73 protein-coding genes and 1 riboswitch (1 of these 74 cut by a window edge) are annotated in these 100,446 nt (G+C 60.3%); of the genes, 35 read left to right on the top strand and 38 right to left on the bottom strand.

All coding sequences use genetic code 11. The features are described from left to right. Positions 1-132 precede the first annotated feature (132 nt). The 5 genes from BGC09_RS03295 (at position 133) to BGC09_RS03275 (ending at position 5,088) form a co-directional block, all read left to right on the top strand. A complete protein-coding gene (locus tag BGC09_RS03295; RefSeq protein ID WP_069802044.1) occupies positions 133-342 on the top strand; it encodes a hypothetical protein in 210 nt (69 codons plus the stop codon). 251 nt (positions 343-593) lie between these two features. Next, positions 594-1,352, top strand: coding sequence for a Bax inhibitor-1/YccA family protein (locus BGC09_RS03290; RefSeq protein WP_069802043.1), 759 nt, complete (start codon positions 594-596; stop codon positions 1,350-1,352). Positions 1,353-1,789: 437 nt separating this feature from the next. Then, positions 1,790-2,137: a thioredoxin gene (gene trxA / locus BGC09_RS03285; protein WP_069802041.1), complete on the top strand. Its 348-nt coding sequence runs from the start codon at positions 1,790-1,792 to the stop codon at positions 2,135-2,137. Between the two features lie 216 nt (positions 2,138-2,353). Next, positions 2,354-3,097 (top strand): GntR family transcriptional regulator, encoded by a 744-nt coding sequence (locus BGC09_RS03280; RefSeq protein ID WP_084657897.1) that lies wholly within the window; start codon positions 2,354-2,356, stop codon positions 3,095-3,097. A 554-nt stretch (positions 3,098-3,651) separates the two neighbouring features. Next, entirely contained in the window at positions 3,652-5,088 is a 1,437-nt protein-coding gene (locus tag BGC09_RS03275; protein ID WP_069802038.1) for a tetratricopeptide repeat protein, read from the top strand. Between the two features lie 185 nt (positions 5,089-5,273). On the opposite strand, the gene hepT is transcribed toward BGC09_RS03275, so the two are convergent. From hepT to BGC09_RS03235, 8 genes are all read right to left on the bottom strand, one after another. Then, positions 5,274-6,113: a type VII toxin-antitoxin system HepT family RNase toxin gene (gene hepT / locus BGC09_RS03270; protein WP_069802036.1), complete on the bottom strand. Its 840-nt coding sequence runs from the start codon at positions 6,111-6,113 to the stop codon at positions 5,274-5,276. 342 nt (positions 6,114-6,455) lie between these two features. Beyond that, positions 6,456-6,869, bottom strand: a complete 414-nt coding sequence (locus BGC09_RS22020) for a molybdenum cofactor biosynthesis protein MoaE (RefSeq protein ID WP_084657902.1) — start codon at positions 6,867-6,869, stop codon at positions 6,456-6,458. A 58-nt stretch (positions 6,870-6,927) separates the two neighbouring features. Beyond that, a complete protein-coding gene (locus BGC09_RS22015; protein ID WP_084657895.1) occupies positions 6,928-7,179 on the bottom strand; it encodes a MoaD/ThiS family protein in 252 nt (83 codons plus the stop codon). A 64-nt stretch (positions 7,180-7,243) separates the two neighbouring features. Continuing rightward, positions 7,244-8,815 carry a leucyl aminopeptidase gene (locus BGC09_RS03260; RefSeq protein WP_141727608.1) on the bottom strand — a complete coding sequence of 524 codons (1,572 nt, stop codon included), beginning with the start codon at positions 8,813-8,815 and terminating at the stop codon, positions 7,244-7,246. 53 nt (positions 8,816-8,868) lie between these two features. Then, positions 8,869-9,270, bottom strand: a complete 402-nt coding sequence (locus tag BGC09_RS03255) for a response regulator (RefSeq protein ID WP_069802034.1) — start codon at positions 9,268-9,270, stop codon at positions 8,869-8,871. A gap of 97 nt (positions 9,271-9,367) precedes the next feature. Further along, the gene (locus BGC09_RS03250; protein ID WP_084657894.1) at positions 9,368-11,260 is read right to left on the bottom strand and encodes a sensor histidine kinase; all 1,893 of its coding nucleotides are present in this window, start codon (positions 11,258-11,260) and stop codon (positions 9,368-9,370) included. Between the two features lie 285 nt (positions 11,261-11,545). Continuing rightward, positions 11,546-11,971: a hypothetical protein gene (locus tag BGC09_RS03240; protein ID WP_069802028.1), complete on the bottom strand. Its 426-nt coding sequence runs from the start codon at positions 11,969-11,971 to the stop codon at positions 11,546-11,548. A gap of 379 nt (positions 11,972-12,350) precedes the next feature. Continuing rightward, complete coding sequence (locus tag BGC09_RS03235; RefSeq protein WP_069802027.1) at positions 12,351-12,887, bottom strand: RNA polymerase sigma factor; 537 nt, start codon at positions 12,885-12,887, stop codon at positions 12,351-12,353. A 339-nt stretch (positions 12,888-13,226) separates the two neighbouring features. Here BGC09_RS03235 and mtnA point away from each other — a divergent pair, with 339 nt between their 5' ends. The 6 genes from mtnA (at position 13,227) to BGC09_RS03205 (ending at position 20,931) form a co-directional block, all read left to right on the top strand. Further along, entirely contained in the window at positions 13,227-14,378 is a 1,152-nt protein-coding gene (gene mtnA / locus BGC09_RS03230; protein ID WP_084657892.1) for an S-methyl-5-thioribose-1-phosphate isomerase, read from the top strand. Beyond that, positions 14,378-15,013: an HD domain-containing protein gene (locus BGC09_RS03225; protein ID WP_069802025.1), complete on the top strand. Its 636-nt coding sequence runs from the start codon at positions 14,378-14,380 to the stop codon at positions 15,011-15,013. The genes mtnA and BGC09_RS03225 overlap by 1 nt, the downstream gene beginning before the upstream one ends. Positions 15,014-15,184: 171 nt before the next feature. After that, a complete protein-coding gene (locus BGC09_RS03220) occupies positions 15,185-16,156 on the top strand; it encodes a PfkB family carbohydrate kinase (protein ID WP_069802023.1) in 972 nt (323 codons plus the stop codon). A 137-nt stretch (positions 16,157-16,293) separates the two neighbouring features. Continuing rightward, positions 16,294-17,562 carry an adenosylhomocysteinase gene (ahcY, locus tag BGC09_RS03215; RefSeq protein ID WP_069802021.1) on the top strand — a complete coding sequence of 423 codons (1,269 nt, stop codon included), beginning with the start codon at positions 16,294-16,296 and terminating at the stop codon, positions 17,560-17,562. A 231-nt stretch (positions 17,563-17,793) separates the two neighbouring features. Beyond that, a riboswitch (SAM riboswitch) is annotated at positions 17,794-17,916 on the top strand. 228 nt (positions 17,917-18,144) lie between these two features. After that, complete coding sequence (metK, locus tag BGC09_RS03210) at positions 18,145-19,431, top strand: methionine adenosyltransferase (RefSeq protein WP_084657901.1); 1,287 nt, start codon at positions 18,145-18,147, stop codon at positions 19,429-19,431. Positions 19,432-19,782: 351 nt separating this feature from the next. Then, on the top strand, positions 19,783-20,931 hold the full coding sequence (locus BGC09_RS03205) for an acyl-CoA dehydrogenase family protein (RefSeq protein WP_069802019.1): 1,149 nt from the start codon (positions 19,783-19,785) through the stop codon (positions 20,929-20,931). 193 nt (positions 20,932-21,124) lie between these two features. On the opposite strand, the gene BGC09_RS03200 is transcribed toward BGC09_RS03205, so the two are convergent. Both BGC09_RS03200 and BGC09_RS03195 read right to left on the bottom strand, forming a co-directional pair. Continuing rightward, a complete protein-coding gene (locus BGC09_RS03200; protein WP_069802017.1) occupies positions 21,125-23,041 on the bottom strand; it encodes an anti-sigma factor family protein in 1,917 nt (638 codons plus the stop codon). Next, complete coding sequence (locus BGC09_RS03195; RefSeq protein ID WP_069802016.1) at positions 23,038-23,895, bottom strand: RNA polymerase sigma factor; 858 nt, start codon at positions 23,893-23,895, stop codon at positions 23,038-23,040. Before BGC09_RS03195 ends, BGC09_RS03200 begins: the two co-directional genes overlap by 4 nt. A 298-nt stretch (positions 23,896-24,193) precedes the next feature. Between BGC09_RS03195 and holB the strand changes: the two genes are divergently transcribed. The 3 genes from holB to BGC09_RS03180 all read left to right on the top strand — a co-directional run bounded on the left by holB (position 24,194) and on the right by BGC09_RS03180 (position 27,138). Further along, positions 24,194-25,231, top strand: a complete 1,038-nt coding sequence (gene holB / locus BGC09_RS03190; protein ID WP_069802073.1) for a DNA polymerase III subunit delta' — start codon at positions 24,194-24,196, stop codon at positions 25,229-25,231. A gap of 112 nt (positions 25,232-25,343) precedes the next feature. Next, positions 25,344-26,141: an enoyl-CoA hydratase/isomerase family protein gene (locus tag BGC09_RS03185; RefSeq protein WP_069802014.1), complete on the top strand. Its 798-nt coding sequence runs from the start codon at positions 25,344-25,346 to the stop codon at positions 26,139-26,141. Between the two features lie 64 nt (positions 26,142-26,205). Continuing rightward, entirely contained in the window at positions 26,206-27,138 is a 933-nt protein-coding gene (locus tag BGC09_RS03180; RefSeq protein WP_069802012.1) for a hypothetical protein, read from the top strand. Between the two features lie 175 nt (positions 27,139-27,313). Here BGC09_RS03180 and BGC09_RS03175 read toward each other — a convergent pair whose 3' ends face one another. Then, on the bottom strand, positions 27,314-28,549 hold the full coding sequence (locus BGC09_RS03175; protein WP_069802010.1) for an acetylornithine transaminase: 1,236 nt from the start codon (positions 28,547-28,549) through the stop codon (positions 27,314-27,316). A 65-nt stretch (positions 28,550-28,614) separates the two neighbouring features. Next, the gene (argJ, locus tag BGC09_RS03170) at positions 28,615-29,826 is read right to left on the bottom strand and encodes a bifunctional glutamate N-acetyltransferase/amino-acid acetyltransferase ArgJ (RefSeq protein ID WP_069802008.1); all 1,212 of its coding nucleotides are present in this window, start codon (positions 29,824-29,826) and stop codon (positions 28,615-28,617) included. A 555-nt stretch (positions 29,827-30,381) separates the two neighbouring features. On the opposite strand from argJ, the gene BGC09_RS03165 reads away from it, so the two are divergent. After that, the gene (locus BGC09_RS03165; RefSeq protein WP_069802006.1) at positions 30,382-31,026 is read left to right on the top strand and encodes a class IV adenylate cyclase; all 645 of its coding nucleotides are present in this window, start codon (positions 30,382-30,384) and stop codon (positions 31,024-31,026) included. A gap of 219 nt (positions 31,027-31,245) precedes the next feature. On the opposite strand, the gene ftsH is transcribed toward BGC09_RS03165, so the two are convergent. Together ftsH and BGC09_RS03155 are read right to left on the bottom strand one after the other, a co-directional pair. Next, positions 31,246-33,258 carry an ATP-dependent zinc metalloprotease FtsH gene (gene ftsH, locus BGC09_RS03160; RefSeq protein WP_084657889.1) on the bottom strand — a complete coding sequence of 671 codons (2,013 nt, stop codon included), beginning with the start codon at positions 33,256-33,258 and terminating at the stop codon, positions 31,246-31,248. Between the two features lie 375 nt (positions 33,259-33,633). Beyond that, entirely contained in the window at positions 33,634-34,104 is a 471-nt protein-coding gene (locus tag BGC09_RS03155) for an acyl-CoA thioesterase (RefSeq protein WP_069802004.1), read from the bottom strand. Positions 34,105-34,554: 450 nt separating this feature from the next. On the opposite strand from BGC09_RS03155, the gene BGC09_RS03150 reads away from it, so the two are divergent. The 5 genes from BGC09_RS03150 to BGC09_RS03130 all read left to right on the top strand — a co-directional run bounded on the left by BGC09_RS03150 (position 34,555) and on the right by BGC09_RS03130 (position 41,235). Beyond that, positions 34,555-35,607, top strand: a complete 1,053-nt coding sequence (locus BGC09_RS03150; protein WP_084657888.1) for a LacI family DNA-binding transcriptional regulator — start codon at positions 34,555-34,557, stop codon at positions 35,605-35,607. 450 nt (positions 35,608-36,057) lie between these two features. Beyond that, the gene (locus BGC09_RS03145; protein WP_069802000.1) at positions 36,058-37,383 is read left to right on the top strand and encodes a substrate-binding domain-containing protein; all 1,326 of its coding nucleotides are present in this window, start codon (positions 36,058-36,060) and stop codon (positions 37,381-37,383) included. 289 nt (positions 37,384-37,672) lie between these two features. Beyond that, positions 37,673-38,593, top strand: a complete 921-nt coding sequence (locus BGC09_RS03140) for a carbohydrate ABC transporter permease (RefSeq protein ID WP_069801998.1) — start codon at positions 37,673-37,675, stop codon at positions 38,591-38,593. Between the two features lie 59 nt (positions 38,594-38,652). Beyond that, a complete protein-coding gene (locus BGC09_RS03135; RefSeq protein ID WP_218103947.1) occupies positions 38,653-39,636 on the top strand; it encodes a carbohydrate ABC transporter permease in 984 nt (327 codons plus the stop codon). A 213-nt stretch (positions 39,637-39,849) separates the two neighbouring features. Continuing rightward, positions 39,850-41,235 (top strand): glycoside hydrolase family 5 protein, encoded by a 1,386-nt coding sequence (locus tag BGC09_RS03130; RefSeq protein ID WP_069801996.1) that lies wholly within the window; start codon positions 39,850-39,852, stop codon positions 41,233-41,235. A gap of 259 nt (positions 41,236-41,494) precedes the next feature. Here BGC09_RS03130 and BGC09_RS03125 read toward each other — a convergent pair whose 3' ends face one another. Continuing rightward, on the bottom strand, positions 41,495-43,762 hold the full coding sequence (locus BGC09_RS03125; protein WP_069801994.1) for an FdhF/YdeP family oxidoreductase: 2,268 nt from the start codon (positions 43,760-43,762) through the stop codon (positions 41,495-41,497). 188 nt (positions 43,763-43,950) lie between these two features. After that, complete coding sequence (locus BGC09_RS03120) at positions 43,951-45,228, bottom strand: L-lactate MFS transporter (RefSeq protein WP_069801993.1); 1,278 nt, start codon at positions 45,226-45,228, stop codon at positions 43,951-43,953. Between the two features lie 808 nt (positions 45,229-46,036). Between BGC09_RS03120 and BGC09_RS03110 the strand changes: the two genes are divergently transcribed. Continuing rightward, a complete protein-coding gene (locus tag BGC09_RS03110; RefSeq protein ID WP_069801989.1) occupies positions 46,037-47,101 on the top strand; it encodes a class I SAM-dependent methyltransferase in 1,065 nt (354 codons plus the stop codon). A gap of 140 nt (positions 47,102-47,241) precedes the next feature. On the opposite strand, the gene BGC09_RS03105 is transcribed toward BGC09_RS03110, so the two are convergent. Next, on the bottom strand, positions 47,242-50,226 hold the full coding sequence (locus tag BGC09_RS03105) for a cellulose binding domain-containing protein (protein ID WP_084657887.1): 2,985 nt from the start codon (positions 50,224-50,226) through the stop codon (positions 47,242-47,244). A 537-nt stretch (positions 50,227-50,763) separates the two neighbouring features. Between BGC09_RS03105 and BGC09_RS03100 the strand changes: the two genes are divergently transcribed. After that, entirely contained in the window at positions 50,764-52,062 is a 1,299-nt protein-coding gene (locus tag BGC09_RS03100; RefSeq protein ID WP_069801986.1) for a helix-turn-helix domain-containing protein, read from the top strand. Between the two features lie 344 nt (positions 52,063-52,406). Beyond that, complete coding sequence (locus tag BGC09_RS03095; protein ID WP_218103946.1) at positions 52,407-54,890, top strand: glycoside hydrolase family 9 protein; 2,484 nt, start codon at positions 52,407-52,409, stop codon at positions 54,888-54,890. A gap of 410 nt (positions 54,891-55,300) precedes the next feature. On the opposite strand, the gene BGC09_RS03090 is transcribed toward BGC09_RS03095, so the two are convergent. Both BGC09_RS03090 and BGC09_RS03085 read right to left on the bottom strand, forming a co-directional pair. Further along, the gene (locus tag BGC09_RS03090; RefSeq protein WP_069801984.1) at positions 55,301-56,566 is read right to left on the bottom strand and encodes a hypothetical protein; all 1,266 of its coding nucleotides are present in this window, start codon (positions 56,564-56,566) and stop codon (positions 55,301-55,303) included. Between the two features lie 115 nt (positions 56,567-56,681). After that, a complete protein-coding gene (locus tag BGC09_RS03085) occupies positions 56,682-59,210 on the bottom strand; it encodes a glycoside hydrolase family 48 protein (RefSeq protein WP_084657899.1) in 2,529 nt (842 codons plus the stop codon). A 656-nt stretch (positions 59,211-59,866) separates the two neighbouring features. Between BGC09_RS03085 and BGC09_RS03080 the strand changes: the two genes are divergently transcribed. Beyond that, complete coding sequence (locus tag BGC09_RS03080) at positions 59,867-60,853, top strand: fibronectin type III domain-containing protein (protein WP_069801981.1); 987 nt, start codon at positions 59,867-59,869, stop codon at positions 60,851-60,853. On the opposite strand, the gene BGC09_RS03075 is transcribed toward BGC09_RS03080, so the two are convergent. Further along, positions 60,840-61,640, bottom strand: coding sequence for a ComF family protein (locus BGC09_RS03075; RefSeq protein WP_084657886.1), 801 nt, complete (start codon positions 61,638-61,640; stop codon positions 60,840-60,842). The two genes, BGC09_RS03080 and BGC09_RS03075, sit on opposite strands and share 14 nt — an antisense overlap. 184 nt (positions 61,641-61,824) lie before the next feature. Here BGC09_RS03075 and BGC09_RS03070 point away from each other — a divergent pair, with 184 nt between their 5' ends. After that, a complete protein-coding gene (locus BGC09_RS03070; protein WP_069801979.1) occupies positions 61,825-62,205 on the top strand; it encodes a hypothetical protein in 381 nt (126 codons plus the stop codon). Between the two features lie 768 nt (positions 62,206-62,973). After that, entirely contained in the window at positions 62,974-63,186 is a 213-nt protein-coding gene (locus tag BGC09_RS03065) for a hypothetical protein (protein ID WP_069801977.1), read from the top strand. A gap of 392 nt (positions 63,187-63,578) precedes the next feature. Here the strand turns inward: BGC09_RS03065 and BGC09_RS03060 are convergent, their stop codons facing one another. The 4 genes from BGC09_RS03060 to BGC09_RS03045 form a co-directional block, all read right to left on the bottom strand. Continuing rightward, on the bottom strand, positions 63,579-64,760 hold the full coding sequence (locus BGC09_RS03060) for an acyl-CoA dehydrogenase family protein (protein ID WP_069801974.1): 1,182 nt from the start codon (positions 64,758-64,760) through the stop codon (positions 63,579-63,581). Between the two features lie 6 nt (positions 64,761-64,766). Beyond that, positions 64,767-65,873, bottom strand: coding sequence for an acyl-CoA dehydrogenase family protein (locus BGC09_RS03055; RefSeq protein ID WP_069801972.1), 1,107 nt, complete (start codon positions 65,871-65,873; stop codon positions 64,767-64,769). Positions 65,874-65,876: 3 nt separating this feature from the next. Further along, positions 65,877-67,040 (bottom strand): thiolase family protein, encoded by a 1,164-nt coding sequence (locus BGC09_RS03050; protein ID WP_069801971.1) that lies wholly within the window; start codon positions 67,038-67,040, stop codon positions 65,877-65,879. A 467-nt stretch (positions 67,041-67,507) separates the two neighbouring features. Then, on the bottom strand, positions 67,508-68,614 hold the full coding sequence (locus BGC09_RS03045; RefSeq protein ID WP_069801969.1) for a Zn-dependent alcohol dehydrogenase: 1,107 nt from the start codon (positions 68,612-68,614) through the stop codon (positions 67,508-67,510). 329 nt (positions 68,615-68,943) lie between these two features. Here BGC09_RS03045 and BGC09_RS03040 point away from each other — a divergent pair, with 329 nt between their 5' ends. After that, a complete protein-coding gene (locus tag BGC09_RS03040) occupies positions 68,944-69,909 on the top strand; it encodes a VOC family protein (protein ID WP_218103945.1) in 966 nt (321 codons plus the stop codon). 371 nt (positions 69,910-70,280) lie between these two features. On the opposite strand, the gene BGC09_RS03035 is transcribed toward BGC09_RS03040, so the two are convergent. The 4 genes from BGC09_RS03035 to BGC09_RS03020 form a co-directional block, all read right to left on the bottom strand. Next, the gene (locus BGC09_RS03035; protein ID WP_069801965.1) at positions 70,281-70,739 is read right to left on the bottom strand and encodes a DIP1984 family protein; all 459 of its coding nucleotides are present in this window, start codon (positions 70,737-70,739) and stop codon (positions 70,281-70,283) included. A gap of 291 nt (positions 70,740-71,030) precedes the next feature. After that, positions 71,031-71,897, bottom strand: a complete 867-nt coding sequence (locus BGC09_RS03030; protein ID WP_069801963.1) for a mycofactocin-coupled SDR family oxidoreductase — start codon at positions 71,895-71,897, stop codon at positions 71,031-71,033. After that, the gene (gene mftA / locus BGC09_RS03025) at positions 71,875-72,066 is read right to left on the bottom strand and encodes a mycofactocin precursor MftA (RefSeq protein WP_069801961.1); all 192 of its coding nucleotides are present in this window, start codon (positions 72,064-72,066) and stop codon (positions 71,875-71,877) included. Before mftA ends, BGC09_RS03030 begins: the two co-directional genes overlap by 23 nt. Before the next feature lie 342 nt (positions 72,067-72,408). Then, positions 72,409-74,043, bottom strand: a complete 1,635-nt coding sequence (locus BGC09_RS03020) for a penicillin-binding transpeptidase domain-containing protein (protein ID WP_069801959.1) — start codon at positions 74,041-74,043, stop codon at positions 72,409-72,411. Positions 74,044-74,439: 396 nt separating this feature from the next. On the opposite strand from BGC09_RS03020, the gene mftB reads away from it, so the two are divergent. Continuing rightward, a complete protein-coding gene (mftB, locus tag BGC09_RS03015; protein ID WP_069801957.1) occupies positions 74,440-74,769 on the top strand; it encodes a mycofactocin biosynthesis chaperone MftB in 330 nt (109 codons plus the stop codon). Positions 74,770-74,875: 106 nt separating this feature from the next. Further along, entirely contained in the window at positions 74,876-76,099 is a 1,224-nt protein-coding gene (mftC, locus tag BGC09_RS03010; RefSeq protein WP_069801955.1) for a mycofactocin radical SAM maturase, read from the top strand. 227 nt (positions 76,100-76,326) lie between these two features. Here mftC and BGC09_RS03005 read toward each other — a convergent pair whose 3' ends face one another. The 3 genes from BGC09_RS03005 to BGC09_RS02995 all read right to left on the bottom strand — a co-directional run bounded on the left by BGC09_RS03005 (position 76,327) and on the right by BGC09_RS02995 (position 80,477). Next, positions 76,327-77,148 carry an alpha/beta fold hydrolase gene (locus BGC09_RS03005; RefSeq protein ID WP_069801953.1) on the bottom strand — a complete coding sequence of 274 codons (822 nt, stop codon included), beginning with the start codon at positions 77,146-77,148 and terminating at the stop codon, positions 76,327-76,329. Between the two features lie 114 nt (positions 77,149-77,262). After that, entirely contained in the window at positions 77,263-78,849 is a 1,587-nt protein-coding gene (gene mftF / locus BGC09_RS03000) for a mycofactocin biosynthesis glycosyltransferase MftF (protein ID WP_069801951.1), read from the bottom strand. Further along, positions 78,846-80,477, bottom strand: a complete 1,632-nt coding sequence (locus BGC09_RS02995; protein ID WP_069801949.1) for a GxGYxYP domain-containing protein — start codon at positions 80,475-80,477, stop codon at positions 78,846-78,848. The genes mftF and BGC09_RS02995 overlap by 4 nt, the downstream gene beginning before the upstream one ends. 408 nt (positions 80,478-80,885) lie before the next feature. Here BGC09_RS02995 and BGC09_RS02990 point away from each other — a divergent pair, with 408 nt between their 5' ends. Further along, positions 80,886-82,505: an AMP-binding protein gene (locus tag BGC09_RS02990; protein ID WP_069801947.1), complete on the top strand. Its 1,620-nt coding sequence runs from the start codon at positions 80,886-80,888 to the stop codon at positions 82,503-82,505. A gap of 305 nt (positions 82,506-82,810) precedes the next feature. On the opposite strand, the gene BGC09_RS02985 is transcribed toward BGC09_RS02990, so the two are convergent. Then, positions 82,811-83,803 carry a hypothetical protein gene (locus BGC09_RS02985; protein ID WP_069801945.1) on the bottom strand — a complete coding sequence of 331 codons (993 nt, stop codon included), beginning with the start codon at positions 83,801-83,803 and terminating at the stop codon, positions 82,811-82,813. A gap of 592 nt (positions 83,804-84,395) precedes the next feature. Here BGC09_RS02985 and BGC09_RS02980 point away from each other — a divergent pair. The 3 genes from BGC09_RS02980 (at position 84,396) to BGC09_RS02970 (ending at position 88,098) form a co-directional block, all read left to right on the top strand. Beyond that, complete coding sequence (locus tag BGC09_RS02980) at positions 84,396-85,448, top strand: DUF4097 family beta strand repeat-containing protein (RefSeq protein ID WP_069801943.1); 1,053 nt, start codon at positions 84,396-84,398, stop codon at positions 85,446-85,448. A 102-nt stretch (positions 85,449-85,550) separates the two neighbouring features. Continuing rightward, positions 85,551-85,958 (top strand): RidA family protein, encoded by a 408-nt coding sequence (locus BGC09_RS02975; protein ID WP_069801941.1) that lies wholly within the window; start codon positions 85,551-85,553, stop codon positions 85,956-85,958. A 250-nt stretch (positions 85,959-86,208) separates the two neighbouring features. Further along, positions 86,209-88,098 (top strand): protein kinase domain-containing protein, encoded by a 1,890-nt coding sequence (locus BGC09_RS02970; RefSeq protein ID WP_069801939.1) that lies wholly within the window; start codon positions 86,209-86,211, stop codon positions 88,096-88,098. A 380-nt stretch (positions 88,099-88,478) separates the two neighbouring features. Here the strand turns inward: BGC09_RS02970 and BGC09_RS02965 are convergent, their stop codons facing one another. The 5 genes from BGC09_RS02965 to BGC09_RS02945 all read right to left on the bottom strand — a co-directional run bounded on the left by BGC09_RS02965 (position 88,479) and on the right by BGC09_RS02945 (position 97,571). Next, entirely contained in the window at positions 88,479-88,964 is a 486-nt protein-coding gene (locus BGC09_RS02965) for an Hsp20/alpha crystallin family protein (RefSeq protein WP_069801937.1), read from the bottom strand. Between the two features lie 244 nt (positions 88,965-89,208). Then, complete coding sequence (locus tag BGC09_RS02960; protein ID WP_084657884.1) at positions 89,209-91,353, bottom strand: amylo-alpha-1,6-glucosidase; 2,145 nt, start codon at positions 91,351-91,353, stop codon at positions 89,209-89,211. A 273-nt stretch (positions 91,354-91,626) separates the two neighbouring features. Further along, positions 91,627-92,805, bottom strand: a complete 1,179-nt coding sequence (locus BGC09_RS02955) for an LL-diaminopimelate aminotransferase (RefSeq protein WP_069801935.1) — start codon at positions 92,803-92,805, stop codon at positions 91,627-91,629. A 91-nt stretch (positions 92,806-92,896) separates the two neighbouring features. Continuing rightward, complete coding sequence (gene polA / locus BGC09_RS02950) at positions 92,897-96,067, bottom strand: DNA polymerase I (protein WP_069801933.1); 3,171 nt, start codon at positions 96,065-96,067, stop codon at positions 92,897-92,899. A gap of 91 nt (positions 96,068-96,158) precedes the next feature. Further along, a complete protein-coding gene (locus tag BGC09_RS02945; protein WP_069801932.1) occupies positions 96,159-97,571 on the bottom strand; it encodes a metallophosphoesterase in 1,413 nt (470 codons plus the stop codon). Positions 97,572-98,018: 447 nt separating this feature from the next. Between BGC09_RS02945 and BGC09_RS02940 the strand changes: the two genes are divergently transcribed. Both BGC09_RS02940 and BGC09_RS02935 read left to right on the top strand, forming a co-directional pair. Then, entirely contained in the window at positions 98,019-98,219 is a 201-nt protein-coding gene (locus BGC09_RS02940; protein WP_052888497.1) for a helix-turn-helix domain-containing protein, read from the top strand. Between the two features lie 457 nt (positions 98,220-98,676). Next, positions 98,677-99,693 (top strand): NAD-dependent epimerase/dehydratase family protein, encoded by a 1,017-nt coding sequence (locus BGC09_RS02935; protein WP_069801930.1) that lies wholly within the window; start codon positions 98,677-98,679, stop codon positions 99,691-99,693. Positions 99,694-100,071: 378 nt separating this feature from the next. Here BGC09_RS02935 and BGC09_RS02930 read toward each other — a convergent pair whose 3' ends face one another. Next, on the bottom strand, positions 100,072-100,446 hold the final stretch of the coding sequence (locus BGC09_RS02930; RefSeq protein WP_069801928.1) for a mannose-1-phosphate guanyltransferase. Its footprint extends 2,130 nt past the window's final position; only the last 375 of its 2,505 coding nucleotides appear in the window; its start codon lies beyond the right edge, outside the window; its stop codon occupies positions 100,072-100,074.

Here is a 100,446-nt window from a genome sequence, read left to right as displayed (position 1 = left end):
CACCGCGATGGATGGAATGAATCGGTGCGCTTCAGCTGGCTTTCCCCGGCTACTTACCTGCTTCCTCTCCTCCACAATCAGGTAGGGCTCTCAGGCTCCTATGCCGCGCTGATCTGAAGGAGTGAGGGATTTATGCCGACGAGTCAGGATCAGGAGAACGAAACGCTGCGTCGCTGCCCCCGCTGTGGGGGGCTTCTCTACAAGCCCCTGGGTAGCTCTTTCTATTGGCATGCCGATAGTAACCATCCACCTTGCGACATCACCAATATCGCCGAATCCTCCTTCAAGCCGCCCAGTACAGAGGCCGAGCACCCGGCAGAGAGGCGTGAATCCTCGAAATAAATCCGCCTTGCCGGGCGTTTCCTTCTCTAGAAGAGGAGGACCGTGCCGAGTCCAAGGAGAAGATCGAGCGCAAAGGGGTGCCTGTACAACCCCAGGCCCGCGACTACGTAATATCTCTTGATGAGGGAGGAAGCAAGAAACGACAGTGGCTCTGGCTGTCGTCTTGCAGAGAGGCTGCACCCGATGCTCATTACAGTATAGCGGAACCGAGAGGCAGCGGAAGCAGCTTGTTTCCCTGAGTGAGGTGAAGCATGTATAATCCACGCTATAATTCGCCGTTTGGTATGGGGGGAGAGCGCAATAACTGGCTTGGCTCCTATCCCTATCAGACGATTCCTTACGTCAACGAACGAGCGGGGAGCCTGGTTAGCAAGGTCATGCTATTGCTGGCCATCTCCTTCCTGGTGGCCTGTATCGGTACCTTTGTCGGTATCTCCTTCTTTGCTCAGGTAGCCAGCTTTGGAGCCTATCTGCTGGTTGCCTTTGGGGGCCTGATCGTCCTCTTTATTCTGCAGCTGGCGATCAACGTCCACGGGCTGAACCTCTTCCTGCTCTACCTGTTCACTTTCTTGGAAGGAATGTCGCTGGCGCCCCTGGTGATGGCACTGACCGGCGCCGGGATGGGGAATATTCTCGGAGAGGCTTTCTTGATTACGGCCTTGTCCTCATTGGGACTGGCTGCCTATGCCTGGACCACACGCCGTGACTTCTCAGGTCTGGGGAAGTACCTCTTCTTCGGCCTGATTCTCTTGCTGGTGGCGGGCATCCTCGGCCTCTTCTTGCCCGGCCTCTTTGGCACGGGTCTGGGTGGCCTGCTGATCTCCGTCGTCGGCATCGCGATCTTCGGCGGCTATGTCCTCTACTATGTACAACGCGCCAAGTATCTGGCCGACACCTTGCCCAATGCCATCATGCTCACCGTCGCCATCTTTGTGACGGTGATGAATCTCTTCCTCTACATCCTGCGCTTCCTTATGATCCTGCAAGGAGGAAGCCGCGATAATCGCTAGCGGGCAAGCAGCTCGCCGGCAAGACACGGCCTGGCAAACGCTCGGCTCGCCTGGCTGCGGAGGGAAACAAGGGGCCGGATTGGCCAATCGATAACCGGCAAAGGCTGAGAAATGAGGAGAGGCCGATCAGCTGACTTTGTCAGTATCCTTCCTCTCTTGGCTTGGCCTTCTCGCCAGGCGGGCAGCATAGTCTGCTCAGCCGGTCCTTCGACAGGACTCTTGTCACAATCAAGGCGCTCGCTATTGCGAGGGCCTCGCTCTGCTGAGTATAATCAGACGGTGGCCTGGCTCTCTGGAATAAGGGCAGCGCTGCCATTGTTTTCCTAACTGAAAGCCTTTGAGGCTATCTTTGCTTCCTCAAAGCTCAAAGAGCAAGGAAGGAAGGAAGAAAGAAAGAAAGAAACCCATTTCTATTCCAGGGAAAGAGAGTCACGCGAATGGCTGAGCGTTCCAATCTGTTCCATATCAGCGATAGCGACTTCGAGGCGCGGGTGCTCAAGTCTCCGACGCCGGTGATCGTCGATTTCTGGGCAACCTGGTGTCCCCCCTGTCGCGCCCTCGCTCCTACCTATGAGAAGCTGAGCGACGAATATCAGGGGAAGCTGGCCTTTGCTAAAATGGATATCGACGAGAACCCGATTACACCCTCGCGCCTGTACGTCCAGGCCGTCCCAACGCTGATTGTCTTTAAAGACGGTCGAGAGGTTGCCCGCTTGGTGGGTCCTCATCCGCTGCGCCTGAAGAGCGAGATCGATCGCATCCTGGCTCAGGCCAGCGTCGCCTGATCCTCTTGCTAAGCGGGTAAGAGGAGCAAGAAAGAGGCAGTGTCGAAGGAGAAGTGCGACGATGAAGGCTGTTTCCAAAACCGCCCGTCTGACTCGCACTTCTCCATGTATGTTCCCCTCTCGACGCTTTTCGGCTTTTATGATATATTCTTCTCATCATCCTGACTGCCTGAGAGGTAGAATCCTGTTGTCTGGACATAGGGGGGACTGCATATTATGCCAATGTTGGAACGTTCGAATCCGCTGCCGCTCTATTACCAGCTGAAAGAGGTGCTCAAGCAGCAGATCCGCGCTGGGCATCTCGCCCCACATACGGCGATTCCATCCGAGCCGGAGCTGGTGGCACGCTACCGCGTCAGCCGCGCAACGGTGCGGCAGGCCCTGACCGAACTCGTCCATGAGGGCCTGTTGTATCGTCAACATGGCAAAGGGACTTTTGTCTGTGAGCCGCGCGTGCAGCAGACGCTCAGCGAGCTGACCAGCCTGAGCGAGGATATCCGCCGCCGTGGCAAGCAGCCGGGTGGGTTGCTGCTCGTCAGCGAGCTGGTGCGCGGTTCTGAAACGGTGCGCGAGCGCCTGCGCCTGCTCGATGAGGAGCAGGCGATTCGTCTGGTGCGTGTACGGACTGCCGATGAGGTGCCCATCGCTTATGAGGTCGATTATCTGCCATATCCGCGGGCGACAGGCATCTATCAGCGGGCCAAAGAACTGGGTGAAGGCTCACTCTATAGTATGATGGCCTCGGAGGGCCTGACCCCCTATATTGCCGAGCAGAATGTGAAGGCGGCCTTGCCCTCGGCGCGCGAGGCTGAGCTTCTTCGCATTCCCCCGGACGAACCCGGTTTGCGCGTCACTTGCACAACTTTCGATCAAACTGGCTCACCTATCGCCTATAGCGAAGTCTTCTATCCCGGATCGCGCTATGAATATATGGTCACATTGCGTGTCGCCAAGTCCTGAGTGAGCGGTCGCTGGCCGTAGCGATTATCGCCTGGGGCGGGCGGTGGTTGGTGAGCGAATCCTGTAGGAACTCTTGTTTGTGCCTGGGGAGAGCTGGACCGACGCCTTGCTCTCCCTCCTGTCTTGCACGACGCTGATTCACAGGACAGCTCATGCCAGCTGTCCTCGGCTACTTGTCCTGAAGAATGATCTGCCACAGAGCAGGCCGACCCGCTTGGCTGTAGGGACCGCCGATATCACGGAGGAGCAGTGTTGCTCTCCCCGGGGCCGGTGAGGAACCGATCTCGCTGACCGGGCCCCTTCATCGACCAGGGGAACCGGTCTGCTCTCTCTGGCAGCCTCGATCTCTCTCCTCCTTCGCTTCGGCCCCCTCCCCTGTATCCTGCTTCCCTGGCCGGGACTTTCTGCCCCTCGCCGGACCAGCAAGAACAGACTAGAAGAAGCTCTGACGGCATGTTATACTAGGCCGGGACGTGCTGTTGCGTAGAGCTTTACGCCGTTGACCACTGTTAGTCAAGCACGCTCTGATGAGCAATCAAGAAGGGTAGCTACTGATGGAAGACATTCCGCAAAGAGAAGAGGCTGCTGAGTCGGCGACCGCTGCTCAGAATGGCGTGGCTGATGCTCGCCGCCGTGAGGAGCAGGAGTGGACCGATCGCGGCAACGAGGCGGCACGCGCTGGCGACTATGAGCAGGCGGTGGCCGCCTTTGAGCGCGCGGTGGTTGCCAATCCCGACAGTGCCCGCTCGCGTTACAATCTCGCTTTAGCTCAGCAATATCTGGGCGATCGAGAGCTGGCCATCGCCGGCTATCGACGCGCCATCGATCTTGATCCTGGTCTGATCGAGGCTTATATTAACCTGGGCCATCTCTATAGCGAGCTCGGTCTCTATGAGGAGGCTATCGAAACCTTCCAGCAGGGGCTGGAGATCGATCCTGAGAACGACGAGCTGTACGTCTGCCTGGGCGATGCCTATCGTCTCCAAAACCTCTATCAGGATGCGGTCCAGGCCTATCGGCAGGCGCTCATCCTCAATCCCGATCATCCGATGGCCTCCACGAACCTACGCGATGTGCGTGAGCGCATCAATGATCAGCTGCGCCGACTTATGGCTCAGGAGGCCGAGATCGATGAGAACCCTGCTGATCCCGCGCGCTACGCCGAGCTGGCTTCCATCTCCCTCGACATGCGGCGCTACGATGAGGCTCTCTCGGTCGCTAACCAGATGTTGGCCCTGGCCCCTGATGATCGGGCTGCGTATGATGTGCTGGCCCAGGTCTATGAACAGATGGGCGAGCGTGATCAAGCGGCCCAGACCTATGAACGTATTGTGAGCCTGGCCCCAGAGGATGCCAATGCCTGGGAACGCCTCGCGTACTGGCGCTCCCTGCAAGAACAGACCGAGGTCTCGCTGCAGGCCTATCGTCGGGCCCTGGAGCTTGATCCCCTTCTTCAGAGCGCCCGCTTTGGCCTGGCGGAGACCTGTATGGAAGCTGAGCGCTATGAGGAGGCTGTCAGCGCCTATCAGGAGCTGATCGCTGCTGCCGATGGGCTTCAGGAAGAAGAGCTGGCTGCGGCCTATGCCGGCCTGGCCGATGCCTACAACGCTCTAGGCCGCCATGAGGAAGCCATCGCGGCTGCCAACCAGCTTCTCCAGCGTTTCGAAGACGATGCAGAGGGGTACTATCAGCTTGCTACCGCCTACGACGCCCTCGGACGCTATCAGGAGGCCATCGAAAACTACGAGAACGCCATCGAGTCCGATCCGCTCAATGCCGACTATTATAACGCCCTCGCTGAGGCTTATCGCGAGGTCAAACGCTACAACGAGGCGGTTGAGATGGCCCGACAGGCTATAGCGCTGGACCCCTCGCTGGTGCTGGCCTATGAGACCCTGGCTCGGATTTACCAGGAGATGGGGCGACCCGACGAGGCGCGCGAGATCCTTGCTCAAGCGAGCGAGCTGCGCCAGGCCAGTGAGGCCCTCTAGCTTCTGGTCCTGGTTGATCAGGCTTTTGCCTGGCACCGTTCGTGCAGGCGGGAAGGGGGAGAGGCGGCGCGGTGCGGCTCGGTGCAGCGCAAGGCAGCGCGCCGCACATTACAAAGGACCCGCTGCCTTGGGAGTGGGTTTCTTCTCCTGGCCGCTCCGCCCCTGGTTCGCCGGGTGGCTATAGCTCATGGCTCCAGGCGACCTTTAATTGTTTCGGCGAAGCTCTCCAGGTCCTCCAGGCGCTGCCGGATATGGTCATAGAGCAGATCGCGGTTCAGCGTGCCGGGATCGCGGATAAGGGCATCGCGCAAGTTCGTCAGAACCTCCAGGCGGTAGGCGAGCGTCTTGGGGATCAATTGCTGAGCTGCCACGATGCTCAGCAGTTCATGGTAATCCTCGGGTCGGCGCAGGCCGAAAGAAGCGACCAGGATGCTGCAGATCTGCAGGCAGGCTTCAATGGCAAGTTGGAGATAGCGCTCTGCCAGGCCGTAGATGCGGTAATCGCTGGTGAACTCCTCGCGCTGCGTCTCCCCCAGGCCGTGCAGAATACCAATAGCCTCGCTTAGCTGCTGCAGGTGACGCTGCACCAGATCCTTGTCTATTGGGAGCAGTTGCTGCTGCAGGCGGCGGCTCAGGGCCTGGTTTTGAAGCTCGTCGAAGCGCTTGAAGTCCAGATAGTCCATGACGGCCTTGGTCTCAAACATGATACGCCGCTTCTCATCGCGGCTGTAGAGAACCTGGCCATACTTGATCACTTGCAGCTTAAGCAGCAGCGACGCCTGATTCAGAATCATGACATCAATATTCTCGGTCTCCAGGCGTCTGGCCAGCTCGCTGAAAAAGTAAAGCTGATAGTCGAGGAACTGCTCAGCGCGCACCTGGTCCATCAGGAGAATAGCAATATCGATATCGCTCAGTTCGCCGAAGGTCGTGCGCCCCTTCAGTATACCTGTCAGATACGCGGCATTGACGGGATTCTGGGCGAAGAATTGGTGAAGCTGTGCCTGCTTCTCAAAGAGATTCATCAGCAGCCTCCGATCAAACTCCTTGAGGACTGTCGGGAGACAGTGGCAGAAGGCTTCAAGGAGTATCCCCCATCCGTTGAGAGACCGGGGGTGCTTTTCAGCCAGTCCTTTGCCTGCATGCAACAGTCTAATGAGAAGAGAGCTGCTTTCCTCCCTCTTCTGTATGTAATATTCTACCATAGAAATGGAGCTGCAACGGCCCCCTGTCTGCTGCGCCTCTGCCCAGCTGACTGAGAGAGCGGCCTGTCTGCTCCTTGACTGAGACGCCGCTCCCCAACGCTTGCCTCTCGGCAGGCGGCGCAGCAACGCGAGGTGGGTTGAGAGAGGCGAGCGGTGCTCAACTCAGCCCTCTACCCAGGCTTCTCCGTCGAGGCTGACCTCTTTTTTCCAGATTGGGACGGTGGTCTTGAGGGTATCGATGATGTAGCGGCAGGCTTCAAAGGCTTCGGCACGATGGGGGGTTGCGACCACAACGATGACGCTCGCCTCGCCGATCTCCACGCGCCCAAGGCGGTGAGCCACTGCTACCCGCTCTGCTCCCCAGCGTTGGCGTGCCTCCTCCACAATGCGCCGAAGCTGCTGCTCTGCCATCTCGGGATAGGCATCGTACTCCAGGTAGCGGATCTGCTTGCCACGGGCGTGGTTGCGCACCACGCCCTCGAAAATGACAATGCCGCCGACCTCGGGCGCGGCCACCGCGGTCACCAGCGCCTCGCGATTCAGCGGCTCGCGCGTAATCTGAATCACCGGCTCCATAGGCCCATCCTGCCAGAGAGAAATGCTCTTCCCCTGCCCAGGAGAGGGCGGCTGCTTATCAGGCCGCCCCACCCCCGAGTGGAGGAATAAAGACAAGCTCATCATCTTCCTGCAGCACTCGGTCCGTGGGAACGTATTCGCGATTCACCGCGCACAGCGAGCGCTCCAGGATTGGCTGCAGACGGGAATAGCGAGCGACAAGTAGGGCCCGTACTCCGGCAACGTCGGTTCCCTCGGGCACCGTCAGGAACTCGGCATCCTGACCCGCGATCTCGCGTAATCCCGCAAAGTAGCGCACACGGATCTTCATGCCAAGAGTATATCACGCTGTTTGCGCGACTGTACAGCTATGCGCAGTCTGTGCAGTCCGCTGGTCAGCCTTGACTGGCAGCCCGTCGCATGACAAACTCGGCCAGCGTTCGCACTGCGACCCCTGTGACTCCTTTCTCTTGATAAGGCCTGGAGCTATCCACAAAGCTCGTACCGGCGATGTCCAGATGGGCCCAGGCTGCTGAGCCGGCGAAGTGCTCCAATACCTTGGCGGCAGTGATCGAGGCAGCAGGTCGACCGCCAGTCTGCTTGATATCGGCGACCTCGCTCTTGATCTGCTCGCCGTATTCGTCGTCCAGTGGCAGGCGCCACAGCTTCTCTCCCACGGCCTCACCCGCGGCAATGAGTTCTTCGCTCAAGCGCGTATCGTTGCTGAAGAGGCCCGTGTAGACATGTCCCAGGGCGACCACGATGCCGCCGGTGAGCGTCGCGACATCGATGATCGGGGTCAGTCCCTCGCGCGCGGCGTAGGACATGGCGTCGGCCAAAATGAGCCTTCCCTCGGCGTCGGTATTCACGATTTCAATGGTCTTCCCATTCATGATACGCAAGATATCGCCTGGTCGGTAGGAGCGCCCATCAGGCATATTCTCGCAGGTCGGGACGAGGGCCGTCACATTCAGGGCTGGTTTGAGGCGAGCGATGGCCTGGATCGCCCCCAAAACAGCAGCAGCTCCGGCCATATCGCCTTTCATCGTCACCATGCCATCTGTGCTTTTCAAGGAGAGGCCGCCGCTATCGAACGTAATGCCCTTGCCGACCAGAGCCAGCCCGCCTGCCTGCTCTGGGGCGCCGCGATAGCGCAGGATCGCCAGATAGGGAGCTTCGCTGCTGCCACGCGAGACGGCCAGGAGGCCCCCCATGCCCAGCTCTTCCATCTGGGGGCGTTCCAACACCTCGCAAGCAAGGCCCCAGGTTTCGGCCATGTTGCGGGCCCGGCGAGCCAGCTCACTGGGCGTCAAGATATTCGGCGGCTCGTTCACCAGATCGCGCGCGAAGTTGGTCGCCTCGGCCAGGATGCGGCCCCGCTGAAGAGCCGCCTCGAGCGTACTGCTCTCGTAAGCTCTCTGGGCAGGCCCCAGCTGTAGCAGCAGTTCGCGGACGGCTTCCTCGGAGTCTCTTGGGCCATTGTTGCGATAGCGACTAAAGCGGTACAGCCCAACGAGGAACCCTTCCACCTGAGCTTGCAGAGCGGCCAGTGTTGTCAGGGCCTGCGGTGAGCCTGGTTCCGGCTGAAGGCTGGCCACATCGATGGCCAAAACCGCGCGCCGAGCGCCTTTCTCCTGCAGCTGGCGAGCCAGGGTTGCGCAGGCCCGCCGCAAGGTACGTGGTGCATCGCGCTCCAGATCGCCAAGGCCGAGCACAATCAGCCGTCTGGTGGCAAGGCCACCCGGCGCAAAAAACGTCGTAATCTCCCCGCTATAGCCTTTGATCTCGCCGCGGGCACAGCTTTCCTGCAGCAGGCCCTCCAGGCGGGCATCTACCACCTGTGCAGGGGCACTCAGGCGGGCCTGCTCGCTCCCACGCGGACGGCCTGCGCTCACCACGAGTGCATCGCAACTGATCTCTGTCAGAGGCTCATTAGTCAGCCGAAGATCGAGTTCCACAGTCTCCACAGTCTCACTGGCTCCTTTGCACCAAAGTCATCATCGTATGAGAGGCCAGACACCTAGCGGACTAGCAAGCGTTCAACGAGATCCAGCAACTGGCGCGGCTTAAAGGGCTTCAACAGATACTCGTCGTAGCCGCCGCTAGGACTTGAGCCGCGAGCCTCATCGGGGGGGTAAGCCGTAACAGCTACGATTGGCACGCGCTCCATCCCCGGACGGGCGCGGATCAATTGCGCCGTTCGCTGCCCATCGAGAACGGGCATCAGCAGGTCTGTGAGAATCAAATCGACCTGCACCCGCTCTAGCAAATCCAGTGCTTCGCGGCCATGCGTCACTGAAAAGCAGCGGTAGCCGCGGGAAGAGAGGACCTTCTCCAGCAGCAGGCGATCGGAAGGATCATTCTCGATGATCAGAATTGTGGCCTCACGTCGTGTGGAAGATACACCGGTATCCATCGTCATCGATCGTCACTGTCATCCTAGATGCTCATCGTGGAGAAACTGGAGGTGGCGGGCGTGGGTGGTGGAGCAGACAACGTTGACTGACCTGACCGCTCATTCAGGCTCCTGAGCGGCTCTGGGGCTTCGGGCTGGTTGCCAGGGGGAGCACAAAGGAAAAGATCGAGCCACGCCCTGGCATGCTTTCCACGAAGACCTCGCCACCCTGTAACTCCACGAGCTTACGGGCAATCGTCAGACCCAGGCCAGTGCCTCCAAACTTGCGCGCTGTGCTGCTATCGGCCTGGCGGAATGCCTCAAAGATATACTCCAGCGCTGCCGGCGAGATGCCGATCCCGCTATCGTGCACAGCAATACGCAGCATATCATAGCGTTCCAGGAGACTGCAACGGATCGTAATGCCGCCACGCTCGGTGAACTTAATGGCATTGGAGACCATATTGACCAGCACCTGACGCAGGCGATAGCTATCGGCCAGTACCCGCGGCAGCTCCTCGGGCAGCTCCAGCTGTAAGGATAGGTCGCGAGCGGAAGCCAGAGGCTTCAGCTGATCCACAACCTCTCGCAAGCAGCCCTCGATCGCCAGCGGCTCAAGGCGCACCTCCAGGCGGTCGGCCTCGATCTTCGAGAGATCGAGCATATCATCGACCAGGTGCGACAGATCCTCGGCCCGGCGGATCATAAAGCGGATGTGCTCTTCCTGCTCCGGTGTCAGTGCTCCCTCGACGAAGCCATCCACCAGCAACGAGCCGTAGCTAATGATGCTATGCAAAGGAGCGCGTAGCTCGTGGGTGACCGTGGCCAGGAACTGCGACTTCAGCTGATTCGCGCGCTCCAGGGCGACATTCTTCTCCTTAACCTCGGCGAAGAGCAGGGCGTCTTGAATAGCCATCGCCGCCTGGATGGCCGCCGTACTCAACAGGAAGGTATCGCGCTGGGTCAGTTGATAGGGGCGCTCCGAGTAGAGCATAATCGCCCCGATCGTCTCATCTTGCAGTAACAGGGGCGTAGCGATCACTGCGCCGTAGCCGGCCTCCAGTGCCAGCCGCGCCCAGCGCTCCTGCCGCTCCTGGTAGATTGCATGCACGTCCTCGCCATAGGCGATTTTCTGCTTCTGCATGGCCATCCGGGCAAGCAACAGATCCAGCTCACGGAGCGCCTCGTGGGGAATGCGGGGATGGGGAGGTTCCACACGAGCGACGGCGGCCAGCAGACGTGGTGGACGGATCACTCGCCGCCGGGGGGCCGGAGGCGTCGGGCGTGGCAGGGCGGTCATTTTCGTTGTGGCGGCCAGCGTGATATCGGCGCGTGGGTCAGTATAGACACGGACCTGACCCTGGCGATAGGTCTCACCGGTCAAGATCTCAGTGCGCGGAGGGTCGTTGCTCCACAAAGCCACTGCCCAGGGAGCAGGCTGATCGCGCCCGTAGAGCAAGAGCGAGACCTGGCGTACCTGCATAATGACGCCGAGCCGGGAAACGATCTCGGCCAGCAAATGCTCCAGATTGAGCGTCGAAATCAGAGCATCGCTCATGCTCAGCAGATCGCTCAGCTGGCGTGTTAGCAAGCGACTTTCTGCATCCTGTTGGGCCAGGGCCGAGCCGAGCTGCTGAAAAGCCTGAGAGAGGGCCTCCAGCTCATCGCCTGGGGGCGTAGTCGCTGGGAGCGCTGGTGGCGGTGGCGTGGAAGCAGGTATGCGGGGAGGCAGCGAAAGTGGCAGACGGAGGCCCTGCTCTACCCGACTGAGCAGCTCAGAGAGAGGAAGGCTAACGAGCTGGCGAACCGCGATGCTGAGGAGCAAGAAGCCCGGGGCCCAGGTAAAGAGCAGCAAAGAGGCAAGCGCCAGCCAGACGTGAGGAAAAGCCGTCTGATGGGCTGAGAAATAAGAGAGCAGAGGCCAGCTCAGGGCCAGGAACAGGCTCAGGCAAAGGAAGCAGATCAACCCCGCCGCCAGAATCAATTTAGCGCCCAAAGAACGCACCATCGCACGCATGCGAGCACAAGCCTCAGCAATAGATAAGGGGAGGGCGGAGTCCGGCTCGTCCTCCCCTCCACGTACCGCGCTGGCAGAAGAGCTGGCGCTTGCCTGGCCAGCCCCAGCGACACGAGCAGCACGGCGAGGTGGACAGTCAGCTCCAAGAGAAGGAGCCGCAGCACCCCACGAATCAAAAGGGCGTCCAGGCTGATAGCACCATCAGCGAGCCTGCTCTGCTTCTTTTGCTGGCCGCCACTTGCGGGTGGGCCTGCCCACACCCCGCCATCTGTTCAGGCTCCTCTATTATAACGGATGAGAGGGAGCCTGTGTTAGCGGGGTGACTGGTGTGCCAGCTCTGGCGGGGGCGGGATCATCCTCGATATGCTCCACATAGCCGCTGCGGAGCAAGCGGGCCACAGTACAGGCCACATCTTGCTCATCGCGATGGACGAGACGAGCGATCTCGCTCAGGCTCCGTTTTCCATTCAGCAGCAGAAAGACCAGGCGTTCGCGGCGATCGAGCTGAGAAATAATTTCGGGCCTGGCCGCCTCGGGGAGCGCGCGAAAATAAACATCGTAGTGCTGCAGCTCAGCTCGCGTTGCTGTCTCTGCAGCGGCGGCGCGCTCCAGTCTCGGGGAAGAAGCAGCGGCAGGCGAGGTCAGCAAGATCGGTGCGGCGCGTGTCGCGGCATGCTTCAAATATTTACTGAGACCCCAAGCTCGTAGCATGACATCCCTCCTAACCTATTCAGTTCGCACTGCGAATCCGCCCCTGGTTCTTGAGAAGTGCCTGGGACCCACCACTACTACATTATACTCGTGACGCCTAGGTCGAAGGCTGGTTGGCGAGGAGCAGGACAGGCGGGGGAGGGAGTAAGGGGGAGGGGCGAGCGAGGGCTGTCGGTGATGCCGCAGGGCGGGATGAGGCAGGGGAACAGATGGACGAAGGAAGCATCCCGCCATGAACAGCGCCAACAATGAGAGCAGCGGCAGGGCAGAGGATGCCAGCAGCGGCCAAGTGGACAGAAGGGCAAGAGCACCAGGTACGGACGCTGTGCCCTTCCCTGCCTGGCTGACGGTGCCGGGTCATCGCCTTCCCGCGGCGGAGCTACTTAGAGCCGACCCCTCGCTCTAACGCCTTATAGTGTTCCCGGAAGGACTGACGCGCGCGCGACAGATACATCTTCACGCCGCTCTCAGCGATATTGAGGGCCTGAGCGATCTCGCTGTAGGAGAAGCCTTCCTGAGTATAGAGCAGCAAAGCGGCCCGATACTGCTGGGGCATACGTCGCAGGGCGGCGCGCACCAGCTCGGTCGTCGTATAGACCTCCTGTGGATCAGCGCTCTCCATATCGGCTGGCTCGTGGTCGAGATCCTGCCAAGGAAGCCAGGCGATCAGCTTCTTACGGCGCAGGGCATCGTAAGCTGTATTGGTCGCAATGCGATAGAGCCAGGCCGAGACCTTGAGATTGCTGTCCATCTTGGGCAGAGCGCGGAACGCCTTCAGGAAGGTATCCTGAGTCAGATCATCCGCCTGCTCGCGGTCACCTACCAGGTGGTACACATAATTATAAATAGATGTTTTATACTCGTCGTAGATCTGATCGAAAGACCAGGTCCTCTCTTTCGTTTCCGCCCTAGCCATGCGCGACATCCCTTCGATGTTGACTATAGCTAGAATCTTGTTGTCCCTCGCTCACAGCCGGAGCCTGCCGGGGCAGGGTCAAGCATAGGGGAGGAACGGGAAACCTACATCTTAGTAGCATTGCGCTATTCACACTGCTGCTCTCGTATGCTGTTTATCATGTTAGCATATTGAGCGGGTTCGTTGAAAACGGTTCTGTTTATGTTAGTACTATTTGGGGGGCGGCCTCTTTTGCCAGCGAGGGGCAATTATGATACCATAACAGCGGCAGGAATCAGCCATTGGAAGAGAGCCTAATCTCCACAAAGCTAGCTAACGAAGGAAGGAAGAGAAGAGAGCATGTCCATGCTTGCAGGGGGGTTGGAGCACGAGTTTGAGCCAGTGCAGCGTGTCCGTCCTCTCTGGTGGCAGGAAGACGAGCGGGGCTGTGCCCTGATGTTACTTGATCAGACGCTCTTACCGCAGCAGGTAGTCTACAGTCGGCTTGAGGATGAGCGTCAGGTAGCAGAGGCGATCAAAGCCTTGAAGGTGCGGGGAGCCCCCGCAATTGGCATGGCGGCGGCTTTCGGACTCGTCTTAGCGCTCAGGCGCCTGCTGGCAGAGCGGGGGAGTGAGGTCAGTCTCGCTGAGGTTCTGGCCAGGCTTGAGGAGGCAGGGGCCTTGCTGGCAGCCACCCGTCCCACAGCGGTCAATCTCAGCTGGGCCATTCGTCGGCTGCGTGGGCAGGCTCAGCGGCTTGCCGGGGCTGGGTGCCGTCCTGGGGAGCTGGTGGGCCTGCTCCTGGAAGAGGCCCAGGCCATTGCTGCTGAGGACCGGGCGGCTTGCCTGCGCATGGGACGCTATGGTGAGGCGCTGATCGCCGATGGAGATCAGCTGCTGACCCACTGTAACACCGGGATTCTGGCTACTGCCGGCTGGGGAACGGCCCTGGCCCCGATGTATCTGGCGCATCGGGCAGGCAAGCGCATTCATGTCTTTGTCGACGAAACGCGCCCGGTGCTCCAGGGGGCCCGTCTCACGGCCTGGGAGCTGCAACAGGAGGGAGTGCCTTTCACGCTGATCACTGACAATATGGCCGGCTATTTCATGCGTCGGGGTCAGATCGCCGCTGTCTTTGTGGGAGCCGATCGCATCGCGGCCAATGGCGATGTCGCCAACAAGATCGGAACCTATAGTCTGGCGGTGCTAGCTCATGCGCATGGCATTCCTTTTTACGTGGTTGCCCCTTGTTCTACGATCGATCTCGCTTTGCCCTCCGGGGAGGAGATTCCTATCGAGCAGCGTGACCCGCGTGAGGTCACGGCCATCCGTGGGATCTCCATTGCTCCTGATGGTGTCTCTGTAGCCAATCCGGCCTTTGATGTAACCCCTCATACATATATAAGTGCTATTATTACCGAGAGGGGGGTTGCGCGCGCTCCGTATAGCGTAGCCCTGCGCGGCCTCTGTGCAGATGACCATCATCCTATCGAGAAGCAGGCAGAGAGGTAATGGAGACAGACGTTGTGCAGGCTGTAGCCCAGCACGCTGAGGAAACGCTGGGCAAGGAAGGTTTTCGCTACGTCAGCGCCGTTGTGGCAAACTGTAAGATGCTTGCGCTAGACCTGGAGGCTCGGGGGGATGAGGAGGCCGCTCATTTGGATATGGAGGCGCTGACGATCGCCGCCTATCTGCATGATATCTCGACGGCCTCCTATGGTTTTCAGGACCATCATATCAAGTCGGCTGAGCTGGCCGTCGATTTCTTACGCGAACTGGATGTACCCGAGGAGCGCATTCGCAAGGTGGAACAGATCATTCTGGCCCATACAACGGTGGTGCCCGCCGAGCAGCGTCGCAAGGTTCCCCTGGAGACGCGCATCCTCTACGACGCCGATAAGCTCGGGCGCCTCAGTGGGCTGGCCGTGGTTACTTCACTCATCGAGTTCGGCGCGCGCTATCCCAATCGAGCTGTGACCAGTGAGGTGCTGGCGGCGATTCTGCGCCATATTGAGGAGCGCTTTGTGGAGCTGTACCAGTCGCTCAATACGGCCCCTGCCCGCGAGCTGGCCCGCGATAAGTTCGGCAAGACCCTGGCCTTCCTGGATGGGGTCATTGAGCATCTAAGCGGGGCCACACCTGTCTGAGCGAGGCTGGCCCGCTCTTGCTGACTGGCACTGTCTGGTGAGCGAGCGCCCCTGCTGTTTTCTCTCTCCGCCACCCGCTCGCTCGCACGTACGCACGTACGCACGCTCGCAGGCGCACTCCTGCTCACCAGTCAGAGACTGATTTCTTTCTCACATGGAGGTTGTGAGGACGTGTCGTCATCTATCCTCGTTGTCGGCTCGGTGGCCCTGGATACGGTCGAAACTCCTTTCGCCAGAGTCGATGAGGTGCTCGGCGGGGCCGCTTCTTATTTCTCTACGGCGGCTTCCCTCTATAGCCCGGTCAATCTGGTGGCGGTCGTCGGCTCCGATTTCCCCCAGGAGTATTTGGAGTTCTTCCGCCGCCGGGCTATCAATCTCTCTGGCTTACAGGTGCACCAGGGCCGCACTTTCCGCTGGGTCGGTCGCTACCATCTCGATATGAATGTGCGCGACACGCTCGATACGCAGCTTGGTGTCTACGCCGATTTCCATGCGGTAATTCCCCCTGAATACCGCAGCAGCTCGCTGCTCTTCCTGGCCAATATCAAGCCTGACCTCCAGCGGGAGGTGCTGGATGCCATGCCGCAGGTCCATCTATCGGTGTTGGACTCGATGGATCTCTGGATCAATACGGCGCGGCCTCAGCTCACCGAGGTCATGCAGCGCGTCGATATTATGTTGATGAGTGAGGAGGAGCTGCGTCTCTACACCGGCTGCGCCAGTGTGGTGGCTGGGGTGCGCCAGCTCTTCAGCCTGGGTCTGAAGTACGTGGTTGTCAAGCAGGGCAGCTATGGGGCCTTGCTCTTTGGGCGCGATGGCAGCTATTTTAGCGCCCCTGCCTATCCTCTGGAGGAAGTGGTTGATCCCACTGGAGCTGGCGACGCCTTCGCCGGGGGCTTGCTGGGTTACCTGTCAACGGTGGAGCCGGGGCCAGATGGCCGCTATAGCTTTGAGGATTTGAAGCGTGCGGTGGTTCATGGCAATATCCTCGGTTCGTTTGCCTGTGAGGATTTTAGTATTCGCCGTCTGCAGCAGCTGACGCTGGCGGATGTCGCTGCTCGCTACCAGGCCCTGGTCGCTTGCTCGCACTTCGATCCCCATTGGCTGCCGGGGCGCTCATCGGAGACCTTCAACGCAGGCTGAGTCATAATCTGGTCGGGGGCAGGCCGCTGCTCCGCTGACAGAGCCGGCAATAGGAGGCGGGTGGGGGAGCAAAGAAGCGACCTGCGTAAAATCGCTGACTCTTATCTTTTGGAGAAGAAGGGAAGGAAAGAGGGTCTATGACCACATCGACACAGGGAGATGTTAAGGACCGCTCGCTGGCCCCACGTGGGAAGGAGCGTATTGAATGGGCTGCGCGAGATATGCCCGTGCTGCGCCTCATCCGCGAGCGCTTTAGCCGGGAGCAGCCGCTCAAAGGCATCCGCATGGCGGGCTGCCTGCATATCACAACGGAAACGGCCAATCTGGCCCTGACGCTGCAGGCCGGGGGCGCCGATCTGGTGCTCTGCGCCTCGAATCCGCTTTCGACCCAGGATGACGTGGCCGCGGCTCTCGTCTGCGAATATGGGATTCCGACCTTCGCCATCAAGGGCGAGGATGAGGAAACCTACTATCGCCATATCCATGCAGCGCTGGACCATCGCCCGCAGTTGACGATGGACGATGGTTGCGACCTGGTCTCAACCCTCCATAGCAGCCGCAGCGAGCTGCTCGGGCAGGTCATTGGAGGAATGGAGGAGACGACGACCGGGGTGATCCGTCTCCGCAGTATGGAGAAGCAGGGAGTGCTCAAGTACCCGGTGCTAGCCGTCAACGAGTCGAACACGAAGCATCTCTTTGACAATCGCTATGGCACGGGACAGAGCACACTCGATGGCATTATTCGAGCGACCAATCTGCTGCTGGCCGGGCGGACGATTGTCGTGCTGGGTTACGGCTGGTGTGGGCGTGGTGTGGCCGCTCGTGCGCGGGGCCTGGGGGCCAACGTTGTGGTCACGGAGGTAGACCCGATTCGCGCGCTGGAGGCGGTGATGGACGGCTTCCGCGTGTTGCCATCCCTGGAGGCGGCCACCATTGGTGATCTCTTTATCACGGTAACAGGCAACCTCAATGTGATCGACCGCCCTCATTTGGAGCGTCTCAAAGACGGGGCTGTGCTGGCCAACTCGGGTCACTTCAATGATGAGATCAATATTCCCGAGCTGGAGAAGCTGGCCGTGCGCAAGCGGCGTATCCGCGATTTTGTCGATGAGTATACCTACGCCGACGGGCGCCAGGTCTATTTGCTTGGCGAGGGGCGCCTGATCAATCTGGCCGCCGCTGAGGGGCATCCCGCTAGCGTCATGGATATGAGCTTCGCCAACCAGGCTCTGGGGGCCGAGTATATGCTCAAGCATGCCAGCGAACTGCAGCCACGGGTCTATACGCTGCCAGCGGAGATCGACCAGGATATCGCGCGCCTCAAGCTGAAGGCTATGGGCGTTGCCATCGATACATTGACCTCGGAGCAGCAAACCTATCTCAATTCCTGGGAGGCGGGTACCTGACCTGAGCTGTCAGACCCCCGCCAAGGCTCTCGGGCCCTGCCTGGTCTGCAAGAAGAGAGAAGCGGGCCATGGGCCTTCTGGCCCGCTCTCTTGACAGTCAGCAGCATTCTTCGATATACTGAGTAAAACCTGACCTGTTCTGGACAGCAGGCATCAGCATCTCCGGTGCCCTGTCCAGCGTCCGCTTACAAGACGGCACACCGACAATCGAATACGTTCGCGTGAGATCTGCTCTCATCCAGAGAGGTGGAGGGAAACGGCCCGATGAAGCCCGGCAACCCATCTGCCGCCGTGGCCACTGCCCGTGCAGCAGGAAGGGTGCCAATTCCGGCGGAACGTTCCGCAAGATGAGGGGGATAAGCAAGGTGACGTTGCTAGACCCCTGCTTGCCAGGGGTCTTTTTGTGCCTTACGCACCACTGCAACCACTGCATTGATCCCCACATCGCTTGTCTCCTTAAGGAAGTGTGTGTGTGAATGACCTGCTCGACTAGCAGGCAGATAAAGAGAGAAAAAGCGGCAAAGAGTGCCAGTTTTCTCGTCAGGAGGAATGTGTTCGGTGAGCAATACCATGAGCAGCTTCATGAGTAGTCCAAAGTTGTTCTTTACCAGCGAATCGGTGACTGAGGGGCATCCTGACAAGCTGTGTGACCAGATCTCGGATGCCATCCTCGATGCCATTCTGGCCCAGGACCCCCTGGCCCGAGTCGCCTGCGAGACGGCGACAACTACCGGCTTGGTCCTGATCGCCGGTGAGATCACGACCTCAGCCTGGGTTGATATGCCCGCGGTGGTGCGCAAGACGATCGAGCAGGTTGGCTACGTTAATGCCGAGTATGGGTTTGACTATCGCACCTGTGGTGTGGTGACCTCCATTGGCAAGCAGTCCCCCGATATCGATCTGGGGGTGAGTCGTTCGGCTGAGGTCAAGAGTGGCCTTGTGCTGACTGATGATGAGCTGGAACAGATTGGGGCCGGGGATCAGGGCATGATGATCGGCTTTGCCTGTAACGAGACGCCCGAGCTCATGCCGTTGCCGATCAGTCTGGCGCACAAGTTGACCCACCAGCTGGCGCAGGTGCGGCGGCGCTCATGGGCTGGCGATGGACCGATGCCCTATCTACGTCCCGATGGCAAGAGTCAGGTCACTGTCCAGTATGAGTATGGACGTCCCGTTCGCGTTGATACAGTTGTGGTCTCGACTCAGCATGCTGAGTATGTCGATCAGGAGCAGATTCGTCAGGATGTCCTCGAGTATGTGATTAAGCCGGTGATTCCACCCCATTTGCTCGATGAGCGGACGCGCGTTCTGGTCAATCCCACAGGGCGCTTTGTCATTGGGGGGCCGATGGGCGATGCTGGCCTGACGGGGCGCAAGATTATTGTCGATACGTATGGTGGAATGGCGCGCCACGGCGGCGGGGCCTTCAGCGGTAAGGACCCTACCAAGGTCGATCGCTCCGCGGCCTATATGGCGCGCTATATTGCGAAAAATCTGGTGGCCGCTGGGCTGGCGGATCGCCTGGAGCTGCAGATCTCCTATGCAATCGGTGTGGCTCGTCCCCTCTCGCTATTTGTCGATACCTTCGGCACTGGGCGGGTCTCCAACGAGGAGCTGGTCCGTCTCATCAATGAGCATTTTGATCTTCGTCCAGCGGCCATTATTCAGAAACTAAATCTGCGCCGTCCGATCTATCGTCCCACGGCGGCTTACGGGCACTTCGGACGTACTGATATTGACGCCCCCTGGGAGGCGCTCGATAGAGTATCGGCTCTACGTCGGAGCGCTGGCGCCAGCGTCGAAGATGGAGCGGCGACTTCGCAGCAGCCACCGCAGTCGCGTGCTGGCGAGACCGCGGAGATTAACTAAATTCAGCCTGATCACGGCTGATCGGGATATGCGGCGTAAGCCATCAAGCTGAAGGGGCTGCACAGCGGGGCCTGGGGGAGCAAGCCCGCATAGTGCTGAGCGCGTCCACCACACCAGGGGTGGCGGTCCGGTACGGCAGAGGCCGCCACGAGACAAGAGGTCGCTTGCTTCTTCCCACAGTCAGGCTCTGCTGCAGTGGCCCCTCGTCCCCTCTTCTGGCTCTTCTCTTGTCTGCTAGCTTGCTAGCGACTATCGCCTCCTGCCCTGCTTTGTGCTATGATGTATGCCACATGGCTTCCGGCCTGACCCTTTGGCAATCTATCAACCCTGAAAGGAAAGTGAGTCGCTGCGATGGACTTTTCGCTCAACGAAGAGCAGCTTGCCATTCGCAATACCTGTCGCGAGTTCGCCGAGCAGGAGATCAAGCCACGTGCGGAGGAGATGGATCGCACGGGGGAGTTCCCCTACGATCTGATCCGCAAGATGGGTGAGCTGGGGTTGTTGGGACTACCCTTCCCCGAGGCGTATGGTGGAGCCGGGGCTGATTTCCTCTCGTACTGCATTGCAATCGAGGAGATCGCTCGTGGCGATGCGGCGGTGGCGATTACGATGGAAGCCCACACCTCGTTGGGGGCCATGCCCTTCTATCTCTTCGGGACAGACGAGCAGAAGGAGCGCTACCTGCCACCGTTAGCGAGCGGTCAGCAACTGTGGGCCTTTGGGATGACGGAGCCAGAAGCCGGCTCCGATGCCGGCAGTCCCCGTACACGCGCTGTCCTACGTGATGGCTACTGGCACATCAACGGCTCCAAGGCTTTCATTACCAACGCCGGTACAGACATCAGTGGTGGGGTAACCATTACGGCAGTCACTGGGACGCGGCCCGACGGTCGCAGCGAGATCACCAATCTCATTGTGCCGCGCGGCACCCCTGGCTACATCATTGGCAATCCCTACCGTAAAATGGGCTGGCGGGCCTCCGATACGCGCCCTCTTACCTTTGAAGATTGTCAGGTGCCCGAGGAAAACGTGCTGGGCCAGCGCGGCGAGGGTTTCAAGCAGTTCATGCAGATTCTCGATGGGGGACGAGTGGCTATTGCGGCCCTCTCAGTTGGTCTGGCTCAAGCCTGCCTGGATGAGGCGCTCAGCTACGCCAGGCAGCGTCGGCAGTTTGGCCAGCCGATTAGCAAGTTTCAGGCCATCCAGATGAAGCTGGCCGACATGGCGATGGAGATCGAGCTGGCGCGGCTGATGTATTATAAGGCGGCCTGGTTACAGATGCAGGGGAAGCCCTACAGTGCTGAAGCCTCAATGGCCAAGCTCTTCGCCTCTGAGACCGCCAAGCGTGCGGCAGATCAGGCGGTGCAAATCCACGGTGGCTACGGCTTCATGGACGAGTATCCGGTCTCGCGCTATTGGCGAAACGTCAAGATCAATGAAATTGGTGAGGGAACCAGCGAGGTGCAGCGCCTGATCATCGCCAAGCACCTTGGTTGCTGAGGAAACGAGGGGGGCCCTCTTGCCTTCTTGAAGATGGGGGCCTCCCTCGCCTCGGGTTGCTATGTCTGTTCCTGCTCGTTATCACAGTTGCGCTATGAGCTGAAGGCTACTCTCCCTTGCTGGTGTCTTGGCCTGGGAGTAGCCAGATGTGCTTGTCGCCATCGCTGCTGTGGCTGCGCTGCCTGGTCCTGGCTCAGTCGTGGCCGCTATTGCTGGAGGTGAGAGGCCAGCTGAACATGCGAAGCGTTGCCTGTGGATTGATAGAGGCTGGCGAGCGGCTGGCTGCTGGCGCTGGCATAGGGGCATCGCTCCAGACGGCGCTGTTGCCATTGACGGCCACAAAAGCGGCGCCGTTGAGAACCGAGCCGACCTGGACAAAGGAGTTAGACTCTACGTCAAACATGCCATAGGCATTATTGTCGTCCTGCCAGAGAACGAAGGTGTTACCGCCTTGCAGGGCCGAGACGTGGTTGATGGTATTCAACTGACTGAAGGTGCCATCCGAGGTTGGCTCTAGCGAGAGCATATAGAGCGAACCACTGATCAGAAAATCCAGCGAGGGCGGGTAGATGCTGGAGTTGGCCCAGGATGTCACGCTAGAGTTGAGCGCTAGAGTTGAGGCAGCCACCTGCGAGGCCGACCGTGGGCTGGGGCTGGCCGCTGGCGTTGGTGTGGCCAGGGCAGAAGTGCCGTCCAGTCCATCGTTCGTATTCAGCATAAAGAAGGTATGGCCCACCACCACGGGACGGAACGAGGTACCGTCGTCCCGGAAGAGCCAGGTCTCTGGCTGCGTATGTGGCAGCCAGCGGCCTCGGGAGGGGGCGCTCACCTCGATCTCCTGGCGCGTCCAGATGTTGCTGTGCAGGAGCCCGGCGCTATCGAGCCACTCATCGGCCCAGAAGATAGCGCTGCCATCGGGGGTAGCCGTTGGCGAGGTATAGATGTGTCCAGCTGGGGCGGAAGCCAGCTCGCTCCGGCTGGCGATTTGGCCACTCTCCTGCAGGCTGTAGAGCCAGAGGTGAGAATGCCCAAGCTGATCAAGTGTGGCCACCAGCAGGCCGTTCTGCAGAAACCAGAGGCCTGGCACCGGCGTATGCACGATGCCCGCGGCCAAGGCGGGATTGAAGACACCACTGAAGAGCAGCTGCGGGCGCAGTGAGTCGGGGCCGGTCCTTGAGTCCACTACAGCGTAGAAGAGCTTCCAGGAGCGCAGGCCCTCAGCGGCACTGTCGCGCAGCGGGCTGTTGTGCTGATTCTTTTTGGTGGCCGCAGACGTGACGGAGGTATCAGCGGCAGGTGGATCGTACTGGAGCCAGATGAGACGATTGTGGTCGCTGCCCAGGATGATCAGCGGACTGCTTTGGGCGCTGGGCAGCAGCGACTGACTGAGCTGCGTCTGACGATCCAGGCGCAAGAGCATCCAGCCAGCGGGCATGCCATCGCTGAAGGCGCTATAGTAGACAGAGTTGCCATCGGCAGCGGCGCTGACGACATTATGATAGATCGTGGCGGTAGCGTAGCGCATCATCACCACATTAGTAGGGTGATTGATGGCTGCGGGCGGGGGAATCGAGCCTGAAGAATGCTGAGCCAGGAGCAGCACAGAGGTCAGGCCGCCGGTGAGCAAAGCCAGCAAGAAAGTAGCAGCCACGGCCAGCGCGGCTAGCTGAGGCATACGAGGGCGTCGCCGGGCACGCGGCGGGGTCTGGATGGCCGGCAAGGGGCCGGTCTTGGCAGTTGAGAGGGTTGCCAGCGGATCACGCCCTGCCTCCTGCTCCAGTTGCTCTTGCATATAGGGTTGCAGGAAATCAGGGGGCGGAGGCGTACCAGGCAGGCCACGCCTCAAGAAGCGCGCGTGTTCAGCGGCCAGGGCGTGCATCAGCCGCTCACGCATCTCAGGGGGCGGCTCGATGGCAGGCAGACGCTGCAGGCGAGTACCGACCAGCGTGAAGTCAGTCAGCGTCTGCCGGCAGTCTGGACAGGATTCCAGATGCTGCTCCAACTCTTGTATAGTGGCCCGCGTCTCTTCATCTTGAAGCGATGGTTGGGCCTCGGCTTCTTGCAAATCGCGATAAACCGCGAGGAGAACCCGCGCCTCTGTGCAGTTCACTCTTCCCCCACCTCTTGTCGATACAGGGTAATAAAGCGCTCTCTTGCGCGCATCAGCCGCATTTTGACAGCTGAAGGACTGATATTAAGCATTTCAGCTATTTCTGCGCATGAGAAGCCATGATATTCATAGAGCCAGAGGCAGACGGCGTATTTTGGAGGCAGTTGCCTCATCACGCGCTCGACCACCTCGTGCTCAGCGACGCGGCTTTCAAAGCGACCGCCATCATAGCTTCCCCGCTCATAGAGCAGAGCGGCGGCGCCTGGGCGTCCCTCGCTGCCATCCTCGCTGTTACCGGAGAAGCCATCGCCCGTCGGGCTGCCTGTCTCTGAGAGCACGCCGGCGCCGATGCCTCGGTCGTCATTGAAGAGCGACAGAGGCAGCCAGGAAATCAGGCGGCGGCGGCGGAGCGCATCGATCGCCGTATTCTCGGCGATATGATAGAGCCAGGAAGAGAGGGCGCCGGGGCGAATCACAGTGCCGGCCAGCAAGGCGCGATATGCTTTGACAAAGACGTCCTGGGCCAGATCGTAAGCCTGCTCCCGGTTCCCAATCATATGATAGATGAAATTCGTAATTGGCGTTTGATAGCGTTGAAAGATCGCCTCGAAGTCCGCCACATCCACGCTGCGGGCCTCGCCCTGGCTCGTCGTTGCTGCCTGGAGGGGGAGGGCCTGAGCGCCTGTCTCAGCCTCCTCGTCCGGCTCCGCCATATCCGTGTCTGCCCCGGGTGAGTCGAGCTGAGCGGCCTGCTCCTCTTCTGGCAGGGCCATCTCTGGCTGATTCCCACGAGCGGCATCCAGGATAGAGCGCCAGCCACCGTTCGTAGTGTAGAGACGGATAGAGGTATCCATTGGTTACATCAACCTTAGTGTTTCAGGAGATCGTGCTGGATGCGCACATGTATCATACTGTTCTCTTGCGAATTCGAATACAGCATAGCATATAGTTGTCATCTCTGCTATGAGGTAGGCGACAGTCGCTGGACGAATTTTCCCACGGCCTTCCTCTGCCGAACAGACAACGGTACAGCATACAGTATAGCACACTCGGGCGAACTGACGCAGGATGGGTCATGACTGCACTCGCAGAAGTGCGTGAAGGCTATTCCACCTTGCCTTGAAGCGCTCTTTCTGCTACGATAATAAAACCATGACTGTGACAGCTCTTGAGGCAGCCGCGCATGGTTGGGGGATCATTGGACATGAGCATGCCCTGCAGCGTCTGCGACGGGCTTTAGCCTCGCAGCAGGTGCGCCATGCTTATCTGTTTACTGGCCCTGATCAGATTGGGAAGACGCTCTTGGCGCAGCGCTTCGCTCAGGCTTTGCTGTGCACGGGCGGCCCTGATCCGCAGCAGGCCCCCGTCAATCCTTGTCAGCGCTGTCTGGCCTGCCGGAAAGTACTGCATGGCAACCATCCCGATGTCCATGTAGTCGCTCGTCCTCCGGACAAGCAATTCATTCTCATTGATCAGATCCGTGCTCTGCAAGCGGAAGCAGCCCGGCACGCCCTGGAGGGCCGCTATAAAATCTTCTTGATTTTGGGCGCGCACGAGATGAATTCCCAGGCGGCCAACTGTCTGCTGAAGACGCTCGAAGAGCCGGAGCCAGGGGTAGTCTTGTTGCTGACTGCCCCTGAGCGGGGGGTGCTCCTGCCAACTATCCTCTCGCGTGTGCAGCATGTTCCGCTCCATCTGTTGAACAGTGCCCAGATCCGCCAGGCCCTGGAAACCTACTGGGAGGTTGAGCCGGAGGAGGCAGAGTTGATTGCCGCCCTGGCTTCGGGACGCATGGGCTGGGCTGTGCGAGCTGCTGAGGATGAGCAGTTGCTCGCGGAACGGCGCGAACAGCTGGAGCTGCTGGCACGCTTGCCCGGCCAGGGACGAGCGGAGCGTTTTGCTCTCGCTCAGCGCCTGAGTGGAGAGCCTGAGCGGCTGCGCCAGCTGTTGGAGTTGTGGCTGCTCTGGTGGCGCGATGTCTTGCTGATGGCTAGCGGTGGGCAGGATCTGATTGTCAATGTCGATATGCGCGAGCTGCTCCAAAAGCAGACTGATCTGCTCGGAGCTGCTGGAGCACGTCAGATGATCTATGCGATCCTGCGAACCCTCGAGGCCCTCGACCAGAATGTGAACCCGCGGGCCGCTCTGGAGGTGCTCATGCTCGATCTCCCTCTGCTGAGTCGTGTCTGAGGGCCTGGCTATCGCAGCTCGCGTGGCCTGTGGGCCTGTGCAAGCTGACCAACGATCCTAAATCGGCAACGAGGCCTTGTCCCCCTTGTCGAGGGAAGGAGCAAAGAAAGCCATGCAGAAGTCCTTTCAGCATCTGCTTATCGACCAGGCGGAAGGCGTGCTGACGATTACGTTCAATCGTCCCGAAGTGCGCAACGCTTTCAATGATCACATGCTTGAGGAACTGGCTGAAGTCTTGGAGGAGGCCGCCGCCGATGCGGCTGTGCGCTGCGTAGTACTGACCGGCGCAGGCGGGGCTTTTGGTTCTGGTCAGGACCTGCGTGCCTTCGAAGCGCGGGCTGCTGGTGAGCGCCGGGGGCGCGTGAGTGAGCATCTGCAGAAATACCATCGCGTGATCCGCTGCATTCGAGAGATGCAGAAACCGGTGATTGCCGCTGTGCGCGGTGTGGCGGCTGGGGCTTCTTGTAGTGTGGCGTTAGCGTGTGATCTGCGCATTGCCTCCGAAAAGGCCCGCTTTCTGCAGGCCTTTTCGCGTATTGGCTTGATCCCTGATGCGGGTGGTGGCTTCTTCCTGACGCGCCTGGTTGGTCTTGGCAAGGCTCTAGAGCTGGCAATGCTGGCTGACGAGGTCTCGGGACCAGAGGCTGAGCGTCTCGGGCTGGTCAATCGCTGTGTTCCCGATGACAAGTTTGAGGAGGCCACGCGGGCCCTGGCTCTCCGGCTGGCGCAGGGGCCAACGCGGGCCTATGGGCTAATCAAGCAGCTGCTCAATACGGCGGTCAATAGCGACCTGGAGACAGTGCTGCGTCTGGAGGGCGAGCTGCAGGAGATCGCGATTGTGACTGCTGATCATCGTGAGGGTGTGGCAGCCTTTCGTGAGAAGCGCCTGCCGCGCTATAGTGGACAGTAGACTCGTGGCCCATATTGTCGGAGCTGTGGGTGTGACGTGAGGTTTTCTCGGTTGTTGATCTGCTGTGCGTATCGATTCGCTACCTTACAATAATGCCCAAACGCAGGGGCCGGAGCGCCGTCGCTGGCTGCAAGAGCATACACCGCAGCATCTAGAGCAGTGTGCTGCCCTGATGCTGGAGGCGCTGGCGCGGCGCCCGCCGGCTCTCTCGCCGGGCATTGCCGTGCTGGGAGCGGGTGCCTGTACCGAGATCCCGCTGGAGAAGCTCGCGCGCGCAGCGGATGAAGTAGTGCTGGTTGACCTGGATCGGGCGGCTCTGGTGCAGGCACGGGCGGAGCTGCCCGCTGCTTCCCTGCGGTCCCGTGTACAATTGCTGACCGCTGACCTGACCGGTGGGGTCAGTCTCCTGCTGCGAGAGCGCCTGCGCCTGCTCCCCTGGCCCTCCTTGGAGCAGAGTGAGGCCTCAACGCTCTGGGACCGCCTGGCTGCCGTCCTGGATGCCTGCCCGATCCCCGACCCACCGGAGGTTGAGGGTCTCCCGCGCGCCACCTTCGGCCTGGCTATCAGTTCGCTGGTGCTCTCCCAGCTCTTCAGCTACCCGCTGCTCGATCTTCTCGATGCTGTGCAGCAGCGGGCTGCGCGTCATCTGGGCACCCAGGAGCGCCATCGTCGCTATCAGGAGGCCGCCCAGCGCTTCCGTCTGCGTATCATTGCGGCCCATCTCCATCTCTTGCACGACCTGGTGGAGCCAGATGGGCTGGTGGTTCTGCTCAGCGACGTACGGGGCTTCCTCTTTAAGGAGGGCGAGCTGAGCAAGGGTGAAGCCCCTCGGCAAGCGTTGCCACTGGTACCCTACGCCTTTTTTGACCTGGTGCGCCAGACCTTTACCGTGCTGGCTGAACGGCGCTGGGAATGGTTGAGCGATCTGCCGACCGCTGAGCGACCGGGCCGCGGCTACGAGGTCGTCGGCTATCTGGCCACGGTGCCGGCGCGGTGAGCGTGCCGGGCCGGAAGCTGGCAGCAGGAGCGGGCGGGAGCTCGAGCTCGGGAGCTGCCTGGTGAGAGAGATGAGTAATAGAGAAACGAACAGCCAACAGCCTGGCCGGCTTGAAGCGCGGTGCCTGCCGGAGGCTGCTGGCTGGCTGTGAGCATCTGGTTCTGCTCACGGATGATCAGGACTGAGCGGCTCCCCCGTGCCCATGCTGATGGGCCACGTCCTCCAGAGCGCGATCAAGGCGTTGGGCGGCCTCATCGATATCGGCCTGCGTTAAGATGAGCGGAGGCACCATGCGCAGGGTGGCATTCCCCAGGTTATTCAACAGCAGGCCATGCTTGAGGGCCTGATCGACAATTGCCGGCGCCAGGTCGTGCTTAACCTCCACAGCACGCATCAGACCGATGCCGCGCGGATTGGCAATGAAATCGTACTTCTGGCAGAGCGCCTGCAGTTTCTCATGCCAATACTCGCCCATGCGTGCAGCATTCTCGACCAGACGCTCCTCCTGAATGGTCTTCAGCGTGGCTAAGGCAGCGGCACAGGCCAGAGGATTTCCGCCAAACGTAGAGCCGTGGTCGCCGGGCACGAACAGGTCGGTCCGGCGCCCGGTCAGCATGGCCCCAATGGGCACGCCGCCGGCCAGGCCCTTAGCCAGCGTGATGATATCGGGCATGACACCATAGTGCTCGAACCCGAAGAACCTGCCCGTTCGTCCCATGCCCGCCTGGACCTCATCGCAGATCATCACCAGATTCTGCTCGTCGCACCAGCGGCGCACGCCCTGCAGAAACTCCCTGGTTGCTGGCCAGATTCCGCCCTCGCCCTGGACCGACTCCAGCAAGACCCCAACGGTCTTCTCGCTGGTTGCGGCCTTGAGGGCCTCGAGATCGTTGAACGGAACCTGCTTAAAGCCGTCGGGCAAGGGCTTCCAGGTCTCCTGATAGTGGGCCTGGCCAGTGGCCGCCGTTGTAGCCAGCGTGCGCCCGTGGAAGCTGCGCTCCATGCTGATGATTTCGTAAGCACCGTTGCGGTGCAGGCGACCAAACTTGCGGGCCAGCTTGATGGCGCCCTCATTGGCCTCCGCGCCGCTGTTGCTAAAGAACGAGCGCATCCCGCCGCTGAGCAGAGCCAGCTGTTCAGCCAGCTCGATCTGGCGCGTGTTGTAATACAGATTAGAGACATGGATCAGTTGCGCCGCCTGCTCCTGGACGGCCTGCACCACTGCTGGGTGGCAGTGACCCAAGACATTCACAGCGATCCCGGCCACGAAGTCCAGATACTCGCGCCCCTCCATATCCCAGACGCGGATACCCTGGCCACGGATGAACGTCACCGGCTGGCGTTTGAAAGTAGCCTGATAGTATTTCTGCTCAAGGGCGATCCAGTCACGTTTCAGCAGATGTGTCGTCATCGGTCAAGCTCCTTATTGTGCTGCGAATCTGCCGCTCTTGGCGAGCAGGCGGACACACTGGCTGGCTAGCGTGTGTAGAGTGTATTCTCATCAATATAGCCGTGGGTCAGGTCACACCCCCAGGCTGTGGCCTCAGCCTCTCCCAGGTGTAGATCGATCGTAATGGTCACTTCGCTGGCGGCCATAACAGCGCGTGCCGCCGCTTCATCATAAGAGGCGGCCCCACCCTGCTGCACCACCTGAACAGGACCGATAAAAATATCGAAGCGGTCGGGGTCAAGCGTACAGCCACTCGCGCCGAGAGCGGCGACGATCCGGCCCCAGTTAGGGTCACCACCGGCCAGAGCACACTGCCAGAGGGGCGAAAGCGTAATACCGCGTGCCGCCTTGATGGCATCGGCTCGATCGCGTGCGCCGCGCACGTGGACCGTCATCAGCTTGGTCGCACCCTCCCCATCGCGAGCGATCTCACGGGCCAGATAAGTGGTCACGCGACGCAGCGCCTCGCGGAAACGTCCGGCCTCGGGATGAGCCTTGTTGAGTGGTGCGTTCCCTGCCAGGCCATTAGCGAAGAGCAGGCAGGTATCATTCGTCGACATATCGCCATCGACAGAGATCATATTGAACGAGTCCGCCACAGCGGCCCGCAGCTCCTCTTGAAGCCAGGCGTGCTCGACAGCGGCATCGGTCGTCAAATAGCAGAGCATGGTGGCCATATTCGGATAGATCATCCCGGCGCCCTTGGTTGCTCCGCCCAGGCGTACCGTGCGACCATCGATCTCGAATTCCAGAGCGATGCGCTTAGGGCGCGTATCCGTCGTCAGAATTGCCTCAGCAAAATCGTTGCCGCTGTTGCTGCTCAGCTCGATGGAGGTGATGCCGTGCTCAATCTTCTCCATAGGCAATTGCCGGCCAATGATGCCGGTTGACGAGCAGAGCACCAACTCCTTTGGGATGCCCAGGCGAGAGGCTGCCACCTCGGACATGCGATAGGCATTGCGCAGGCCCTGCTCGCCGGTGGCGCAGTTTGCGTTACCGCTGTTGACCACCACCGCCTGAGCTTTGCCGTCGCGCAGATACTCCCGGCAGAGCAGCACGGGGGCGGCAGGGGTGCGGCTTGTCGTAAAGGTCCCGACGGCGACACAAGGGACATCCGAGGCCAGGATCGCCAGATCTTTGATCGCCGCATCGGATTTAATACCGCAGGCGACAGCTCCGGCGCGAAAGCCGCGCGGAGCGGTGACACAAAGGTCTACCTCACGGAATTGCTCAGTCAATGGTTGTCCCTCCTGATACAGCTAGCGCAGGCAGCTCTGCAGCTTGTGTATTGTCAGAGTGAGCCGCCGTGCTTTTTCCATTGTAGGTGTGATGGGGCTGAGGGAGATTGCGAAGATCCTCTTCCCTGCTGATCTGCCCTCTAAACAGCGCTCCGTGCTCCCTCAGCCGGGAAGCCATTCCGATCTGGCTAACGGTGGTAAAAGAGGGTCTTGAGCAAAAAAAGAAAACCGGCGATCGCCAAACACCGGCTCTGGATAGGGGCCGCGCCGATCAGGTCCAGATCACTGCGGGGGCCAGCATGCCGACAAGCTGGTCTGGGGCCAGAGAGAACAGCCCTGCAAGTAGTCCCCATCTGGCTGATGTCGGTAGGCCGCCCAGCGAGGCACGCGATGCGGATCGTGCGACCTTTGCTGAATAGTATAGTGCGGGGGGCAGTCCTTGTAAAGCCTTGGTCCAGAATCCGCTGTCAGTGGGTAGCTCACTCTTATCAGTGAAGCGCTCGTGGCGGTATAATGAACAACATAGGAGACTCTAGCTGGAAGGATAGCCTGACCGTGCAAAACCTGGAATTAAAAGTCCGCTGCCTTGGTGCCACAACGCTCCAGCAGGTAGAAGCACTGGCCTGCAGTGCGGGAGCAGCCTATGTGCGCACCGTGCAGCAGCGCGATACGTACTTCCTGGCAACCCACACTCGCCTCAAGCTGCGCGAGTGGTGGCGCGAAGACGACGCAGCGACCTCGACCGACGTGGTTGAGGCTGCGATGGAGCAGATGGAGCAAACCACAAGCAGACCAGATCAGGGCCAGGAGGTAGCCGAGGGAAGCCACGAGCGTAGTAGAGAGGGAGCGCTCCTCATCTCCTCGCGTCGACAGGAACGGGCGGGAGCCTGTACCTGCGAGTATTTGGTCTATCCTGTGAGCGAGCCAGCCGTCCTGCGGGCCTTGCTTTCGGCGGCTTTGGGGGTCCTCGTTGTCGTTGAAAAGAGGCGTCGCTTCTATCGCTATGGGCACACCCGTATCCATCTGGATGAAGTCAAAGATCTCGGCTCCTTTGTCGAGCTGGAGACCGTCATCGACGAGGAGATTAGCCCTGGGGAAGCCAGCGCTGAGCATTCGGCACTCATCTCGCTGCTCGAGCTAGATCGCCTACCGGTAGTGCCCTACTCCTACAGCGACCTGCTCAGTGGGCACTGCGACTGAGGGAGACAGGTGCCACCCATGCGTGGGTAGAGCATGGCCATCGACCAGACTCAGGTCGTACGACTGGATCACCTGGCAAGCGCTCGGCCCAGCTCAGGCCGCAGTGGGGGGCGGGTGCGAAGGCAAGCAGCCTGACCCACCCACCGCTTGCCCGAAGTATCCAGCCACCAGCCCCAGCCCCGCCGGCGAGAGACGGCGCGGCCCAGGCTGCATGGCTGATTACGGCTCGCGGCTCCCCTCGCCGTGAGAAGAGGACTGGAAGCCCGAGGGCAGCGAAGGAAAGAGCGTATCAGGCAGGCGGTTCACGTCATCCCGCTTGCCGTTCAAGCGGGTATCGTGGACGTCTGGCATTCCAGCGAAAATTGAGGGTGATTCGTACTCGTCCTCTTGGATTGGTTGATTGAAGAGCGCTTCGAAGGTTGGCCCCTCCAAAGTCTCCTCCTTAATCAGGCGTTCGCTGATCATGATCAGGCGCTTCTTATTCTGAGACAGCACCTGATAGGCCTTATTGAAAGCCCCCTGGACGATGCGGCGCACCTCCATATCGATCTCGCGCGCCGTCTCTTCGCTGTAGTTGCGTTGCTCATTGAAATCGCGGCCCAGGAAGACCAGCTCCTCCTTATGACCGAGGGCCACGGGACCGATCAAACTGCTCATCCCGTACTCGGTGACCATCGAGCGGGCGATCTTGGTCACGCGCTCGATATCGTTCGAAGCGCCGGTTGTCACCTCGCCGAAGATAATCAGCTCGGCAACATGGCCGCCGAGGGCGTAGGCCAGCATATCCTCAAACTGTGACTTGCTCCACAGATAGCGATCCTCGGTTGGCAGCAGCATCGTGAAGCCGCCGGCCTGGCCACGAGCCACAATAGAGACCTTATGCACCGGGTCAGTATTGGGTAGCATACGCGCCACCAGAGCGTGCCCAACCTCATGGTACGCCGTAATGGCCTTCTCGCGTTCGCTGATAATGCGGCTCTTGCGCGCTGGCCCGGCCACCACCCGATCGATGGCCTCCTCCAGCTCCTTCATACTAATGGTTCGCCGGTTGCGCCGGGCGGCCAGAATCGCGGCCTCATTGAGCAGATTAGCCAGATCGGCACCGGAGAAGCCCGGAGTCTGGCGAGCGATAGTCTCCAGAGAAACATCCTTCTCTAGCGGCTTGCCGCGGGCATGCACCTGCAAGATAGCCATGCGACCGCGGATATCGGGGCGATCGAGCACCACCTGGCGATCAAAGCGGCCTGGGCGAAGCAAGGCTGGATCGAGCACATCGGGTCGGTTCGTGGCCGCGATCACAATCACATTGGTGCTCGAATCGAAGCCATCCATCTCCACCAGAATCTGGTTCAGCGTCTGCTCGCGCTCATCATGCGAGCCGCCCAGACCAGCGCCGCGCTGGCGACCCACCGCGTCGATCTCATCGACAAAGACAATGCAGGGGCTGTTACGCTTTGCCTGCTCGAAGAGATCGCGCACGCGACTCGCCCCCACGCCGACGAACATCTCCACGAACTCTGAGCCGCTAATGCTAAAGAATGGCACGCCGGCCTCTCCGGCGACAGCGCGAGCGATCAACGTCTTTCCTGTGCCAGGCGGTCCCACCAGCAGCAGCCCCTTGGGGATGCGAGCCCCGAGGGCGGCAAACTTATCGGGATACTTCAGGAACTCGACGATCTCCTGCAGCTCCTGCTTCGCCTCATCTACGCCGGCCACGTCGGCAAAGGTCACCGTAGGCTTATTGCCCAGGAACATGCGCGCCCGGCTCTTACCGAACGAGAGCGCCTGGTTGTTTGTGCCCTGAGCCTGGCGCAGGAGGATAATGACGATCGCAGCGATCAACACGAAGGGGATCAGGCCGCCGAGGAGGTTCAACCACGCACCCAGCGAGCTTGGCGCCTCGTACTGCACGGTCAGCAGGCGATTATTCGTGTAATCAATGTTATTATCCCGCAGCACGCGGGTAATATCAAACGAATCGTTGATATTCGCGACCTCGCGCTGAGCCGAAGAAGAGGCCCCCCGCGTCAAGGTGAGGGTCGTCGTTCCAACGTTCAGCGTATCCTGAACCCCATTGCGCAGGTCCGCCTTCAGATCGCTCAGGAGGGTCGAAACCGTCACCGTTTTAGCGCCGCTCTGGGGGCGGAAGAAGACAACGAGGATCAGGACAATGGCGATTGCCAGTAGCAGCCACAGCAGGCTGTTTCTGAGCCATTTCCCAGTACTTGGCATCAAGGCTCCTCTCTCTATCCTCTCCTGAAAACGGGCAATCTTGTATAGGAATGTAGGAGAGCTGTACTATGCATTACGACGCATTACACTGTGTCAATGGAAGACTCATTCGAGGGGTATTATAACATAGTAGGTCCTGAGTTCTCCACGGAATTCTGATGTAACGCTGAGTGCGCCTAAAAGCGTGCTGCGTCCTCTTCCAAAGCGCCGGCAAGCCAGGTAGAAGGAATGGACTCCCCCAGGTTTGAAGAAGCAGCAAACGTTCAGCAGAGCCGCCATTGTGATACCTTTTGTACAAAAAGTATCACTTCTTCAGCACCCGGCCCTGGTGGAAGAGAGGGGGTAGCCCAGGCGGCAGAGACCAGGCATTCCCGTTCACTGCTGCTCCGGTTCGGGCTGCGCTGTGGTCGACATCCCGCTCTCGGCCAAAGCCCGCAGCCAGGGCGGCAGTTCCCGGGCCTGGCGTGTGGCGCGCTGGGTATACACATGCACACTCTCGCCGCGGGCCAGGGGCGTCAGCGAACCATCGGCCTCCACCCGTGAGAAATCGTAACGTACCGTCAGGCTCGTGCGTCCCAAACGCACCAGGGCCGTTGTCAGGCGCACGCGCTCATCAAGCGCCGCCGGTTCCCAGAAATCAAGCTGGCAATGAACAACAGGAAAGCCGTGACCCTCAGCGAACAGTGTATGCAGCGGATGCCCCAAGGTTTTGAGCAGATGAAGAAAGCCGCGGTCCATCCACATCGTATAGGCAGTATAGTGGATGAAGAACGGGTCCATATCGACCAGCGAGACCTCGAACTCCTGTACAGCCTGCGCAAGCGGCCTGTCATTGTGCTGCTCCACGCTCTCGATACCTCCCTCTCAGCAGAGCAAAACGCTCGGAAACGCCGAACTCTCTCGGAGACCCACCCACTCATTAAGCGGCCATTCCACTCGGGCCCAATCACAACAGATAGCGTCTACCCATGCAGCAGCCATCGCTGACCGCTGGTTGAAGCCGAGACTGGCCAGGACAGGGCGCGGGCTGGAGCCTGACGCGGACGATCCTGCCTGCGGCCTCCTGACATGTATGGTAGCATAGCGACCCCGGACCAGGCGAATCAGAGGGCCATCCTGGGCCTTCTGTCTCTGATAACGTTATCGGAAAAATATCGCCTGGAAGGTCGAATTTTTTTTCACCAGTAAGCGCTTTCATTGTGAGAAGCCGGAGCAACTGCTTGAAGATTACCCTTGACAGAAGGCTGATTCCCAGGTATGATTCAAACAACCACTGTGGCGATAAGGTTACCGGTAATGAATGCAAAGTCGAGGCAGAGCATGAATCGGCGACGCAGCACCATCGCCGAGATCGCGGCCCGTGCCGGGGTATCGATACCGACCGTCTCCCGGGTCCTGAATAACCGCCCGGACGTGGCCCCGGCGACGCGCGAGCGCGTCGAGCGGGTCATTCGTGAGGCTGGCTATGTGCGCAGTCGGGTAGCGAATGCCCTGAGAAGAGGGAGCAGCGGCATTATCGACCTCGTGGTGCCGGATCTGGATAGCCCCTATTATTTCGAGATCATTCGTGGGGTGGAGGAGGTGCTGGAGCGCACCGAGCTGCGCATGGCCCTTTCGACGACGCACGACGAGTCGCGCCGTGAGCGACTGTGGTTGCGCCAGGTCATTGAGGGAGCGACTGATGGGGCCATTTTGGTGCTTGCGCAAGGCCAGTCTGATCGCCTCGACGAGCTACGTCGGCATCGTATCCCCTTTGTGGTGGTGGACCATCGCGGCGAGCTGGGACCCGATGTTCCTTCGGTAGGCGCCACAAACTGGGCTGGCGGGCGAGCGGCAACCGAGTACCTGCTCTCCTTGGGGCATCGCCGCATCGCGATTATTGCCGGCTGGCCTAATCTCCGCTGCAGTCAGGATCGCATTGCAGGCTATCGGGCGGCTTTGGAGGAGGCGGGCCTGCCGGTCGATCCGGAGCTGATCCGCCCCGGCGAGTTTCGCCAGCAGACAGGCTACGATCAGACCTGCGCGCTGCTGGCTTTGCCCCAGCCGCCGACGGCCATCTTCGCCGGCAGCGATTTGCAGGCGATGGGTGTCTACGCTGCTCTGCGGGCACATGGCCTGCGCGTCCCTGACGATGTGAGCGTGGTCGGCTTCGACGATGTGCCGATCGCAACAATGGTCTCCCCAGCGCTGACGACGATCCGCCAGCCTCTGGCCGAAATGGGTCGCATGGCAACAGCGATGTTGTTGCGCCTGATTGCAGGCGAACTCCTCGATAGCATGCGCGTGGAGCTGGCGACCTCCCTGGTTGTGCGTGAGTCCTGCGCGCCCCCACCATCGCCTGATCGCTAGCGCTCGCCAGGGCGCCGATCATCGCAGGGAGGCGTGTGCTCATAAATCACTGGTAGAAAACACATCAGTATGTATACACGTCTGGCTGTATGCATGTAAGGATGGCAGGCGGATTCGTCTGCATCCTGCCAGCCGCCAGGGCCGGCGGCGCAGGCAGTCGCAGCAGCTGCTGCTGCAGAAAGGAGGCTCTTCTCAACGACGAGCGCCTGATCTATTGCTCACAAGGCAGCCGCTCTGGCGGCGGCTCCGATGTCGGCTCGCTTCGGTCTCTCTGTTTCTGTCTGGCCCCCGTCCCGGGACGGCAGCAGGAGCCTGGCCAGCCAGACGGCTGCCCTGTTCTTCCGGCCAAGCAAGGATGTTTTCCGGGTCTGTCCATGTGCAGCGCCATGCCACTGCGTGCGTGGGCCTCAATCACGACGGGCGAGCAAAGATGCCAGAGGAGATGGAACTATGCAGCAAAGGAGACTCTCTCGCCGCGACTTTCTCCAGACAACCAGCGCGGTCTCGCTGGCCGCGTTGCTCTCGGGCTGCTTTGGCGTGGGTGGCCAGAGCGGCGGCAGTAGCAACTCCCAGTCGATTGTCGTCTGGGATATCAGCAATGGCAATGACCAGAAGCTGATTCAGGACATCACGGCGAAGTTCAACCAGACACATTCCTCGATTCACGCCACCGTCCAATTCTTCCAGAATGACCCCTATAAGCAGAAGCTCCAGGTAGCGATGGGAGCGCACCAGCCGCCCGATATTTTCTTTGGCTGGGGCGGTGGCATCCTCAAGTCCTATATCGATGCCGGCGATGTTTACGATTTGACCCCCGATCTCAACGCTGATCCAGCCTGGCGCGATCGCTTCCTGCCTTCTTCACTCGGCGCTGCCACCTTCAACAACCACATCTATGGCATTCCCAACGATGGGGTGCAGCCGGTGGTCTTTCTCTATAATAAGGATATCTTCGCAAAGTATAAGCTCTCGATTCCTCAGACCTGGGGTGACCTGCTCGCTCTGGTGAAGACGGTGAAGCAGCAGGGTCTGCAGCCGATTGCCCTCGGTGGGGCCAGTAAGTGGACCTATTTGATGTATGAGATGTACCTGGTCGATCGCCTTGGCGGCCCGCAGGTCTTTGATGCCATCATGGCCAATCAGCCCAATGCCTGGTCAAACCCGGCCATTATCAAGGCCAATACGATGATTCAGGACCTGGTGGCTGCTGGGGCGTTCGGCAGCGGTTTTGCCTCGGTGAGCTACGATACTGGCCAGGCGAGCGCCCTGCTCTATACCGGCAAGGCGGCCATGCACCTGATGGGCACCTGGGACTTCGGCACCATCACGAACGATGATCCGGCCTTTATCCAACAGGGAAAGCTGGGCTGGTTCCCCTTCCCGGCGGTTGAGGGCGGCGTCGGCGATCCCTCCAATCTGACGGGCGTCCCTTGCAATTACTACTCGGTTGCCAAGACGTCGAAGGCTATCCAGGCCTGCGTAACCTATCTCAAGGATGCCGTACTGAACGACGAAGCGGTCGATCGGCGCATTGCCCTCGGCGAGATCCCCCCAGTCAAGGGCATCGAGAATAAGCTGAGCAATGCACCACATAGCGACTGGCTGCTCTTCGTCTATCGCCTGGTACAGAAGGCTGCCCACTTCCAGCTGGCCTGGGACCAGGCCCTGCCTCCGCAGCCAGCCCAGGCCCTGCTGACCAATCTGGACCAGCTCTTCTTGCGCCAGATCTCGCCACAGCAGTTCTCGGCCAACATGAATCAAACGATCGGTACCTGATGTAGCGCAGGCTGGCTACTCGCAGCGGTAGCTGTAGCGTGGCGGTGGGTGGAACAGGGTCTACGAGCGGGGAGGGTTCCCTGTTCCACCCATCTATCCTTTCTTCCATGTGCCTCCCTTGTCGCCTGCTGGATGCTACCCGCAGCGGGTGGATTGCCTGAGCGCTGAGTGCTGGCCGCTTCTCTGGGCGCCAGTCGTTTGACTGATCGTCTGCGTTGTCGGGGAGGCCAGGAGGCGTTGCTAGCACCTGTTGTTCTCCGTTGGTTGAGCTGAGGCTAAAGCCATGAGTATGAGTGTGACCGCACGCATTGCCCCTACCAGAAGAGGGCCTGCTTCCTGGCCGGCGCTCCTGTGGACGGCCCCGGCCCTGTGCTTCTATGCTTTGTTCGCGCTCTTCCCCCTGTTGGTGGCCCTGTACCTGAGCTTTACGAACTGGAATGGTATTGCCCAGGCGGCCTGGGTCGGCCCTGCAAACTGGCTCCATTTCTTCTCCGATCCGCTGACGCTGCACGCTGTGGGTCTGACCATCGAGATGATGATTCTGACCTGGGTCCTGCAGACGCCGCTGAGTCTGCTGCTCGGGGTCTTTATGGCGGGCCAACAGCGTTATCGCGCTGTGCTGAGCGTCTTCTACTTCTTGCCTTTGCTCTTCTCAACCGTGGCGATTGGGATCACCTGGGTCTCGATCCTTGATCCCAATTTCGGCCTGATCAATGTGACCCTGCGCGCCGTCGGCCTCTCTTCTTGGGCGCGTGGCTGGCTTGGCGACCCAAACCTGGCTTTCTATGTTGTGGCCATTGTCATTGCCTGGCAGTTCATTCCCTTCCATTCTCTACTCTATATGACGGGTGCACGTCAGATCCCCCGCGAGCTCTATGATGTCGCCGAGCTTGATGGGGCCGGTAGATTGCGTAAGTTCTTCTCGATCACGCTGCCGCAATTGAAGTATACCATTATCACTTCTTCAATCTTTATGCTGACCGGCTCGCTGACCTACTTCGATTTGATTTGGGTGATGACTGGCGGCGGGCCAGGCTACGCAACGCGCATCCTGCCGTTGCACATGTATGTCACGGCCTTTGTGAATGAGCAGGTTGGCTACGGCAGCGTCATCGCTCTGGTCCTGGCTGCGAGCGGCATTGCGCTCTCTCTCTTGCTGCTGCGGGTGACCGGTTTCTTGCGTATGTCGAGCCAGCTAGAAGGTCTCTGAGCGGCCTGGCGGAGAGAGGAAAGGAAAGAATGGAAAGCAGAAGAGAAGGAGGCGAGGCGATGCGGCTGAACCGTGCACTTCTGAGCGGGCTTCCCTTTGCTGGGGGGCAAAGCGCGCCGATGAGGGCCGCAGCCAGGGTGGCGCCGGCACCGTCCGGTGAAGCAGACCTGGAGAAGAAGCGTGTGCCGACGGAGCAGCCCCCGCACCAACAGCGGCCTTTCCGGACGAGTCGGCTGGTTGAGCTGATCCCAGCTTTCTGCGGCTTGCTCTGGTTTGTGGTGGCCTTCTACCCGCTGTTCTACATGCTGATGAGCAGCTTCCGCTCACAGGCTGGCTTCTATCTCGATAATCCCTGGCTGCCTCCATCACAGCCGACGTTGGAAAACTATAGCAGGGTCTGGGAGAATGGCTTTGGCCTGTATCTGCTCAACAGTCTCTTTGTGCTGGTGATCAGTGTGGCTCTGATCCTGTTGATCTCGGTCCCGGCGGCCTACGCAATCGCGCGCATGCGCAACCGGCTGACGCGAGCCATCTTCAGCCTGTTCCTGCTGGGTCTGGCCATCCCTTTGCAGGCCGTGATCATTCCGATCTATGCCCTCATCAGTGGCATGCGTCTCTATGATACGCTCTTTGCCCTGATCCTGCCCTATGTGGCCTTTGGAGTACCTTTGTCGGTGCTGGTACTGGTGACCTTTATTCGTGATATTCCTGCCGAGTTGCATGAGGCGATGCGCCTGGATGGCGCCAGCCATTGGCAGATTCTCTGGCGGCTCGTCATTCCACTCTCGCGCCCGGCCTTGATCACGGTGACCATTTATGAGTCGATCCAGGTCTGGAACGGGTTCCTCTTTCCCTTGGTATTGACCCAAAGCCCGGAGGTGCGCGTGTTGCCGCTCGCTTTGTGGAGCTTCCAGGGGCAGTATGCTGCCGATGTGCCTGCCATTATGGCCGCTGTCTTCCTCTCGGCGGTGCCGATGCTCTTGCTCTATATCTTCGGCAGACGACAGCTGCTGACGGGCTTGTTGGCCGGTTTCAGCCGCTGAGGCCGTCTGACAGACAAAGGAGCGGCGATTGCAGGGCAGCATTGCGCTCCTGGAGCCGGGGGAGGCTGGCAGTCGCCTCCTCGCTGAGGCTACGATCTCCGGCAAGGCAGAGGGAGGCGAGGCAGAGGAGGCAATGCCGAGGCAAAGGGACAGGCGAACAGCTGAGCTGGCAAAACCCGGCTCGTCACAACCATGAGAACGAGAAAGGATAAGATGACATCAGGTATGCTCACTACGCAGGGGTCACAGATTGTTAACGCTGAGGGCCAGCCCGTGATCTTACGCGGCGTCGGCCTGGGTGGCTGGATGAACATGGAGAACTTCATTACTGGCTATCCGGCCAATGAGGAGGCGCAGCGTGAAGCCTTATACAAGGTGCTTGGCCCCGAGCGCTATCGCTTCTTCTTTGACCGCTTCCTGGACTACTTCTTTGGTCCAGAAGATGCGCGCTTCATTGCCTCGCTCGGGCTCAATCTGGTGCGCATTCCGATCAACTATCGGCACTTTGAGTCAGATATGGAGCCTTTTGTCGTCAAAGAAGAGGGCTTCCAGCATCTGGATCGGGTGGTCAATCTCTGTGCGGAGCAGGGGATTTATACCATTCTCGATCTGCACGCTTTGCCGGGCTACCAAAACCAGGACTGGCATAGCGATAATCCGACGCACAAGGCGCTGTTCTGGAAGCATCGCCATTTCCAGGATCGAGCGGTGCATCTCTGGCAGGCGCTTGCCAGCCATTATCGAGACCATCCCTGGGTAGCGGGCTACAATCCAATGAACGAGCCTGGCGATCCAACAGGCGAGCTGATTGAGCCCTTCTATCGCCGCCTCTACGAGGCCATTCGCGCGGTCGATCCCCACCATATCATCTTTTTCGATGGGAACCACTATTCACAAGATTTTCACATGTTCCAGGAGCTCTGGCCCAATACGGTTTTTACGGCCCACGACTATGCTGAGCCTGGTTTCATCCACGGAGGCCCCTACCCGGGTTATACCGATGGCCAGTACTTTGATGCCAGCGTTGTTGAAGAGGTCTTTCTGAAGCGCACGGCCTTCATGCGTGAGAAGGGCAGCCCGATCTGGATCGGCGAGTTTGGCCCAGTCTACCGCGGCGAGCCAGAGAGCGATGCCATGCGCTATCAGTTGTTGCGCGATCAGCTGGAGATCTACCAGCGCTATGGAGCGAGCTGGTCCATCTGGACCTACAAGGATATCGGTCTCCAGGGCCTGGTCTATACCGCGCCCGACTCCCCCTGGAACGAGCTGCTGCGTCCTTTCCTGGAGAAGAAGGCCCGTCTCGGCGTCGATACCTGGGGGACATTGGATACGCAGATCCGCCATATCATGCAGCCGCTGGAGGAGACCTTTGCGCGTGAGTTCCCTGACTATGCTCCTTTCCCGTTTGGGGCGGGCTGGCTGATTCGTCGGCTGGTGCGCCACATTCTGTTGGCGGAGCCGCTGCTGGGGGAATTTGCTGCGCTCTTTGCTGGCCTGAGCGAGGCTGAGCTTGATCGCCTGCTCCAGTCGTTCCGCTTCGAGCAATGTATCCAGCGAGAGCCGCTCAACGACATTCTCAGGGAGTATGCTAATCGCTGACCGATGCTGACACAGGGAGAGAGCCGGCGGGCGAGCGAGTGCAGCGAGCAGATTTCACCCCCTTGAGCACCGCGGTACCCGACCCTGGCTCCCTTTCCTAAGAGAGCCGCGAGGCTCTCGCACTTGCCTCCCTGTCCCCGGGAGGAAGGGCGGGCGGCTGTGACCTGTTCTGCGGGCCGCAGCCGCCCCTCTTGTTCTCTTGCGCACTGGCTAGCCTGGGCTTGGCGGGGTGATCAGATCGCGGCTGATCAGCGCCTGATTAGTGGCTCCTGCTGCTCGCTGTTGCCAGGGCAGGCGTCGTCAGAGGCACGATCTCAACAATCGCGTTGTAGTCGGGCATGCCGGCGGCGGTATCGCAGACTCGCCGGCGAAGGAGGACGTTGCATTCCGGCCAGAAGGCTTGCACGTTGCGCGGCTTAATCTCGTCGATGAAGATGCGGCACGGCATGCTCTGGCCGTTGTCGCTCTTGACCAGCACGCGATCGCCGTGATGCAGGCCCAGGGCGGCGGCATCCTCAGCAGAGATAAAGAGGCTGTCGCGCGGGGCCCCGCTCATGGTATCCTTTTTGCCATAGATCAGGCTGTTGAACTGCTTGCCGCGGCGGGTTGAGAGCATAAAGCGTCCCTCGGGCAGGTTCAGCTCGGGCGGACGCAGCACGGAGAAATGGGCCTTGCCGTCAGCAGTTTTGAACTGGCCATCGCGGTAGAGGACACGCCCGCCATACTGCACCTGATCGCCCGGCTTACGGAGACGCTCGATACCCGCGTAGAGCGGCATCACGCGCGCAATTTCCTCGCGGATTGCCTGAGCATTGGGGAAGACGATGCGCTCGCGGCGCTCGGGAGAGACGCGGGCGGCGACCTCCTGGAAGATCTCCCACTCGCAGCGCGCCTCGCCGATGCGTAGTCCGGGTATCTCAGGCGTAAAGATAATGCGCCGCTCTGTGCTGGTCTCAGTCCCGCCTCCTGGCTGCTCATAGCGCGTTTGGGCGGGCAAGAGCACGACTGTATCCGCGGGATCAACCAGCATCTGACTGGTCACAAAGATATCCTGGTGGACGCGCATCGGGATGCGCTCCAGGGCCTGGCGCACGTAGTCTGGATCAGGCAGTACCTCCAGGAAGTTGCCGCCGCTGCAGTAGAGCACATCGAGATCACCATCATAGGCGGCGTCGATCATCTGAACGGCGCGCAGCCCTGTACCTTCTGGCACCTCGAAGCCCCAAAGCTGGCTGAAGCGCTCGACATCGGCTGGCTTATTGACGGAGGCTCCGCCTGGCAGCAGGTCTGGCACGGCGCCGACCTCGGCTCCACCCTGGACGCCGCTGTGACCACGGATGGGTACGACGCCGCAGTGCTCCTTGCCGACCCAACCCTGCGAAAGGGCCAGATTGACTACGGCCTTGACGTTGTCGACGCCGAAGGTGTGCTGGGTCAGACCCATGCTCCAGATGAGAATGCCGCTGCGCGCCTGGTGAATTAACTCGGCGAAGCGACGCATCTCATCGCGCGACAGGCCGCTGTAGCGCTCTAGCGTCTCCCAATCTTGTTGAGCCAGCTCGGCCTGCAGCTCCGGCCAGCCCACGGTGTGGCGGGCAATGAAGTCGTTATTGACCCAGCCTTGTTCGATCAGATACTTCAGGGTGCCGTTGAGGAAGGCGATGTCGCCGCCGGTCGAAACCTGGAAGAAGTCGTCCATCAGCCTGGTGCCCATGACGGCGCTCTCGGGGACCGAGGGCACCCAGTAGCGCGTCAGGCCCGGCTCCTTGTAGGGATTGATCACGACGATGCGCGTGCCGGCTTTTTTCGCGTAGTAGAGATATTTGGTCGTCACCGGCTGGTTATTGGCGATATCGCTGCCGAGCAGGATCAGCAGATCGGTGCCGATCCAATCTTTGTAGGAGACCGAGGAGGCGCCAACGCCCAACGTCTGCTTGAGGGCGACTGTGCTGGGGGAATGACAGACGCGGGCGGCATTATCGATATTATTGGTGCCCAGGAAGCGGGCCACCTTCTGGGCGACATAGTAGACCTCGTTGGTGATGCCGCGCGAGGTCAGATAGAAGGCCAGACGATCCGGGCGGGTGCCGCGGATACGTTCAGCGATCAGATCGAGCGCTTCGTCCCAGGAGACGCGCCGAAAGCCACTTTCACCGCGGCGTCGTACCATTGGATAGGGAAGACGACCGAGCTGACGTAGCTGAGGACTGGAGAGCTGCTTGAGGCTCTCTAAATCGTTAGTTAGCCGCTCCCAGGGCATCGCTTCCATTGTATTCAGCTGCAGTAGATTAAGACGGATGGTGCACAGATGGATGCCGTCCATCGTCCAGTCATGCATGCCGTAGGTGCCGAGGGCGCAGCCATCGCAGCAGCCGCGCGTCAGAATGCGCCAGGCGTAGAGTGGATGGCGCCGATTCTGCCAGATGGTGCGCGCGATCTCCGTAAAGTGATGAGGCTTGCGCTCGCCCAGGCCGAAGGGCTTCCAACTGGCCCACAGATGCGGTGCAATGGGTTTGCTTGCAGCCATAGCCTCGCCCTTTCTCTTCTTGAAGCGTCGTGACGCTCCCATACTGCCAATGATTGAAGTCTATACAAGGAAGGAGAGGCAGGAGAGATGGAACGCTCTCCTTCGCTGACAGGGGCACAGACCAGCCGCTCTGGCTTCGGGCTTTGGCGGCAGGCTGGCCTGTACCCTGGCTGACGGGTCCAACTCGCTTATGCTGGAGCGGCCTCACCCGTGGCCTCGACCTCGATGCGCGGCGGGCGCGTGAGGAGTGGCAGCAGGAAGCTCAGAACCATGATGATGGCCAGAGCCACCAGGGCCACGACGTAGCCACCGGTGCGATCCTTGACCTGGGCGATCAGGATCGGCCCGAGCACGCCGCCGGCGCTCCAGGCGGTCAGCATCAGACCGTAGATCGAGCCGGAATTTTTCGGACCGAAGTAGTCCGCCGTGAAGGCTGGCATGGTGCCGAAGCCGCCGCCATAGCAGAGGGCCACCAGCAAGGCTGGCACCAGGATGATGGCGAACGACTTGACGAAGACCGCCATCAGCAGAAAGAGCACCACCTGCAGGGCGAACATAATCATAAAAACCTGGCGACGCCCGATGAGATCCGAGAGCCAGGCCCAGACAAAGCGCCCACAGGCATTGAAGATAGAGATGAGGCTGACAAAGAGCGTGGCCAGAGCATCAGGGGCCCCGCCGCCAAGGGCAATCTGTTTGGCTTGAGAGATCATGGCGATGCCGGCGGTCACGTTGAGGGCCAGAATGCCCCAGAGCGCATACCATTGCCAGCGCGTCAGCGCCTCGCCCGGAGTAAGATCGCGGGTGGCCCGCTGGGCGATGACCTGAGCACTCGGAGTCCAGCCAGCAGGACGGTAGCCCGCCGGGGGATTGGCGTAGAACTGGGAGGCGAGACCAATCAGGATCAGGTAGATGATGCCGAGGGTCATGAAGGCCGGACCAATGCCGCGGGCCTGAACCCCTCCACCATAGGCGCTCATCAGCAGCGGCCCTACCTGCGAGACAATCACCGCTCCGCCGCCAAAGCCGAAGACGGCCAGACCGGTCACCATGCCACGCTTATCGGGGAACCACTTGACCAGGGTCGCCACAGGCACAATATAGCCAAGACCCATGCCCAGACCCCCAAGGACCCCGTAGGCCAGGCAGAGGAGTGCGAGCTGATTGCCGGTGAAACCAGCCAAAAAGACACCTAAGCCGTAGCAGACAGCCGCGGTTGTTCCTACAATGCGCGGCCCAACGCGGTCCATCCAGAAGCCGCCGATGGCCGCGGCAATACCAAGAACGAGGATGGCGATCGTAAAAGGCAGCGTTGCCTGCGTGTTATCCCAGCCATAGAGTTTTTGCAACTGGGAGGAGAAGACGCTCCAGGCGTAGACAGAGCCGAGCGCGAGCTGCATCACAATGGCTGCGATGACAATGATCCAGCGATTGCGTACCTGCGTCGTCGAGGTTGCGGTCGCCATAAGCTCATCCTTTCTGGCCACTAGTCTTGCCTACTAGCAGCCTTGCTCTGCTCATCTGGCTGCGACGCCAGACCTGCTTGCTCACCGTTACCGGTTGATCGGTTGCTCATGACTATCAGTCAGTACGAACCTGAAGGGAAATAGCGGCTCTTCGGCTGAGCTGACCGAGGGCAGGAGCCGACGCTGCTCAGCGATGGACGCAGGCAGAGTATGCCAGTCTGTGGCAGCACGGCAGAGTGTCAGACGATTCGACTCACAGTTGACTGCTTCCTCGATCAGCAAGGCCCTCCTCTGGCCTGTGCTCAGCCAGATTGATGCAGTGAAGGAGAGAGACGGGCCCCAGGCTGCTTGCCAGGCGTCAGAACCGGTCTACCAGCCGCACAGGTGCATCGGCGCCAGGTCAAGAAGCTTTCCTTCACCTCCCTTCTTGGCCTGGCGACCCGCTGGGCAGTGACAGAACTCTGCCCTTGATCACGTCAAAAGCTTCAGAAGGGTGGGAGGAAGTACCTATGCCTGACCCGGGCTTGGCACACGTACGCTGCAGCGCAAGCCTCAGTGGCCCGTGCTGAGGCTCTCAGTGCCCGGTGCTTCGCTCTGGAAGCAGAGTACTGAGGATCTGTGATAGTATGTGATAAGTATACCAGACTCCCGTGAGTCAATCAAGTCCATCTCTGCTTGATCTTCAAAGATCTACTGTAGTAGTTAAACTGATATTACTCTCTAGAAAGAATCAATTGCCTTGCGGCCTGCAGCCCAGCAGACAGCCTCTGAGCGACAACATCGGAGGAGGCATTGGGGTGAGCTGAGCATGCAAGGAGGGAGGGGAATCATCGAGAAGGCCAGCGAGAGAGCTGAGGGAGAGCGCCGGTCAGACGGGAGAGCGCGTCGTCTCCGGGCCATCAAAGCGGGGAATGTGCGCGTCCTTGCTCTGGCTGACGAATATGAGCGAGAGCTACTTGTACGCCAGCTATTACGCCAGGGCTGGAGCATTCGGCGAACGTCCCATTTTCTGCTTGCCCGGCGGGCGAAGGCGGCAGAGGAGCCTGTACTGGAGGAGCGGCTCCTGGCCCATTGGCTGAGTGAGCAGGAGAGCGATAATCGGCTCGTTGACTATCTTCAACAGGAGTTGGTGAGGAGTGGCTGGCTGCAGAGCGAAGCCGACTTTAGTGCTGTCCTGAACGCCCTCATTGTCTCCTTTGAACCAACAGCGCCCTTACGAGCCTGGCGCCTCTTTGCCCTGAACACCTTCACTCAGCTGAGCGAGCGGATCGCTCAAAGTCCCGCGAGTCTCGCGACCAGCATCGAGAACAACGAGGGAAGCGAGACCATTGCTGCCTTTGCTGCCATCTATCGCCGCCTGCACTCTCTGCTATGTGGGAAGAGCCTGCTTGATGTCGGCTGTGCCTGTGCCTACTGGCCACTGCTCGTCGCCAAAGGCGGTCACTGCTTGCCGGGGTCCATTGTCGCCGTTGATCGGCGGGCCGAGGCGCTGCGCTTATCAGCGCTCCTGGCTGAAACGCTGGGACTGGCCACTCAGCTACGCCTTGAGCAGCAGGACCTCTGCCAGCCGGCCTTTCTGCGCCTGGGACAGTTTGATACCGTCACGGCCATCCACCTCCTGGAGCATCTGGAAGAGAGCGAGCTGCCACTGGCCTTGAGCCAGCTGCTCAAGGTCACCCGTCGTCGCCTCCTCATTGCCGTTCCCTATGAGGAGCAAGCTCAGGCTTGCTATGGGCATCGTCAAGTCTTCTCACCCGCTAAACTCCAGTTTTGGGGGAAATGGTGTCTGGAGCAACTGGAGGAGGAGGCGGTCTACTGGTGCGAGGACCTGCTTGGAGGGCTGCTCGTAATTGAGCGTCGCCAGCAGCCTTAGCGTCACATCAGCCTGCGAGCACAAGCCAGGGGCGAAAAAGACGGAGCAGACTCAAGCGGGAGCCTGCTCCGTTGGGAGGGTGGGAGTCCGTGCGGCGGAGACCGCAACAGGACCGGCCATTTAATGAAGAAGCGGAGGCGCTAGACGATCGTACAGGCAGTGCCGTTCAGATAGAAGGCGGTCGGCGATGGATTACTGCCGCTCCAGGTCCCATTGAAGCCTGGATAGACCGACGAGCCTGGCGCGATCGATCCATTGTAGCTGGCGTTGGTGATCGTCACCTGGCTTCCCTGCTGCGAGAAGACCCCGTTCCAGCCCTGAGTCACTGTCTGGTTGCCAGGGAAAGTAAAGGTCAACGTCCAGCCATTAATCGTCGTCGACCCGGTGTTGGTCACCGTCAGATTGGCCGTGAAGCCACCTGGCCATTGATTCACGGCGTAATGGACGCTGCACTTCAGCCCGGCTGTCGGAGTCGAAGTCGGTGTAGGTGTGGGCGTTGGAGTAGCCGCTGCCGTAGGTGTGGGCGTCACTGTTGGGCGCGGCGTTGGTGTAGGAGTCGGTGTACTGGTTGGTGTCGGAGTAACAGCCGCGGTTGGAGTAGGAGTCGCGGTCACTGCCGTTGTTGGAGTGGGGGTCGTCGCGGCCCCAGCGATATCCCCGTAGACAATGCCGAAGCCATTCGTGCCGAGGTAGACGCGACCGTAGATCCGCGGATCACCTGTGATCGTCGTGATGTTCCCATACTGATGCTGGCTATCGTTAATCAGCACCCAGCTATTGCCGCCATCGTCGGAGCGGAAGATGCCGCGCACACTGCCGACGATCCCACTGATGTAGAGGGCCGGGTAGCTCTGGCCAGGGGCGGCCATCCCGAACCCGATCTTATCGGCGCCGGCCAGACTGGTCAGCTTCGTAAAAGTTTGGCCGCCATCAGTCGAATGCCAGAGGCCGTAGTCACTGGTCCCAGCATTGCCGCCGGCCACCCAAACATCGCCCTCGCGGCCCGGTACAGCCTTCACCACCACCGAATCGCCGGCCTGGGGCAGGCCCGTGGCCGCTGATGCCGTGAAGGTCGCGCCGCCATCGGTGCTGTACCAAAACTTTCCCTGGCCGTAGGCGTAGAACTTCTTCGCATTGACACGATCCGAAGCCACAACGGCATTCTGGGGGACGTTGGCCGAAGCCACCCAGCTATTGCCATTATCGGTCGAATAGGAGACCGGGGCATTGACTGGGGCCCACAGCACGCGACTGGCGTCAGCGGCGGCGGCCACAGTACCGCCATTCTGAGAGACGCCGGAGATATCCTTGTTCCCGGCGAACCAGGTAGCGCCACCATCGTAGCTGAAAGCCGTGCTCGTCACCGGCGGGCTGGCGCTTGGATTGCCATAGCCAACACGCACCATAAAGTTCGGGTTCAGCTCGGCGTAGTCAATGGCGGCATATGAGCCAGCGTAAGGGATGTAGTACATTTCCGGGGGCGACTTCGTCAGATCATCGTGGCGGAAGCCGCTCACGTCGGCCATCGTGCTATAGAGGTGAGCGTTGGCCGGCGGACTCACTAAATCAGAAACATACTCCTCCTCGATGCCCAGCGCAGTACTCTTGAAATTGACAATGCCACCATTCTGATAGTTATCCCAGGCGGTCAGATTATTGGTCGCGTAGAGTGTAGCGCCGGTGCCATACATCAGACGATTCGGATTGAAAGGGTCGATGTTCATGCCCTCGATCATCCAGCCCAGCTTCACCGCTGGTACTGGCGGCACCGGGTTTTTGTTGCCGAAGTCGAGCCAGGGGGCATTAGAGACATCGATCGTATAGTAGAGATTGCGGTTCGGATAGCTGGCCCAGCTCCAGATCGGTTCCCAGCTAGCGCCGCCATTAGTGGTGCGGAAGAGCTGAGCGTCGGGCCACCAGGAATTGACGCTGGCTACCACGATCGTGCCGGGATGCTGCCAGTCGACAGCCAGACCGCCGTAGCCAAAGTAGTCGTTGGAACTATCGGAGCCGGGCACGGGACTGATCTTTGTCCAGGTGCCCGTGCTGGGCGTAAACTTCCAGACATCGCCGCGACTCCCATTGTAGGGGCCTTCCCAATCGCTGTAGGTCACGTAGAGCGTTCCCTGCGAATCGACCTTGCCCTGGTGGGGGAGATAGCCAGTAGAGGCGTCGCTGGTCGTACTCCAGGTGGCCCCGCCAGTGCAGGTCACCGTCGTACCACTGACGCTGCAGGTCGGCTCGCCCGGGATCGGGGACCAGGTTGCGCCCGCGTCGGTGCTGCGATAGATGTTGTAAGCGCCGCTGCGGTTATCGGCGACACCGACATAGATGGTCTTGGTAGGGCTGCCCGAGGTACCGGTCGAGGGGTCGAAGGTCACCCAGACGACCCCCACCGGGTCGCTGAGATAGCCGCTCGAATCGTTGGGGTTCTCTGCAAAGGGGCCAGTGTCGGGGAAGTTCGTCACCTTGCTCCAGGTCACCCCGTAGTCGGTGCTGCGCCAGAGGCCGTTGCCACTGCGGGCACCAAAGTAGAGGATGGCGTCGTCATTGGGATCAATCGCCAGGCGCTCGCTCATGCCGCGCCCGGGCATATTGCCCCCCATCTTAAAAGGCATTGGCGTGATCTGGAAGGTATTGCCGTAGTCGGTCGAGCGCAGGATGACCCCGTTCTGGTTGGTCCAGCTATTGGTGTACAGGCCGGCAGCAATGTAGAGGCGGTTGGGCTGGACGGGATCGGTGGCGATGCTCTCGACGCCGGCCATGTTCCAGTTGTCAGGAGTCACCCAGGCCATCAGTTGCGTCCAGGTACCAGTTGCAGGATTCCAGCGATAGGCTCCGCCGATGTCTGTGCGCGCGTAGATCAGATCCTTCTGTTTGGGATTAAACACCACGTCGACGACAAAGCCGCCCCCACCGCCCGTCACCACATTTTGCCAGGTATAGGACTGGCTGGCAGCCGGAGCGGCCCCGGCTGCGCGCGAGTGGAGACTGGTCAGAATAATGGTGGGCAGAAGGATGACACAAAGGGCCAGCAGAGGCACGGCCTGGCGGGTCCAGCCAACCCCTCTAGTCCACCAGGGCCATCTGGACCACTTGCGGGGAGGTGAAACGTGTTCTACCATAGCAAGCACTCCTTTGCAGCGGTAGTCATGAAGAAACAGGCTGAGCGCTCAGTCGACACAGACATGGGGAACCTTGCTGCTCCGGCTACTATTCGTGATGGTATCGCTCCCGGGAGCGATACCACAAGAGCAAGGGCTGAGCAGGTAATAGGCAGATGGGCAGCAGGAGCGCCTCCTGTTCGGGAAGCGGCAGAGGGTCGGGATCAAGATGATTGAAATGTATGAATATACAATTGGGATTCATTGGCGCGGCTAGAGGTTGCTACTGGCGGACGGTAATGCTACAATAGCAATCGTAAACGGTTCCGTAATCGGTTACATAACGAATGAAACTGTTGCGATCTGCATTGTTAGGAAGCCTCTCTCATTGTACGGTGCAAGGGTGGGTTGGGAGTGTACAATCGAGAGAGTAGGCAATGCCGAGAGCAACGGGATGCTGTGAGGTTGCGATTAGCAAGCAAAGGCCGTCACAGGACTGCAGAGCAGGATGCTCTCAGCAGATCAGCCAATGCTGCGAGGTCTTTGGAGGAGACACGCATGCCGACCCCAAATCGTCGCCTTAGGCAGGCACGCGAACTACGAGGTTGGTCCCAGGCCAAAGTTGCGGAGCAGATTGGTACCGATGCCACCACAGTGAGCCGTTGGGAGCGAGGATTATTTTCCCCGACCCCCTACTTTCGCGAGAAGCTCTGTCAGCTCTTTGGCAAGAACGCCGAGGAGCTAGGGCTGCTCGACAGTGGCAAGGAGCAGTCTGGGGAGGGAGGAGTAGCGGCAATGGCGCCGGCGATGGTAGGGACGGAGGTAGGGGAGAACGGCCATACGCTTCCCTGGGGAGCAATGCCGCCCCAAGCGCCGTCATGGCAGCAACGCACGGACACCTTTGCCTATATTTTGCAGAGTGCGGTGCATGATGTGCAGGCGCATCTTCTCTGGGAGGAGGCCTATGTACGGGTGTTGCAAGGTCAACGGGCGCAGGCCCAGCGCTCGGGGGAAGCCAGTCTGACTGCCTTCGAGCAAGTTGGGCACATGAATGCTGCTGTTCTGCGCGAGTGGTTGCGGCAGCATGGACTGCTCACCTCCTCGTCGCCGCCCCCATCTTCCTCGGCTGGTGCGGTAGCCGAGCCCTCGGTGTCGCAGTCGCACCAGCAGCCAGCGTCTGCCGTCTCGGTTCCAGGGGCCGGATCTGGAGCCTCTGAGAAGCCAGTCGGGGCTATTCGGCGCTTTGGCTATGGGAGAAGTCTAGGTTTCCTCCTGGTGCTGATGATGGTAGCTGCGGTAGTCCTCTGTGGGCTCTCATTAGGCCAGCTCCAGCCTACTGTTCTTTCCTCACCTCGCCTTGCTGGCTCAGGGCAGGATGCCCGTACTATTGCCACGGTCCCCGCCTCTTCCTCGCCGGCGGAGAGGACAACGCTCTCTACTCCCACTGCGACGGCGGCTCCCACTGCAAAGGCGTCTCAGTCCCCGCAGCCCACTTCCTCCCCCACGGCTCTGGTCCAGGCCTCGCCGACCGCCGCTGCGGCCTCTGCGGCTCTCATGATTACGGTCACCCCGGATAGACTGACGCCACGCGACTGCGTCCTTGAGGCCCTTGGTTATCGTTGCACTCTAACGCTGTGGCCTTTCACTGGCCAGGCTGGTAAGCTCTCCTGGCAAGCCAGCAGCCGTGATCTCCCTGTGCGTTTCAATCCTCCTGGTGGCAGCTGTACCCCGGGGCAGCCGTTTGAGGTCATCACCTACATTGTGAGCAACCCTGGTCAGCAGGGCCATCTCTCCTTTACCTTCATGATCCCATCTTCGGGCACCACCTACACGCAGATTGTGCTCTGGCAGGACTAGCCAGCTGAGACTGCTCGTTCGCGCGCCTGGTTAATGTCCCTGAACCTCGCGCGCTGGCTGGCTCCCGGCAGCCAGCCCGACCACTGTACTTCAGTTGAGCAAAAGAGATTGTCCAGGCGCCTTGGTGAGCGCGGCGGAGTGCGAGGCGGCTGGGGTGGCTCTCGCTCTCCGCTGCCCGTCAGGTGCCTAGTGACTGTCTAGCGGGTGTTCTTGTGGGTACTGGGCAACTGGGATAGAGTATTTTTCCACCAGCCCGAAGAGGGATTTCGCTTCCCCGCTGGCTTGAGAACAGGAAGGGAGGGAGGGCTACAGTGCGTGTCTTGAGGAAAGGAATTGGAGGCCCCATGAACATCTTCCACCTGGGGGTACCGTTCAGGAGCAGGCTCACGCTCTCAGCGGCGGTGCTGGTCATGCTGGGGGTCTTGCTTCTGTTGACGACCTGTCTGATCGGCCCTTTCCATCGTCCCACCTCAGTGCGCGCGGCGCCGGCCTTTAACTATGGTGAGGCGTTGCAGAAAGCCATTTACTTTTATGAGGAGCAATCCTCTGGTCCAAAACCGTCCTGGAACCGTGTCCCCTGGATCGGCGATTCGGCTACTAAAGATGGCTCCGATGTCGGCCTCGATCTGACCGGTGGCTGGTATGACGCCGGCGACCACGTCAAGTTCGGCCTGCCGATGGCTTACACAGTGACCGTGCTCTCCTGGGGAGTCATTCAGTACCGCAATGCCTTCGTCCAGGATGGGCAGCTCCCTTACATCCTCAACAATATTCGCTGGGCCACGGACTACTTTATTAAGGCCCATCCTTCGCCTAATGTGCTCTATGGACAGGTAGGCGACCCCAGTGCCGACCATGCTTTCTGGGGACCGGCTGAGGTTATGCAGATGGCCCGCCCCGCCTACAAGATTGATCCGAGCTGTCCTGGTTCTGATCTGGCCGGCGAAACCGCTGCTGCGATGGCTGCCGCCTCGATCGTTTTCCAGCCGACCGATCCCTCCTATGCCAGCACGCTGCTGACTCATGCCAAGCAGCTCTATACCTTTGCCGATACCTACCGCGGCAAGTACGATGCCTGTATTACTGCCGCCAGCGGCTACTATACCTCGTATAGTGGCTATAATGACGAGCTGGTCTGGGGGGCCATCTGGCTCTATCTGGCTACTAACGATAGCAGCTATCTCACCAAGGCCGAGAATTATTACAACAACCTCAGCTATCAGTCGCAGACAAACGTCCACTCCTATCGGTGGACGATCGGCTGGGATGATGTTTCCTATGGCTGCTATGTCCTGCTGGCTGAAATCACGGGCCAGCAGCAGTATAAGGACGATGCTCAGCGCTTTCTGGACTGGTGGACAGTCGGCGTCAACGGCTCGCGGGTGACTTACTCGCCGGGCGGTGAGGCTTTCCTCGATAGCTGGGGCTCGCTACGCTATGCGGCCAATACGGCCTTCCTGGCCCTGGTCTATGCCGACTATCTTGGCTCCAGCAATCCGCTCTATGCTCGCTATCACGATTTCGCTGTCCAGCAGATCAACTACATTCTGGGCGCTAATCCTCGCAATTGTAGCTACATCGTAGGATTCGGCTCCTGCTATCCACAAACGCCTCACCATCGCGAGGCGCACGATTCGTGGACGAACGATATTAACAATCCGACCTACGAGCGTCATATCCTCTACGGGGCGATGGTCGGCGGCCCCAGTTCGGCGGATGATCAGTTCAGCGATAATCGCCAGAACTATCAGACCAATGAGCCTGCCGATGACTACAATGCCGCGCTCGTGGGAGCGCTGGCTCGCCTCTATCAGGAGTACGGGGGCAGCCCGGTCTCTTCCTTCCCTGATAAGCCCAAGGATGATGATGAGATCTATGTGACGGCGGCGGTCAACGCTTCGGGCAGCAACTTTACCGAGATCAAGGCCATTTTCATTAACAAGACCGGCTGGCCGGCGCGTGTGACCAGTAACCTCTCACTGCGCTACTACTTTACGCTGGAGCCGGGCGTGACGCCGAGCATGCTCACGCTGAACATGAACTATACCGAGTGCGGTAACCAGCTCTCGGGTCCGACGCAGTACTCGGGCAACATTTACTATGTGACAGTGAGCTGTGCTGGCGTGTTGATCTATCCCGGCGGGCAGAGTAACTATCAGAAGCAGGTCCAGTTCCGCATTACCAGCTCTGGGGCCTGGGACCCGACCAATGACTGGTCATATCAAGGCGTGGCCACGCCTGCCGGCGCGACGCCGGTGAAGGTGACCAACATTGTGGTCTTTGATGGGAATACCCAGGTCTGGGGAACGCAGCCGAATGGCGCTGCGCCAACGCCGACGCCCGTACCCACGGCCACGGCGACAGCGGCACCCACTGTCACCCCGACGGCGACTGCGACCAGCACACCGACTCCAACGCCAACGCCGCGACCCACTGTCACACCGACTCCAACGCCCAGCCCGACCCCGAGCCCGACACCCAGTCCCTCGCCGGTGGCGGGTGCTAGCTGTCGGGTGCAGTATGCGATCACGGGCCAGTGGCCGGGGGGCTTTGGAGCAGTGATCACCATCACGAATACGGGGACGACGACGATCAACGGCTGGACGTTGAAGTTTACGTTCGCGAACGGGCAGACGGTGACGCAGGGGTGGAATGGGAGCTTTAGCCAGTCGGGCAGCACGGTGACGGTGACGAACCTGTCCTACAACGGGACGATTCCGCCGGGGACGACGCTGAGCAATGCGCCGGGCTTCAACGGGACATGGACAGGGACGAACACGGCACCGACGAGCTTTACGCTCAACGGCGTGACTTGCAGTACCTCCTGACCGGGTGAGCTGGCTGCTTCAGGCTTGTCTGCTATCTGCTGGGAAGAGAAGAGAAGCACCGCTGGGAGCGCGCAGAGCCGGTCAGCAGGTCTGTAGACTGATCGAGTGAGCGCCGTCTCTAGCGCGTGGTGAGGACGAGGGCAGATACACCTCCTCTCTTCTATCCCGTCGCCTCTAGCTGCGAGGAAGGGGAAGAGTCAGCCTTTGGCTCTCTTCCCCTTTCTTTTGTCTCTTGTCTCAACCCGTTTACATGCTCCTCTTCCTTTGGGGGCAGCTATGGGGTTAGGTTGGGTTAGGTTAGGTTGGGTTGGCCTCCTACTCTCTGTAGCGGAGTAGGAAGCCTGGCTTTTCTTTCTCTGTACAGTCTTTCGGCAGAATTGGCGCTGGCGGAGGATCAGAAGGCTGGTAAGTCAGGGACAGAGCACGTGGATGAAAGCATGACCGCCGCTACTACGGGGGATGCCTACAATCCAGTACTGCCCATCGATCTGGGCGATCTGATCAAGTTCGCCGGCGTTGTCCGCCGTATCCTGAAGCATTTGCCACTGATGGCCATCCCAGTGACCAAGGAAAGGCTGGAAGGTGTTGCTGCCATCACGGACGCGCCCGACCACCCAGACGCTGCCAGAGCTGCTGACGGCCACACTGGCTAGCCAGTTGCTGCTGTCAGGGGACACGGCTGGGGTGTCAATGATCTTCCAGTTCTGGCCATCCCAGTGCTCGCTCAGCAACCGGTTACTGGCGCTGCCCACCGCCCACAGGTTGCTGCTGTTGGTCCCATCGATAGCGTAGAGCGTGCCGCCCCCGGAAGGAGTCAGGTCGGGGCTGGCCACCGGATTCCAGCTTTGGCCGTTCCAGTGCTCGATCACTGGCTGATTCACGCCCTTGCCGTCGCGGAGCACGCTACCATAGCCTACGGCCCAGACATCGTTGCTCGCCAAAGCCTTGATGCTTGTGAACTGCAGGCCACTCACTGGCTCGGGATGCTTAACAATGGTCCAGTGCTTGCCGTCCCAGTGCTCGATCAGCGAGCTGAGCGGTCCCCGGGTAGGCACCTGGAAACCCACAGCCCAAACGTTATCGCTGGCAGTTCCCGAGACAGCCACCAGGGTATTCTTGCCGCCGGGCGCGCCATCGGGAGCGCTGAGGACGCTCCAGTTCTTGCCATCGTAGTGGACCGTAAAGGGGTGGGAAGCAAGGCCGTTCGTCAGCTGCTCGCCCACAGCCCAAATATTATCTGGCGCGATCTCGACAATATTGCGTAACACAAGCTGGGCCGAGAGCGGTCGGAAAGACACGTTCCACTTTCTGCCGTCCCAGTGCATAATGCCTGCGCCAATGCTCCAGACATCATGAGAGGAGAGGCCTGTAATGCCAAAGCCTGTGAAGTTGGTGGACAGCCCTTGTGGTGAGGCGCACCACGGCCTGGCTGGCGCTTGGGCTGAATTTGGCCCGCCAGAGGCGGGACCCGATCCATGCCAGCTCTGTAGCAGGAAAAAGGTGCCGCCAGCGAGAAGACAGACCATCAGCAGCAAGATGGTGAGAAGCTTGACACGGCCTGGCAGGCCGCGCGGTGGCTCCTTCTTGTTCTCGATGGGCGGTCTGATATCTGGCAGAGGAGAAGAGGTCTGAGATACGTAGGATGTGTAAGGCGGTGTGTGCTGTTCTCCCATCATGCACTGAACTCCTCTTATCCTGGATAAATTGTTGACCTTAAAAAGGGATGAAGGCGGCGGAGTGCTCCGCCGCCTTCGCTGGTCCTTGCCTCACGCAGACTCATACAATCGTGGCTCAACTGGTGCTACAGGTCACGCCGTTGAGCGTAAAGCTCGTCGGTGCCGTGTTCGTCCCTGTCCATGTCCCGTTGAAGCCCGGCGCATTGCTCAGCGTCGTCCCCGGCGGAATCGTCCCGTTGTAGGACAGGTTCGTCACCGTCACCGTGCTGCCCGACTGGCTAAAGCTCCCATTCCACCCCTGCGTCACCGTCTGCCCATTCGCGAACGTAAACTTCAACGTCCAGCCGTTGATCGTCGTCGTCCCCGTATTCGTGATGGTGATCATCGCCCCAAAGCCTCCCGGCCACTGGCCCGTGATCACGTACTGCACCCGACAGCTTAGGCCCGCTGTAGGCGTCGGGCTCGGGGTCGGGCTGGGCGTTGGAGTCGGTGTGACAGTGGGTCGCGGCGTTGGCGTTGGAGTCGGTGTGCTGGTCGCAGTCGCCGTCGGGGTGGCAGTGGGTGTTACAGTAGGCCGCGGGGTGGAGGTCGCCGTTGGCGTCACACCCGGCGTGCTGGTGGCCGTAGCCGTGGGGGTCGGCGTCCCGGAAGATGAGGGCGGGAAGAGGATATCGACGTCGGCCATTGCCATCGCGATATCGGCCTGGGCCCAGAAGCGATGGTAGTTGAACGTGGGAGCCGGGCCGCCATTCAGATAAGCCTGCACCTTGGACCAGTTCGGGTCTTGTGTATACTTCGGACGCTCGGTCAGGAAGGTTGTTGACGAGTTCAGGGTTGCGCCCTGGGCGTTCTTACCGGTCCAGCCCGAGGGGATAGACACAGAGTCATTGAACTGGTTATAGTCGGTGCGGGTCTCAGGATTAGAGACGCCGATGCTATCCGAATAGTTGTTCCACATATCGTCGAGCAGCGTCTGCGCCAACGTACGCGAAGAGGTATCGCCCGACTTCGCGGCGTAGAAGAGCAGCGTCTTGGCCAGCGCTGCTGTCACGCCCACGTCCGTGGTCGTATCGACCACCGTCACGTGCAGATTGGTATTGGTCACAGGCGTCGAGTTCGCCGTCCAGTTTTGTGAGGGCTGGCCGCTCCAGTTGAGGGTGGAGGGGATCGAGTAAGTGCCGTTCGAGTTGACCGTTGTCACCGACTTGGCCCAGGCGACCCACTTATCGAGGATCGACTTGGCGGTCGCATTGCCGGTTACATAGTAGTACTCGGCCACGCGCTCCATCGACCAGGCCTGGAAGCCAAACCAGTTATTGCTGGGAGGATCATGATAGACTGGCTCCCAGTCGTAGGCCATGCCGTAGAAAGTTGGATCACCGGCTGGTGGGGTTCCGTAGTGACCGTCCCAGCTATTAGTGGCCCCGCCGGCAATAGCGCCTTCGGCGGACTGGAGCCACTGGTAGAATTGCAGCTGACGCTGCAGGCTCGTCGCCCAGTCGCTCGGCGCGGTCGGAGACTTTGGCTCGAGGGCGGGCACGTTGCTTAAAGCCCAGGCGGCCAGGGGGTTCTGATAGCCCTGGTGGGCAGAGCTGGAGCCGATGCGCCAGGCCCAGTTACCTGCAGAAGGCAGGGCGCCGCCCCAGGCATAGTACCAGCCAAGCAGATAGGTAGCGCTGTTCTTGCCAGAGCCTGCCGGACAGCTCGGACTCTGGCAGCCCATCGTCTTAAAGTACTTATCGAACAGGCTGTAGCGCAGATAGTCGCCCATCTTGGCAGCCTCGGCGATCTGCGCGGAGATTGCGCTGGCCTGACCCTGAGCGCTGGCCCACGTATAGGCCCAGTAGGCGGCCTGAACGGTACGCGCATCGGCGTCAGGGGCGTCAGTGTAGCGCCACTGCTGCTGGTAGCTGCCACCAGAGGCAGGCTTGTTGAAGAGGCTCAGGAAGCCGGTGCCGTCGTTCCTCCCCCAGGTGAAGGTCTCGCACTCGGGATGCACGACCGTCTTCCAGACCGACTCCGATGAGCCACGCTGGTAGGAGTTGATGAAAGAAGGCTTGGTCGTGCCATCGCCACAATGGCCGTAGCCGTACCAGTTGTCGGTATCGAGAAGCCAGGGCATGCCGTAGATATCAGGCGTGCCGTAGGTCTGCTGCAGTTCGTTGAAAAGCGGATCTTGTCCAACTGATACGCTCGAATCGAGCTGGGTTGGATAGTCGGTGATATTGGGAGACTCCGGCGCATACTGGGCCGGGCTGCTAGGGTTGTAGCCGCTGTTGGTCGGCTGGTCAGCATGCGCAGGAATCATGTACGTGTCCATAGTCTGCCAGGCGTTGATGAAAGGCTGCCAGTTGCCCGTCACCTCGCCGTAGGTCGCCTCCAGCCAGATCCAGAAACTGAAAGTCTCGGAGGTTGTCTCGTGCCCGTAGTCAGGGGCCTCGACAATCAGCGTCTCTACCGAATGGTAGGGAATACCCTGAGAGCTAAAGTAGCCGTTCGCCGGGTTCTTGATCTCGTTATAGAGCGTCAGAAAGCGTTGCGTGTAGACCGATGTGGCTTGGGCAGCACTGGCACTCTGGTTGGCTGCCCGGGTAACTGCTAGCTGCTGCAGGCCAAGTACTCCTCCAGCTAACAGGGCGAGCATCACCAGCGCCAGCGACGCGGTGCGCAAAATCCTTTTACGATTCACACTAACCTCCTTGCTATCAGACTGCGTCGGAAAGCTTCAATGGCAGGTCTTCTTGCTGCCCTCTTGCTCGCAAGATATGGTGTGCATCGCTGCCTTCTGCTCGTTCTCCTGGACGAGGGCAGGGCCGTTCCCTTCGGAAAAGCTCCGAGCAGCATACCTGCTCGCTCTCACCTCCTTGCGCCCTCTTGTGAAGCTAGCGAACCTCTCTGCTCCTTCGCCCCGTTTGCCTGCTCCTGCCCGCCTTTCCGCAACCGCTTACGTGACCGGTTACGAAAACGCTGCTGAAAAAAAGCAAACGGCTCGAAGATGAACCTGTGGTACCCCTATTGTAGGGGGGCGAATCGGCGGGAACAACGGCAGCTACTAGGCAGCCTGTGAGCAGATAGTAAGCGCAGGGTCCGCGCGAGAGGCTGAAGCTGTGTATGAGGATGCATGAAGAAGGGATCATCCACCTTCTTCTGTTCAAGCCTGCTTAGTAGCTGTCTACTACCTGCTCTGGCAAGAGGCCTGCCTCTCAGGTATAGTACTCTCTGTTCCTGGGCCGTTCGTTGGGCGTAGGCTGCCTTCTCCCGCCTCTCTAGCGCAGCAGATAGGGAACATAGCCAATAAGAATGCAGAACAAATCATATGAGCAGCAGATGATCTTTTTCCAATCGCCTGGCTGGCGAGCGCTCAGGCTTGTGATGGCAGGTATAGCTCTTAGCTGTCTGCTTGTAACGGCAGCCTGCGGCACGGCTCCTGGGCAAGTGAATACGACAGCCACACAGAAGGCCAGCGGCGCCGCGCCTGGAACTGCGACCAGCACGGCCAGCGCCAGTGTTGACGCCACGGTACCTCCGGCTCCGGCCTGGGACAATGCGGATCTGCACGTGCCAGGCAACTTCGTGCTCGTTCTCCCTCTGCAATTCACTCTTGCGCGAGGTGTGATTATCAGCGACAGTAATGTCACACCTCTCGACGAACAGACCGTTCGCAATGAAATCACCGAAGAGCTGCGTCATCTACTCTTCGTCGTTGACAGTAACAGCACGATGAAGGTCTACAGCCCTGGGGTCTCGCCCGTTAGTGCCCATCTTGGAGTCGCGGCCAATGGGGGAGTGCAGATCACCTATAGCCAAAGTGTTGACTCGCAGGCTGGTACTGTCTCCATTGCCTTTGAGGGGACCTTGCTCAAGGAGCAATTAACCGTACACTACGAGCAGTACTATAACCCTTCGGCATTCATCAACGCCAATGCCAGCGATGTCGTTGTCACCTTCGTCACGCGCATCAGATGGATTACGCCGACGGAGATTCCGGCTGCTCCCCGAAACGGGAGCTATCATCTGGACCCGAATGGGGCGATTGTCCTGACCTGGCAGGTCGGTCAGCACGCGGTGACCTACGAAGTCTATCGGCAGATTTCTGATGTCGACCAGCAGTTTCACCTGCTAGCGACCGTGAAAGGGACCTCCTACACTGACAGCTCCGCGCTTGCGCGTCAGAATCTCCATTCGATGAAAGGCATCGCCTACGCGATCTTCTCTGTCGGACCAACGGGCGTCGAGAACCCGGGGGCCATCGTGGTTACCATTCCTGGCCAGCCTAACCAGGGATAGCCAGGACGAGGGCCTGGACCATGCCCGTTCCTCTTTGAAGAAGCGCGGTAGCGCAGGCCTCCAGCGTTGCCCCTGTCGTGCAGACGTCGTCGATCAGCAGGACAGTGCTCCCTGGCAGCGAGAGGTCTCTCTCTTGGGGCTGACAGTAGAAGGCGCCAACCACGTTCTGCCGACGCTCGCTGGTGGAGAGGCCAGCCTGCGCGGCGGTGACTCGTACACGCTGTAGCAACGAATGGGCGCAAGGAAGCCCCAGCTCGTGCGCACAAACGTCTGCCAGCAGGCGGGCATGGTTGTAGCCACGCTGGCGCTCGCGCTCAGGGTGCAACGGGACAGCCACCACGAGGTCGGCTCGCAGGTGGTAGCGGCGGTAGCACGAGGCCAGCATGCTTCCTAGAGGCTGAGCCAGCCGTGTGAGACCCTGATATTTCAGGTGGTGGATGCAGGAGCGCAGCGGTTCCTCGTAAAGGGCAACGGCCTGGAGGGCGAACAGGCTGGCGCCAGAGAAGCGGCAACGTCGGCAGGGGGAGCCGTGACATGGCAGAGCACAACGCAAGCAGCGCTGCTCTTGGAGGCGGGCGATCGCCTGCAGGCAAGCAGGACAGAGAAGGCTGCCACTGCTGGCGCAGCCGGCACAGCGTGGCGGAAAGAGTAGATCGAGCAAGCGCTCTGTCCAGTGGGTAAAGTCGGGTCTTCTTCTCAGGGTAGGTCTCTCCTTTCTCGACGAGAGGAGCTGGTCTGGCCCATCATGATCGTGAATGGGGCCAGTCAGGTCCTCGGTCCCGGGCATCAGGCCAGCGGCTGGAACTATCGACGGTGGGCCAGCGGGCGCTGGCTATGCGGCCCACGAGAGGGAGGATATGCTGTCCGTCTGGATTATGCAAGAGACGGGCGGTATAATGCGGCGCTGGTGCTGCGATATGGTATACTGAAACCAGCCATCATCACGCCTTATGGAAAGAGGGGTTTTCTCGATGAGCGCACAGGAACAGCAGGCTGCCACCACAGGCGTCGGGGCTCAGCCTGCAGGAACGGCGGGGCAGCCGACGGAAGAGCGCCATGCCTTTGGCACGGCTAAGACTGAGAGCCTGCGAGATTCTGGCTGGTGGCGCATTGCCATTCCGGCCTTCGTCATTCTGGCTTCGGTGGCCCTTTTCTTAGTGCCTCTAGTGCTCTTAATCACGCTGCTGGTGACGACTTCCTTCAGCACGGAGTCCGCGGCGACTCACCAGGGGATTCCTCTGGCCTGGTTGTGGATCACGATGATTGTGATCGAGGTGGTGATCGCGGCCTTGATCGCCCGAGGACTGCTGAAGATCTTTCTGACCGATAGCTGGAACTATCGACGCTCCTGAAGCGAATCGGGGCAGAAGGGGGGGAGCACGCTCTCTTTCACGCTGCTTGCAGAAGCAAACGGGAGCCTGCGTGTTCCCGCCTGGATGGCGCTACTGGCCTTCCCTCCCTTCTTCCCCTGCATGCTGGCTGGGTGACGCGGTTTGCCTCTTGAGCATCGGCGTCGGCTATCGCTCAGTGGTTGCCCTGACCAGTGCACTGGCTGCGGCAGAGGGCCGAAGCAGGTCGAATCGCCAGGATGAAAGGGCGAAACCGGCGAAGAGGCTCTTGACTTTTAGGGTCCCTGTAGGTACACTCATTCTCAGACTTTTATGCTTATTTCTCAGTCCATTGCAGGAACCATGCACAGGAGTAACGCCTACGAGGAGGTCTACTCTACGGAGGACAACCCTCGTGAGGGTGCGACAATGATGAAGGTTCCCTCCTATCGACGACAGAGCCTGACAGGCCGGCCCAGTCGATACCGGCTGCTGGCTTCCCCTCTGTTCCCTCCCGTTGTCTCTTCAGTTCTCCTCCAGGAAGGGAAGGGTTCGCTGCTCTGATGATGTGAAGACGGTATGGGCCTGGCATTCACCATGCTGCACGATTCCTCTACTCCTATCCTTACCAGATTGGCTCTATGTTCTGACCTGAGATGTACTCTGTACACAAGATGGAGCGGCTTACGCTGACGGAGAGGCTTGCGCGTTGCAGGGATAGCACGCTAAGACCTCTGCCCGGTGGTGTCTGGTTCAATTTGTGCCAATCCCGTGTAGAGAGGAGGTGAGAGCGTGCGAGGAAAGCTGCGTGACAAGCGCGTCGACATGAAGCGCTCCCGCTTCAAATTCAAGCGGGAGCGTGAGCGCGAATTTGAGGGGCGACGTCGCCTCGTCAAACGCGACTATCGCGACCTGGACGAGTGGCTTGACGAGCAGCTGGAGGACGAAATGCTGGACCCGTCGGACGAAGAAGTGCCGTTCGACGAGGAAGGAGCCACGCGCTAAGGTCAGAAAGGCGGCGCATGTCGGAGGACCTCGACCCGACCAGGGCTGAAAAGCGAACGCTGGTCAACTGATCCTGGACAGGGTGGGGGGAGCAAAAAGGTGCCGATGGGCACGCAGGAGAGAGAGGTCAACGACTCCTGACCGAGGGTCTCAAAGGCCGCTCTCGTTGGCTGTAGCCTTGCCGGCCAGACTGACTGCGGGCCAGGGCAGAGAGTCGGCTTGCTCAGGATCGAGGACTTCCGACAGTGCCGTTTTTTTGCCTATGGCGGACCTCTGGAGCCGGATTACGACGAGAGGGGGCGGGCAAAAACGGCTGATCAGCCGGTTGACGATTCTGGCCCGCCTTGCTTCCTCTCGTCTCTGCCTCCCTGCTGCTTATCGCTTCGTTTAAGTTAAGGAATATCGATGTTGGGGAAGAGGCGCCGGGCGATGACCAGGCGCTGAATCTGGGCGGTGCCCTCGAAGATGTCGAAGACCTTAGCGTCGCGGAACCACTTCTGGATCAGCAATTTCCGCTCGCTCTCCTCGCCAGGAGCGGTGATGCGCACCGCGGTGGCCGTGGCCTTCATCACCAAAGCACCGGCGTAAGCCTTGCTCATCGAAGCCTCTTTCGAGTTAGGAATACGGCGATCGGCCATCCAGGCGGCGCGCCAGACCAGGAAACGGGCCATCTCGATCTCCTGGCCCAGCTCCTTCAGCTCTTCCTCCCAGGCGCGTCGTTTCTGTGGAGGATAGCCGGCGGGCAGCTCCTCGCGTAGCCACTCGCAAGCAGCCTCGTAAGCCGCGCGAGCGATGCCCACCGCCAGGGCACCCACCATTGGCCTGGTGGCGTCGAGTGTGCCCATTGCGGCTTTGAAGCCCGCTTTCCTCTCGCCGCGTCCCGCGAGCAAGTTCTCTTTGGGAATGCGGCAGTTGTCAAAAATGAGTTCTGCCGTCTGGGAGGCGCGCAGACCCATCTTCTTCTCAATGCGACCCACGATCAGGCCCGGCGTGCCTTTGGGAACCACGAAAGGACGGATGCCCTCGCGCCCCAGGCTCTTATCAATCGTGGCGAAGGTCACGATCAGGTCGGCGCGGGCGCCATTGGTGATATAGTGCTTATGGCCGTTAATGACCCACTCATCGCCGTCGAGCACGGCGGTGGTCGACATGCCAGCTACATCGGAGCCGATGCCTGGCTCGGTCAGGGCCAGGGCGCCCCAGTGAAGCTGGCCATCCATATAGATGCTCAGGAAGCGCGCCTGCTGCTCGGGGGTACCCTGCGATAGAATCGGCGGAGCCGCCAGACCTGGCCCGGGAATAGCCGTGGCCAGAGCCGCATCACCCCAGGCCATTTCTTCCTGTGAGATGACACTCAGCAGGTTCTCCTGTCTGACGCCTTCATCCTGGCCGTAGGCCCGTGCTTGAGCGGCAGCACCACCCCAGTAACGGCGCTGCATGTTCCAGAAAAACGACTCAGGAATCTCTTCGGTGCGGTCGCATTCCAGCGAGAGCGGGCGCATCTCCTCCAGTGCCACCTGGTGGGCGTAGTCGCGGGCCGCCTGTTGCGCTTTGCTCAGAGTAAAATCGATCATAGGACATCACTCCATCGCGGCTGCATCGCGCATCCACATTTCGGCGGGGTGATCCTGCATGAAGCCGGCGCCACCCATAACCTGAATCGCATCCGTTGTGGCTGCCTGAGCCATTTTGACAGCCTGGCGTTGCGCACTCTCTGCCTCGTAGATCAGCGTCTCATCGGCTTCCCCACGGTCCCAAGAGCAGGCGGCACGCCAGGTAAGCAGACGGGCGGCATCGAGCTTCATAGCCATTTCGGCGATGATAAAGGCGATGCCCTGGTAGGAGACGATCGGGCGTCCGAAGGCGATGCGTTCGCGGGCGTAGGCTGAGCAATATTCGAAGGCGGCGCGCGCGGTGCCGCAGGCGATGGCGGCGCGCAGGATCTGATAGAGGGTAGCGGCGCGCACGACCCCGCTGCTGCCGGCCTCGCCGAGCAGGGCCTCAGCTGGCAGCTGAGCCTGGTTGAAGTGATAGGTAGCACTGGGAGCGGCCTGTAGCCCGAGCTTCTCCTCCTCGTCCTGAATGCGCAGTCCCTCCTGAACGCCGGGGAGCACGAAGGCGCAGAGCCTGCCCTCACTGCTCTCGTCCTCACTCTCTGCCAGGCGTGCCAGAACCACGCGCAGGTCGGCGCGCTGACCATGCACGACATCGCGCTTGGTGCCGTTAAGCAGGTAGCCCTCGCCGGTGCGGCGGGCTTGCAGGTGGACATCTGCCAGGGTATAGCCGCCGCTTTGCTCGGCAAAGGCCAGACTGCCACGCTGCAAGTAGCCGCTAGTAGGATCGCCGAAGGGGGGCAGATAGCGCTCCTGTTGCTCGCGGCTGCCGGCCAGCCAGACCGTGAGCGGCCCCATGAGGGAGCCGATGATGTTGAGCGCCAGCCCCGGGTCGCCGTAAGCCAGCTCCTCGGCGATGAGGGTGTAGGTCACGGCTTCCAGGGGGCCAGAGCCGCCATATTCCTCGGGGAAAGGAGTCGTCAGGCCGGTCTGGGCCAGAGTCAGCCGCAGCTCGGTAGAGCTGTCATGTTCAGCCTCGGCCTTGCGGGCATGGGGCCGCAGATGATCAAGGGCGATGCTCTGGGCGAGCTTGCGAATCTCCTCCTGCTCTTCAGTTGGGGCAAAGTCGAGCATAGGCTAGATCCTTTCGATGATCGTAGCTGTGGCCATGCCGTGGCCGATGCACATGGTCTGCAGGCCGTAGCGTCCGCTGCGGCGCTGCAGCTCATGAACGAGCGTTGTCATCAGCCGAGCGCCGCTGGCGCCCAGGGGATGGCCCAGGGCGATAGCTCCGCCGTTGACATTGACGCGGCTCATATCAGGATCAAGCTCGCGGGCCCAGGCCAGCGGGACGGAAGCGAAGGCCTCGTTGATTTCCACGAGATCGATATCGGCCAGACGAAGACCTGCCTTCTTGAGGACCTTCTGTGTCGCGGGGATGGGGCCGCTGAGCATCATTACAGGATCAACGCCGGCTGTGGCCATAGCGACGATGCGCGCCAGGGGCTTGAGGCCCAACTCCTGAGCCTTGCTGTCAGACATCAAGAGAACAGCGGCGGCGCCATCGCTGATCTGGCTGGAGTTGCCCGCAGTGATAATGCCATCGGGCTTGAAGACAGTCTTGAGAGCAGCAAGCTGCTCTAGCGAGGTATTGGGGCGAATACCCTGGTCGCTGGTCATGACTTCGCGGCTGCCATCGGGCAGGGTCACCTCTATCGGCATAATCTCTGGCTTGAAGCGACCTTCTGCTGTAGCGGCGGCGGCGCGACGGTGGCTCTCTAACGAGAAGGCGTCGGCCTCTTCGCGCGTAATGTGCCACTTCTCTGCTACCAGCTCAGCCGAAATGCCCTGGGGGACCAACGGATAGCGAGCGATGAGCTTCTCGCTGAAGCTGGCGCCGGCCTTGTCTGAACCCATTGGAACCCGGCTCATACTCTCAACGCCGGCAGCGATGGCGACGTCGACAGTGCCAGAGATAATGGCCTGAGCGGCAAAGTGGATGGCTTGTTCGCTGGAACCGCACATGCGATTCACGCTGACGCCACAGGTCTCAACGGGGAAATCTGCGATCAGGGGGGCGACCCGTCCGATGTTGAGGCCCTGCTCGCCGATCTGGGTCACGCAGCCCATGATCACGTCCTCGACAAGCCCTTTCTCGATGCCGGCCCGGCGTACAACTTCGGCCAGGGTCATAGCGGCCAGCTCGTCGGGACGGATACCTGTGAGCTTCCCTCTGTCAGGCTTGCCGATACCAATGGGGGTACGAACTGCTGCAACAATGACAGCTTCCTGGTGCTTCATGGTCCTTGCTCCTTTGCTGGCTGCCTCGTCTCTCGCCCGCTGCCCGCTCGCTGGGCAGTCGTCTCTGACGGCGGCAGTCGGGACAGACAATCACGCCTCCACTGGAGTTATTGTACGTGATCGCTGCGAATTTTTACTAGTAGCCAGCTAACAACAGAGCAAACCCCGCTTGGATGTGTCTGCCAACCACTAGATGGGGCGAGAGAGGCGAGCAGCTCTGCGCGAGCGCTGTGCCAGGTCTCTTCCTGGGAAGGAGGACCGATCTAGAAGAGAGACGCACATTGCGCACGCTGAGTGCAGCCTGGCGCTGCATTCGCCGTCACGCTGCTGCGGAGAATACATCGCCAGGCTTATCTTCCATCTACGTGAGCGTTTTCCTGCAGGCGATGCAGAAACGCCTCTGCATCGCCTCGCCTGTCTGACAGCCGAGGCTTGGGCCGGAGCAGGAAGCCGCGAGCAAAGGCGAGCTAGCTGAACTCGATCACGCCCCGGATGTTCCGCCCGGCGAGTAGATCATCGTAAGCCTCATTGATCTGATCCAGCTTGTAGGTTCGCGTCACCAGCTCATCGAGCTTGATCTTACCGCTCTCGTACATGCGCAGCAGCAGAGGAATGTCGTTGCGCGGCTGCGAATCGCCGAAGAGGGTGCCCATGAGGGTTTTCTGGTAAAGGACCAGGTTGAGCGGAGAGATGGGAATGGCCTGCGCCAGGAAGGGCGAGAGGCCGGCCACCACCACGGTCCCATTCTTGGCGGTAGCATTGAAAGCCTGGGCGATGGTCTCCGGTGTGGCGATCGCTTCAAAGGCATAGTCGACGCCGACGCCCCAGGTCAGTTCCAGGGTCTTATTGACGGGATCTTCCTGGCTGGAGTTGATGGTGTGGGTGGCGCCGAACTCTTTGGCTTTCTCCAGCTTGAAATCGTGGATATCGACCGCGATGATCATGCGCGCCCCGGCGATGGCTGCTCCCTGCACGATGTTCATGCCGATGCCGCCGCAGCCGATGACCATAACGGTGCTGCCGGGCGTAACGCGGGCCCGGTGGATGACGGAGCCGACGCCGGTGGGGACGCCGCAGCTCACCAGCACGGCTCGGCTCAGGGGATAGTAGTCAGCGATCTTGACCACCGACATAGCAGGGACGACGGTGTATTCGCTGAAACTGCCAATGTAGCAAAATTGGCCAATATCGCCTTTTTCGCCGTGCATGCGGAAAGTGCCGTCCAGCAAAGGACCGTTCAGCGTGCCCGCCCCTTTGTCGCAGAGGTTGCTGTGGCCGGAGACGCAGGAGGGACAGCTGCCGCAGGCCGGGATGAAGCTCATGAGTACGTGGTCGCCCGGCTTCAGGTCGCTGACACCAGGGCCGACCTGCTCGATGATGCCGGCCCCTTCATGCCCAAGCGCCATTGGCAAGTAGGCTGGCAGGTCACCTTTGACCACGTGGTAATCGGAATGGCAGACGCCTGCAGCTACCATACGGACAAGCACTTCCTGCTCTTTGGGTGGGTCAAGTTCGATCTCTTCAACGCGGATGGGGGTACCAGGTTCGTAGATGACGGCGGTTCTGGTTTTCATCGTTGAAGTCCTCTCTTCTCTTGGGAACGCTGAGATCCCCGGGCCGACGCGCCGCCCGGACTGGCTGCCCAAGTCAGCAACAAATACGATCATCCATAAGTATACTGGAAAGGATGTATTTTCTACAATGTCGCTCTGGAGCCACTACCCACCAACCTCGCTGGCCTTGCGCCCACCTCCCCCATGTTGTATACTGCTATGCTCTCCCTTACTTTTATTTTGTAAGTAAGGAGGAGCGGGCGGAATCCTCGTCGGCCAAGTCGCCGTCAGCAAGGACGAGAAGAAAGGAGGGAAGGCACGGCGCAGCTGCCGGGAGCCGTGCACCAGCTATGAAGAGGCAAGATGAAAGCGGTATGCATGGGGATGCTGTCCTGCCCGCGGCCACACACATTGGCCTGGTTGCCTTGACGGTGGCCAGACTAGAGCGTGAGCGACACTTCTACGAGGAGGTCCTCGGCTTTCGTCTCCTGGAAGAGGGTGAGCGGTGGGCTTGGCTGGAGGCAGCCAGCGGGGAGAGTCAGGCACAAGGGCCGGAGAGCCAGAGACAGCCGTTGCTGCTCTTACTTGAACAAGCTGAGGCGCCGCGGCCACCGTCCTGGAGCACGGGTCTCTACCACTTCGCCATCCTGGTCCCCTCGCGGCCAGCTTTAGCACGCTCGCTGGCTCGGCTGGCCACCTGCCGTTACCCTTTGGGAGGCTATGCTGACCATCTCGTCAGCGAAGCGCTGTATCTCTCCGATCCTGAAGGCAACGGCATTGAAATCTATCGTGATCGCCCGCGTGAAAGCTGGCGCTGGCAAAACGGACAGATCGCGATGGCCACCGATCCCATTGATCTGGAGGCCATGCTTGCTGAGGGACGGAGCGAGTTAGGCAAGCAGCCCTGGCAAGGGCTACCGACTGGCACCACTATTGGTCATGTGCACCTGCGAGTGGCTGACCTGCGCCAGGCCGAGCACTTCTATCATCAACTCCTCGGTTTTGCGATTACCGCGCGCATGCCTGGGGCGCTCTTCGTCTCGGCGGGCGGCTACCATCATCATCTTGGCCTGAACACCTGGGAGAGCCGTGGGGCACCCCCGCCGCCTGAAGGGAGCCTGGGCTTGCGTCTCTTCTCCATTGAACTGCCAGCCCGGCAGGACGTCGAACGTGTCGCCGAGCGTCTAGAGCAGGCGCGCTGGCCCTTTGTGTCTCATAACGAGACGATCGCTGTCCGCGATCCCTGGAATCATCTTTTACTGCTCATGCCTGAAGGAAAGCGTCAGCCTGACGAGCTACAGGGCTGGCTTCCCTAAGCGCTCCTGGTCGGGTTGAGAGAGCCGGCGCGGCCCGCAGGAGTCCCCTGACCCACCCTCGCCAGCGAATTTCGGCCCAACACGTGGTAGTGCGCGCTGTGCTGTTCGCGGTGCCCTTGTGCGCAGTCCGGGCGTAACAGTACCCAAAAGCCTGCCTAGGGGCTAGCAGTGACGAGCTGCTTGCAACGCTTCAGGCCGTTGCCGCCTTCGTGTTCGCTGCCGAAGATTCGCTCGCTACCAGCTAAGAAAGCTATATATCCTGCGGGCCGTGCCCAAGGCTCTGCCTTTCCTGCTGGGTCTCTCTCTGCCAGTGAGAGAGGTACCCTGTTCCCTCTGCTCCGTCAGGAAACGGACCGACGGAGCGTTCTCGCTCATTCCAGCAGATCGACAGCCCAGTTTGTCGCCTGGATTGCCGTATCCAGCTCGCGGCGCTGGCGGGCGATGCGGTCAAGCTGGCGGTAAATGGCTGCGGTGTCTACCGTTGGCAGCCGACGGATCTCTGCCCGCCCATAGCGATCAAAGCGCTCGGAGGCTGTGGCTGCCAGATCGCTGAGGATACTATGTTGCAGATCAAGCACATCCCGCTCGGCCATTGCCTCGGTCAAGGTCCGGCCATCCGGTAACCTGCTTTCCAGGTTGGTACGGTTGATGCGAACCATGAGCTGGCGGTACTGCTGAAGAATCTCCTCGACCTCATGCAGCAGCGCCTCGGGCTTCTCGGGCGGTTGATCCCCTTCCTGAACGATTGCGCTCCTCTTGAGGCGATTACGCAGTTGGTTGAGCTGCTTTTTCATGTCGGCGCGCAACACGAGCGCCTCTGCGAGCTTCATAGCAATTCCTTTCCTGCCAGCATAACACCTGAAATGAGCCTGTTCCTACCATGCTGGAAAACGATCGGTTCTAGCATACTGAAGTTATGCCCGCTGATTACGCTGCTATGGTAGTATACAATTCTCTATCTGTCAATATGTTAAGCAAGCAGTATATTCGGTGAAGGAAGAGCCAGAGTGATTACACATCTCTCTGCCGGGCCGCTCTCTGAAAAGAGGCAAAGCGCTTTAGAGAGGGGCCAAAGGCAATAGCGGGGGAAGGACAAAAGAAGAAGAATGGTGGGCGCGCGGCTAGCGAGTCAGATAGCCGGCATCAACGGGCAGGGCGCAGCCTGTTAAGTGGCGTGCCTCATCGGAGGCTAGCCAGAGTACAGCGGCGCTGACATCCTCGGGTGGCAGCAGATTACGATCGCTAAAGAGATTCATCTGGTTCATCTGGCTGACCATGTGCTCGTACGTAGCTTGAGGGCCGGGGCCGCCGGCGAAGAGGTCATAGAGTGCCTGGTTGAGGCACATGGAGGTAGCCACACTGGTGGGGCAGACGGCATTGACATTGATATTGTAGGGAGCCAGCTCGCGTGCCAGCGTCTTTACCAGCCCGATGACACCATGCTTGGCGGCCACATAGTGAGCCAGGTGATCCATTCCCTTAAAGCTGGCAGTTGAGCCGATACAGATAATTTTCCCCTGACGCCGCTCCAGCATCTGAGGAATGGCCACCTTGCAGGTAATCCAGACCCCCTTGAGATCGACATTGACGGTCTCGTCCCAATGCTCTTCGGTCATCTGCCAGCTTAAAGCGAAGGAGTAGAGACCGGCATTGGCTACCACCACATCGATCGGTCCCAGCTCGCGGCGCGCGCGTTCGGCCAGGGCCTCCATAGCCGGGAGGTTGGTCACATCCACTTGAGCAGCGATCACCGGGCGCCCCAGGGCTTCGATCTCCCTGGCCACGGTAGCCAGTTCCTCGGGGTGAGCCAGCGGATAAGGGACGGTGCGATATTGGCGGCAGGCATCGCAGATCACCAGGCGTGCCCCTTCGCGGGCAAAAGCCAGAGCATGCGCGCGACCCTGGCCGCGCGCTGCACCGGTGATCAGGACTACGCGATCGGCAAAGCGCCCTCTAGCCGGCGGGCTAGTAGACTCCGCAGATGCCATCGATAGTGAAGTCCTCGATAATCAGCTCCTCTTCAAACTCCTCCCCGACCTCGGCTCCTGTGGCCTGTTCATCTGCCAGCGAGGAGGGCAGCACTGGCTCTGTCTGGCTGTAGGCAGGCTGCTCTTCTGTCTCTGGGAAGGACCAATCGTGCTCAAAGAGGGATTCCATACCTGCTATTGCTCCTTCTTGGACTAGCCTGGCGAAGTACCGCAGCCAGGGAAACGAACGCTCACAGACATCTGGTAACGGCCTCTCTGTCGCTTCTCGACGGCCTCATGCCTGTCTGTCTTCTTCAAGGATACCATCCCTGGGAGAGGCTGACAAGGTCATGCCAGGCAGGAGAGCAACAGCTCCGCCTGCCCGCAGGTAGGTAGCCAGCACCGCTGCTGCAAAGCAGCAGGCTCCACGCTGGACCGGGGGCCTCTGTGCGAAGCCTGGCCGGGTCCGATCCTGCGTAGAGCCTGAAGCCTGACAAAACCAGCTGCAAAGCTGGCCAGATCGAAGTGGGAGCTAGGTCCACAGGCCGTGTTGTGTGCAGTACGGTACTGAGGGATCGGCGGGCGCTGGCTGCTGCAGCTTTAAGACGCTGGTATAAATGTCGTTATACATTGCCGCCACCGCGGGACCGTTGACGTTGGCGCCCTCGCCAGCATTCTCGCGCATGCTCACGATCGTCAAGCGCGGGTCCTGGTAAGGAGCCTGGGTCATCAGCCAGCCGTGGGCGCCCTTACCACCACCGACCTGGCCGGTGCCGGTCTTCGCAATAATGTTCCAGGGGGAGCTGTAGAGTTCGGGAATCACCGATCCCGAACCGCAGCGCACCACGCCATACATCGCTTCACGGGCGGAGCTGGCTGTCTGCTCCGAAATCGGCGTACTCAGGGTCTGAGGTGACATTGACTTAATGATCGTGCCGTCCGGAGCCTGGATACGCGAGACCAACATCGGACGCATCAGCTGACCATTGTTGGCGATCGCATCATCGATCAGCGAGATGAGCATGGGCGTCACGAGGTCGACGCCCTGACCGAAGGCGTTTTCCGCCAGCAAATTCGGGGGCAGCTGCCCATTGGCTGGGAGGACCGAGCTACGGGCCACTGGCAAATCAAAGGGAATGTCCTGGCCTACGTAGAAGCGTTTATTGTATTCTAGCCAGGTATCTGCCCCCAGCTTAGAGCCGATAACGGCGAACATCACGTTATCCGAGTGAGAGAAGCCCATATTCATGCTCACTGGGAACGTGCGCGCGTAGCTGGCACGGTAGATGTTGCTCAGCTGGGGAGCGAAGACCTCGCCACCGATCGTCACTGGTCCGACTGCATGCTGGTAGTCAAACGAAGGCGTATTCAACTGGTAAGTACCGGTGTCCAGCGCCGCCAGCAAGGTCATCGCCTTATACACCGAACCAGGCACGTACTGACCCTGGGTGGGACGCTCTAGGAGCGGCGCATCTGGATTGCGTAGGAGCTGGTTATAGTAGGTCAGATCTCCGGCGGCCACGCGATTGCTGTCGTAGGTTGGGCGCGTTACCATCGCCAGAATCTCGCCTGTGTGAGGGTCGGTGACAATCACCGCACCGCGGTTGGTGGCAAACACATTCTCGTTATCGATCTTGAGTTCCGGCACCGCCGGGTTATAGCTCGGTGCATACTTATCGAAATCGCGCTCGACAATTTTCTGGATGCGCGTGTCGATAGTCAGGTAGATATTATCACCCACGGGAGGGCGGTGTAGGATCAGGTTAAGGTTGTTCGTCAGTTCCGTTAAACCGGCCCGCCCGCTCAGATAGTCGTCAAAAGCGTGCTCGATCCCTGTCGAGTTAAAGAGTGGGCTGATGTAGAAGCCAATCAAGTTGGCGAGGGAGGGCATGCCATCCAGATAGTAGTGGCGCTGGTAGCCGCAGAGCGCCCCCTTAAAGGGGTTGTTGGGGTCAATCGGCTTGGACTCGGCCAGAAGTACCCCATTGCGGTCATAGATCTTGCCACGTACTGGAGCATGATCCTTCATGCACTGGCGAATATTATGAATATTCGACGTAACCTGTTGCGCAACTGCCACTTGCCAGTAGACCAGCCCAAGGCTTAGCCCGAGGAAGAGCACGATGAAGACCTGGTTGAGACGGCGTATGGCCGAATGGATATTCATGACGTTCGATCCTTGCGTCTATCTCGAAACAGTTTTGGTGCTCTCTTGCCTGTTGTGCCTCTTCTATCGATCTTGCTTACTGTTAGTTAAGATCCAGGCAAGTGTAGCACGCGGTCTCTTGTCTGCCAAGTCTTTTAGCTAACAAAGGGGAGCCGTGGACGGGGTCTCTTGCACTCTCCCCTAGAGTATCTAACGCTTCGGAGCCGCGGCCTTGACGCTGGGATAGATCTCTGAGTATGCTTCCTCTGTATAGGGTACTTGCCAAGTCCGCTCGCGTACTGTGTGAGCGGACTTGAGGTGGCGTGCAGGGAACCAATGGTTTCCAGATCGTTCTATAGACAGGCTGCCTATCTGTCTGACTACCTACCAGGCTACCAGGTAGGAGGAAGGACTCCTATGACCATGACTGCACATTCGGCAGGCTCCCGCTATCGTTTGCTACCCGAGGTCAAGATTCGGCGTGAAGCCTTTGGCGGCATCCTCTATAAATATGGCTGTGCTGATCGAGGCTCGCTCTCGTTCATCAATTCTCCACGTCTGATAGAGCTACTGCTCTTGGCACGAGAGCAGTTTGCAGGCGATCTCAGCGCGGCCATCGAACAGCAAGTCTTCTCGGCAGAAGCCAAAGCCCGCCTCTCTGCGGCACTCGCTGAGCTGCTGAAACGCGGCTATCTAGAGGCCGAGCCAGTGGCTGAGCTGGCGCCTGGCGAGGCAGCGGCGCAATAGAGCGAGCAAGGTGACAGTTGTCTAGACCCCGGCCTGTCTCTCTACGGCGGGCAGGATAGCCACAAGCAGCCGGGCGAAGCACTCGTAGAAGAAGGAGCAGAAGGGCATGACCCAATTCGTACAGTTTCATGGGCGTCACCGTGGGCGGAGCGGGAGCGGGGGCCAAGGGCGGCCTGAGCCTGGTGCTCTTCACCCTCTGGCCAAAGCTGCCTTTGCCGAGACCGGCAGCCCGCCCTCACTCACACAGACCAGCGGCTCGCAGCGTTTCCTGCAGGGAGGACTCTCGGCGCCCATCACGGTAACCTGGGAGATCACGGCGGCCTGCAATCTGACGTGCGTGCATTGCCTCTCATCCTCGGGGAAGCGCCGTCGGCGTGAGCTGACGACAGAGCAAGCCCTGGCAGTGGTCGATGAGCTGGCTGAGATGCAGGTCTTCCAGATCCACTTTGGAGGCGGCGAGCCGTTCATGTATCCGGGCATCTGGCGTGTGTTGGAGCGTTGCCGTGAGCGTGACCTGGTGATGTGCGTCAGCACGAATGGCACCCTGATCACGCCTGAGCGCGCTCGCCGCCTGGCTGCTCTGGAGCCGATTTATTTTCAGGTCAGCCTGGACGGTGCCACCCCTGAGACCAATGATCGGATTCGTGGGCAAGATGCCTTTCGACGAGCCATGCGCGGTCTGGAGCGTCTGGCTGCCGAGGGCCTGAGCTTAACCGTCAATAGCGTCCTGACGCGCTATAGTTTCCCCGAATTGGATCGCCTCTATGAGATCGCCAGCAGCTTTGGGGCCAAACTGCGCGTGACACGTCTGCGCCCTTCTGGACGCGGGCGCGCAGTATGGGAAGAGCTACATCCCACACGCGAGCAGTATCGCGGCTTTGTGGCCTGGCTGCGGGAGCATCCCGATGTGTTGACTGCTGACTCGTTTTTCCACCTGAATGCCTTTGGCGAGCGCCTGGCGGGCCTGGACATGTGCGGCGCGGCGACCGCCACCTGCTGTATCTGTCCTGAAGGCGAGGTCTATCCCTGCGCCTTCTTCCAAACGCCCGAATTCGAGGCTGGTAACTTACACGAACAGAGCTTTCGTGAGATCTGGCAGCACTCGCCGGTCTTTGCTTTCTACCGCCAGATGGGAGCCGGCTCCTGTGGCGGTTGCTCGCGCTACGACCTTTGTCATGGTGGCTGTCCAGCCACCAAGTGGTTCGTCCAGCGCAGTTTGCGAGTGCGTGACCCCGAGTGCGTGCTCGCTGACGTCCCTCGCCATATACAGCTCGTGTTGCAAGAGGCCTCGTGCTCGTCGCCAGCCGGATCGGAGTACGCTCTCCCGTAACAAGCATAGGGGAGGAAAAGAGAACAAGAGCCTTAGAGTGGCTGGAAGATCGTCGATGAACGAGCACGCCAATCAGGGTCCTTGAACGAAACGTCGCTCACAGGCAGCGGTGGTCAGGTCAGGCCGGGCACTGCTCGGAGGTGGGCAGTACTGGAGGGGCGGGTAGCGTGTACAGCTTGTACAGCTTCTCCCTTTCCTCTTATCGCTGCTGACCTGCCGCTGCCTGCCTAGCGGCGTTCGAGGCTGCGCAGAAAGGTCAGCACGGCACGGTTGAAGGTCTCGGGGCGTTCGAGGTTGAGCATGTGGCGGGCGCCGTGGATGACCACCTTCCTGGCATCGATGATACCGGCTTCCAGGAGATCGGCCTGGGCTTGCGTTTCCAGCGAGTCGGCATCGCCGATCAGGATCAGCGTCGGCTGGCGGATATCGGCCAGGCGCTGCAAGGCAGGTGGCTTGAGTGGCTGCCTGGGTGCTGGATTCAGATAGTGCACAAAGCTGTAGTCGCGCAGCAGCTCGCGGTAGCGCTGAGCGGCTTCTGGATATTCGTTCTCCTGGGGCATCGCCGGGTCATTGGCCCACAGCTCATAAAGCTGTTCCCTGTCCCCGGCCCGGGCGGCGGCAGCGATGCGCGCTCCACGCTCGCGCGTCTCCGGCGTATAGTTATCGTAGCCGCTGATGTTGGCGGCGGCCAGAATCAGAGCATCGACCATCTCGGGATAGGTCAGAGCGAAATCGATGGCTACCCTGCCGCCCAGCGACAGACCCAGCAGGTAAGCGTGATCAATGGCCAGATCGTTGAGAACGTCGTAAAGATCGCGGACATCTGAGTACTCGACGTTGCCCATAGCCGAGCGACCGAAGCCGCGCCGATCGTAGCGTACGACCTCGTAGTGCTGAGCAAACTCCATGAACTGCGGGTCCCAGGAGCGATGGTCAAGCAACCCGCTGTGAAGCAGGACGAGCGGGTGGCCGCGTCCGGCGACCTCGTAGTAGAGTTGGGTGCCGTGAGCCTCAATAAAACCCCATTCAGGTTGCAGTGTTCCCGCCATTATCTGTCTGCGTCACCTCCTTTCAGCGTGACCGTTCGGCTACCGAAGGTAGAGATGGTTGGTCTGGGTCGGATGGTTGAGCGAGTTGGGTGATTGTGGGACAGTGGTGTTCTTTCATTGTATCACGGCTAGCAATGGCCGCCAGGTGCGCTGTCGCCAGCAGCCAAGCAGCAGGCCGAAGGCATAGGCGCAATCCTCTAACAGAGAGTAGCAGGCAAACGCTAACAGGCCCAGGCGCGGACGCAGGCGGGCGTAATCAACGCTTACTACGATGGCCTGGAGCAGGCCAACCAGCACCAGCAGCGGTGGAAAGAGTAGACTCGCTGCCAGTAGCGCGAGCGTGTAGTAGCGCGTCAGATGGCGACACAGGTGATAGGTGTAGGCCAGGTAGCTGCGCAGCGTGGCCTGCCAGAGCTGCCAGGCTGTCAGCGGCACCTGAGCCAGGTGGAGACGCCGACGGCGCTGCCAGACGCTGGCAGCTGGCAGCAGCAGTGCCAACAGTGCCAGCAAGAGCGAGAAGCTTGCGCGCCCCGCCTTGCTTGTGCGGTGTAGATTCCTGTGCTGGCGCCGCCGACTGGTCGCCAGCACGGGACTGAAGAGCCGCCAGAGACTGCCGACTGTCAGAGCAGCAAAACTCGCCTCGCGCGGCGGGAGCAGCAAAACCCGGCGCTGCTGTGGGTGAAGCTGTTGGAGCACGGCCTCAGCAGAGGCATAGTGCACGCGCGTCCCCAGGAACGTCCAGAGGCGCGTACGGTAGTCATGATAGACCATGCCCTCTGGAGCGGGCCAATAGCGGATGCGCCAGCCCTGGGCCAACAGCCGATAGCAGAAATCAACATCCTCGCCATAGGTCAGGGGGGCAAAGCCTCCCAGGGCCTGCCAGATCTCGCGGCGCACGAGCAAGCAAGCTGTAGGAAGATAGGTAAGCGGGCCGCTCAAGCGCACCTCCTGTGGCTGCAGGCCCATGAAGAGCGAAGAACGAACATCCTCATAGCGGCCCAACGCACTGCCGGTTTCATAGGCGCGGATTTGACCGCCGACGGCGGCCACCTTTGCCTCGGCGAAGAGTGGCACCAGGGTCGTAAGCCAGTCTGGCGTCACGACGCAATCGTCATCGACGAAGGCCAGAAGCTCATAGCGGGCCGAGGCAGCGCCGCTATTGCGGGCACCAGCGGCGCCCTGACGCCGGGCATGGCGTAGGAGACGCAGTCTCATCCCGCGACTGGCGAAAGCTGGGCCGAGGCTGGCAAGCACTGCCGACGTCTGATCGTGTGAGGCGTCGTCGACGACGATGACTTCCAGGGCCTGCGCAGGATAGCGCAGCCCAAGGATGGCCTGCAGGCAGCGTGCAAGCTGGCTGGCGCGGTTGCTGGTAGGCACGATCACGGAGACACCTGGCCACGACCGCGGTGGCGGCGGTGGGCCGGCCTCCAGTAATCCTCTGGCACTGAGCTGCTGGCAAAGGGCAGAGACCCGCTCGCTGGAGAGTCCGCTCAGGCGGGCCAGTTCTGCGCCGCTGCGTTCTTGACGGCACAAGCTGAGCAATTGCCAGGCATGCTGACCAAGGCGCAAGACGCGCAATGGATAGGCAGTGATAACCAGCCCTCCGGACTGACCGTCTGTCCCCTCTAGCAGGCGCAGGCCCGGGGCCAGGCGATAACAGCCCGGTGCCGGATAGCGGTAGCTCTTCGTGCTTGTCACGACTCCGCACCTTCTCCTTGTTGGGCAATGAGCTGCAACAGCTGACCTGGGGTCACAGGAGAGACAATCTCACCCAGGTCCTGGAGCGCTTCCCAGAGGACAGTGGGCGTCAGGCGCCAGGCCAGTACATAGAGCTGGAGGAAGAGCGGACGCCGACGATGGATGGCCTGCAGGCCTCTGACAAGCTGCACCAGCTGAGATCTGCTGCTGACAAGGCCCAGATTGTGATAGACGGGCAGCCCCCTGACTTTCTTATAGCTTAGCGTCAGACCGCCAGCGCCTGTGAGCAGGCCGCGCAGCCCCGCAGGCTGAAGAGCCTCGATGAAGGCGCGCTGGCCCGCAGCGCTAGACATACGCATACTGGTCGGGAGTGGGAGGCCCAGCTGCTGGCGCCAATCGCCGTCGAGCACCTGCAGCAGGGAGAGGCCCATCCCTGACAGCAAGCGCTGGCTATGCTCCAGAAAGGCTGGAAGCTGAGTGGCTGGCCAGCGCGAAGGAAAAATGTAGGCAGCGCCGCTGGGGCCGGCGATCAACTCGTCCTGGGGGCTGGCCGTCTCCAGATAATAGGCGGCCAGAGCGGGAGCGGCCTCCAAGAGTGCAGGGGCGATTGTCCAACCGAGCGGCAGCCTGCCGCGGGCCGGATCGCGCCACAGATGCAGCAGACGGTGTTGCGTGTATTGCAGGTTATCGCCATCACTGATCGTTAAAGAAAGATAGACACGTGGCTCCAGAGCTGGCAGAGGGCGCTCGTCCTGCTGACGACGATAGCGCTGGGCCAGAGCCTGGAGGTGGTTAATCAGCTCTGGGGGTTGCAGCGCGTTCCAGACCTCCAGGTTGCTGCAGTGGTCGCTAGCCAGGACCGCCACGGTCCGCTCCGAGGCCAGTGTGACCCCACTTCCCTCGTCTGGAAACCAGCCCAGGTGGACGCTGCCGGGGAGAAGCTCGGCTAACAACTCCTCCAGCAGCTGGCGCTGCTGGCCTGTAAAGGGTTGCCAGAGGCGCGAATCGAGCCAGTGGACAAAGGTGCGCGTAGCCACCAGAAACGAGCGCAGGCCGCTGGCAATTGCCGGGTTCATGCCAGCCAGCGATCTCCGCGACCTCTGGCGCGCGCTGGCCGCGCTGGCCCAGCGATAAGCCAGGTACTCACTCGGCCAGTGTGAGAGGCGCAGATCCAGCAACACTGGCTTCTCTCCTGCTGCTTGTTGCAGCAGCGGCAGCAGCTCAGGGGCTGCCACCACCCCTCTCTGGATACCGGCCAGGGTGGTCGCCACATTCACGCTGGCCGGGCGTCGCGGGTCGTAGACGATGAAGCCAGCAATGCGTGTCTGAAAGCGAGCGATCAGCTCCCTGAGCAGGATCTCCCCCTGCCCTTCCAGCCTCTCCAGCAGCACAGGCCAAGGAGCGATGGCGGCTTGCAGCCAGAAAAGATCATCCTCATAGGTTGCCAGATAGAGCTGTGGCTGTGGCACATTGACCAGGCCAGCCAGCGTACTGGCGGCCAGCTTGATCGCGAAGGAAGCATCGCGCAAATCGGCCACGACCAGGTTTTGAGGCACTTGCCAGTGTGGAAAAAAAGCAGTTGCTGGCCAGTCAAGAGAGGACGACGCCGCGCCCCGCTCGGCATCCATAGAGGGGAACAGGTCCTTTCTGGACAGAGGCCGGTGCCATCTGCTGCCTCGCCGGGCAGCGGTTGGGCCATCGTTAGGCAGTGGTGGGCAGTGAATGGCACAGGCGGACAGTACTTTCTGCAAGAGGATTATAGGGTATCAAGCAGCCTTCGTCAAGGGAAGGAAGCTCATCCTCGCCTGGGGACGATTCGAAATGTCTGAAGCCAGAATGAATGCTGTATTGACCAGCTCACATCTCTGGAGTATGCTACTATACAAGCCTGCGAAAGCAGCGAAGCTGAGCAGAACCTGGCTACCGCGTCGCCTCAACACTCGGTAGCTTTTTCCTCCTGCTGTTACTACGTGCAAGGGCATCTACATTCTGCATTGCTGTTGAGACCCAGGGCCGGGTCGAGAAAGGATTGAAGCATGCCAGAGAAAATGTTTGCTCCCGAGCTGTTCAGGCCTCCCGTCGAGTTCCCGGAAGTTCCCTATGATCACCTGCTGCGCAGAGCGGCGGAGCGTAATCCCGATGGGCGGGCCATCATTTACCATGACCTCAGCCTGACCTATCGAGAGGTTGTCTCGATGGTGAACTGCATTGCCAACGGGCTGTACAATCTGGGGCTGCGCAAAGGCGAGCGGCTCTGCATATTTACCCTCAATCGACCGGAGTACACCATTACCTTCATTGCCGCGGCCTCCATTGGTCTGGTTGTCACTCCGATGAATCCCTCCTACAAAGAGCGCGAGATTGCCTATCAGCTAGAGAACTCGGAGGCCAGCGCCATCCTGGTGCAGCGCGAGCTACTACCGCTGCTACAGGCAGTGCTGGGGCAGAAGTCGCTGCCCAATCTGAAGCATATCATTGTCACCGGCAGCCACGTACCCGAGGGCCTGCCCCAGGCGATCCCCTTTGGGCGCCTGCTGCGCGAGTCCTCGCCGAAGGCGCCGCCGGCGGTTCCGATCGATCCCGATGATCTGCTGGCGCTCCCCTATTCCTCGGGCACGACTGGCCTGCCCAAAGGAACGATGCTCACCCACCGCAATCTGGTCTCCAATAATCTGCAGTTCACCACGGCGCTTCAAACGACCTTCACCGATGTAGCTCTGCTCTTCCTACCTTTCTACCACATCTATGGTGTCATGCTGACCGGCGGTTTCCTGGCCTGTGGGGCGACGCAGATTGTCATGGAGCGCTTCGATATGCTCCAGTCTCTTGAGCTATGTGAGAAATACAATGTGACCTACTACTTCGCAGTTCCCCCGATTATCCTGGCCTTGGCAAATGCTCCCATTGACCTGGGCAAGCTCAAGAGCGTCAAATACATCTTCTCTGGAGCGGCCCCGCTGGCGCCGGAGCCAGCCCGCAAAGTCCAGGAAAAGACTGGCATTCAGGTTGTCCAGGGCTATGGTCTGACCGAAGCCTCGCCGCTCACTCATGCTCAGCCGAAAGATCCAGCCCTGGTGCGGCTGGAGAGCGTCGGCCTGCCCGTACACAATACTGAGCAGAAGATTGTCGACCTCGAGACCGGCACGCGCGAGCTGCCGGTGGGCGAGGATGGAGAGATCATCATCCGTGGCCCCCAGGTGATGAAGGGCTACTGGAAGGCGCCCGAGGAGACGGCTCAGACCCTGCGCGATGGCTGGCTCTATACGGGTGACATCGGCCATGTCGACGAGGACGGCTACACCTACATTGTTGATCGTAAGAAGGAGATGATCAAGTACAAGGGCTTTGGCATTGCCCCTGCAGAAATCGAGGCCCTGTTGCTAGAGCATCCCGCGGTCGTGGATGCGGCGGTGATCCCCGTGCCCGATCCCGAGGCCGGTGAGGTGCCTAAAGGCTTTGTCGTCCTGCGTCCAGGTCAGAGCGTGACGCCCGATGAGCTGATCGCCTTTGTCAATGGACGCCTGGCTGGCTACAAGCGCCTGGGCTTTGTGGAGTTCATCGACGCTATCCCCAAAGTCGCTTCTGGGAAGATCCTCCGTCGCGAGCTGAAGGAGCGCGAGCGCGCGCGCCGTGCCGCCGAACAGCAGGCGCTCTAACCCGAGCAGTAGCAGGCCGTAGCAAGGGCCAGCAGGCAGGCAGCGCCGATCTTTCTGCCTGCCTGCTCCAGGCTGACGGACATAGGCCAGCTCCAGGCAAGCAGCGGACAAGGTGTATCTCAGGTGAAGCAGGCCGATGCCGGGCCTGCGAGAGATGTTAGCTGAAAAACAGGGTGGGAGCGTTGGCACCTGCCAGGAGACCACTCTCACCCTGCCTTTTGAGGCACCCGCGATCTGGTGACTTCCTTGCTGGCTTGTGCTCGATCTGCGCGATTCGTGGCGTGGCAGACTCCACCAGCCAGATCTTAGAGCGTGCTCAGGAACATACCACGGGCCAAAACCTCGCCTGCCAGCGTCATGACAACGATCAGATAGAGCATGCCCGTGGCCGATTGGAAAGAGCGCTCGCGTGCCAGCTTCCAGGTGAGGGCCCCCAGCACGAGAGGGAAGGCGAAGCCAAGCAGAATGCGCAGCCAGCCAAGGACGTCCATGCTCAAGGGACTGACCGTCGGGGCGCCAGCTGGCTTGACAGCGGTAGCTGTACTTGAGGCGACTGGCGTGGGCACCGAGGTAGCAATAGCTGTCGCTGTGGCCTGAGCTGAGTGAGTAACGGCGGTCGAGGCCGCAGGGCCAGCCACAGTAGAACTGACCAGCGTCAGGATAATCTGGAGCACTATGGCGATCAGGACCACTGCCGTGCTGAACAGGAGTGGACGCTCGCTCAGGGCCGGTGTGACAAGATACCAGTGGCCGAGCCACATCGAGGTCATCACGCCACCGACGGCCAGGGCCGCGATAAAGAAGCTCAGGACAGCCAGGGCTTCCCCGAGCGGAGAGGGCGCCAGCGGACGGTAAATCATGCCCAGAACCAAGAGCATAAACAAGCCTGCCACTGAAGCCAGGCCGCCGCTGAGCAGTCGTAGGAGACGTACCACAGAAAATTGCCCTGCGGCTCCGGCCTGCGCAGCTTTCTCTTTCCCATCGACGCCGGCCCGCCGGTCCAGAATCAGGAAGAGCAAATAGGGAAGCTGCAATAGCAAAAAGGCCAGAAGCGCCGGGCCGGTATAGCCAGTCCACTGCTTATCGAGTCGCACAAAACTGTCCAGCAATGGTTGAGAGGCGAAGCTCTGCTGGAAAAGATAGGTGAGAGCGGTAAAGAGGAGATAGATGATAGAGAAAAAGAGAAGGAAGCTGCGCCGCACCTCACTACGCCAGTCCAGCACATAGAGCAACAGGAACGAGCCGATGGCCAGCTCGCTCATGACAATTGAAAGCACCAGTGGGAGTGTCTGTATCATGCCGGAAACATATCCTTTTAGCTCGCGTCTTCCATTGGGGTGATGCCGACAAACAGAGAGCAGCAGCGGCCCTCACCCTGACAGATTATACTCCTCCTTCGCTAGCCGGGGCAATCTGGCGGTGGACCAGGCTGTCGCTCTCTTGCTAACCTTGTGGCTGGCTGGCTGGCTGCCTGCCTCTCTGATCTGGCCTTCCACTGTTCCGGGAAGAGAGTTTATGGTTCCGCTGCCTTTGCAACTTTTCTCCCAGCCTCGCGTATTTGCTACGGCAACGGCAGAGAGAACGCAAGCTGGCGGCGTAACAGTAACGTTGGTTGTATCTCTGGTCTTCTGGGGGGTGTGGTGTTAGGAGACCTGCGCTGCAGCTGTAGAGGGTGCGAGATGGTGCGATCTGCTGCCGTCCAGGTCACTCCAGGGAACGGGCACGTGGCCAGGAGAAGAGAAAGGCTCTCTGGCTGTTGATCACGAAAGGTCGGGGGTGGAGGAGGGTCGTGGTATTGAGAGCTATTCCGAGATCCGAGAGCGATGGGGAGAAGAGGAAGAGCTTTTCTGAAGAAGTAGAAGAAGATGGACGCAAGGGAGAGAATCGGCTATGAGCCAGCAGCATATGATGTTCCCGCCAGGTGAAGAGCCACAGCCAGCGAGAGAAGAGCAGGCCCAAACCGAGAGGGAGCCGCGCCATCCTCCACCTTCTTTTTGGGACGCGGGTTATGAGGCCCACGCGGCTTTTGGGAAAGTGCAACCAGGCTCTTCTTCGTTGCCAGCCTGGCAGCTTGTTTTGATAGTTGTCGTCATCGTCATTATTGGTAGTCTCTTTATCAGCTATCTCAATAACCTCCTTGGCCTGGGGCTCGCGCTGGTTGCCCTCATCGTGCTGGGGGGTATCGTAGCCTTCTGGGGCTTTAGGAGGGTCGTCGCCCTGCCCGTCAGCCGCTTCGAGGTCACTGGGCGTCCGACGCTCATCGTTCGCAATCCGGCTGGCCCCATCTCCATTCATCGCGGGGACAGCTCCACCAATACGATTGAGATTCTGGCAACCAAATATCTCAGCGGCCTCGTGGGCGAACGCGACGAGCTCGTTGTCGACTGCCAGCAGAGGGAGAACACGGTCAGTGTTGACGTCTCGGGCCTCTACCGGCCTTCCTTTTTGCCTGCAAACCTGGGCTATGTCCGTCTGGATATCTGGGTGCCTGCAGTCTGTGACCTGCAGATCGAGGGTAACGCTGGCTCTGTTCAGGTCCTGGGCGGGCAGGGACGACTGACGGTCAAGACGAATGCAGGCACGATTACCGTGCTGCAGGCCACACTTGAAGATCGCTCAAGACTGGAGACGGATGCTGGCACCATCACTGTCCAGCAGAGTCGGCTCTGCGGGCAGGTTTACTGCCACACGAACGCTGGTGCGATCTCCTTTGGTGGAACCCTGGAGCCCGGAGGGCATTATCAGATGACAACGAACGCGGGTACAATTGATGTTACCTTGCCGTCCGACACGCCGCTGCTGCTTGCCGCCTCTTCCAACCTGGGGGGCGTGACCAATGAGTTCGGGCAGGCCCCTGTCGGCGCTCCTCCCCGGGCCCAGTTGCAGCTGCATACCAATCTTGGTAGCGTCACAGTCCGCCGCGCAGGCCCAGCTCTTCCCTGAATATCTCAAGGAACATCTCAAGACTCTTGTCCTTGCAAACGTTACTGCTTGATCATAAGCAGAACGGTGATCAAAAAGGTGAAAGGAGAATGAAAGGGGCAAGTGAGTGGCTTAGAGCGTCGAATCGTTTCCTCTGGCTCACCCTATGAGCCAGTCATCGGCTTCGCGCGGGCTGTCCGTCTGGGCAATGTGATCGCTGTCTCGGGCACTGCACCGCTTGGCCCAGATGGAAAAACAGTGGCCCCTGGCGATGCCGCTGCTCAGACGCGACGTTGCCTGGAGATTATTCAGGCGGCCCTGGAGCAACTTGGCGCCGATCTCTCAGCGGTGATGCGCACCCGTATCTTTCTGACGCGCGCAGAAGACTGGGAGCAGGTAGGCCGTGTTCATGGTGAGTTCTTTGGCACGGTGCGTCCGGCCTCTACTATGGTGCAGGTGGCGCGCTTACTTGATCCCCAATGGCTGGTAGAGATTGAAGCCGATGCCCTTCTCCCGGGGGATGCTCTGTAGGAGATTAGGAGGAGGAGAAGAAGAAGAAGAAGAAGGAGACCGCCAGGAGGCGCTGCCCGGGTTGCAGCAAGGCTCAGCTTGTGCGCGCTGAGCACAAGCAATTGACAGCGAAGCAACAACTTCCCTAGACTTATAGCGCGAGAAGCGGGAGAAGTCGGTCATCTGCCTGCTCTCGCGCTTGACCTGCATACCCGAGCAAGGCCAAGACCGCTCGCCCGGTGCGCGCGGCCTGTGTTGGGAGGAACCCCTGATGCTTCGTTGTCCGAATCCGCGTTGTCAGGCCAGCTATCCTGATGGCACCTTCCAGTGCAGCAAGCCCTTCTGTCAGTGTTTGCTTCCTGGGGCAGTTGTTGCAGGGCGCTACACCATTGAGCAGCTCCTTGGGCTTGGAGGGATGGGAGCGGTCTACCGGGCCAAAGATGCTTTTGATGAGCAGGAGGTCGCACTCAAGATCCTCTCGCTCCACATCTCGAACATGGATATTTCCACTGCGGTAGAGCGTTTCAAGCGTGAGGCTCGCTATGCCCATCAGCTACGGCACAGAAATATTGTCCCAGTCCTCAATTTCGGTCAAGATGGGCGTCTGCTCTACCTGGCCATGCCCCTTGTCACTGGGGGGACGCTCAAAGCCTTGCTTAAGGATGAGAAGCCGCTGTCGCTAGAGCTGGCTCTGCGCTATCTCGGCGACCTCGCTGAAGCAGTAGATGCGGTGCATGCCCATCCGCAACGCATTGTCCATCGCGATATCAAGCCATCGAATCTCCTCATTCACCAGGACGACGGGCGGCTGGTCCTGACTGACTTTGGTATTGCGCGCGCCATGGAAAAGGAGGTGCCGCTGACGCAGCGAGGTTGGGCTTTGGGTACCCAACACTATATTGCTCCTGAGCAGGAGAAAGGGCATGCTGAGCCGGCGAGCGATATCTACTCAATGGGGGTCGTCGTCTATCAGATGTTCACGGGCCTGCTGCCTTTTCAGGCTATCGTGCGCAGTCACTCAGCCGAGCTGCCGCCGCCGAGCCAGCTCAACCCGGCCCTCAATCCCGGGGTAGATGCTGCTATGCTCCGGGCCATGCACATTGACCCCGCCCAGCGCTGGCCGAGCGCCCGCGCCTTCGCGGAAGCTGTGAAGGAGGCTCTTGCCGAGGCCCCAACCGTGATTGTGCCGCCGCCGGAGCGCAGCAGTCCCTTACGCAGCGGCGCCAATGTACTGGTGCGTACTCTCATCCCTGAAAATCCCTGTGGAGCCTGTGGACGAGAGAACCGTCCCGGCTCGCGCTACTGTCGGCACTGCGGCCAGGCTCTCAATGGAACCTCACCGCTCGTGATTGACGTCTGCCAGGTCGGCTATATAAGCGACGTAGGACGGCGCTATGTCGCCCAAGACAACGAAGACATGCTGCTTGTGGTTCAGGGGCTTGGCCTTGGTCTTGGGCTGCCGCCACGTCCGTTCGGCCTGTTCGGTGTTGCCGATGGCCTGCGCGGGCCGGAAGGGCGCTCGATCGGGGGACATGAAGCCAGTCATCTGGCCATTGCCACGGTGGCTGACGTCCTCATCCCGCGTCTGACCGCCCTGCCGCTCAGAGGGCAGAATGGAGCTCACCTGCAAGCTGCACAGCAAGCTGAGTTCTGGCTGCGGGAAAGTGTCCTACGCGCCAACCAGGTCATCTACCACTCTAATGCTGACTACAACACATTCATGGCCAGCACGCTGACTGTGGCTCTGCTTCATTGCCACCATCTCTATGTGGCCAGCATTGGCGATAGCCGGGCCTATCACTTTGTTCCCGGCAGAGGACTGGAGCGCATCACCCGTGATCACTCGCTGGCTGCTAACCTGGTTGAAGCAGAGCTACTGGCACCTGACGATCTCTACAGCAGTGCCCGTCGCCATCGCCTCTACCGCTATTTGGGTCTGGCGCCTCACCTGCAGATGGACTTCTTCAGTCGGCAGGTAGCGGTAGGTGATCTGATTCTGCTCTGTACCGATGGCCTCTGGCACATGCTCCGCGATGAGCGTCTGAGCGAGTTGCTGGCACGTGGGGGGGACCTCCAACAGCTGGCTCGCTTGCTGGTTGATGAGGCCAATCGCGCCGGCGGCGAAGGCAACATCAGCGTTATCCTGGTGCGCGTGCAATAGAACGCTCAGAACGCTCGTCTTGCGTCTTCTCCGCCTGCGCTGGCTCTTGCCTGCGTGGGGGACAGCAGGACCTGACCGGCCAGAGAGCAGAGCACAAAAAAAACCAGGCCTCCAAGCCTGGTAAAGCATAGTGCCAACAGCCACCCGCCAGACTGGTGTCACACGAGGCGTGGCTCTCACCGGAAGCGCGCGCTCAATGCGTCGCGACGCGACTGACGGGTCAGCCGCCCACAGGACCGGTCTCAGCTACCAGCTCACCGGCGTCACTTCCCACGTGGTCCTCCTGCATGCCTTCCTGTGCCGCTTCCGGTGGGAGCGCGTGACACGGGCGGAGGAGTAGCCCGCTCTCTGATCCGCCACGTGTGAACTGTCCTCACACCTCAGCGGGTGCTAGCGGCTGCCAGCTCCTTTTGAGGCTCAGGCTGACCGGCTGTGATCGCGATGCGCTTTGGCCGACTGGCCTCGCTCACCGGGACAGTGATCGTCAGCAGACCATGCTCGTAGTGCGTCTCGATCTGATCGGCCACAATCGGCTTAGCAAAGGTGATGCTGCGCACGTACTCGCCGGAGCCGATTTCGTGCAGCAGCCAGTTCACCTGCTTCCCCTCATCCACCAGGGCCGGATAGCGCGCCTTAATCGTCAGGGTATGCTCCTGGACTGTCAGATCGATGTCCTCCGGCTTGACGCCCGGCAACAGCGCCTGCACCTGGTAGCCCTGATCCGTCTCATAGACGTTCAGGGGCATGGTTGGGCTGAAGGGTGTGCCGAAGAACGGACGCACAACGGTCTGCTCAAACAGCCGGTCCATCGCCTCGCGCAGGCTCATCATCTCACGCCAGGGATCGAAGCGAACCATCGTCGTCATGGTCCGTCACCTCCTTCGTGATATGACTACCTCGTCACGTAGCGATGTCAGGCCACAAGAGCATCAGCTTCTGTGGAAGCGCGCGCAGCGCAAGAGCGAAGAGCCTGCGCGCACTCCACTGCCAGCCAGTCATATGCTGCGCTGGCTGACCTCCTTCCGGCCTTTCCACCCTTTAGAAACAATGACCAGGGGGACTTTATTCCCGCCAGGAGCAGAGAGATTCGCCCCCGATGCTGCGGGCTATCTACTCAGTCACCAGCGTCCAACAGCGCAGCACCTCGGCCACACTCCAGGCCTGAGCGAAGCAGCCGGCAGGCGTAAAAGGTGGCTCTGGCTCGGCCACCTCGCTGATTGTTCCCAGGCAGGCGTCCCAGAGGTGGCGCACCAGCGGCTCCAACAAAGGCAGGATGGCCTGGTTGTCTTTGTAGACATGAAGGTAGGCATCGATATAGGCGCCAATGAGCCAGGGCCAGACTGTCCCCTGGTGATAGGCGCTGTCGCGCTGGTGTTGATCGCCGTTGAAGCGAGAGCGGTAGCGAGCATCACGGGGGCTGAGCGTACGTAGCCCAAGCGGTGTCAGCAGCTCGGCCCGCACACGCTCAACAATGCTGCGGGCCTGCTCGTCGCTCAACAAACGACGCGGCAAAGCCACAGCAAAGAGCTGGTTGGGGCGGAGAGCAGTATCGTTCTCGCCTGCCTGTCCATCGACATCGACCACATCGTAGAGATAGCCCCCCTCGGGGTACCAGAAGCGCTCAGCGAAATGCTTGCGCACCTGGATGCGCAGCTGACTATAGCGCGTGGCATCAACGGCCAGGCGCACTGCCCAGCTCTCCATGCAGGCCAGGGCATTGTACCAGAGCGCATTGATCTCCACAGGCTTGCCGCGACGCGGCGTCACCGGGCAGCCATCGACGCGCGCATCCATCCAGGTCAGCTGCAGATCGCTTGTTCCCAATCCTACAAACAGCAGGCCATCGCCCTTGTCCATGCCAATACCGTAGCGCGTCCCGCGAATATACCATTGCAAGATCTCCTCGAGGGCGGGAAACAGCTCCTTCAGCAAGGTCCAGTCACCGGTGGCGGCCAGGTAGCGATCGAGGGAGCGGAAGAGCCAGAGCGAGGCATCGGCGGTATTATACTCTGGAGCCGTGGCGTTCTCGGGGAGGCGGTTCGGCAGCAAACCTTGATTGGCAGACGAGGCGAAGGCCTTCAGCAGGCCGCGGGCCTCGCTGTAGCGGCCAGTACTCAAGAGCAGGCCGGGGAGAGCGATCATGGCGTCGCGCCCCCAGACCTCGAACCACGGATAGCCGGCAATAATCGTCTTGTGATCGGGCGAGAGTTGCAAATAGCGCTTTCCCGTAGGAGTGAGCACATACTGCGGACGAGCCACAATAAACTGGTCTGCGGCCACTGCCAGGCGGGCGCGGACAGGATCGCGTTGGGCCAGATCCTCAACGCTGCGATCTGCCACAGCAAGGAGCTGCTTAAGACGGCGACGATGGTGCGCATAAGCCTGGGCGACCTGCTCCTCGTGCTGCGGGCCGCCCAACGCAGCGGGTGGCTCCTGCTCAGCACTCAATACGAGCGTCACCCGGTCGCCGGGGGTCAGCGGGAGATGGAAAACGCCAGGCAGATAGACATCCTCCTCGCATGGCAGGCCACGATCGCGATCATGACGGTGGAGGACCCGCCAATACCAGAGACCCCGTGGTTCAAAGCGGGCTGAAGGACCGACGATCAACTGACAAACGGGGGTGTCAGCGCTAGCGCGGATACGGTAGCGGTTCCCATCCTGTCCGACCTGGAAGTGCCAGCCAGGATCGCCGCGCAGTGTGCTATGATGGCTACGCGCGACGCAAAACGGCAGCAAGGTCAACAGCGATGGTTCCCGCGCTTGCTCGCCACCCTCGTCATAGCTACCATGCAAAGTATACTGCACGTACGTTGTATTCTGTCCGTATTCCATCCAGATGCGCTTCTCTAGAAGAAGAGCAGTACCCAGGCGATAACGAAAGCAGGGAATGTCGCCTTCGAGACAGACGCTGTCGAGGTACGACATTCCCTGTGGGTCAAGGGTGCCATCGTGATACTCGTTGACCCCCAATTTCAAGACTGTGCCCTGGGGGAGGCGAAGCTCCTCATCGACCTTCGTCACGAGTACCCAACGCTCAACCGGCGGGCGAAGGGCGGCGACCAGCAAGCCGTGATAGCTGCGCGTGGTGGCTCCGAGAAGTGAGCCAGCGGCATAGCCGCCAAGGCCGTTTGTAACCAGCCATTCGCGTTCCAGGCCCGCCTGAACGTCGCCGCAGATGGCGCGACCAAGCGAGAGATTCCATGCATTCAGCGAAGTGCGCTTCATTGCGCTGGTCTCAGACTGTTGCATCATGGCCCTCGTTCCCCTGGCGCTAAGATGGAGGCGTGGGCGCCGCCGAAGTGCTCTCGGGCAAGCTCCATTTCAGGCGTGCGCCTGCCTCCCCGATCCTGCTAGTGATCTCTCCATCCATCGCTCTTGTTGCTGCACGAGCGCTGGTCAAGCGAGGCAGCGTTTGAAATAGGCATCGATCTAGCTGGCTTATGGACGACCCAGCCAGTGGCCTGGCGAAGCCGGCCCGTCAGGTGATAGAAAGCAGCCTGCTCTGCTCTTGCACCGGTCAGGGGCTTAGGAGCGTGGTAGCTCGCGCAGAGCGGCCCTCATTCGCTGCAGCGCGGTCTCGATGCGCTCCTCGGGAGCGGTCATTGAGATGCGCAGATAGCCCTCACCGGCGGCGCCGAAGTTTGACCCGGGGGTCAGCAGCACACCGGTCTGATCGAAGAGCCAGCTGGCAAAATCGCGAGCCTTAAAGCCTGAGCCTGCGGGCACCGCAGCCCAGACGTAGAGGCCAGCCTGCGTCTGGCGCGTGCGCAGCCCCAAGGAATTGCAGCCTGCCACAAGCAAATCACGGCGGCGGCGGTAGACAGCGTTTCGCTCCTGTATCCAGGAATCGGGCAACTGCAAAGCCGCGATGGCTGCATACTGGATTGGGCGGAACATCCCGCTATCGACATTACTCTTGAGCCGTCCCACAGCGTCCACAACCTCGCGGTTGCCAACGAGCCAGCCGGCGCGGAAGCCAGCCATATTGTAGGTCTTACTGAGCGAGTGCAGCTCAACGGCCACCTCGCGCGCCCCTGGAATCTCCAGAATGCTCGGGGGGCGCTGTTCGAAATACACTTCGGCGTAGGCCATGTCGTGCACGATCAACAGGTCGTGTCGACGAGCGAAAGCGACTGCGCGCTCAAAAAAAGCGCGGTCGGCGCAGGCGGCAGTTGGGTTGTTTGGATAGTTCAGCCAAAGGAGGCGGGCCTGTTGCAGCACCGAGGAAGGAATGCTGTCCAGGTCGGGCAGATAATCATGGCTTTCGCGCAGCGACAGCAAATAGGGGTGAGCGCCAGTACTGGTCGTGCCCGTCACATAAACGGTGTAGTTGGGATCGGGCACGAGGGCCACATCGCCTGGGTTAAGCACTGCCATCGCCACATAGGCTAAACCCTCTTTTGATCCCAGGAGCGGCAGAGTTTCCTCTTCCGGTGTCAGTGTCACGCCGAAGCGCCGCTGGAACCAGGAGACGAAGGCCTCATGGAGGGCGCGCAGGCCGCGATACTCGGGATAGCGATGGTTCTCTGGATCGTGGGCCGCCTGGCAGAGCCGTTCAATGACAGGGGTGGGGGCAGGCAAATCAGGATCGCCCATCGACAGATTGATCACATCAACCCCTGCCGCCTGGCGGGCGGCCAGCTTCTTCTGGGTTTCAGCAAAATGATAGGGGGGGAGACTCTGAACAAGGCGTGATAGCTGCACGGATGGCTCTCCTTTTGCGTTCGCAAGCAAGATCAAGCCGAAGCCGCCAGCATTCCTACGGCGGGCGGCAGCGGCTCACCGGGGCGGCGGCCTACTCGGCAGGAGCGGCCTCGTACCAGTTCCGCCCCACTTTGGTTTCCACCTTAAGCGGGACCTTCTCCGTAATCTCCGGGATGTCCTCCATAATAGTCCGTACCAGGCGGCGGGTCGCCTCCAACTCCTCCACTGGTACCTCAAACACCAGCTCGTCATGCACCTGAAGGATCATGCGCGTCTTTAAGCCACGCTCCTGCAGGGCATGGTGGATGCGGATCATGGCGATCTTGATCACATCTGCGTTAGTACCCTGGATGGGCATGTTGATCGCCTCACGCTCCAGGGCCTGGCGCTCCGGTCCGCTGAGCGTTCGCAAGTCTGGCAGGAAGCGCTTGCGCCCAAAGAGCGTATTCACATAGCCTTGCTTGTAAGCCTGGTTCAAGGTTGCATCTACATAGCGCCGTACCTCGGGGAAGGTCTCATGATAGCGCTTGATGAAGTCGCTGGCCTCGGAGTTGCTCATGCCGGTCACCTGGGCCAGCCCGAAGGCCGACTGACCATAGAGAATGGCATAGACCACGGTTTTGGCCAGGCGGCGCTGCTCAGGCGTTACCTGATTCACTGGCACATGGAAGAGGGAGGCGGCAGTGATCGTATGAATATCTTCGCCCCGCTGGAAGGCTTCCACCAGGCGCTTCTCGCCTGTGATGCGTGCCAGAATGCGTAGCTCGATCTGGGAATAGTCGGCGGTGAGCAGGAGGTAGCTCGGGTCCGCAATGAAGGCGCGCCGAATCTGACGCCCGATCTCCGTACGCACAGGGATGTTCTGCAGGTTAGGATTGCTGGACGACAGCCGTCCGCTAGAAGTCACTGCCTGATTGAACGACGTGTGCACGCGCCCGGTCACGGGGTCCATCAGGGCCAGCAAGCCATCGACGTAAGTAGATTTCAGCTTCGTGAGCTGGCGGTACTCCAGCAAAGCATCAACCACTGGATGAAGGCCCTTGAGGCTTTCAATGACCTCGGCGCTGACGGAATACCCAGTACGTGTCTTGCGTCCTGTGGGCAGCTTTAGCTCACCAAAGAGAACCTCAGCGAGCTGTCGCGTTGAATTGATGTTGAAACGATGTCCGACTGCGTCGTAGATCTTCTGCTCCAGGAGGCGAATTTGCTCGTTGAGACGCTCCCCGAAGTCGCGTAGAAAGTCGGCATCCAGGGCCACCCCATGCAGTTCCATCTGAACCAGCACATCCACAAGCGGCGTCTCGATGCGTTCGAACAGCTTCCACAGGCCCTGGCGCTGCAGGTCGCGTCGCAGCGGCTCTACCAGGCGCAGGGTCATGTCGGCGTCGGCTCCCGCGTACTCGGCGGCGCGCATTGCCGAAACCTGGGCCATGCTGATGGCCTTGCTACCACTGCCGATGAGCTGAGCAATGGGGGTCATCACGTAGCCCAGGCGCTGGAAGACTTGCTCTTTCAGTCCCAGACCGCGCCGGCCTGGGTCGAGCAGATAGGCAGCCAGGAGCGTATCGAACGTGAGTCCCTGAATGCGTACGCCGTAGCGTGCCATCACCAGCAGATCGTACTTCGCATTATGCATATATTTGGCGATGTGCACATCCTCCAGGACTGGGCGCAGTCGCTCCAAGACGAGTGGTAAGGGAAGCTGAGTCGGTGGCTCTTCGCCGTCGAGTGTTCGCTGGTGGCCAAGAGGGACATAGTAGGCCTCGCCGGGGGCCATACTGAAAGCCAGCCCGACCAGCTCGGCCCGCCACGGGTCTTCAGAGGAGGTTTCGATGTCAAAGGCGAAGGCTCCCGCCTGGCGTAGACTGTGCACCAGGACTGTGAGCGCCTCCTCGCTGGTGATGAGCAGCGTATTGGTTGTTTTCTCGCTAACCGGCTCAAGGAGCGGAAGCGGAAGACTTTCACCAACGGCTGGCAGGCGGAGATGGCGCACCTCTGCCTCTGCCTGAGCTGCCAGCTCAAAGAGCGCCAGTTGCTCTACCTGATCGTGGGAGTGGTCCCTCTCCCTCTGCTGGGACGGCAACCTGCTGGCAGGCTTCTGAGATGCCGAAGCGAATTCCACTGCTCTCCCTGGTTGGCCAGCCTGAGTGAGCTGAGTTGGTGGAGGAGGGGGCTCCAGAATGGGAACAAGGCCCAGCGGTGCGGCCTGCTCGTCGTGAGCCTCATCCCCCCGTTGAACGCTGGCCGACTCCTTGGGGGCTGGCTGTTCTGTAGCGAGAGCAATGGTCTGTCCCTGGCTGCCTGTCTTCTCGTTGCCCCTTGTGTCGCCGGAGCCGAAAGTCCCACTGGGACCGGGCAGTCGATCGACCAGCGAGTGAAACTCCAACCTGCGGAAGAGAGCCAGCGTCTTCTCGCGATTGAAGCGTCTGATATCGCAAGCGGTCAGATCAAGCTGCACGGGAGCGTCGCGGACAATTGTAGCCAGGTACTTGCTTTGGATCGCCTGCTCGCGTGCCTCACTGAGGGCTTTCTGCTCTTTAGGTTTCAGCTCGGCCAGGTGTTCCAGCACCGCCTCAAGGCTGCCGTAGGTAGCGATCAGCCGGCTGGCGGTCTTCTCCCCAATCCCAGGCACGCCAGGAATATTATCTGACGGGTCGCCGACCAGGCCCTTGAAGTCTGGCAGCTGTGCCGGTTCAATGCCATAGCGTGCTTGTACCGCGGCCCGATCGTAGACCGTTACCTCGCTGATGCCACGTTTGGCCACCATCACGCGCACGCACTCATCGACCAGCTGCAGCGTATCCATATCGCCAGTCAGAATAATCGTCTCCAGGCCCTGCTCCGTGGCCTGCCGTGCCAGTGTTCCGAGCAGATCGTCAGCCTCAAAGCCGTCCAGCTCGTAGACAGGAAAATTGAAAGCCTGCACCAGCTCACGGACACGCTCAAACTGCGGGCGCATTACTGGTGGGAGCGGAGGGCGCTGCGCCTTGTACGTTGGAAGGGCCTCATGACGGAAGGTAGGCACCGAGCGATCGAAGGTCACGGCGACGTAGTCTGGCCGCACGTCGGCCAGAGCCTTCATCAGCATGCTGGCGAAGCCAAGGACCGCATTCACAGCCTCGCCGCTGCTCGTCGTCAGCATCTCCGGCAGCGCATGAAAGGCTCGGTGGATCAAAGCATGTCCATCGACCAGGAGCAGCTTTTTGCCGCTCTCACCGCATCGAGGCTTCTCCTGTGCTCTTAAAATGTCGCTTTCACTCATACTTTCTACTCAACCCTTCAGGCCACGCAAGCTCCTCTCATGACTGGCGTGCTCACTGCTTTGCTCCCATTGCAACCTGATCCTCACGCGCTCAGGAGGCAGCCGTAGCCAGGACCCGGTAAGCTGGCTGAGAACGGGTCTCCCAGGCGCAAAGGCTGGCTGTCGTCTGAGTCCCGTCATCGCTGGCGCGGATCAGGGCGAACGTAAACTGTGTGACCTCGCGCAGCGGCGAGGTTGTCGGCGTAGGAGGCCAGTCTGGAGAGCGCAGCCAGGCTAACATCGCCGGAGTGATCTCCTCCGGTGTGGGCCTGGCCAGGCGCCACGTCCAGGTACCCGTATTCAGATAGGATTGGTGGCTCTCGGCTAGCGGCTCCACGAGCCACGCATGAGTATGGCCGGCCAGGGCATAATGCAGGCGAGGCTCACGCTGCAGCAGGGCCCGCAAGCCGGCGCCGGTGGGGCCTGTCCCCTTGGGCGCTGTTGGCCGTCCCAAAATGCGAGCCACCACCTCCAGCAGAGTCTGCTCAGTCGCTGTCGGCTGGCTAGCCTGAGCCAGTGCTTCCCGCAGCAGTGTATACTCCTCCAGTAACGCTGCCGTAGCCCGCTGTTCGTCCCAGCCTGGCACTGGCTGCCAGTCGCTTTTCTGGCGCTCCATATCGCGCTGGAAGGCGGCCAGATCCAGCATCGCCTCCTCGAAAAGGCGCAAAGCCTGGTTCTCCTCGTTGGCGCGTAAGCCGGCCAACGGCTGACGCGGCTGGCTCAACAGCCCAACAAGATTTGTCACCACCTCGCGCAGCAGCTCAGGAGCAAAGAGACTCAGCAGCGCCATCTGACGTGGATAGCCGAGCGACGGCTCCAGGTGGTCGAAATACGGAAAACGGCGATGGATCAGCGCCCCTGCCTCTTGATAATACCACGAACCGGGGGAGAGCAGAATCTCCTCTGGAGGGGGTAGCGGCTCACCGCTGGCAGTCCACAGACCGGCACGGCGGTGATTCCAAAAATCATAAAGATTGCCATGTTCTATGGCAATTGTCGGCAGCGGCTCGTAGCGCGCACGTGGCCAGAAGCGGAGCCGTTCCTCTGAAGCCTCCGGCCAACCCACTGCCTGGCGCAGGCGCTGCTGTACTGCAGGCAAGAGCAGCTCAATATCGTGATTGCCGGGCACGAAGGTCACACGCCGTTGGGGCTGTCTCAAAAACTGAGCTAGCGCCTCAAAGAAAGGCCCATGAGCGGCAACGATCCGCTCTAACTTCTCCAGAGCCTGAGCCACCGTCCGGGTGCGATCGTGCCATAAAGGAGCAGCTGCCAAAAAATCAAAGCCGTCGCCATTGATCACCAGCTCGACTCTCTCATCAACCCCTTTCTCGACGAGGAGACCGCCGGGAGCAGCAGCCTGCAGAAACTCTTCCCAGGCGCGTTGTTGCTGCTCAGAGAAACCCTCGAAAGGCTGTTGGCCATGAGCAAGGTGGAGATCACTGACGACCAGAATGGTCACAGGCATCAAGAAAGAACCCCTTCCAGTCTTTCGGAGCGCTCGGAAGCCGAGTACGCGCCTGTCTTCCCTTCTTAAGAAAGCATTCTGCCAGATGCCCCCCGAAGCGGCAGCCGGAGTAACCGCTTCCTTCCAGAAGAAGAAGGCAGACGCCAACCTGACATCTGCTCCATTTTAGTACGTTTGTGCGTAGTTGTATAGTGTAGTTAACTGGCAGACAGCGTTCAACTGTTCTGGCCTCACGGGAGGATGCTACCCCCAGGGATATACTCTCGTATAGAGGGACCGAAAAAACGTCTGCTCGTGAATCGCCAGATGGCACCCCTTCCGGGCTTGACCGGGAGGCGATCCGGCTCTCTCCGGCCAACAAGGAGAAAGCGGCGCGCCTGGGGTGTCAGAGGAACGCTGGTGATCGCGCCTGTTACGAGCTAATCCCAAAGAGTAGGAGAGACTGCTATGGCTGAGGATCTGGAAGAACTGCTCACGGTACGTGAAGTTGCGCGCCGCCTGCGCGTGGACGATACAACGGTGCGTCGTTGGATCAAAAGCGGAGCCCTGGAGGCGATCACCCTCCCCCATCGTGGCAAGCGCCAGGCTTACCGTATCAAGAAGTCCACGCTGGATGCGCTCATGCGAGGAACCACCCCTGCATCGTAGGGAACCAGCCGCCGCTGGTTCAGCCAGAGAAGATCTGCAGCCCAGCGGCGGCTGGCACAGCGAGCAGACCCCACGTTCCCAACCTGCGCCGTACCCCCGCCGGCGCAGCTCCCTTCGCCCCCATACCGGCATCAGTCCAGATCACTCCCGCTCTCCGCGAGAGCCACTTCGGAAGGAGCGCAGACGACAGCGAAACCAGACACCTCCGACCAGAGGTGCGCGAACTGTCATCTTCACCTGCCCGATGCACCGCCTCTCGCCAATTCTTTCCTGAGCTTCCTCTTACAGAAAGAGATGGGTCGATTGACCAACATCATATCTGCAAGCAATTATTTCCATTTTGCTTTATAGATGTATCTATATATATGTAATAGAGGTCAGCGCTACACTAGAGATAGCGGAGGGCCACCGATCGAGGCAGCGGCAAGCCAAGCAAGCACAGAAGGGAGAGACACACTTGGTCAAGATCGCCATCACTGGCGGAGCTGGGTTTATCGGGTCGCACCTGACTCGTGCCTGTCTGGATGCTGGTCACCAAGTCATTGTCATTGACTCACTGGCCAGCGGCGCACGGGAGCGCCTTGATCCGCGAGCGCGCTTCTACCAGCTAGACATTCGGGACCCGCGGCTACACGCCGTGCTCCAGATGGAGCGTCCAGAGATCGTCAGCCATCACGCGGCCTGTCGTTCAGCGCTGCAGCCTGGTCAGCGTCCGCTGACCGATGCTGACATCAACCTGCATGGCCTGCTCAACCTGCTTGATGGCTGCATTGCGGCCAACGTTGGTCGCATTATCTTTGCCTCTGGCGGCAACGATCTCTACGCTGGCGAAGGCCAGGCGCTTCCTCTCACCGAAGAGGCCCCGCTCTGTCCACGGCGTCCTCTCGACATTAGCAAACTTGCTGGAGAATGGTATATTCGCTACTATAGCCGCCACTATGGAATAGAGCATGTTATTCTGCGCTATGCTGATGTCTATGGAGAAACTGAGAGACAAAGCGCCCAACACCCCCTAACCGAATTCATCTACAGCCTGCTAGAGCGAAGACGGGTAGTCATTCGTGCCCCCCAGGGGGAGAAACGCGACCACATCTACATTGCCGATGTTGTCCAGGCTCATCTCCTGGCGCTTGAGCGGGGCAGCAACCGGACCATTCACATCAGCAGTGGCAGTGGGACCAGCCTTGAAGAATTCTACCAGCATGCAGCGGCCCTGCTCACCAGCGAAGTACCTCCGCTCTATCTCAGCGAGCGTGGGAGGACGGGGGCGGCCATTGCGCTCGACAACAGTCGGGCGCGGCAACTCCTTGGCTGGCAGCCGAGTGTTGATCTCGAAGAGGGGATATGGCGCACTGCTCAAAGCATCTGCGCCAGTCTGGGCCACAGTCTGCCGCCTGTACCGCTTCAGCCTGTCCTGGCGCGTTCTGTCGAAGCGGCGCCGTCTTCGCGCCTGGCTGCCTCAGCTTCGGCCTAGAGGGCGGACCCAGCCGGAGGGGCGGCTAGCTCACCGTGTGTGGGATACCGCTGACCCTTGGGCTACAGGAGAGAGTGACCAGCGAGCAGGAAAGAGATCAGCGAGCGAGAAGACTGCCTGCTATCTTTCCCCTACGCTGGCGCGGTGACAGTGGCGACATCTGGCGACATCTGGCGACATCTGGCGACATCGGACCGGACACCGAACGCATAAGCCCCGTTGCGGCCACTCCCTCCACCGCAACGGGGCCTCTTTTTAGGGTGAAAGCCAACTGCAGCCGAAAAAGGCGCAAGCAGATGCCCTGAACGGGGCGTCTGCCCTTCCGATCCGGCTGGGCTGGTTCCGCGGCTGAGTGTTTGCGGACCGGGTCAGAAGAAGCTACTGTTGCAAGCCGCTGACCACGCGCGCATACTTCTCAGCCAGCGCCTGGGCTTGCTCGCTCGACTCCGACTCTGCCACCACATGGAAGAGCGGTCGATCGGCATCGGGCAACACCAGCACCCACTCCTTGCTTCCCAGGTCGATCTTAATCCCATCGATCGGCTTGGCCCGTCGCTCGCGATACTGCTCACTCAGGATACGCATGACCTTGCCCTTGTGCTCCCAGGGGCAAGCCACGCGCGTGCGGCTCAAGTAGTAGCTCGGCAGATCGTCCACCACCTCAGAGAGCTTCACCTCAAAGTAGGCCAGCAGCTCCAGCAGCTTAGCCACGGCCATCATTCCATCAAAGGCGGGCAGGAACTCCGGGAAAAT

The organism is Thermogemmatispora onikobensis, from assembly GCF_001748285.1.
GTDB lineage: Bacteria > Chloroflexota > Ktedonobacteria > Ktedonobacterales > Ktedonobacteraceae > Thermogemmatispora > Thermogemmatispora onikobensis.
The sequence above is the reverse complement of the archived record's forward strand: the minus strand, read 5'-3'. Positions and strand labels throughout refer to the sequence as shown.

Excerpts from the sequence above, each read along its gene's own strand:
- BGC09_RS03295 (WP_069802044.1), top strand. The coding sequence starts at position 133 with ATGCCGACGAGTCAGGATCAGGAGAACGAAACGCTGCGTCGCTGCCCC.
- BGC09_RS03290 (WP_069802043.1), top strand. The coding sequence starts at position 594 with ATGTATAATCCACGCTATAATTCGCCGTTTGGTATGGGGGGAGAGCGC.
- trxA (WP_069802041.1), top strand. The coding sequence starts at position 1,790 with ATGGCTGAGCGTTCCAATCTGTTCCATATCAGCGATAGCGACTTCGAG.
- BGC09_RS03280 (WP_084657897.1), top strand. The coding sequence starts at position 2,354 with ATGCCAATGTTGGAACGTTCGAATCCGCTGCCGCTCTATTACCAGCTG.
- BGC09_RS03275 (WP_069802038.1), top strand. The coding sequence starts at position 3,652 with ATGGAAGACATTCCGCAAAGAGAAGAGGCTGCTGAGTCGGCGACCGCT.
- hepT (WP_069802036.1), bottom strand. The coding sequence starts at position 6,113 with ATGAATCTCTTTGAGAAGCAGGCACAGCTTCACCAATTCTTCGCCCAG.
- BGC09_RS22020 (WP_084657902.1), bottom strand. The coding sequence starts at position 6,869 with ATGGAGCCGGTGATTCAGATTACGCGCGAGCCGCTGAATCGCGAGGCG.
- BGC09_RS22015 (WP_084657895.1), bottom strand. The coding sequence starts at position 7,179 with ATGAAGATCCGTGTGCGCTACTTTGCGGGATTACGCGAGATCGCGGGT.
- BGC09_RS03255 (WP_069802034.1), bottom strand. The coding sequence starts at position 9,270 with ATGACGATGGATACCGGTGTATCTTCCACACGACGTGAGGCCACAATT.
- BGC09_RS03250 (WP_084657894.1), bottom strand. The coding sequence starts at position 11,260 with ATGCGTGCGATGGTGCGTTCTTTGGGCGCTAAATTGATTCTGGCGGCG.
- BGC09_RS03240 (WP_069802028.1), bottom strand. The coding sequence starts at position 11,971 with ATGCTACGAGCTTGGGGTCTCAGTAAATATTTGAAGCATGCCGCGACA.
- BGC09_RS03235 (WP_069802027.1), bottom strand. The coding sequence starts at position 12,887 with ATGGCTAGGGCGGAAACGAAAGAGAGGACCTGGTCTTTCGATCAGATC.
- mtnA (WP_084657892.1), top strand. The coding sequence starts at position 13,227 with ATGTCCATGCTTGCAGGGGGGTTGGAGCACGAGTTTGAGCCAGTGCAG.
- BGC09_RS03225 (WP_069802025.1), top strand. The coding sequence starts at position 14,378 with ATGGAGACAGACGTTGTGCAGGCTGTAGCCCAGCACGCTGAGGAAACG.
- ahcY (WP_069802021.1), top strand. The coding sequence starts at position 16,294 with ATGACCACATCGACACAGGGAGATGTTAAGGACCGCTCGCTGGCCCCA.
- metK (WP_084657901.1), top strand. The coding sequence starts at position 18,145 with ATGAGTAGTCCAAAGTTGTTCTTTACCAGCGAATCGGTGACTGAGGGG.
- BGC09_RS03205 (WP_069802019.1), top strand. The coding sequence starts at position 19,783 with ATGGACTTTTCGCTCAACGAAGAGCAGCTTGCCATTCGCAATACCTGT.
- BGC09_RS03195 (WP_069802016.1), bottom strand. The coding sequence starts at position 23,895 with ATGGATACCTCTATCCGTCTCTACACTACGAACGGTGGCTGGCGCTCT.
- holB (WP_069802073.1), top strand. The coding sequence starts at position 24,194 with ATGACTGTGACAGCTCTTGAGGCAGCCGCGCATGGTTGGGGGATCATT.
- BGC09_RS03185 (WP_069802014.1), top strand. The coding sequence starts at position 25,344 with ATGCAGAAGTCCTTTCAGCATCTGCTTATCGACCAGGCGGAAGGCGTG.
- BGC09_RS03175 (WP_069802010.1), bottom strand. The coding sequence starts at position 28,549 with ATGACGACACATCTGCTGAAACGTGACTGGATCGCCCTTGAGCAGAAA.
- ftsH (WP_084657889.1), bottom strand. The coding sequence starts at position 33,258 with ATGCCAAGTACTGGGAAATGGCTCAGAAACAGCCTGCTGTGGCTGCTA.
- BGC09_RS03150 (WP_084657888.1), top strand. The coding sequence starts at position 34,555 with ATGAATGCAAAGTCGAGGCAGAGCATGAATCGGCGACGCAGCACCATC.
- BGC09_RS03145 (WP_069802000.1), top strand. The coding sequence starts at position 36,058 with ATGCAGCAAAGGAGACTCTCTCGCCGCGACTTTCTCCAGACAACCAGC.
- BGC09_RS03140 (WP_069801998.1), top strand. The coding sequence starts at position 37,673 with ATGAGTGTGACCGCACGCATTGCCCCTACCAGAAGAGGGCCTGCTTCC.
- BGC09_RS03135 (WP_218103947.1), top strand. The coding sequence starts at position 38,653 with ATGCGGCTGAACCGTGCACTTCTGAGCGGGCTTCCCTTTGCTGGGGGG.
- BGC09_RS03130 (WP_069801996.1), top strand. The coding sequence starts at position 39,850 with ATGACATCAGGTATGCTCACTACGCAGGGGTCACAGATTGTTAACGCT.
- BGC09_RS03125 (WP_069801994.1), bottom strand. The coding sequence starts at position 43,762 with ATGGCTGCAAGCAAACCCATTGCACCGCATCTGTGGGCCAGTTGGAAG.
- BGC09_RS03120 (WP_069801993.1), bottom strand. The coding sequence starts at position 45,228 with ATGGCGACCGCAACCTCGACGACGCAGGTACGCAATCGCTGGATCATT.
- BGC09_RS03110 (WP_069801989.1), top strand. The coding sequence starts at position 46,037 with ATGCAAGGAGGGAGGGGAATCATCGAGAAGGCCAGCGAGAGAGCTGAG.
- BGC09_RS03105 (WP_084657887.1), bottom strand. The coding sequence starts at position 50,226 with ATGGTAGAACACGTTTCACCTCCCCGCAAGTGGTCCAGATGGCCCTGG.
- BGC09_RS03100 (WP_069801986.1), top strand. The coding sequence starts at position 50,764 with ATGCCGACCCCAAATCGTCGCCTTAGGCAGGCACGCGAACTACGAGGT.
- BGC09_RS03095 (WP_218103946.1), top strand. The coding sequence starts at position 52,407 with ATGAACATCTTCCACCTGGGGGTACCGTTCAGGAGCAGGCTCACGCTC.
- BGC09_RS03090 (WP_069801984.1), bottom strand. The coding sequence starts at position 56,566 with ATGATGGGAGAACAGCACACACCGCCTTACACATCCTACGTATCTCAG.
- BGC09_RS03085 (WP_084657899.1), bottom strand. The coding sequence starts at position 59,210 with ATGCTCGCCCTGTTAGCTGGAGGAGTACTTGGCCTGCAGCAGCTAGCA.
- BGC09_RS03080 (WP_069801981.1), top strand. The coding sequence starts at position 59,867 with ATGCAGAACAAATCATATGAGCAGCAGATGATCTTTTTCCAATCGCCT.
- BGC09_RS03075 (WP_084657886.1), bottom strand. The coding sequence starts at position 61,640 with ATGCCCGGGACCGAGGACCTGACTGGCCCCATTCACGATCATGATGGG.
- BGC09_RS03070 (WP_069801979.1), top strand. The coding sequence starts at position 61,825 with ATGAGCGCACAGGAACAGCAGGCTGCCACCACAGGCGTCGGGGCTCAG.
- BGC09_RS03060 (WP_069801974.1), bottom strand. The coding sequence starts at position 64,760 with ATGATCGATTTTACTCTGAGCAAAGCGCAACAGGCGGCCCGCGACTAC.
- BGC09_RS03055 (WP_069801972.1), bottom strand. The coding sequence starts at position 65,873 with ATGCTCGACTTTGCCCCAACTGAAGAGCAGGAGGAGATTCGCAAGCTC.
- BGC09_RS03050 (WP_069801971.1), bottom strand. The coding sequence starts at position 67,040 with ATGAAGCACCAGGAAGCTGTCATTGTTGCAGCAGTTCGTACCCCCATT.
- BGC09_RS03045 (WP_069801969.1), bottom strand. The coding sequence starts at position 68,614 with ATGAAAACCAGAACCGCCGTCATCTACGAACCTGGTACCCCCATCCGC.
- BGC09_RS03040 (WP_218103945.1), top strand. The coding sequence starts at position 68,944 with ATGAAGAGGCAAGATGAAAGCGGTATGCATGGGGATGCTGTCCTGCCC.
- BGC09_RS03035 (WP_069801965.1), bottom strand. The coding sequence starts at position 70,739 with ATGAAGCTCGCAGAGGCGCTCGTGTTGCGCGCCGACATGAAAAAGCAG.
- BGC09_RS03030 (WP_069801963.1), bottom strand. The coding sequence starts at position 71,897 with ATGGCATCTGCGGAGTCTACTAGCCCGCCGGCTAGAGGGCGCTTTGCC.
- mftA (WP_069801961.1), bottom strand. The coding sequence starts at position 72,066 with ATGGAATCCCTCTTTGAGCACGATTGGTCCTTCCCAGAGACAGAAGAG.
- BGC09_RS03020 (WP_069801959.1), bottom strand. The coding sequence starts at position 74,043 with ATGAATATCCATTCGGCCATACGCCGTCTCAACCAGGTCTTCATCGTG.
- mftB (WP_069801957.1), top strand. The coding sequence starts at position 74,440 with ATGACCATGACTGCACATTCGGCAGGCTCCCGCTATCGTTTGCTACCC.
- mftC (WP_069801955.1), top strand. The coding sequence starts at position 74,876 with ATGACCCAATTCGTACAGTTTCATGGGCGTCACCGTGGGCGGAGCGGG.
- BGC09_RS03005 (WP_069801953.1), bottom strand. The coding sequence starts at position 77,148 with ATGGCGGGAACACTGCAACCTGAATGGGGTTTTATTGAGGCTCACGGC.
- BGC09_RS02995 (WP_069801949.1), bottom strand. The coding sequence starts at position 80,477 with ATGGATGCCGAGCGGGGCGCGGCGTCGTCCTCTCTTGACTGGCCAGCA.
- BGC09_RS02990 (WP_069801947.1), top strand. The coding sequence starts at position 80,886 with ATGCCAGAGAAAATGTTTGCTCCCGAGCTGTTCAGGCCTCCCGTCGAG.
- BGC09_RS02985 (WP_069801945.1), bottom strand. The coding sequence starts at position 83,803 with ATGATACAGACACTCCCACTGGTGCTTTCAATTGTCATGAGCGAGCTG.
- BGC09_RS02980 (WP_069801943.1), top strand. The coding sequence starts at position 84,396 with ATGAGCCAGCAGCATATGATGTTCCCGCCAGGTGAAGAGCCACAGCCA.
- BGC09_RS02970 (WP_069801939.1), top strand. The coding sequence starts at position 86,209 with ATGCTTCGTTGTCCGAATCCGCGTTGTCAGGCCAGCTATCCTGATGGC.
- BGC09_RS02965 (WP_069801937.1), bottom strand. The coding sequence starts at position 88,964 with ATGACGACGATGGTTCGCTTCGATCCCTGGCGTGAGATGATGAGCCTG.
- BGC09_RS02960 (WP_084657884.1), bottom strand. The coding sequence starts at position 91,353 with ATGATGCAACAGTCTGAGACCAGCGCAATGAAGCGCACTTCGCTGAAT.
- polA (WP_069801933.1), bottom strand. The coding sequence starts at position 96,067 with ATGAGTGAAAGCGACATTTTAAGAGCACAGGAGAAGCCTCGATGCGGT.
- BGC09_RS02945 (WP_069801932.1), bottom strand. The coding sequence starts at position 97,571 with ATGCCTGTGACCATTCTGGTCGTCAGTGATCTCCACCTTGCTCATGGC.
- BGC09_RS02940 (WP_052888497.1), top strand. The coding sequence starts at position 98,019 with ATGGCTGAGGATCTGGAAGAACTGCTCACGGTACGTGAAGTTGCGCGC.